The sequence below is a fragment of the Streptomyces sp. VRA16 Mangrove soil genome (assembly GCF_017377775.1).
Classification (GTDB): Bacteria; Actinomycetota; Actinomycetes; order Streptomycetales; family Streptomycetaceae; genus Streptomyces.
Genome location: NZ_JAFVLN010000018.1, coordinates 1 through 115,006 on the forward strand (window position 1 = coordinate 1; position 115,006 = coordinate 115,006).

General features: G+C 71.4%; 98 protein-coding genes, 2 tRNA genes and 1 pseudogene (1 of these 101 cut by a window edge). 64 read left to right on the forward strand and 37 right to left on the reverse strand.

What is annotated here, in order from left to right; all coding sequences use genetic code 11:
- Nucleotides 1-296: 296 nt before the first annotated feature.
- The 5 genes from nirB (at nt 297) to J3486_RS35195 (ending at nt 8,352) form a co-directional block, all read left to right on the forward strand.
- Nucleotides 297-3,062 carry a nitrite reductase large subunit NirB gene (gene nirB / locus J3486_RS35175; RefSeq protein ID WP_207827862.1) on the forward strand — a complete coding sequence of 922 codons (2,766 nt, stop codon included), beginning with the start codon at nt 297-299 and terminating at the stop codon, nt 3,060-3,062.
- A gap of 177 nt (nt 3,063-3,239) precedes the next feature.
- The gene (locus J3486_RS35180; RefSeq protein ID WP_229379128.1) at nt 3,240-4,673 is read left to right on the forward strand and encodes a NarK family nitrate/nitrite MFS transporter; all 1,434 of its coding nucleotides are present in this window, start codon (nt 3,240-3,242) and stop codon (nt 4,671-4,673) included.
- Between the two features lie 273 nt (nt 4,674-4,946).
- Nucleotides 4,947-7,217 carry a formate C-acetyltransferase gene (gene pflB, locus J3486_RS35185; RefSeq protein WP_207827863.1) on the forward strand — a complete coding sequence of 757 codons (2,271 nt, stop codon included), beginning with the start codon at nt 4,947-4,949 and terminating at the stop codon, nt 7,215-7,217.
- A gap of 96 nt (nt 7,218-7,313) precedes the next feature.
- A complete protein-coding gene (gene pflA, locus J3486_RS35190; protein WP_207827864.1) occupies nt 7,314-8,117 on the forward strand; it encodes a pyruvate formate-lyase-activating protein in 804 nt (267 codons plus the stop codon).
- Nucleotides 8,118-8,163: 46 nt separating this feature from the next.
- Nucleotides 8,164-8,352 (forward strand): hypothetical protein, encoded by a 189-nt coding sequence (locus J3486_RS35195; protein WP_207827865.1) that lies wholly within the window; start codon nt 8,164-8,166, stop codon nt 8,350-8,352.
- 4 nt (nt 8,353-8,356) lie between these two features.
- Here the strand turns inward: J3486_RS35195 and mscL are convergent, their stop codons facing one another.
- The 6 genes from mscL to J3486_RS35225 form a co-directional block, all read right to left on the reverse strand.
- Nucleotides 8,357-8,824 carry a large conductance mechanosensitive channel protein MscL gene (gene mscL, locus J3486_RS35200; RefSeq protein WP_207828028.1) on the reverse strand — a complete coding sequence of 156 codons (468 nt, stop codon included), beginning with the start codon at nt 8,822-8,824 and terminating at the stop codon, nt 8,357-8,359.
- Between the two features lie 114 nt (nt 8,825-8,938).
- Nucleotides 8,939-9,490: an RcpC/CpaB family pilus assembly protein gene (locus J3486_RS35205; RefSeq protein ID WP_229379176.1), complete on the reverse strand. Its 552-nt coding sequence runs from the start codon at nt 9,488-9,490 to the stop codon at nt 8,939-8,941.
- A 483-nt stretch (nt 9,491-9,973) separates the two neighbouring features.
- Nucleotides 9,974-10,828: an S-methyl-5'-thioadenosine phosphorylase gene (locus tag J3486_RS35210; RefSeq protein WP_207827866.1), complete on the reverse strand. Its 855-nt coding sequence runs from the start codon at nt 10,826-10,828 to the stop codon at nt 9,974-9,976.
- 90 nt (nt 10,829-10,918) lie between these two features.
- Nucleotides 10,919-11,245, reverse strand: a complete 327-nt coding sequence (locus J3486_RS35215) for an FmdB family zinc ribbon protein (protein ID WP_207827867.1) — start codon at nt 11,243-11,245, stop codon at nt 10,919-10,921.
- A 69-nt stretch (nt 11,246-11,314) separates the two neighbouring features.
- Nucleotides 11,315-12,607 (reverse strand): MFS transporter, encoded by a 1,293-nt coding sequence (locus J3486_RS35220; RefSeq protein WP_207827868.1) that lies wholly within the window; start codon nt 12,605-12,607, stop codon nt 11,315-11,317.
- Between the two features lie 230 nt (nt 12,608-12,837).
- Nucleotides 12,838-14,340 carry a potassium/proton antiporter gene (locus J3486_RS35225; RefSeq protein WP_207828030.1) on the reverse strand — a complete coding sequence of 501 codons (1,503 nt, stop codon included), beginning with the start codon at nt 14,338-14,340 and terminating at the stop codon, nt 12,838-12,840.
- A 273-nt stretch (nt 14,341-14,613) separates the two neighbouring features.
- On the opposite strand from J3486_RS35225, the gene J3486_RS35230 reads away from it, so the two are divergent.
- Entirely contained in the window at nt 14,614-17,370 is a 2,757-nt protein-coding gene (locus tag J3486_RS35230; protein ID WP_207827869.1) for a penicillin acylase family protein, read from the forward strand.
- 85 nt (nt 17,371-17,455) lie between these two features.
- Here J3486_RS35230 and J3486_RS35235 read toward each other — a convergent pair whose 3' ends face one another.
- Nucleotides 17,456-18,085 carry a 5-formyltetrahydrofolate cyclo-ligase gene (locus J3486_RS35235; protein ID WP_207827870.1) on the reverse strand — a complete coding sequence of 210 codons (630 nt, stop codon included), beginning with the start codon at nt 18,083-18,085 and terminating at the stop codon, nt 17,456-17,458.
- A gap of 94 nt (nt 18,086-18,179) precedes the next feature.
- Between J3486_RS35235 and galU the strand changes: the two genes are divergently transcribed.
- From galU to J3486_RS35275, 8 genes are all read left to right on the forward strand, one after another.
- Nucleotides 18,180-19,082 (forward strand): UTP--glucose-1-phosphate uridylyltransferase GalU, encoded by a 903-nt coding sequence (gene galU / locus J3486_RS35240; RefSeq protein ID WP_207827871.1) that lies wholly within the window; start codon nt 18,180-18,182, stop codon nt 19,080-19,082.
- Nucleotides 19,083-19,086: 4 nt separating this feature from the next.
- Nucleotides 19,087-20,445, forward strand: a complete 1,359-nt coding sequence (gene glp, locus J3486_RS35245; protein ID WP_207827872.1) for a gephyrin-like molybdotransferase Glp — start codon at nt 19,087-19,089, stop codon at nt 20,443-20,445.
- A gap of 95 nt (nt 20,446-20,540) precedes the next feature.
- Complete coding sequence (gene moaC / locus J3486_RS35250; RefSeq protein ID WP_207827873.1) at nt 20,541-21,023, forward strand: cyclic pyranopterin monophosphate synthase MoaC; 483 nt, start codon at nt 20,541-20,543, stop codon at nt 21,021-21,023.
- Nucleotides 21,020-21,550 (forward strand): molybdenum cofactor biosynthesis protein B, encoded by a 531-nt coding sequence (locus tag J3486_RS35255; RefSeq protein ID WP_207827874.1) that lies wholly within the window; start codon nt 21,020-21,022, stop codon nt 21,548-21,550. Before moaC ends, J3486_RS35255 begins: the two co-directional genes overlap by 4 nt.
- Nucleotides 21,551-21,570: 20 nt before the next feature.
- Nucleotides 21,571-22,215, forward strand: coding sequence for a GNAT family N-acetyltransferase (locus tag J3486_RS35260; protein WP_207827875.1), 645 nt, complete (start codon nt 21,571-21,573; stop codon nt 22,213-22,215).
- Nucleotides 22,216-22,387: 172 nt separating this feature from the next.
- Complete coding sequence (glpR, locus tag J3486_RS35265) at nt 22,388-23,596, forward strand: gephyrin-like molybdotransferase receptor GlpR (protein ID WP_207827876.1); 1,209 nt, start codon at nt 22,388-22,390, stop codon at nt 23,594-23,596.
- 91 nt (nt 23,597-23,687) lie between these two features.
- Nucleotides 23,688-23,761 (forward strand) — tRNA-Ala (locus J3486_RS35270).
- A gap of 165 nt (nt 23,762-23,926) precedes the next feature.
- Entirely contained in the window at nt 23,927-25,939 is a 2,013-nt protein-coding gene (locus tag J3486_RS35275) for a S9 family peptidase (protein ID WP_207827877.1), read from the forward strand.
- A 16-nt stretch (nt 25,940-25,955) separates the two neighbouring features.
- Here the strand turns inward: J3486_RS35275 and J3486_RS35280 are convergent, their stop codons facing one another.
- Nucleotides 25,956-26,477 (reverse strand): GNAT family N-acetyltransferase, encoded by a 522-nt coding sequence (locus J3486_RS35280; protein ID WP_207827878.1) that lies wholly within the window; start codon nt 26,475-26,477, stop codon nt 25,956-25,958.
- A gap of 49 nt (nt 26,478-26,526) precedes the next feature.
- Between J3486_RS35280 and J3486_RS35285 the strand changes: the two genes are divergently transcribed.
- The 3 genes from J3486_RS35285 (at nt 26,527) to J3486_RS35295 (ending at nt 29,756) form a co-directional block, all read left to right on the forward strand.
- Nucleotides 26,527-27,351: an exodeoxyribonuclease III gene (locus J3486_RS35285; protein ID WP_207827879.1), complete on the forward strand. Its 825-nt coding sequence runs from the start codon at nt 26,527-26,529 to the stop codon at nt 27,349-27,351.
- 231 nt (nt 27,352-27,582) lie between these two features.
- Nucleotides 27,583-28,617, forward strand: a complete 1,035-nt coding sequence (locus J3486_RS35290; RefSeq protein WP_307805073.1) for a DUF6528 family protein — start codon at nt 27,583-27,585, stop codon at nt 28,615-28,617.
- Nucleotides 28,618-28,673: 56 nt separating this feature from the next.
- Nucleotides 28,674-29,756 (forward strand): DUF6528 family protein, encoded by a 1,083-nt coding sequence (locus J3486_RS35295; RefSeq protein WP_207827880.1) that lies wholly within the window; start codon nt 28,674-28,676, stop codon nt 29,754-29,756.
- Here the strand turns inward: J3486_RS35295 and J3486_RS35300 are convergent.
- Nucleotides 29,734-30,360, reverse strand: a complete 627-nt coding sequence (locus tag J3486_RS35300; RefSeq protein ID WP_207828032.1) for a MerR family transcriptional regulator — start codon at nt 30,358-30,360, stop codon at nt 29,734-29,736. The genes J3486_RS35295 and J3486_RS35300 overlap by 23 nt on opposite strands.
- 220 nt (nt 30,361-30,580) lie before the next feature.
- Between J3486_RS35300 and J3486_RS35305 the strand changes: the two genes are divergently transcribed.
- The 4 genes from J3486_RS35305 (at nt 30,581) to J3486_RS35320 (ending at nt 34,235) form a co-directional block, all read left to right on the forward strand.
- A complete protein-coding gene (locus J3486_RS35305; protein ID WP_207827881.1) occupies nt 30,581-32,119 on the forward strand; it encodes an NAD(P)/FAD-dependent oxidoreductase in 1,539 nt (512 codons plus the stop codon).
- Nucleotides 32,116-33,048, forward strand: a complete 933-nt coding sequence (locus J3486_RS35310; protein WP_207827882.1) for an alpha/beta fold hydrolase — start codon at nt 32,116-32,118, stop codon at nt 33,046-33,048. Before J3486_RS35305 ends, J3486_RS35310 begins: the two co-directional genes overlap by 4 nt.
- The gene (locus J3486_RS35315) at nt 33,045-33,920 is read left to right on the forward strand and encodes an SDR family oxidoreductase (protein ID WP_207827883.1); all 876 of its coding nucleotides are present in this window, start codon (nt 33,045-33,047) and stop codon (nt 33,918-33,920) included. Before J3486_RS35310 ends, J3486_RS35315 begins: the two co-directional genes overlap by 4 nt.
- A 114-nt stretch (nt 33,921-34,034) precedes the next feature.
- On the forward strand, nt 34,035-34,235 hold the full coding sequence (locus tag J3486_RS35320) for a hypothetical protein (protein WP_207827884.1): 201 nt from the start codon (nt 34,035-34,037) through the stop codon (nt 34,233-34,235).
- 113 nt (nt 34,236-34,348) lie between these two features.
- On the opposite strand, the gene J3486_RS35325 is transcribed toward J3486_RS35320, so the two are convergent.
- Complete coding sequence (locus J3486_RS35325) at nt 34,349-37,705, reverse strand: S41 family peptidase (protein WP_207827885.1); 3,357 nt, start codon at nt 37,703-37,705, stop codon at nt 34,349-34,351.
- A gap of 127 nt (nt 37,706-37,832) precedes the next feature.
- Here J3486_RS35325 and J3486_RS35330 point away from each other — a divergent pair, with 127 nt between their 5' ends.
- Entirely contained in the window at nt 37,833-38,420 is a 588-nt protein-coding gene (locus J3486_RS35330) for a TetR/AcrR family transcriptional regulator (RefSeq protein ID WP_207827886.1), read from the forward strand.
- A 116-nt stretch (nt 38,421-38,536) separates the two neighbouring features.
- Nucleotides 38,537-40,759, forward strand: coding sequence for an MMPL family transporter (locus tag J3486_RS35335; protein WP_207827887.1), 2,223 nt, complete (start codon nt 38,537-38,539; stop codon nt 40,757-40,759).
- On the opposite strand, the gene J3486_RS35340 is transcribed toward J3486_RS35335, so the two are convergent.
- Entirely contained in the window at nt 40,749-41,105 is a 357-nt protein-coding gene (locus J3486_RS35340) for an SsgA family sporulation/cell division regulator (protein ID WP_207827888.1), read from the reverse strand. The two genes, J3486_RS35335 and J3486_RS35340, sit on opposite strands and share 11 nt — an antisense overlap.
- 159 nt (nt 41,106-41,264) lie before the next feature.
- On the opposite strand from J3486_RS35340, the gene J3486_RS35345 reads away from it, so the two are divergent.
- The 6 genes from J3486_RS35345 to J3486_RS35370 all read left to right on the forward strand — a co-directional run bounded on the left by J3486_RS35345 (nt 41,265) and on the right by J3486_RS35370 (nt 46,511).
- A complete protein-coding gene (locus J3486_RS35345) occupies nt 41,265-42,317 on the forward strand; it encodes an energy-coupling factor ABC transporter permease (protein ID WP_207827889.1) in 1,053 nt (350 codons plus the stop codon).
- Between the two features lies 1 nt (nt 42,318).
- Entirely contained in the window at nt 42,319-43,080 is a 762-nt protein-coding gene (gene cbiQ / locus J3486_RS35350) for a cobalt ECF transporter T component CbiQ (protein WP_207827890.1), read from the forward strand.
- A complete protein-coding gene (locus J3486_RS35355; protein WP_207827891.1) occupies nt 43,068-43,838 on the forward strand; it encodes an energy-coupling factor ABC transporter ATP-binding protein in 771 nt (256 codons plus the stop codon). Before cbiQ ends, J3486_RS35355 begins: the two co-directional genes overlap by 13 nt.
- A gap of 56 nt (nt 43,839-43,894) precedes the next feature.
- Nucleotides 43,895-44,413: a hypothetical protein gene (locus J3486_RS35360; RefSeq protein ID WP_207827892.1), complete on the forward strand. Its 519-nt coding sequence runs from the start codon at nt 43,895-43,897 to the stop codon at nt 44,411-44,413.
- A gap of 63 nt (nt 44,414-44,476) precedes the next feature.
- Nucleotides 44,477-45,634: a serine hydrolase domain-containing protein gene (locus J3486_RS35365; RefSeq protein ID WP_207828033.1), complete on the forward strand. Its 1,158-nt coding sequence runs from the start codon at nt 44,477-44,479 to the stop codon at nt 45,632-45,634.
- Nucleotides 45,635-45,716: 82 nt separating this feature from the next.
- On the forward strand, nt 45,717-46,511 hold the full coding sequence (locus tag J3486_RS35370) for an SDR family NAD(P)-dependent oxidoreductase (protein WP_207827893.1): 795 nt from the start codon (nt 45,717-45,719) through the stop codon (nt 46,509-46,511).
- Between the two features lie 9 nt (nt 46,512-46,520).
- Here J3486_RS35370 and J3486_RS35375 read toward each other — a convergent pair whose 3' ends face one another.
- The 5 genes from J3486_RS35375 to J3486_RS35395 all read right to left on the reverse strand — a co-directional run bounded on the left by J3486_RS35375 (nt 46,521) and on the right by J3486_RS35395 (nt 53,334).
- Entirely contained in the window at nt 46,521-47,372 is an 852-nt protein-coding gene (locus tag J3486_RS35375) for a DMT family transporter (RefSeq protein ID WP_207827894.1), read from the reverse strand.
- Nucleotides 47,369-47,887, reverse strand: coding sequence for a YbaK/EbsC family protein (locus J3486_RS35380; protein WP_207827895.1), 519 nt, complete (start codon nt 47,885-47,887; stop codon nt 47,369-47,371). Before J3486_RS35380 ends, J3486_RS35375 begins: the two co-directional genes overlap by 4 nt.
- Before the next feature lie 44 nt (nt 47,888-47,931).
- Nucleotides 47,932-49,623 carry a penicillin-binding transpeptidase domain-containing protein gene (locus J3486_RS35385; RefSeq protein WP_374194809.1) on the reverse strand — a complete coding sequence of 564 codons (1,692 nt, stop codon included), beginning with the start codon at nt 49,621-49,623 and terminating at the stop codon, nt 47,932-47,934.
- Between the two features lie 159 nt (nt 49,624-49,782).
- Nucleotides 49,783-51,429, reverse strand: coding sequence for a penicillin-binding transpeptidase domain-containing protein (locus J3486_RS35390; protein ID WP_207827896.1), 1,647 nt, complete (start codon nt 51,427-51,429; stop codon nt 49,783-49,785).
- Between the two features lie 123 nt (nt 51,430-51,552).
- Nucleotides 51,553-53,334, reverse strand: coding sequence for a phospholipid carrier-dependent glycosyltransferase (locus tag J3486_RS35395; protein ID WP_207827897.1), 1,782 nt, complete (start codon nt 53,332-53,334; stop codon nt 51,553-51,555).
- Between the two features lie 86 nt (nt 53,335-53,420).
- On the opposite strand from J3486_RS35395, the gene rsmI reads away from it, so the two are divergent.
- From rsmI to J3486_RS35455, 12 genes are all read left to right on the forward strand, one after another.
- Nucleotides 53,421-54,296: a 16S rRNA (cytidine(1402)-2'-O)-methyltransferase gene (gene rsmI / locus J3486_RS35400; protein ID WP_207827898.1), complete on the forward strand. Its 876-nt coding sequence runs from the start codon at nt 53,421-53,423 to the stop codon at nt 54,294-54,296.
- Nucleotides 54,297-54,493: 197 nt separating this feature from the next.
- A complete protein-coding gene (locus J3486_RS35405; protein ID WP_229379130.1) occupies nt 54,494-54,985 on the forward strand; it encodes a hypothetical protein in 492 nt (163 codons plus the stop codon).
- Nucleotides 54,986-55,020: 35 nt separating this feature from the next.
- Nucleotides 55,021-55,899: a TatD family hydrolase gene (locus J3486_RS35410; RefSeq protein WP_207827899.1), complete on the forward strand. Its 879-nt coding sequence runs from the start codon at nt 55,021-55,023 to the stop codon at nt 55,897-55,899.
- A gap of 147 nt (nt 55,900-56,046) precedes the next feature.
- Nucleotides 56,047-57,480 (forward strand): resuscitation-promoting factor, encoded by a 1,434-nt coding sequence (locus tag J3486_RS35415; RefSeq protein ID WP_207827900.1) that lies wholly within the window; start codon nt 56,047-56,049, stop codon nt 57,478-57,480.
- A 408-nt stretch (nt 57,481-57,888) separates the two neighbouring features.
- Nucleotides 57,889-58,764: a 16S rRNA (adenine(1518)-N(6)/adenine(1519)-N(6))-dimethyltransferase RsmA gene (gene rsmA / locus J3486_RS35420; protein ID WP_207827901.1), complete on the forward strand. Its 876-nt coding sequence runs from the start codon at nt 57,889-57,891 to the stop codon at nt 58,762-58,764.
- On the forward strand, nt 58,761-59,651 hold the full coding sequence (locus J3486_RS35425; RefSeq protein WP_207827902.1) for a 4-(cytidine 5'-diphospho)-2-C-methyl-D-erythritol kinase: 891 nt from the start codon (nt 58,761-58,763) through the stop codon (nt 59,649-59,651). The genes rsmA and J3486_RS35425 overlap by 4 nt, the downstream gene beginning before the upstream one ends.
- A gap of 74 nt (nt 59,652-59,725) precedes the next feature.
- Entirely contained in the window at nt 59,726-60,040 is a 315-nt protein-coding gene (locus J3486_RS35430) for a hypothetical protein (RefSeq protein ID WP_207827903.1), read from the forward strand.
- Nucleotides 60,041-60,042: 2 nt separating this feature from the next.
- A complete protein-coding gene (locus tag J3486_RS44825) occupies nt 60,043-61,083 on the forward strand; it encodes a DUF4328 domain-containing protein (protein WP_207827904.1) in 1,041 nt (346 codons plus the stop codon).
- Between the two features lie 116 nt (nt 61,084-61,199).
- Nucleotides 61,200-63,002, forward strand: a complete 1,803-nt coding sequence (locus J3486_RS35440) for an ABC-F family ATP-binding cassette domain-containing protein (protein WP_207827905.1) — start codon at nt 61,200-61,202, stop codon at nt 63,000-63,002.
- 195 nt (nt 63,003-63,197) lie between these two features.
- Complete coding sequence (locus tag J3486_RS35445; RefSeq protein ID WP_207827906.1) at nt 63,198-65,015, forward strand: PQQ-binding-like beta-propeller repeat protein; 1,818 nt, start codon at nt 63,198-63,200, stop codon at nt 65,013-65,015.
- A gap of 64 nt (nt 65,016-65,079) precedes the next feature.
- The gene (locus tag J3486_RS35450) at nt 65,080-66,978 is read left to right on the forward strand and encodes a PQQ-binding-like beta-propeller repeat protein (RefSeq protein WP_207827907.1); all 1,899 of its coding nucleotides are present in this window, start codon (nt 65,080-65,082) and stop codon (nt 66,976-66,978) included.
- 267 nt (nt 66,979-67,245) lie between these two features.
- Complete coding sequence (locus tag J3486_RS35455; RefSeq protein ID WP_207827908.1) at nt 67,246-67,950, forward strand: LuxR C-terminal-related transcriptional regulator; 705 nt, start codon at nt 67,246-67,248, stop codon at nt 67,948-67,950.
- A gap of 179 nt (nt 67,951-68,129) precedes the next feature.
- Here J3486_RS35455 and J3486_RS44480 read toward each other — a convergent pair whose 3' ends face one another.
- Nucleotides 68,130-68,462 carry a DUF397 domain-containing protein gene (locus tag J3486_RS44480; RefSeq protein WP_229379131.1) on the reverse strand — a complete coding sequence of 111 codons (333 nt, stop codon included), beginning with the start codon at nt 68,460-68,462 and terminating at the stop codon, nt 68,130-68,132.
- Between the two features lie 8 nt (nt 68,463-68,470).
- The gene (locus J3486_RS35465; RefSeq protein WP_207827909.1) at nt 68,471-69,322 is read right to left on the reverse strand and encodes a helix-turn-helix transcriptional regulator; all 852 of its coding nucleotides are present in this window, start codon (nt 69,320-69,322) and stop codon (nt 68,471-68,473) included.
- 221 nt (nt 69,323-69,543) lie between these two features.
- Here J3486_RS35465 and J3486_RS35470 point away from each other — a divergent pair, with 221 nt between their 5' ends.
- Both J3486_RS35470 and J3486_RS35475 read left to right on the forward strand, forming a co-directional pair.
- Entirely contained in the window at nt 69,544-69,963 is a 420-nt protein-coding gene (locus J3486_RS35470) for an ATP-binding protein (RefSeq protein ID WP_207827910.1), read from the forward strand.
- A pseudogene (locus J3486_RS35475) lies at nt 69,963-70,870 on the forward strand (hypothetical protein). The gene J3486_RS35470 and the pseudogene J3486_RS35475 overlap by 1 nt, the downstream one beginning before the upstream one ends.
- Nucleotides 70,871-70,928: 58 nt before the next feature.
- Here the strand turns inward: J3486_RS35475 and J3486_RS35480 are convergent.
- Together J3486_RS35480 and J3486_RS35485 are read right to left on the reverse strand one after the other, a co-directional pair.
- Nucleotides 70,929-71,207, reverse strand: a complete 279-nt coding sequence (locus J3486_RS35480) for a hypothetical protein (RefSeq protein ID WP_207827911.1) — start codon at nt 71,205-71,207, stop codon at nt 70,929-70,931.
- A gap of 18 nt (nt 71,208-71,225) precedes the next feature.
- The gene (locus tag J3486_RS35485) at nt 71,226-72,908 is read right to left on the reverse strand and encodes a sodium:solute symporter family protein (protein ID WP_207827912.1); all 1,683 of its coding nucleotides are present in this window, start codon (nt 72,906-72,908) and stop codon (nt 71,226-71,228) included.
- 241 nt (nt 72,909-73,149) lie between these two features.
- On the opposite strand from J3486_RS35485, the gene galT reads away from it, so the two are divergent.
- Genes galT through galK form a run of 3 tightly spaced genes read left to right on the forward strand, consistent with a single transcriptional unit; the run spans nt 73,150 to nt 76,356 of the window.
- Nucleotides 73,150-74,214: a galactose-1-phosphate uridylyltransferase gene (gene galT, locus J3486_RS35490; RefSeq protein WP_207827913.1), complete on the forward strand. Its 1,065-nt coding sequence runs from the start codon at nt 73,150-73,152 to the stop codon at nt 74,212-74,214.
- Nucleotides 74,214-75,179: a UDP-glucose 4-epimerase GalE gene (gene galE / locus J3486_RS35495; protein ID WP_207827914.1), complete on the forward strand. Its 966-nt coding sequence runs from the start codon at nt 74,214-74,216 to the stop codon at nt 75,177-75,179. The genes galT and galE overlap by 1 nt, the downstream gene beginning before the upstream one ends.
- A gap of 13 nt (nt 75,180-75,192) precedes the next feature.
- Complete coding sequence (gene galK, locus J3486_RS35500) at nt 75,193-76,356, forward strand: galactokinase (RefSeq protein WP_207827915.1); 1,164 nt, start codon at nt 75,193-75,195, stop codon at nt 76,354-76,356.
- Nucleotides 76,357-76,360: 4 nt separating this feature from the next.
- On the opposite strand, the gene J3486_RS35505 is transcribed toward galK, so the two are convergent.
- Nucleotides 76,361-76,816: an N-acetyltransferase gene (locus tag J3486_RS35505; RefSeq protein ID WP_207827916.1), complete on the reverse strand. Its 456-nt coding sequence runs from the start codon at nt 76,814-76,816 to the stop codon at nt 76,361-76,363.
- A 252-nt stretch (nt 76,817-77,068) separates the two neighbouring features.
- Between J3486_RS35505 and J3486_RS35510 the strand changes: the two genes are divergently transcribed.
- Nucleotides 77,069-77,818 (forward strand): response regulator transcription factor, encoded by a 750-nt coding sequence (locus tag J3486_RS35510; RefSeq protein ID WP_207827917.1) that lies wholly within the window; start codon nt 77,069-77,071, stop codon nt 77,816-77,818.
- A gap of 112 nt (nt 77,819-77,930) precedes the next feature.
- Here J3486_RS35510 and J3486_RS35515 read toward each other — a convergent pair whose 3' ends face one another.
- Entirely contained in the window at nt 77,931-78,428 is a 498-nt protein-coding gene (locus J3486_RS35515; protein ID WP_207827918.1) for a MarR family winged helix-turn-helix transcriptional regulator, read from the reverse strand.
- Nucleotides 78,429-78,516: 88 nt separating this feature from the next.
- Between J3486_RS35515 and J3486_RS35520 the strand changes: the two genes are divergently transcribed.
- Both J3486_RS35520 and J3486_RS35525 read left to right on the forward strand, forming a co-directional pair.
- Nucleotides 78,517-79,320, forward strand: coding sequence for a trans-aconitate 2-methyltransferase (locus tag J3486_RS35520; protein ID WP_207827919.1), 804 nt, complete (start codon nt 78,517-78,519; stop codon nt 79,318-79,320).
- Nucleotides 79,317-79,754, forward strand: coding sequence for a VOC family protein (locus tag J3486_RS35525; protein WP_207827920.1), 438 nt, complete (start codon nt 79,317-79,319; stop codon nt 79,752-79,754). Before J3486_RS35520 ends, J3486_RS35525 begins: the two co-directional genes overlap by 4 nt.
- Here J3486_RS35525 and J3486_RS35530 read toward each other — a convergent pair.
- Together J3486_RS35530 and J3486_RS35535 are read right to left on the reverse strand one after the other, a co-directional pair.
- On the reverse strand, nt 79,684-80,358 hold the full coding sequence (locus tag J3486_RS35530) for a TetR/AcrR family transcriptional regulator (protein WP_207827921.1): 675 nt from the start codon (nt 80,356-80,358) through the stop codon (nt 79,684-79,686). The genes J3486_RS35525 and J3486_RS35530 overlap by 71 nt on opposite strands.
- A gap of 47 nt (nt 80,359-80,405) precedes the next feature.
- Nucleotides 80,406-81,371: a fatty acid desaturase gene (locus J3486_RS35535; RefSeq protein ID WP_207827922.1), complete on the reverse strand. Its 966-nt coding sequence runs from the start codon at nt 81,369-81,371 to the stop codon at nt 80,406-80,408.
- A gap of 319 nt (nt 81,372-81,690) precedes the next feature.
- Here J3486_RS35535 and ppc point away from each other — a divergent pair, with 319 nt between their 5' ends.
- Complete coding sequence (gene ppc, locus J3486_RS35540) at nt 81,691-84,426, forward strand: phosphoenolpyruvate carboxylase (protein ID WP_207827923.1); 2,736 nt, start codon at nt 81,691-81,693, stop codon at nt 84,424-84,426.
- Between the two features lie 12 nt (nt 84,427-84,438).
- On the opposite strand, the gene J3486_RS35545 is transcribed toward ppc, so the two are convergent.
- The 6 genes from J3486_RS35545 to J3486_RS35570 all read right to left on the reverse strand — a co-directional run bounded on the left by J3486_RS35545 (nt 84,439) and on the right by J3486_RS35570 (nt 89,200).
- Nucleotides 84,439-84,906 carry a hypothetical protein gene (locus tag J3486_RS35545; protein ID WP_207827924.1) on the reverse strand — a complete coding sequence of 156 codons (468 nt, stop codon included), beginning with the start codon at nt 84,904-84,906 and terminating at the stop codon, nt 84,439-84,441.
- Between the two features lie 41 nt (nt 84,907-84,947).
- Nucleotides 84,948-85,541: an aminoacyl-tRNA hydrolase gene (gene pth / locus J3486_RS35550; protein ID WP_207827925.1), complete on the reverse strand. Its 594-nt coding sequence runs from the start codon at nt 85,539-85,541 to the stop codon at nt 84,948-84,950.
- Between the two features lie 104 nt (nt 85,542-85,645).
- Nucleotides 85,646-86,236 carry a 50S ribosomal protein L25/general stress protein Ctc gene (locus tag J3486_RS35555; RefSeq protein ID WP_207827926.1) on the reverse strand — a complete coding sequence of 197 codons (591 nt, stop codon included), beginning with the start codon at nt 86,234-86,236 and terminating at the stop codon, nt 85,646-85,648.
- A 192-nt stretch (nt 86,237-86,428) separates the two neighbouring features.
- Nucleotides 86,429-87,406, reverse strand: a complete 978-nt coding sequence (locus tag J3486_RS35560; RefSeq protein ID WP_018529824.1) for a ribose-phosphate diphosphokinase — start codon at nt 87,404-87,406, stop codon at nt 86,429-86,431.
- A gap of 127 nt (nt 87,407-87,533) precedes the next feature.
- On the reverse strand, nt 87,534-89,009 hold the full coding sequence (gene glmU, locus J3486_RS35565) for a bifunctional UDP-N-acetylglucosamine diphosphorylase/glucosamine-1-phosphate N-acetyltransferase GlmU (RefSeq protein ID WP_207827927.1): 1,476 nt from the start codon (nt 89,007-89,009) through the stop codon (nt 87,534-87,536).
- Nucleotides 89,010-89,128: 119 nt separating this feature from the next.
- A tRNA-Gln gene (locus J3486_RS35570) sits at nt 89,129-89,200 on the reverse strand.
- Nucleotides 89,201-89,531: 331 nt separating this feature from the next.
- On the opposite strand from J3486_RS35570, the gene J3486_RS35575 reads away from it, so the two are divergent.
- On the forward strand, nt 89,532-90,869 hold the full coding sequence (locus tag J3486_RS35575) for a sensor histidine kinase (protein WP_207827928.1): 1,338 nt from the start codon (nt 89,532-89,534) through the stop codon (nt 90,867-90,869).
- Nucleotides 90,870-91,228: 359 nt separating this feature from the next.
- Here J3486_RS35575 and J3486_RS35580 read toward each other — a convergent pair whose 3' ends face one another.
- Together J3486_RS35580 and J3486_RS35585 are read right to left on the reverse strand one after the other, a co-directional pair.
- The gene (locus tag J3486_RS35580) at nt 91,229-91,735 is read right to left on the reverse strand and encodes an SUKH-3 domain-containing protein (RefSeq protein ID WP_207827929.1); all 507 of its coding nucleotides are present in this window, start codon (nt 91,733-91,735) and stop codon (nt 91,229-91,231) included.
- Complete coding sequence (locus J3486_RS35585; RefSeq protein ID WP_207827930.1) at nt 91,735-92,295, reverse strand: YwqJ-related putative deaminase; 561 nt, start codon at nt 92,293-92,295, stop codon at nt 91,735-91,737. Before J3486_RS35585 ends, J3486_RS35580 begins: the two co-directional genes overlap by 1 nt.
- Nucleotides 92,296-92,538: 243 nt before the next feature.
- Here J3486_RS35585 and J3486_RS35590 point away from each other — a divergent pair, with 243 nt between their 5' ends.
- The 4 genes from J3486_RS35590 to J3486_RS35605 all read left to right on the forward strand — a co-directional run bounded on the left by J3486_RS35590 (nt 92,539) and on the right by J3486_RS35605 (nt 98,514).
- A complete protein-coding gene (locus tag J3486_RS35590) occupies nt 92,539-93,531 on the forward strand; it encodes an HNH endonuclease (RefSeq protein ID WP_207827931.1) in 993 nt (330 codons plus the stop codon).
- 7 nt (nt 93,532-93,538) lie between these two features.
- Nucleotides 93,539-96,316, forward strand: coding sequence for an SUKH-4 family immunity protein (locus J3486_RS35595; protein ID WP_207827932.1), 2,778 nt, complete (start codon nt 93,539-93,541; stop codon nt 96,314-96,316).
- 80 nt (nt 96,317-96,396) lie between these two features.
- Nucleotides 96,397-97,473: an LCP family protein gene (locus J3486_RS35600; RefSeq protein ID WP_207827933.1), complete on the forward strand. Its 1,077-nt coding sequence runs from the start codon at nt 96,397-96,399 to the stop codon at nt 97,471-97,473.
- A 132-nt stretch (nt 97,474-97,605) separates the two neighbouring features.
- Nucleotides 97,606-98,514 (forward strand): cellulose-binding protein, encoded by a 909-nt coding sequence (locus tag J3486_RS35605; RefSeq protein ID WP_207827934.1) that lies wholly within the window; start codon nt 97,606-97,608, stop codon nt 98,512-98,514.
- 201 nt (nt 98,515-98,715) lie between these two features.
- On the opposite strand, the gene J3486_RS35610 is transcribed toward J3486_RS35605, so the two are convergent.
- On the reverse strand, nt 98,716-99,144 hold the full coding sequence (locus J3486_RS35610) for a winged helix-turn-helix domain-containing protein (RefSeq protein WP_307805075.1): 429 nt from the start codon (nt 99,142-99,144) through the stop codon (nt 98,716-98,718).
- Nucleotides 99,145-99,210: 66 nt separating this feature from the next.
- On the opposite strand from J3486_RS35610, the gene def reads away from it, so the two are divergent.
- A complete protein-coding gene (gene def / locus J3486_RS35615) occupies nt 99,211-99,816 on the forward strand; it encodes a peptide deformylase (protein ID WP_207827936.1) in 606 nt (201 codons plus the stop codon).
- A 121-nt stretch (nt 99,817-99,937) separates the two neighbouring features.
- Nucleotides 99,938-100,342: a nuclear transport factor 2 family protein gene (locus J3486_RS35620; RefSeq protein ID WP_207827937.1), complete on the forward strand. Its 405-nt coding sequence runs from the start codon at nt 99,938-99,940 to the stop codon at nt 100,340-100,342.
- Nucleotides 100,343-100,352: 10 nt separating this feature from the next.
- On the opposite strand, the gene J3486_RS35625 is transcribed toward J3486_RS35620, so the two are convergent.
- The gene (locus J3486_RS35625; RefSeq protein WP_207827938.1) at nt 100,353-101,117 is read right to left on the reverse strand and encodes a phosphotransferase; all 765 of its coding nucleotides are present in this window, start codon (nt 101,115-101,117) and stop codon (nt 100,353-100,355) included.
- Between the two features lie 228 nt (nt 101,118-101,345).
- Here J3486_RS35625 and J3486_RS35630 point away from each other — a divergent pair, with 228 nt between their 5' ends.
- Both J3486_RS35630 and infA read left to right on the forward strand, forming a co-directional pair.
- A complete protein-coding gene (locus J3486_RS35630; RefSeq protein ID WP_207827939.1) occupies nt 101,346-102,149 on the forward strand; it encodes a GNAT family N-acetyltransferase in 804 nt (267 codons plus the stop codon).
- On the forward strand, nt 102,146-102,367 hold the full coding sequence (gene infA / locus J3486_RS35635) for a translation initiation factor IF-1 (RefSeq protein WP_207827940.1): 222 nt from the start codon (nt 102,146-102,148) through the stop codon (nt 102,365-102,367). The genes J3486_RS35630 and infA overlap by 4 nt, the downstream gene beginning before the upstream one ends.
- Here the strand turns inward: infA and J3486_RS35640 are convergent.
- The 3 genes from J3486_RS35640 to J3486_RS35650 form a co-directional block, all read right to left on the reverse strand.
- A complete protein-coding gene (locus tag J3486_RS35640; protein ID WP_207827941.1) occupies nt 102,315-103,973 on the reverse strand; it encodes a cation acetate symporter in 1,659 nt (552 codons plus the stop codon). The genes infA and J3486_RS35640 overlap by 53 nt on opposite strands.
- Nucleotides 103,970-104,326: a DUF485 domain-containing protein gene (locus J3486_RS35645; protein WP_207827942.1), complete on the reverse strand. Its 357-nt coding sequence runs from the start codon at nt 104,324-104,326 to the stop codon at nt 103,970-103,972. The genes J3486_RS35640 and J3486_RS35645 overlap by 4 nt, the downstream gene beginning before the upstream one ends.
- Nucleotides 104,327-104,594: 268 nt before the next feature.
- Nucleotides 104,595-106,139, reverse strand: a complete 1,545-nt coding sequence (locus J3486_RS35650) for an MFS transporter (RefSeq protein ID WP_207827943.1) — start codon at nt 106,137-106,139, stop codon at nt 104,595-104,597.
- Nucleotides 106,140-106,432: 293 nt separating this feature from the next.
- Between J3486_RS35650 and J3486_RS35655 the strand changes: the two genes are divergently transcribed.
- The 5 genes from J3486_RS35655 to J3486_RS35675 form a co-directional block, all read left to right on the forward strand.
- On the forward strand, nt 106,433-107,272 hold the full coding sequence (locus J3486_RS35655) for an ABC transporter ATP-binding protein (protein WP_374194810.1): 840 nt from the start codon (nt 106,433-106,435) through the stop codon (nt 107,270-107,272).
- Nucleotides 107,269-109,857 (forward strand): ABC transporter permease, encoded by a 2,589-nt coding sequence (locus J3486_RS35660; protein WP_207827945.1) that lies wholly within the window; start codon nt 107,269-107,271, stop codon nt 109,855-109,857. Before J3486_RS35655 ends, J3486_RS35660 begins: the two co-directional genes overlap by 4 nt.
- A 118-nt stretch (nt 109,858-109,975) precedes the next feature.
- Nucleotides 109,976-113,518, forward strand: coding sequence for a transcription-repair coupling factor (mfd, locus tag J3486_RS35665; protein WP_207827946.1), 3,543 nt, complete (start codon nt 109,976-109,978; stop codon nt 113,516-113,518).
- A gap of 307 nt (nt 113,519-113,825) precedes the next feature.
- The gene (locus J3486_RS35670; protein ID WP_229379153.1) at nt 113,826-114,548 is read left to right on the forward strand and encodes an HNH endonuclease family protein; all 723 of its coding nucleotides are present in this window, start codon (nt 113,826-113,828) and stop codon (nt 114,546-114,548) included.
- A 4-nt stretch (nt 114,549-114,552) separates the two neighbouring features.
- Nucleotides 114,553-115,006: the 5' portion of an N-acetyltransferase gene (locus J3486_RS35675; protein ID WP_207827948.1), read on the forward strand. 296 nt of this gene lie beyond the right edge of the window; 454 of the gene's 750 nt are visible here — the first part of the coding sequence; the start codon lies at nt 114,553-114,555; its stop codon lies off the right edge, out of view.

The window sequence follows — 115,006 nt, forward strand, 5'->3', positions numbered from 1 at the left end:
GCCTCGGGCAATCTGCCGCCCGCCCCCGCCGCCTTGGGCAATCTGCCGCCTGGGGCGGCAGGGTGGGCAAGGCGGCCCCCCGGCGCGGGGCGAGGGCTCCGGCCGGCCCCCGCCCACGGCCCGGGCCACCCACGTGCCCCCCCGACGCCCCCCGACGCCCCCTCACGCCTCCGGGACCAAAGCACCCCCGACCAGGGCCACAGGTCCCCCACCAAGGGGCCCAATTCGGCGCAGCACCCCAAGAGTTCAGGCCTACCGTCGAACACGCCCCCTACGTCGCACCCCCGGAGCGCCCCATGCCGCACAACCCGGTACACCACCTGGTACTCGTAGGTCACGGCATGGTCGGCCACCACTTCCTCCAGCTCCTCGCGGAGCGCGACGCCCTGAAGACCTGGCACGTCACCGTCCTCGCCGAAGAGGACCGCCCCGCCTACGACCGTGTCCACCTCTCCTCCGCCTTCACCGGCACGGACCCGTCCGAACTCACCCTCTCCACCCCCGAGTTCCTCGCGGAGCACGGCATCGACCTGCGCCTGGGCGACCCGGCCGAGCACATCGACACGGCCACCCGCACGGTCACCACCACCTCCGGCGCCACGTTCCGCTACGACGCCCTGGTCCTGGCCACCGGCTCGTACCCGTTCGTGCCGCCCATCGACGGCGCCGACGCCCCGGGCTGCTTCACCTACCGGACCCTGTACGACGTCGAGTCCCTCACCGAGTACGCCGCCCGCGAGGACACCCGCACCGGCGTCGTCATCGGCGGCGGCCTGCTCGGACTGGAGGCGGCCGGCGCCCTGCGCACCCTCGGCCTGGACACCCACGTCGTCGAGTTCGCCCCGCGTCTGATGCCGCTGCAGGTCGACGACGGCGGCTCCGCCGCGCTGCGCGCCACCATCGAGTCGATGGGCGTCGCGGTGCACACCGGCGTCGGCGCCAAGGCCGTCGAGACCGACACCGACGGCTCGACGCGCGCCCTGCACCTGACCGACGGCCGCACCCTCGACGCCGACGTCGTCGTCTTCTCGGCAGGCGTCCGCCCCCGCGACCGGCTCGCCCGCGAGGCGGGCCTGGCCGTCGGCGACCGCGGCGGGGTCGTCGTCGACGAGCACTGCCGGACCACGGACGCGTACGTCTACGCGATCGGCGAGTGCGCCCAGACCACCGACGGCCGCGTCTACGGACTGGTCGCGCCCGGCTACCAGATGGCCGAGGCCGCCGCCGACGCGCTCGCGGGGCCGGGCACCAGCGTCTTCACCGGCGCCGACACCTCCACCAAGCTGAAGCTGCTCGGCGCCGACGTCGCCTCGTTCGGCGACCCGTTCGCGCACGAGGGCGAGGACGGCGCCCGGGGCCGGGCCATGGAGGTCGTCTTCTCCGACACCCGCGAGGGCGTCTACAAGAAGCTCGTCCTCGGCCCCGACGGCCGCCTCCTCGGCGGCATCCTGGTCGGCGACGCCGCCGCGTACGGCACCCTCAAGCCGCACGCCGGCCGCACCCTCCCGGCTTCCCCCGAGGCGTACATCCTCCCGTCGTCCACCGGCGAGGAGAACGCGCTCGGCGCCGACGCCCTCCCCGACGACGCCGTCGTCTGCAGCTGCCACAACGTCACCAAGGGCGCCGTCCGCACCGCCGTCACCGCCGAGGGCCTCACCGACATCGGCGGCATCAAGCGCTGCACCAAGGCCGGCACCGGCTGCGGCGGCTGCGTCGGCACCCTCCAGTCCGTCCTCGACGCCGAACTCGCCGCCTCCGGGGTCGAGGTCGCCCGCGGCCTGTGCGAACACTTCGCCCAGACCCGCGCCGAGCTCTACGACATCGTCCGCACCGAACGCATCGCCTCTTTCAGCGAGCTGCTCGCCCGGCACGGCACCGGCAGCCACGGCATCGCGGACGGCTGCACCGTCTGCAAGCCGGTCGTCGCCAACATCCTCGGCACCCTCGCCCCCGAACTCGGCCTGACCCACATCCTCCAGGGCGAACAGGCCGCCCTCCAGGACTCCAACGACCTCTTCCTCGGCAACCTCCAGAAGGACGGCACCTACTCCGTCGTCCCGCGCGTCCCCGGCGGCGAGATCACCCCCGAGCAGCTCATCGCCATCGGCGAGGTCGCCCGCGACTTCGGCCTCTACTCGAAGATCACCGGCGGCCAGCGCATCGATCTGTTCGGCGCGCGCAAGGAACAACTGCCCGCCATCTGGCGCCGGTTGGTCGACGTCGGCCTGGAGTCCGGGCAGGCGTACGGGAAGTCGCTGCGGACCGTGAAGTCCTGTGTCGGCTCCAGGTTCTGCCGGTTCGGGCAGGGCGACTCCGTCCGGCTCGCCATCGACCTGGAGCTGCGCTACCGCGGCCTGCGCACCCCGCACAAGATCAAGGGCGGTGTCTCGGGCTGTCTGCGCGAGTGCGCGGAGGCCCGCGGCAAGGACATCGGCGTCATCGCCACCGCCGGCGGCTGGAACCTCTACGTCGGCGGCAACGGCGGCACCAACCCCCGCCACGCCGATCTGCTCGCCACCGACCTGTCCACGCCCGAACTGCTGCGCCTGACCGACCGGTTCCTCATGTACTACGTGCGCACCGCCGAGCGCCTGGAGCGCACCGCCGCCTGGTTCGAGCGGATCGGCGGCCTCGACCACCTCAAGGCCGTCCTGATCGACGACTCCCTCGGCCTGTGCGCCGCGTGGGAGGCCCAGATGGACCGGCACGTCGCCGCCTACCGCGACGAGTGGCAGGCCGTCCTCGCCGACCCGGCCGCCCTGGCCCGCTTCGACGAGCACGTAGCTGCCGACCCGAGCTTCCTGGAGCCCGGCCGCGGCCGGCCCGCCGTCCTCCCCGACGGCACCGAGGCCGCCCTCTTCAAGGACGCCGAGGGCACCGTCTACGCCGTCGACGCCCGCGACCCGTTCTCCGGCGCCGCCGTCATCGCGAACGGCATCATGGGCACCCGCGACGGCGCCCCCGTCGTCGCATCGCCCCTGCACAAGCAGGAGTTCGACCTGCGGACCGGGCAGTGCCTCGACGACCCGTCGGTGCGCCTCGCGGTGCACGAGGCTCCGTAGCAGGCGCCCCACAAGGCTCCGCTGGCGGACCGGGCAGGGGACCTTCGTCGCGGCCGGGCGGGCCCGGAACAGGACCATCAGGCCTTCCGCCCGGCGACCAAGGCCCCTTACGCCTCCCTTATCCCGGCGGGAGTCTGGATGAGCAAGGAAACCCCTCCTCACCTCCGGGAACACGCCATGAGTCCTGCTGTCCGGGACGCCGCCGCGGTCGACGACGTCACCCGTTCCTATGATCCCCAGCAGTACCGGCCCGGCCGGGCCATCTCCGACTGGGAACCCGAGAACGAACTCTTCTGGAAGTCCGTGGGCAAGCGGGTCGCCACCCGCAACCTGTGGATCGCCGTCCCCGCCCTCCTGGTCGCCTTCGTGGTGTGGCAGGTGTGGAGCGTCACCGCGACAAACCTGGCCGACGTCGGCTTCGGCTTCAGCACCTCGCAGCTGTTCTGGCTGACCGCCGTGCCCGGTCTCACCGGCGGCACGGCCCGGATCTTCTACACCTTCCTCGGCCCGCGCATCGGCCAGCGCCGCTTCACCGCGCTGTCCACGGTCGTCCTGGTGATCCCGCTGCTGTGGCTCGGCTTCGCGGTGCAGTCCACCTCCACCTCGTACGCCACGTTCGTCGCGATCGCGGCGCTGTGCGGCTTCGGTGGCGCCAACTTCTCCTCGTCGCTGGCGAACATCGGCTTCTTCTACCCCAAGCGTGAGAAGGGCAACGCGACCGGCATCAACGGCGGCCTCGGCAACCTCGGCGTCTCCGTCGTCCAGCTGCTGACCCCGATCGTCATCACCTCCTCGGCCTTCGCCCTCGGCTCCGCCCAGGTCAAGGCCGACGGCTCCTCGGTGTGGCTGCAGAACGCCGCGTTCCTCTGGGTGCCCGTCCTGGTGGTCCTCGCCGTCATCGCCTGGTTCGGCCAGAACGACCTGAAGGTCGCCTCCACCCCGTTCAGCCAGCAGAAGGTCATCTTCAAGCGCAAGCACAACTGGCTGATGACCTGGCTCTACGTCGGCACCTTCGGCTCCTTCATCGGCTTCGCGTCCGCCCTGCCGATGCTGATCAAGACCACCTGGACCCCGATCGACGCGTCCTACACGGCCGCCACCTACGCCTGGATCGGCCCGGCCATCGGCGCCCTCGCCCGCTGGGGCGGCGGCTGGCTCGGCGACAAGTGGGGCGGCGCGCGCGTCACCATCGTCTCGTTCGTCGGCATGGCCGCCTCGATCATCGGCGTCATCAACTTCATGCCCACGGGCGGTCAGGGCGGCTCCTTCGCCGGCTTCCTCCTCTGCTTCTACGCGGCCTTCCTGTTCAGCGGCATCGGCAACGGCTCCACGTTCCGCCAGATCCCGGTGATCTTCCGCAACCAGCACCTGAAGGGCCTGACCGAGGGCACCCCCGAGTACACGAAGGCGCTCAAGCAGGCCGAGATCGAGTCCGGCGCCGTCACCGGTTTCACCGCCGCGATCGCCGCCTACGGCTTCTTCTTCATCCCGGCGATGTTCGCCAACTTCGCGGTGACCAGCGCCCTGTGGACGTTCGTCGGCTTCTACGCCACGTGCATCGTCGTCTGCTGGTGGTTCTACGCCCGCAAGGGCGCCGAGTCCCCGAGCTGATTCCCGTAGTGCCTCCCCACGAGGCACCCCCGCCCCTCGCGACCTGTAACACGGAAAATCGACGAATTTCTTGTGAATGCGTTCACAAGCGAACTTAGGTCGAAAGTCCCGGAGGAAATCCCAGGTCAGGGTGGTGATACCCGTCGATGCCGGTCCGCGATAAGGCCCAATGGTCCCGAATTCAGGACCATTGCGGCCCCCCGGACCGGCCCGGCGGGAGTCCAATGAATACGTAGCAACGAACCGGTCGAACAGATGGGGAAGGTGCCGCAGATGACTGCCACTCCCGCAGAGAAGACGACGCACGGCGAGGCCTGGGAGGGCTTCAAGGGGGGCCTGTGGCGCGACGCCATCGACGTCCGTGACTTCGTCCAGCAGAACTACACCCCCTACGAGGGCGACGGCTCCTTCCTCGCGGGACCGACCGAGCGCACGACGGCCATGTGGGACCGGCTCCTCGGCATGTTCCCCACGGAGATCGAGCGCGGCATCTACGACGTGGACGCCAAGACGCCGTCGCGCATCGACGCCTTCCGGCCCGGCTACATCGACGGCGACGCCAAGGACCACAAGGACCTCATCGTCGGCCTGCAGACCGACGCCCCGCTGAAGCGCGCGATCATGCCGAACGGCGGCTGGCGCATGGTCGAGGGCGCCCTCAACGCCTACGGCTACGAGGCCGACCCCGAGGTCAGGGAGATCTACACCCACCTCCGCAAGACCCACAACGAGGGCGTCTTCGACGCGTACACCCCCGAGATCCGCGCCTGCCGCTCCTCCGGCATCATCACCGGTCTGCCCGACGCCTACGGCCGCGGCCGGATCATCGGCGACTACCGCCGCGTCGCCCTCTACGGCGTCGACCACCTCATCGCCGCCAAGCAGGCCGACAAGGACAGGGCCGGCGCCGAGTGGCCCTCCGAGCACGTGATCCGCGACCGCGAGGAGATCTCCGAGCAGATCAAGGCGCTGAACGAGCTGAAGGCCATGGCCCTGTCGTACGGCTACGACATCTCCGGCCCGGCCCGCACCGGCCGCGAGGCCGTGCAGTGGCTCTACTTCGCCTACCTCGCCGCCGTGAAGGAGCAGAACGGCGCGGCCATGTCGATCGGCCGCATCGACAACTTCCTCGACATCTACCTGCAGCGCGACATCGAGGCCGGCCTCATCACCGAGGAGCAGGCCCAGGAGTTCATCGACGACTTCGTCATCAAGCTCCGCATCGTCCGCTTCCTGCGCACCCCCGAGTACAACGACCTCTACTCCGGCGACCCGACCTGGGTGACCTGGTCGATGGCCGGCATCGGCGAGGACGGCCGCCCGCTCGTCTCGCGCACCACCTTCCGCGCCCTGCAGACCCTCTACAACCTCGGCCCGGCCCCCGAGCCGAACCTGACGGTCTTCTGGTCGCGTGAACTGCCGCGCGGCTTCAAGGACTTCGCCTCCCAGGTCGCCATCGACACCTCGGCCATCCAGTTCGAGTCCGACGAGCTGATGCGCCCCAAGTACGGCGACGACACCGCCATCGCCTGCTGCGTCTCCGCGATGGCCGTCGGCAAGCAGATGCAGTTCTTCGGCGCCCGCGTGAACGTCGCCAAGGCGCTCCTCTACGCGATCAACGGCGGCCGCGACGAGAAGTCCGGCAAGCAGGTCGTCGAGGGCTTCGAGCCCATCGAGGGCGAGTACCTGGACTACGAGACCGTCGCCGCACGCTACGACGCGATGCTCGACTGGCTGGCGAAGACGTACGTGCACGCGCTCAACGTCATCCACTACATGCACGACAAGTACGCCTACGAGCGCATCGAGATGGCCCTGCACGACCAGGAGATCCTGCGCACCATGGCCTGCGGCATCGCGGGTCTGTCGGTGGCCGCCGACTCCCTCTCGGCCATCAAGCACGCGAAGGTCAAGGTGATCCGTGACGAGACCGGACTCGCCGTCGACTACGAGATCGAGGGCGACTACCCGGCCTACGGCAACAACGACGACCGCGCCGACCGGATCGCCAAGTCGATCGTGCACGGCTTCATGGAGAAGGTCCGCAAGCACCCGACGTACCGCGACGCGGTCCACACCCAGTCGGTGCTGACGATCACCTCGAACGTCGTCTACGGCAAGAAGACCGGCAACACCCCGGACGGGCGCCGCGCCGGCACCCCGTTCGCCCCCGGTGCCAACCCGATGAACGGGCGCGACGAGCACGGCTACATCGCCTCCGCGCTGTCGGTCGCGAAGCTGCCCTACGACGACGCCGAGGACGGCATCTCGCTGACCAACACGATCACCCCGGACGCCCTGGGCCGCACCCCCGAGGAGCGGATCGGCAACCTCTCCGGTGTGCTCGACGGGTTCATGGCCAGCGACGGCTTCCACATGAACGTCAACGTCCTCAACAAGGCGACCCTCGAGGACGCCATGGAACACCCGGAGAACTACCCGCAGTTGACCATCCGGGTCTCCGGCTACGCGGTGAACTTCGTCCGTCTGACGCGCGAGCAGCAGCTGGACGTCATCAACCGCACCTTCCACGGCTCCCTCTGAGCCGCATCCGAACCGCGGCCCCGGGGCCGGGCCCTCACCCCGGCCCCGGGCACCGCGAACACCCCACCCCCACCTCGGACGTCGAGGAGCCCTGCCATGACCGTGCTGCTCACCCAGAACCTGGCCGCGAACGACGCCGCCACCCCGGCCGCCGCCGCGACGCACCGCCCCACCGAGGGCTCGGTGCACTCCTGGGACCTGTCGACCGGCGTCGACGGACCGGGCACACGCTTCGTGACGTTCCTCTCCGGCTGCCCGCTGACCTGCCTGTACTGCCACAACCCCGACACCTGGCGGATGCGCAACGGCAAGCGCACCTCGGCCGACGCCATCGTCGCGGAGGCCGCCAAGTACACCCGCTTCATCGAGGCGGCGGGCGGCGGCGCCACGATCAGCGGCGGCGAGCCCCTGCTCCAGCCCGTCTTCGCCGGTGAGCTGCTGCACCGCTTCAAGAACGAGCTGGGCCTGCACACCGCCCTGGATACCTCGGGCTTCCTCGGGGTGCGCGCCACCGACGCCCTGCTGCGCGACGTGGACCTGGTCCTGCTCGACATCAAGTCCTGGGACCGCGACACCTACAAGAAGGTCACCGGGCGGCCCCTGCGCCCCACCCTGGACTTCGCGCACCGGCTCGCCGACCTCGGCAAGAACGTCTGGGTGCGCTTCGTGCTCGTCCCCGGCCTCACCGACGACCCCGCCAACATCGAGGGCGTCGCCGCCTTCGCGGGCTCCCTCGGCAACGTCTCCCGGGTCGACGTGCTGCCCTTCCACAAGCTCGGCGAGGCGAAGTGGGAGGCGCTCGGCAAGAACTTCACGCTGCACGACACGCCCTCGCCCACCCCCGAGCAGGTCGCCACCGCCAAGTCGATCTTCGAGGCCCACGGCCTCACGGCGGTCTGAGCCGCGGCCCGGTCCAGGGCCCGCCCCCGCGACGTACCCTGGATCCATGAGCACCGCCAAGGACCCCGCCCCCGAGCCGCGCGACCCGAAGGCCGCGCTGATCTTCGACGACCCGCTGACGGCCCAGTCCGCGGACGACTCGGACCACGGGTGGGGCGATCGGCCGGCAGCGGCCGACAACAGCGCCGCCGACCTGGCCCGCTTCCTCGACGAGAAGCCGCCCCACCACATCTGATCCGCTACGGGGTGCTGTGCCCCGAGCCCCGCTGCGAGACGAGCGCGTCGCGGATCTCGCGCAGCAGCGCGACCTCCGCGGCCTCCGCCTCGACCAGCTCCTCCTCGGCCGTCTTCCTCCGGGAGAGGTACTTCGCCATCGGCAGCACCATCAGGAAGTAGACGACGGCGGCCGTGATCACGAAGCTGAGGATCGCGCTGAGGACCGAGCCCCACATGATCGGCACACCGCTGATGACGTCGCCCGCGTCGTTCGTCTCGCACGGGCCCTTGAGGCAGGAGCTGTAGCCGTCCAGGTCCTTGGTGCCGAGCGCCCCCACCAGCGGGTTGATCACGCCCTTGACCACCGAGTTCACCACGTTCGTGAACGCGGCACCGATGACCACCGCGACGGCCAGGTCGACGACGTTGCCACGCATGAGGAAGGCCTTGAAGCCTGCCAGTACGCCCGGTTCCTTCTTCTCGCTCACCAGGGAGCCTCTCTTCACATGTGCAGGTTGCGGTGCAAACGACTTCGCAACCTACGACAGTTCGGTGCAGACTCGCCCATTTAGGTAACACGAACGGGGGACTTGACGAGACGCAGGTCACCACAGGACCACCGCCAGTCGAGAGGTGACGCCCGCACCGGCGAGGCGTGCGGCCGTCGCGCGCTCGGTCCTCAGCACCACCAACGCCCCACCCCCGGCAGGGGTTTCGCCCACATCGGCGGAGAGCGCGGCGCTCCTCGGCACGGACACCACCCGCACCCCGGACGCCAGCGTGCGCACCCCCGGCCCGCCGTCCGCCCGGGCCGCCACCACATCGACCCGGTCCCCTGGCCTGAGCAGCCGCACCGCCTCCGCGTCCGCGATCCGTACCGGCGCCGACACCAGGGGTGCACGCAGCCGCTCGCCCGGCGGCGCCTGGGCCCGCTCGTGCCCGCCGCCGCCCACCCCGGACGGCCGCGTACCGGGCGACGGCACCGCGGCCACCAGCGCCGCCGCGGTCAGGATGAGCCCGGCGGCGACGGCGGGCCGGTGCCGGCGCCGGGCGGCGCCGGACCGCCACCGTCCACCGCGCACCCGCACGGGCAGGAAGGAGGGGATCTCGGACGTCGGGGGAGTGCTGAACCGGTACGGGGCAGGAGGAGCGGACACGGTCGTCACCGCCAAGTGATCGCAGGGGGCCCGAGGGGGCCGAGCCGGGCACCGCGCCCGTCTCGCCGACCACCCTCCGCCACCGTCCGCGATCCCGCTGACCGCCGTGCACTACCCACCGGTTGTGGACAACTCCCTCACCCGAACCGGGAGTCCCGCACCCCTGGCCTTGATCCCGGCCTTGATCCGGGCCTCGATCCCGGCCCCGATCCGGGCCTCGATCTCGGCCCCGGCCTCAGTCCCGGCAACCTCATGCCGCAGACCGCAGACCGCAGACCGCAGACTGCAGACTGCAGACTGCAGACCGCAGACTGCAGACCGCAGACTGCAGACTGCAGACCGCAGACCGCAGACCGCAGACTGCAGACCGCAGACCGCAGACCGCGGTCGGCAGATCACAGATCAGAGACCGCAGACCGCAGTCGGCAGATCACAGACCACAGACCACAGACCACACACCTCAGCCCCCACCCCGAACAGCGATCACGGCAGCCGGATCCCCGGGTCCATCCCCCCGAGCGCCCCGGCGCACGGACAGTCCCGCTCGCCGGTGGCCGGCAGTCCCGCCACCGCGTCGAACAGCACGGTCCGCAGCCGGTCCACGTTCTGCGCGAACACCTTGAGGACCTCGTCGTGCGAGACGCCCTCGCCGGTCTCGGCGCCCGCGTCGAGATCCGTGACGAGGGTCAACGACGTGTAGCAGAGCTCCAGTTCGCGGGCGAGCATCGCCTCGGGGTGCCCGGTCATGCCCACCACGGACCAGCCCATGGAGGCGTGCCACCGGGACTCGGCGCGCGTCGAGAAGCGCGGCCCCTCGACCACGACGAGCGTGCCGCCGTCCACCGGCTCCCAGCCCTTGCCGCGCGCCGCCTTCACCGCGGCCTTGCGGCCGGCGGGGCAGTACGGGTCGGCGGGCGAGACGTGCACGACGTTCGGGACGGTGCCGTCCGGCAGCGGGTGCCCGTCGAAGTAGGTCTGCACGCGGGACTTCGTGCGGTCCACGAACTGGTCCGGCACCAGCAGCGTCCCCGGTCCGTACTCGGGCCGCAGGCCGCCCACCGCGCACGGGCCGAGCACCTGGCGCACGCCCACCGAGCGCAGCGCCCACAGATTGGCGCGGTAGTTGATGCGATGCGGCGGCAGATGGTGGCCGCGCCCGTGCCGGGGCAGGAAGGCGACGCGGCGCCCGGCCACCTCGCCGAGGAACAGGGAGTCGCTCGGCGGACCGTAGGGAGTGTCCACCTGGATCTCGGTGACGTCGTCCAGGAAGGAGTAGAAGCCGGAGCCGCCGATCACGCCGATCTCGGCGCTGGCACTTGTGTTCGCGTTGGTCGCCATGGCCAGCACACTAGCCAAGCGGACCGGCGCGAAAGACGCCCGAGACCCTGTCGTCGAGGGACGACAGGGTCTCGTAAGACGTGCGAGGTCCTAGGCGGCGGAGGACGAGCTCGAAGAGCTCGACGAGGCCGTCGAGGACGAGGAAGACGAGGACGACTTCGTGTCGGAGGACGACGAAGAGGTCGACTTCGTGTCGGAGGACGACTTGGCCGGCGACGCCGGGCTGCTGCTCGACGACGAGCCGCGGCTGTCGTTGCGATAGAAGCCGGAGCCCTTGAACACGATGCCGACGGCCGAGAACACCTTCTTCAGGCGGCCACCGCAGTTCGGGCACTCGGTCAGAGCGTCATCGGTGAACTTCTGCACCGCCTCGAGGCCCTCGCCGCACTCGGTGCACTGGTACTGGTAAGTCGGCACTGTGTCTTCCTCCTGGCACTCTCACTCAATGAGTGCTAACGACGCTCCATAGTGGCCTATTCCACGGGATCAGTCCACTGCCACCGGCACTCGGTGACCGACACCACGTGCCACGGTCCGGCCCGCGGACGGCGGTACGAGCCGCGAGCGCAGCAGGAACATGACCACCAGGGCGAGCACGGTGCCCCCCATGGGGACCAGGAATCCGGCCCCGTCCCAGAAGCGGTCCTCCAGCTGTCCGGCCACTGTCACGGCGGCCGCCTGACCGAGCGCGACGGCGCCGGTGAGCCAGGTGAAGGCCTCCGTGCGGGAGGTCGCGGGCACGATCTTCTCGACCAGCGTGTAGCCGGTGATCAGGGACGGCGCGATGCAGACGCCGACCAGCAGGCCGAGCCCGGCGAGCACCACGACGGACTGCGCGGCCCACAGCCCTGACGCGGTGACGGCGAGCGCCGTGTAGCCGGTCAGGAGGCGCCGCTGCGGGGAGATCTTCCAGGCGACGGCGCCGCAGACCAGGCCGGACAGCATGTTGCCCGCGGCGAAGATCCCGTACAGGACGCCGTTCAGACCGGGCTGTCCGATCGCCTCGGAGTAGGCGGCGAGCGAGACCTGCATGCCGCCGAAGACGGCGCCGATGCCCAGGAACGTGACGATCAGGACGCGCACGCCGGGCACCCGCAGCGCGGAGGAGTGCTCCACGCGCGCGTGCTCCTCAGCGCTGCCCACCGGGGGCTGGGTGCGCTTCTGGGCGGCGAACAGCAGACCGCCGACCAGGGTCAGCGCGGCTTCGGTGACGAGTCCCGCGGCCGGGTTGATGCCGGTGCACAGCGCGGTGGCGAACAGCGGGCCGAGCACGAACGTGAACTCGTCCGTGACCGACTCGAAGGCCGCCGCGGTCTGCAGCAGGGGCGAGCCCTGGAGCTTCATGCCCCAGCGGGCCCGCACCATGGGGCCGATCTGCGGGGTGGAGGCACCGGTGGGCACGGCGGCCAGGAACAGGGTCCAGGTCGGCGCCCCGGACAGGGCCAGCACGGTCAGGGTGAGTCCGGCGGCCGAGTGCACCAGGACACCGGGCACCAGTACGGCCCGCTGCCCGAAGCGGTCGGCCAGCTTGCCGCTGTAGGGCGCGAAGAGCGCCATGGAGACACCGGTCGCCGCGGAGACGGCGCCCGCGGTGCCGTAGGAGCCGGTGGTGTGCTGTACGAGCAGCACGATCGAGATGGTCAGCATCGCGAACGGCTGGCGCGCGGCGAAGCCGGGCAGCAGGAACGTCCAGGCTCCGCGGGTGCGCAGCAGCTGTCCGTAGCCGGGGCGCTTGGCTCGCCCCTGGTCGGATCCGGTGACCGTGGCCTTCTGTGGCACGGCCCTCGCCTTTCTGCCGCCTGGTAGTGCCCGCCGCCCGGTCGGGGAGGGGAGCACCGAGAGCCGTCCTCATGCGCCGGGAACCGAGTGATACCTACGGTCCGCGCCAGGAGAGGCCCTGGGCCAAGCAGGACGGTGCTGCAAGGGGACCGCGGCCGCTTTGCGGTCGCGCCGGCTCTACTTCAGGCAGAGTCGGTGAAACGTGGTTCTAGTGGGTCTGACAGACCATGTTAACGGGCGGTTTCCGTGCCCGTGCCCAGCCAGCCGGCGAGCTTGCCGCCGTGTGCGACGGCCCGCAGCCGGGCCTCGGCGGCGTCCCGCACCGGATCCGTGGCGACCACGAGCAGTTCGTCGCCGCGCCGCAGCACGGTCGTCGGGCCCGGCACGAAGGACTGCCCGTCGCGCACGACGAGCGTGACGGAGGCGCCCTTGGGCAGCCGCAACTCCCCGACCTCCACGCCGTGCATGCGCGACCCCTTCGGGATGGCGACGGACAGCAGGTGGCCGCGCAGCCGCTCCAGGGGCGCCGATTCGATGCCGAGGTCGGCGGCCTCCGAGGAGTCGCCCAACTCCAGTTTCCTGGCCAGCCAGGGCAGCGTGGGCCCCTGGATCAGGGTGTAGACGACGACCAGGACGAAGACGATGTTGAAGATCCGCTGACTGTCCGCGACGCCGGTCACCATCGGGATCGTCGCCAGGATGATGGGCACCGCGCCGCGCAGGCCGGCCCATGACATGAGGACCTCCTCCTGCCATCGCATCCGGAACGGCAGCAGGCTGACGAAGACCTCCAGGGGTCGGGCGACCATGGTCAGCACGAGCCCGATGATGAGCGCGGGCACGATGTCGTCGGCCAGCGCGTGCGGGGTGACCAGCAGGCCGAGCAGCACGAACATGCCGATCTGCGCGATCCAGCCGAGCCCTTCGGCGAACCCGCGCGTGGCCGGCCAGTGCGGCAGCTTGGCGTTGCCCATCACCATGGCGGCCAGATACACGGCCAGGAAGCCACTGCCGTGGGCCATGGCGCCCGCGGCGTAGGCGACGGTGGCGATGGCCATCACGGCGATCGGGTAGAGGCCGGAGGCGGGCAGCGCGACGTGCCGCAGCCCGTAGGAGCCGAGCCACCCGACCGCGAGACCGATGGCGGCACCGATCGCGAGCTCCAGGGCGATCTCGCCGATGAGCACGTACCAGTGCTCCACCGGGCCGGAGGCGGAGAACGCGACGACGAGGATGACGACAGGGGCGTCGTTGAAGCCGGACTCGGCCTCCAGGACGCCCGTCACGCGCGCGGGCAGCGGCACCTTGCGCAGCACCGAGAAGACGGCCGCGGCGTCCGTGGAGGACACCACCGCGCCGATGATCAGGGACGGCCGCCAGTCCAGGCCCACCAGATAGTGCGCGCCCGCCGCCGTCACACCCACACTCACCGCGACCCCTACGAGCGACAGCGCGGCGGCTGCCGGGAGCGCGGGTCTGATCTCCTTCCACTTCGTGCCCAGGCCGCCCTCGGCCAGAATCACGACAAGTGCCGCGTATCCGATGACCTGGGTCAACTCGGCGTTGCTGAAGGAGACATTGCCGATGCCGTCCTGGCCCATGGCGATACCGATGCCGAGGTACAGCAGGAGGCTGGGCAGCCCGCTGCGCGAGGAGACGCGCACCGCGGCAACCGCGATGAGCAGCACAAGCGCGCTGACGAGCAGAAGCTGGTTGAGGTGGTGGACAGTCAGGGGCCGTTCCTTCCGCGAGGAGTCTTCGCACGGTCGACGTGGGGGGAGCGTGAGGGAGTTACTTCGTTACCTTACCTAATCTTTGACGCTTTCTTGACGCGAAGGGCGTCCCTGCGGCCACCCGCCGGCCCCTCCTTCCTGACTCCGCGTCCGAGCCCGCACCGCACTGCTCGTATGGTTGCTCTCGCCCGCCCGCCCGTCGCCCACCACCACCCTTGTACGAGGGCCCTGCGGGCCCGCCCAAGTCGTCTGCGAAGGACAGCAAGGATCGCGATGCCCTCCACTACGAACGCCTCTGCCGGCCCCAAGCCCGGCAAGAAGAAGGGGCGCCGAGCCCGACTGATCGTGATCGTCCTGGTGTTGGCCGTCATCGCGGGCATCGGATACGGCGCGTACTGGAGCGTCGACAGCGTCCGCGCCTCCTTGCCGCAGACCACGGGCTCGATCCAGCTCGACGGTCTCGACGGCCCGGTCCAGGTCAAGCGGGACGGCTACGGCGTCCCGCAGATCTACGCCGCCTCGGACGAGGACCTGTTCATGGCGCAGGGCTTCGTGCAGGCGCAGGACCGGTTCTACGAGATGGACGTGCGCCGCCATACGACCTCCGGGCGGCTCTCCGAGATGTTCGGCAAGAGCCAGGTCAAGACCGATGAGTTCCTGCGCACGCTCGGCTGGCACCGGGTGGCGAAGGAGGAGTACGACTCCAAGCTCTCGCCGGAGACGAAGAAGTACCTCCAGGCGTACTCCAAGGGAGTCAACGCCTACCTGGCGGGCAAGAGCGGCAAGGAGATCTCGGCCGAGTACGTGGCACTCGGCTTCGAGAACGACTACAAGCCGCAGCAGTGGACGCCGGTCGACTCGGTGGCCTGGCTGAAGGCGATGGCCTGGGACCTGCGCGGCAACATGCAGGACGAGATCGACCGCTCCCTGATGACGAGCCGCCTCGGCCCGAAGCAGATCGCCGAGCTCTACCCCGAGTACCCGTACAGCCGGAACAAGACGATCGTCCAGGAGGGCGCCTACAACAGCGCCACCAAGAGGTACGAGCAGAGCGCCTCCGGCACCGCCACGCAGTCGTCCACGAGCGGGGCGGCGGGTACCGGTCTCACGGACGGCGTCGAGGCCCCCAGCAGCCTCCAGAGCCAGCTCGGCGGCCTCTCCGACGTCCTGGACCAGATCCCCGACTCCGCGGGCCTGGGACCGAACGGCAACGGCATCGGGTCGAACTCCTGGGTCGTCGGCGGCAGCCACACCGTCAGCGGCAAGCCGCTGCTCGCCAACGACCCGCACCTGGCGCCGCAACTGCCGTCCGTCTGGTACCAGATGGGCCTGCACTGCACGACCGTGTCCAGCAAGTGCCAGTACGACGTGACGGGTTACACGTTCGCCGGCATGCCGGGCGTGGTCATCGGCCACAACCAGAACATGTCCTGGGGCCTGACCAACTCGGGCGTCGACGTCACGGACCTCTACCTGGAGAAGTTCAGCGGCGACGGCTACCTGTACGACGACAAGACGGTGCCGTTCACGACCCGCAAGGAGACCATCAAGGTCGCCGGCGGCGACTCCAAGACCATCACGGTCCGCGAGACGAACAACGGCCCGCTGCTGTCCGACCGTGACGACGAGCTCGTGAAGGTCGGCAAGAAGGCGTCCGTCGGCACCGCGGCGCCCGACCGCGGCGACGGCTACGGCATCGCGCTGCGCTGGACCGCGCTGCAGCCCGGCACCACCATGGACGCCGTCTTCGAGATCGACAAGGCGAAGGACTGGACCGAGTTCCGCGAGGCCGCCAAGGGCTTCCAGGTGCCCTCGCAGAACCTCGTGTACGCCGACACCGAGGGCAACATCGGCTACACGCTGCCCGGCCGCATCCCGGTCCGCGGCGAGGGCGACGGCTCGCTGCCCTCGCCCGGCTGGGACTCGAAGTACAAGTGGACCGGTTACATCCAGCCGGAAGAGCTGCCCCACGAGTACAACCCCAAGCGGGGCTACATCGTGACCGCCAACCAGGCCGTCGTGGGCAAGGACTACCCGTACACGCTCACCACGGACTGGGGCTACGGCACCCGCAGCCAGCGCATCACCGACCTGATCGAGTCGAAGATCAAGGACGGCGGCAAGATCTCCACCGATGACATGCGCACCATGCAGATGGACAACAGCAGCGAGATCGCCAAGCTGCTCGTGCCCTACCTGCTGAAGATCGACGTCGACGACCCGGACGTCCGCGATGCGCAGCAGCTCCTGGAGAACTGGGACTACACCCAGAACCCGGACTCGGCCGCGGCCGCGTACTTCAACTCGGTCTGGCGCAACATCCTGAAGCTCGCCTTCGGCAACAAGCTGCCCAAGGAACTGCGCGTCGAGGGCCAGTGCCTGACGGTCGACCCGGTCGACAACACGGGCCCGGCCGACGAGGACCGCAAGGTCCGCGAGTGCGGCGAGCGGGACACCGACTCGGCGCAGCCGGACGGCGGCGACCGCTGGTTCCAGGTCGTGCGCAACATCCTCAAGAACGAGAACAGCGACTGGTGGAAGGCCCCCAAGTCCCGTACGGACAAGGCCACGCACAACCGTGACGAGCTGTTCGCGCGGGCCCTGGGCGACGCCCGCTGGGACCTGACGGCCAAGCTCGGCAAGGACATCGACACCTGGAGCTGGGGCCGCCTGCACAAGCTGGAGCTGAAGAACCAGACCCTCGGCACCGAGGGCCCGGGCTGGCTGCAGTACGTGCTCAACCGCGGTCCCTGGAAGCTCGGTGGCGGCGAGGCCGCGGTCGACGCGACCGGCTGGAACGCGGCGGGCGGCTACGGCGTCGACTGGGTGCCGTCGATGCGGATGGTGGTGAACCTGGCCGACCTGGACAAGTCCCAGTGGATCAACCTGACCGGCGCCTCGGGCCACACCTTCAGCGCGCACTACACGGACCAGACGGACAAGTGGGTCAAGGGCGAGCTGCTGCCGTGGCACTTCAGTGAGAAGGCCGTCGACGACAGCACCTCGGACACCCTGGTCCTCAAGCCGTAGCCCGGCAGGACAGACACCGGAAGGGGCCTCCACGCACGCGTGGAGGCCCCTTCCGGCTGTGTGCCGCCAGCAGGGCCGCCGGCCGTCAGGGCCGCCGGAAGTGGCGTACGCCCGACGGCGTCACGACCGCGTGCACGGCCTGGTCGTGCGCCTCTTCCGGGACGTGCGCGACGACTTCACCGTCGTACAGCAGCACGACGAGGGCCGGACGCGCGCCGGCCGCCGCCAGACGCGCCAGGACCCGGTCGTACGAGCCCCCGCCCCGCCCGAGCCGCATCCCGCGCGCGTCCACGGCGAGGCCCGGCAGCAGCACCACGTCGGCGGCGAGCACGGCGTCCGGGCCGAGCCGCTCGCCGCCCGGCTCCAGCAGCGCCATCTTCCCCGGGTGCCGCACGCGGACGAGGGAGTCGGCTCCGTCGTACGCCCCCCAGTCCAGGTCGTTGTCGGGCAGCAGCACCGGCAGCAGAACACGCGTCCCGCGCGCGTGGAGCGCGTCCAGGAGGGCGCCCGTCCCCGGCTCGTTCCCGACGGAGACATAGGCCGCGACGGTGCCCGCCGTGGCCAGTTCGTCGAGGTCCAGCGCGCGCCGGGCGAGAACCGTCCGCGTCTTTCGTACGTCATCCTTTGGCAACGCGCTCCTCATCGCGAGGAACTCCCGCCGCAACGTGCGCTTGTCAGGATGGGTGTCCCGCACGTCATGAGTGTGTGGGTTCATAGCCGACTCACAAACCTTTCCCAATCGACGCATATGTGTGCCAACAAAGCGGACCCACAGATTCCGCCCATGGGGGGCGGATATGGTGACGGGCATGACTGACTCGCACACCAGGATCACCAAGGCTGTCATCCCCGCCGCGGGCCTCGGCACCCGGTTCCTGCCGGCCACCAAGGCGACTCCCAAGGAGATGCTCCCGGTCGTCGACAAGCCGGCGATCCAGTACGTGGTCGAAGAGGCCGTGTCGGCGGGTCTCGATGACGTACTCATGATCACCGGTCGTAACAAGCGTCCCCTGGAGGACCACTTCGACCGCAACTACGAGCTGGAGTCGGCCCTCCAGCGCAAGGGCGACGCCTCCCGTCTCGCGAAGGTCCAGGAGTCCAGCGACCTCGCGACCATGCACTACGTGCGCCAGGGCGACCCCAGGGGCCTCGGCCACGCCGTCCTGTGCGCCGCCCCGCACGTCGGCCACGAGCCCTTCGCGGTGCTCCTCGGCGACGACCTGATCGACCCGCGCGACCCGCTGCTCGCGCGCATGGTCGAGGTCCAGGAGCAGCACGGCGGCTCCGTGATCGCGCTCATGGAGGTCGACCCCGCGCAGATCCACCTCTACGGCTGCGCCGCGGTGGAGACCACCGCCGACAGCGACGTCGTCAAGGTCACCGACCTCGTGGAGAAGCCGGACCCGTCGGACGCCCCGTCCAACTACGCGATCATCGGGCGCTACGTCCTCGACCCGAACATCTTCGACATACTGCGCAAGACCGAGCCGGGCCGCGGCGGCGAGATCCAGCTCACCGACGCCCTGCAGAAGCTCGCGGCGGACGAGCAGGTCGGCGGCCCGGTGCACGGCGTCGTCTTCAAGGGCCGCCGCTATGACACCGGTGACCGCGGCGACTATCTGCGTGCCATTGTCAGACTCGCGTGCGAACGTGAAGACCTGGGCCCGGACTTCCGGACCTGGCTTCGCAGTTACGTCACCGAGGAGATGTAGCACCTTGAGCAGCGCGACCCCGCCGGCAGTCTCGTCCACCAGTCACGGCCAGCTCTGGTCGGTGGACGAGCACCTGGACGACATCCTCTCCAGCGTCCACCCGCTCGACCCGATCGAGCTCCAACTCCTGGACGCCCAGGGCTGTGTGCTCGTCGAGGACGTCACGGTGCCGGTCTCGCTGCCCCCGTTCGACAACAGCTCGATGGACGGATACGCGGTGCGCGTCGCCGATGTCGCGGGCGCGAGCGAGGAGTTCCCCGCCGTGCTCACGGTGATCGGCGACGTCGCGGCGGGTCAGGGCGAGCAGCCCACCGTCGGCCCCGGCCAGGCCGCGCGCATCATGACCGGCGCCCCGCTGCCGCCCGGCGCCGAGGCCGTCGTCCCCGTGGAATGGACCGACGGAGGGCTCGGCGCGGGCCCGGTCACCTCCATGACCGCCCACAGCGCGGCCCCCGATGGCGCCTCGGGCGAGGTCCGCGTGCATCGCCCCGCCGAGGCGCGCGCGCACGTCCGCGCGCGGGGCAGCGACGTCCGGGCCGGCGACAAGGCGCTCGCCGCCGGCACCGTGCTCGGCCCGCCGCAGATCGCGCTGCTCGCCGCCATCGGCCGCGGCAGCGTACGGGTGCGGCCGCGCCCGCGCGTGGTCGTCGTCTCCACCGGCAGTGAACTCGTGCAGCCCGGCGAGCAGTTGGCCGACGGCCAGATCTACGACTCCAACAGCTTCGCGCTGACCGCGGCCGCCCGCGACGCCGGAGCCCTCGCCTACCGGGTCGGCGCGGTCGCCGACGACGCCGAGACGCTCCGCTCCACCATCGAGGACCAGCTGATCCGGGCCGACCTCATCGTCACCACGGGCGGCGTCAGCGTCGGCGCGTACGACGTCGTCAAGGAGGCCCTCACCGCCGTCGCCGATCCGGACGAGGAGGGTGGCCTGGGCGCGGGCAGCGGCGTGGAGTTCCGCAAGCTCGCCATGCAGCCGGGCAAGCCGCAGGGCTTCGGCTCGGTCGGCCCCGACCACACCCCGCTGCTGGCCCTGCCCGGCAACCCGGTGTCGTCGTATGTCTCCTTCGAACTGTTCGTCCGCCCGGCCGTGCGCACCCTGATGGGGCTGCCCGCCGAGTCCGTCCAGCGGCCGCGGGTCCGCGCGCGCCTCACCGTCGACAAGGCGCTGACCTCGCCCGCCGGGCGCCGCCAGTTCCTGCGCGGCGTGTACGACGCGGAGGCGGGCACCGTCGCCCCCGTCGGCGGCTCCGGATCGCACCTGATCGCGGCGCTCGCCCACGCGGACGCGCTGATCGTGGTGCCCGAGGACACGGCGTCCGTGGAGCCCGGCACCGACGTGGAAGTGGTTCTCCTGGGCTGACCGGCCCGGACGCCGCGGGCTCGCGATACCGTGTCGCGCACAACAGTCCGGCGCGCCGCACCGCGCACGGCTCGGATCGGGAGCGGCACGAGGCCATGAGCACTTCGCAGGACCACCTGACCCACCTCGACGAGGCGGGCGCGGCCCGCATGGTCGACGTGTCGGACAAGGACGTCACCGCGCGCACCGCGCGCGCCAGCGGCCGCGTCCTCGTGTCGCCGCGCGTGGTGGAACTGCTGCGCGGCGAGGGGGTCCCCAAGGGCGACGCCCTCGCGACCGCGCGCATCGCCGGGATCATGGGTGCCAAGCGCACCCCCGACCTGATCCCGCTCTGCCACCCGCTCGCCGTGTCCGGCGTGAAGCTGGACCTCTCCGTGGCCGACGACGCCGTGGAGATCCTGGCCACCGTGAGGACGACGGACCGCACGGGCGTGGAGATGGAGGCCCTCACGGCGGTCTCGGTCGCCGCGCTCACCGTGATCGACATGGTGAAGGCCGTCGACAAGGGCGCCGTCATCACGGACGTCCGGGTCGAGGAGAAGACCGGGGGCAAGTCGGGGAACTGGAGCCGGGGATGACCGGCACCGGCACCTACCGCGCCCTCGTCGTCACCGCCTCCAACCGGGCCGCCGCCGGCGTCTACGAGGACAAGGGCGGGCCCCTGATCGCCGCGGGCCTGACGGAGTTGGGATTCGCCGTCGACGGGCCGCAGGTCGTGCCCGACGGTGATCCGGTCGAGGCCGCGCTGCGGGCCGCGGTCGAGGCGGCGTACGACGTCGTGATCACCACCGGCGGCACCGGCATCTCGCCCACCGACCGCACGCCCGAGGCGACCGCCCGCGTCATCGACCACGAAGTCCCGGGCATCCCCGAGGCGATCCGTGCGTACGGCCGGGAGAAAGTGCCCACGGCGGCGCTCTCCCGTGGCCTCGCCGGGGTCGCCGGGCGCACACTGATCGTGAACCTGCCGGGTTCGAGCGGGGGAGTGAAGGACGGCCTCGCCGTCCTCGCGCCGCTGCTCACCCACGCCGTCGACCAACTCCGCGGCGGCGACCACCCGAGACCGGACGCCAGACCGGATGCCCACGCCGGGGGTGCGCACTGAACAGCCCGTCCTGGCCCGTCGTGCTGGCGGAGGGCGATGTCGTCCTCCGCCCGATAAGGCTGCGCGACCAGCGTGCCTGGCGCGAAGTGAACCGGCGCAACCGCGACTGGCTGCGCCCCTGGGAGGCGACGATCCCGCCGCCCACGCCCAGCGGTCCGATCACGCACCGCCCGACCTACCGGCAGATGGTGCGCCATCTGCGCTCGGAGGCGAACGCGGGCCGGATGCTGCCCTTCGTCATCGAGTACCAGGGGCGTCTGGTCGGCCAGTTGACCGTCGCCGGGATCACCTGGGGATCGATGTGCTCGGGGCACGTCGGGTACTGGGTCGACCAGTCCGTGGCCGGGCGCGGGGTGATGCCGACGTCCGTCGCGCTCGCCGTCGACCACTGCTTCCGCACCGTGGGCCTGCACCGCATCGAGGTCTGCATTCGGCCGGAGAACGGGCCGAGCCGCCGGGTCGTGGAGAAACTCGGATTCCGCGAGGAGGGGCTTCGTCCACGGTATCTTCACATCGACGGGGCCTGGCGCGATCATCTCGTCTTCGCGCTGACCGCCGAGGAGGTCCCGGAGGGCATCCTCAACCGCTGGCGGCGCAAGCGGAGCGACAACACCGCAGGTCCGGGGGCGCCCAACGCGGTGGATCCGGGCGCACCCTCGAAATGAAATAAATGTTCGAAATTGATCGCCGGTGGACCGTGTGAGTCATTGAATTCCCGCCCCGGTCGGCCAGTTGATCGCATCAGTCACAAGAAAAGTTCGAAATATCAGCCAGATCGTGCGACACACCGGCCCAATTGGCGGATGGCCTCACGCAAACCCCTCTACGGTGTGAGGCGTGAGCAGCAGCGGCCTCATCTACGCAGTCATCGTCGGGGCCTGGGCCGCCTACTTGGTGCCGATGTGGCTCCGTAGGCAGGACGAGCTGAACGAAGCCCGTCCGACGGAACGCTTCAGCACCGCGATCCGACTTCTCTCCGGTCGGGCGGGCATGGAGCGCCGGTACGCCAAGGACCTGCAGGCGCGCTCGCCCGAGACGGACGAGCGGCGCGGCGACCCGGCCGACCCGGATGTGCCCACCGACCCGGTGGACGTCCGGGCCTTCGTCATGTCCCCGGACGGCGAGGACCACCCGGCACCGGCCCCGGCCCCGGCACACGCCAAGGCGCCGGCCAAGGCGCACGCCAAGGCGCAGGCCAAGGCCGCCGAGCGGGAGCGCCCCGAGCCCGTCCGGGCGCAGGTCCCCGAACCGGCCCCGGAGCCCGCCGCCCCCAAGTCCCGCCCCCCGCGCGCCGCTTCCGCCGAGGCGCAGGCCCGCGCCCGCCGCTCCAAGGTGCTCGCCCGCCGCCGCCGTACCACCGTGCTGCTCTTCGTCGCCTTCACCGCAGGAGCCGTGGTCGCCGGGGTCGGCGGCATCACGTTCCTGTGGGCACCCGCGGCACCGGCCGTGCTGCTGAGCGCGTACATCGTCTATCTGCGCGCCCAGGAGCGCCGCCGCTTCGCCTACGTCATGGACCGGCGCCGCGCCGAGATCGCCGCGCAGCGGCTGCGGGAGCGCCAGCCCCGCCGCAGGCAGCCGGCCGCGGGCCGGCCCGCGGCCGAGGACGCGGAGGAAGGACCAGGCGCCGCGGAGACGGCCACCGATCCGGGCCTCGAGGCGCTCGCCGCCGACCGGCGCGCGCTCGTCGAGCAGACCGACCACGCCGAGTGGGTCGACCAGCAGCGCGAGCGGCAGCGCCGCCCCGGCCCCGGCGACAGCTGGGACCCGGTACCGGTGCCGCTGCCCACGTACGTGACCGCGCCCGTCGCCCCACGCGCCGGTGGCGGCATCGACTACGGTGCCCCCGAGACCTGGAGCGCGGCCCGCTCCTCCGCCGTGGAGGAGACCCGGGCCGCCGCCGAGGAGCAGTCCGCCGACGACGGCCGCAGCGACGCCCGCCGCGCCGCCTCCGCCCGCCGCTCGCGCGAGCGCGGCCGCACCCCGCTCTTCGACCAGTACGACGTGGGCGCCGGAGCGGACGGCCGGCCGCGCGCCGCCAACGAGTGACCGGGCCGGTCCCGGAGGTCCCCCGGCTGACCAGCTCGGGAACGGATTTCCAAGCACCCTGATCGGGGTGCTAGAGTTTCACTCGTTGCAAGGGCCTGTGGCGCAGTCTGGTAGCGCACCTCGTTCGCATCGAGGGGGCCAGGGGTTCGAATCCCCTCAGGTCCACTGCAACATCGTCAGCGGGGCAACTCGCAGGCGGTGGACGAGATCCCGTCCGATCACTTCGATCGGACGGGATCTCTGCGTTTCACCGGTCGTGCGGCAGGCCCCCGAGGGGCGGCGCCGGCCGTCCTCTGTTCGCCGTGTCCTTCGCGAGCAAGAATCGTCCGCATGCCTGCGATGCCCGGTGGCACAACCACCTTCCACGACCTGCCCGCCTTCCTCGCCCAGCCCCGCGTCAACTCCCTTGCGCTGTCCACCGACGGCAGCCGTCTGGTCGCCGCCGTGCAGACGCTTTCGGAGGACCGGACCAGGTTCGTGTCCGGGCTGTGGGAGCTCGATCCGGCCGGGGAGCGCGCGGCGCAGCGGCTGACCAGGTCGGGCAAGGGCGAGTCCGGGCCCGCGTTCGGCGCGGACGGGACGCTGTACTTCCTGTCGGGCCGCGCGGACGACGGCGACAAGGACCAGCACGAGGGCGCCGCCCTGTGGGCGCTGCCCGAGCGCGGGGAGGCCGCCGTCGTGGCCCGGCACCCGGGCGGGATCACCGCGTACACGCTCGCCCGGGACTCCGGCGCGCTCTCCCACACCGCCGGGCTGCTGCCCGGGGCCGCCGACGCCGAGGCGCACGGCAAGCTGCGCACGGCGCGCAAGGACGCGAAGGTCACCGCGATCCTCTACGAGGCAGGGCCGACCCGCGCCTGGGACCGCGATCTCGGTCCCGAGGAGCAGCACACCTTCGTGCGCTCCGGCGCCGGCGCCGCCGTGGTGGACGCCGGCGGGCAGGGCGTCGGCCTGGAGCACCCCGGGGACGTGGCGCTGTCGCCCGACGGGACGCGGGTCGCGTACACCCGGTTCGTGCCCGGCAGGGTGCCCGCCGAGAACCGCACCGCCGTCGTGGTGGCCGACGCGGCGAGCGGCGAGGAGATCTTCGTCCTCGGCGATGTGGAGCACCTCTACGAGGCGCCGGTGTTCACCCGCGACGGTTCGGCCGTCGTGTGCTCGCGGATGGCCTGGCCGACGTACGACGAGCCGATGGACATGACGCTCGTGCAGGTCGGCGTGGACGGCGGCAAGGCGGTCGATCTGCTGCCCGGGTTCGACAACTGGCCCGGCGGCGCCGTCTGCTCGCCGGCCGACGACACCGTCTTCTTCGTGGCCGACGTGGCGGGGCACGCGCCCGTCTTCCGGCGCGACGGGGACGGCACCGTGACCCGGCTCACCGCGTCGGGCGCGTACGGATCGCTGTGCGTGGCCCCCGACGGGCGGACCCTGTACGCGCTGCGCAACGCGATCGACGCGCCGCCGCGGCCGGTCCGCTTCGAGGCGCACGTCGCCGACCAGACGCCGGTCGAGCTGCCCGCCCCCGGCGCGTTCGACGCGCTGCCCGGCACGCTCACCGAGGTGTACGCCGACGCGGCCGACGGGTACCGGCTGCGCGGCTGGCTCGTGCTGCCCGAGGGGGCGTCGGCCGAGAACCCGGCGCCGCTGCTCGTCGCCGTGCACGGCGGGCCGCAGGGCAGCTGGAACGCCTGGACCTGGCGGTGGAACCCCTGGCCGTTCGCGGCGCGCGGCTACGCGGTGCTGCTGCCCGACCCGGCCCTGTCGACCGGCTACGGGCAGGAGGGCCACCGGCGCGGCTGGGGCCAGTGGGGCGGCGTGCCCTACACGGACGTGATGGCGCTGACCGACGCCACCGAGGCCCGCGACGACATCGACGCAGCACGCACCGCGCTCGGCGGCGGCTCCTACGGCGGCTACATGGCCAACCGGGTCGCCACGAGCACCGACCGTTTCAAGGCGATCGTGAGCCACGCGGGCCTGTGGGACCTGCGGTCCTTCCAGGGCGACACCGACGCGCCCTGGTACTTCCAGTGCATCTTCGGGGACCCGGTGGCCCGGCCCGAGCGGTACGAGGCGAACTCCCCGTACCCGGACGCCGCGAAGGTCCGTACGCCGATGCTCGTCATCCACGGCGCGAAGGACTACCGGGTGCCGGTCGGGCAGGGCGCCGCGCTCTTCCAGGACCTGCAGCGGTTCGAGGTCCCCGCGAAGTATCTGTACTTCCCGGACGAGAACCACTGGATCCTCTCCCCGAACCACATCCAGGTCTGGTACGAGACGTTCCTGAACTTCCTCGACCACCACGTCCTCGGCGCCGAGTGGCAGCGGCCCGGACTGCTGTGACCGCGGGCGAGCGGCCTCAGCCCTGCAGCGGCTTCGCGTAGCAGCGGCTGAGGTCCTCGAAGCGGTAGTGGCCGAACTTGGCGCAGGGCTCGTACCCGCTGGACAGATAGAGGGCGATCGCCTCCGGCTGCTTGGTGCCGGTCTCCAGGACCATGCGGGTGCGGCCCGCCGCGCGGGCGTCCGCCTCCAGGGCGGCGAGGATGCGGCGGGCCAGGCCCAGGCCGCGCGCCTCGGGCGTGACGTACATGCGCTTGAGCTCGGCGTCGCCGTCCGCGTACGCCTCGTCGTTCTCGTCCTGGGTGCGCCAGCCGCCCGTGGCGAGCGGGGTGCCCTCGGCGTCGTACGCGATGAGGTACAGGCCCTGCGGCGGGGCGAACATCGTGGGGTCGAGGGGTGTGACATCGCCCTCGTCGCCGTAGCGCTCCGCGTACTCCAGCTGGACGCGGTCGTTCAGGGCGATCGCGTCCGGGTGTCCGAAGGAGACCGGGTGCAGGGTGATCTCGGCCGTGGGGCCGGACGGTGCGGACTGTATGGTCATGCGCTCGATCGTATCTCTATGCCTGAAGTGGTTGCGACTGAGTTGTCCAGTGTGCCGGTACCGTGGCCGGGTGCTGACTGTGACCTCTGTGAATGTGAACGGGCTGCGGGCCGCCGCCAAGAAGGGCTTCGTGGAGTGGCTCGCCGAGACCTCCGCCGACGTGCTCTGTCTTCAGGAGGTGCGCGCCGAGCCGCATCAGCTGCCGGACGAGGTCCGTGAGCCCGAGGGCTGGCACGTCGTGCACGCCCCGGCCGGTGCCAAGGGCCGGGCCGGTGTCTCCCTCTACACGCGGCGTGAGCCGGAGCGGGTGCAGGTCGGGTTCGGGTCGGAGGAGTTCGACGGCAGCGGCCGGTACGTCGAGGTGGACCTGCCGGGCGTCACCGTCGCGTCGCTGTACCTGCCCTCCGGCGAGGTCGGCACCGAGCGCCAGGACGAGAAGATCCGCTTCATGGGCGAGTTCCTCGGCTACCTGAAGGGGCTGCGCGAGCGGGCCGCCGCCGACGGCCGTGAGGTCGTCGTCTGCGGCGACTGGAACATCGCCCACCGCGAGGCGGACCTCAAGAACTGGAGGGGGAACCGGAAGTCCTCCGGGTTCCTGCCCGAGGAACGGGAGTGGCTCGGGCAGGTCTTCGACGCCGCCGACGGCGGGTACGTCGACGTCGTGCGGGCGCTGCACCCGGATGTCGAGGGGCCGTACTCGTGGTGGTCGTATCGCGGACGTGCGTTCGACAATGACACGGGATGGAGAATTGACCTGGTCGTGTCAACTCCGGGGCTGGCGGTCAAGGCGCGCAAGGCCTACGTGGAGCGCGCGGCCACGCACGACGAGCGGTGGTCGGATCACGCCCCTGTGACGGTGGTGTTCGACCGCTAGGCCCGAGGGGGCGTGTCCGCCGCGGATCGCACTGCGCGGTCGGCGCGGGACCGGACGGCGGCGGCGTGGTCGGTGGGGCGTCGCAGCCACGGCCCTGGTGGAAAGCGGGCGTAGGTGACGGGCGCGTCACAAAGTCCCGCCGAGGTCTTACATCCCCCCGTAGGGCATGGCAGTTTCGGGTCGCGTACATGACGAGTCCGTGATCAACTGCCGTTTCCGCGGGGGGATTTCGTGTCTCAGTACTCTCATGCCGGTGCCCGTGTGCCGTCGCGCCGCAGCATGCTGCTCGGTGCCGCCGGGGCCGGGGCCGGGCTTGCGGTCGGGGGCGCGAGGGGAGCGGCGGCCGAGGGGGTCGGGGTGCCGCCGGTGCTGGTCACCGAGCAGGCGAGCAAGCGGGTGCTGGTGCTTGATCCGGGGGTGCGGGTGTGGGACCCGGTGGCCGATCCGGGGGTGGTGAAGTGGGCGTTCTCGCCGGTCGGTGATGCCCGGTACCGGGATACGCGGCCCGAGGTGAGCTGGGTCTATCCGAGTGAGGCGAAGGTGCGGCGCCATCGTGGGCGGACGTTCCTGCTGACCACGGCGTCGTTCGGGTTCGTGGGGGTCGTCGAGTGTCCGTCGCGGCGTCGGTACTGGGCCACGGCCGTCGGGCCCGGTGACGATCTCTTCAATCCGCACACCGCCGAGATCCTGCCGGACGGCAACGTCGTCGTCGCGTGCAGCACAGGGGCTCGGGTGCGGTTGTACGCGGCTTCGCTCGGGCCGCATGAACGGCGTTGTGCCGAGGCCGAGTTGAAGGGCGCGCACGGGCTGCACTGGGACCAGGAGCGCGGTGTGCTGTGGGCCATGGGGGACGACGAGCTGGTCGCGTTCGGGGTGGAGGGGACACGGGTGCGGCCCGCGCTGGTGCGGCGGTTCGCCGTGCCGCTGCCGGTGGCCGCCCCGGGGAAGTCGGCGGGCGGGCACGATCTGTTCCCGGTGGCGGGGCGGCCGGGGCGGATGTGGGTGAGTACGAGCGCTTCCGTCTTCCAGTACGACGTCGGGGGCGATGTGTTCGTGCAGGACTTCGCCGGGGCCGACGAGATCGTGCGGAAGTCGGTGAAGTGTGTGGGTGACGATCCGAGGACGGGGCAGGTCGTCACCACCGTCCCGGAGAAGGGGCTCGGCGAGACCTGGTGGACGACGACCGTGAGCGTCCATCGGCCGGCGAGTGCGTACAGGTTGGTCAACGGCGGTATCTACAAGGCGCGTTGGTGGCTTCCGGTCTGACCGGCCGGAGGGGCACGTCGTGTCGTGAACGGGGGAACGGGATGAGGGGCAGGAGTGTGCGCGCGGGGGTTGCCTGCGCCGTCGCGGGGGGCGTTCTGGCGGCCGTCGCGGGGTGCGGCGGCGGGGCGGGTGACAGTAAAGCGGAGGCGCGTACGGGGCATGCGCGTACGGGGCATGCGCGTACGGGCGTCGAGGCCAAGGACGCCGCCGTGCAGGCCGCGGGGCCGCCGGTCATCGTCTCCGCCCGGAAGCGGCTGATGGTGCTCGACCCGGCGCGGAGCACCTGGGATCCCCGGGCGGACCCGTCGGTGGTGAAGTGGTCGTTCGATCCGCGGCACACGCCGGGGTACGCCGATCTCCAGCCGGACAGGACGTGGACGCCCAACGAGGCGAAGGTGCGGTCCTGGCGCGGGAAGACGTACGTGCTGACGTCGGCGTCGAAGGGGTTCGCGGCCGTCGTCGAGTACCCCTCGAAGAAGCGGTACTGGGGTGCCACGCTCGGCGCGGGCACCTCGGACTACAACCCGCACAGCGTCGAGCTGCTGCCCAACGGCGATGTGGCGGTGGCCAGTTCGGCGGGCAACGAGGGCGTCGCGCTGTTCGCCCGCTCGCAGGGGCCCGCCCCCAAGTGGGCCGACCGGGTGCGGATCACCGGGGCGCACGGGCTGTACTGGGACGCGGGGCGCAAGCGGCTGTGGGCGCTGGGGAGCGCGTATCTCGTGGCGTTCCGGATCGGGGGCACCGCGGCGCACCCGAAGCTGATCCAGGACAAGGCGCTCGGCGGGAGCACGCCCACGCCCAACGGGCACGACCTCGGGCCGGTCGCCGGGCACCCCGGGCGGATGTGGGTGGCGACGGGCTCGCACGTCTACCAGTACGACCAGGCCAATCCCGAGAAGCAGCGGTGGATCACCGACTACCCGGGGTCCGGCGTGCTGCTCGGGCAGGGCGGTGTGAAGTCCGTGATGAACGACCCGGTGACCGGGCGCATCGTCTTCACCGTGCCGTACGGGACGGTGAAGACCAACCCCTGGCAGCACACGCGCACCGCGCGCCTGCTGCTGCCCAAGGGCGCGTACGTGATCAAGGGCGACACCTTCTACAAGGCGCGCTGGTTCAGGGCTTTGCCGGTGGGGTGATCCTGCGGTCCAGGGCCATGGACAGTTCTGCCTCCACCACCGAGCGGGCGAGCGGGCGCAGGCGCTGGACGTCCTTCTCGGAGCCGTGGGCGAGGATCAGATCGGTGAAGAGGGCGGCGAGGGCGTTCGCGTGGTCGCGGACCGTCCGCGCCGCCGCGAGCACCTCGGCGAGCGGGATGCCCTCGCGGACCAGGGCCGCCGACACGTCGAGCAGCCGACGGCTGACGTGCACGATCTCCTCGCCGTCGGTGCCCAGGTAGCCGAGGTCGAGGGCGGCCTGCAGGTTCTCCGTGGTGACGTCGTCGGCGAAGTAGTCGGCGAGTTCGGTGGCGGTCAGCCGGACCGGGACCTCCTCGGTGGGCTCGCCGAGGCCGAGGAGTTCGGCGACGTCGCGGCCGCGGTCGAACGCCTCGGAGAGTTCGACGATGCCGTTGAGGGTGTGGCCGCGCTCCAGGAGCTGGGCGATCGTGTGCAGCCGGGCCAGGTGCGTGTCGTCGTACCAGGCGATGCGGCCCTCGCGGCGCGGGGGCTTGATGAGGCCGCGCTCGCGGTAGAAGCGCACGGTGCGCACGGTGATGCCGGCCGCCTTGGCCAGCTCCTCCATGCGGTACTCGCGCTTCTCGCCGTGCTGGGCGCCTCGCTTGTCGCCGGGTTGCGTCGCTTCTCTGGGCACGGCACGACCTTATGTTGTGCCGCCGGTACCCGCGGCGGAGCCGCCGGCGCAACTTCCCCCGGCCCAACCCCTACCGCTCAGTAGGTTGCTGCTCTACCCTCCGAACTGCGCCAGTATTCACTGGCAGAGTCGCGGCTAGGGAGGCGCCGGGATGGCTGAGCACGAGCACGTACGGGTGGCGGTGATCGGGTCCGGGTTCGGCGGGCTCGGGGCGGCGGTGAGGCTGCGCCGCGAGGGCGTCACCGACTTCGTGGTCCTGGAGCGGGCGAGCGCCGTCGGCGGGACCTGGCGGGACAACAGCTACCCGGGCTGCGCCTGCGACGTGCCGTCGCACCTGTACTCGTTCTCGTTCGCCCCGAACCCGGACTGGCCGCGGACGTTCTCCGGGCAGGAGCGCATCCATGAGTACCTGGAGCACGTCGCCGACACCTTCCGGCTGCGCCCGCACATCCGCTTCGACTCCGAGGTGAAGCAGGCGCGCTGGGACAACGACAAGCTGTGGTGGGAAATCGAGACCACAGGGACCGCGAGCGGGACGCTCACCGCGGACGTCGTCGTCTCGGCCACCGGGCCGCTGTCCGACCCGAAGGTCCCGGACATCAAGGGTCTTGACGGCTTCGGGGGCAAGGTCTTCCACTCGGCCCGCTGGGACCACGACTACGACCTGCGCGGCAAGCGCGTCGCCATGATCGGCACCGGCGCGTCCGCGATCCAGATCGTGCCGGCCATCCAGAAGGAGGTCGGGAAGCTCACTCTCTTCCAGCGCACCCCGCCGTGGGTCATGCCGCGCGCCGACCGTGCCATCACGAAGGCCGAGCGCTGGCTGCACCGTCAGCTGCCCTTCACCACGCAGGCCCGCCGCGGACTCCTGTGGGGCATCCGGGAGTTGCAGGTCCAGGCGTTCACCAAGCGCCCCGACGAGCTGGGCATGGTCGAGCGGCTGGCCAAGCGGAACATGTACCGGGCGATCAAGGACCCGGCGCTGCGCGCCAAGCTCACCCCCGACTACCGCATCGGCTGCAAGCGCATCCTGCTGTCGAACGCCTACTACCCGGCGCTGGCCCAGCCGAATGTCGACGTCGTCGCGTCCGGCCTGAGCGAGATCCGCGGGAACACGCTGGTGGCCGCGGACGGCACCGAGGCCGAGGTCGACGCGATCGTCTTCGGCACCGGCTTCCACGTCACGGACATGCCGATCGCCGACCGCGTCATCGGCGCCGAGGGCGTCAGCCTCGCGCAGAGCTGGAAGGGCGGCATGGCGGCGCTGCGCGGCGCGACCGCCGCCGGGTTCCCGAACTTCATGACGATCATCGGGCCCAACACCGGCCTCGGGAACTCCTCGATGATCCTGATGATCGAGTCGCAGCTGAACTACATGGCCGACTACCTGCGGCAGTTGAACGTGCTCGGTGGCCGCGTCGCCCTCACCCCGCGGCAGGGCGCCGTCAACGGCTGGAACAACCGCGTCCAGGACCGGATGAAGCGCACCGTGTGGAACACCGGCGGCTGCGACAGCTGGTACCTCGACGAGAACGGCCGCAACACCACCGTGTGGCCCGGCACGACCACCGAGTTCCGGCAGGCCACGCGCCATGTGGACGTGGGGGAGTACGAGGTGGTGCGCCCGCCCGCGCAGGCGGCGCCCGGCACGTCCCGCAGGAAGAAGAAGGCCGGGGTGAGTGCCGCGTGAGCCGGAATGTGCAGGTGCGGACGGGGCCGTTCGCCCCGCCCGTGCCCGAGCGGGAGCCGGCCGTGGAGTCGGCCGACGGGGCGCGGCTGCACGTGGAGGTGCACGGCGCCGAGGGCGCGCCCGCCGTCGTGCTCGCGCACGGGTGGACCTGCTCGACCGCGTTCTGGGCCGCGCAGGTGCGCTCGCTCGCCCGGGACCACCGGGTGATCGTGTACGACCAGCGGGGCCACGGCCGCTCGCCCGCGCATCAACTCCCTTACAGCACCGACATGTTGGCCGACGACCTGGAAGCCGTGCTGGCGGCGACGCTCGCTCCCGGCGAGCGGGCGGTGGTCGCCGGGCACTCCATGGGCGGGATGACGATCATGGCCGCGGCGGGCCGGGAGCGGTTCCGGGAGCATGCCGCCGCCGTACTGCTGTGCAGCACGGGGAGTTCGCGGCTCGTCGCCGAGTCGACGGTGGTGCCGCTGCTGCCCGCGAGCGCGCTGCGCACCCGCCTGACGCGGGCGATCCTCGGGTCGAAGGCGCCGCTGGGGCCCGTGACGCCGCTCGCCAAGCGGATCCTGCGGTACGCGACGATGGGGCCGGCGTCGGCCGGCGACCGGGTCGAGGTGTGCGCGCGGATCGTGCACGCGTGCCCGCGCCAGGTGCGCCACGGCTGGTCGCAGGTGCTGGACGGGCTGCAACTGGACGCCGGGGTCGGCGAGTTGACGATGCCGGTGGCGGTCGTCGGCGGCACCGCGGACCGGATGACGCCGATCGCGCTGGCCCGGCGGATCGCCGCGGGGCTGCCGGACTGTGTGGGCCTGACCGAACTGCCGGGCCTCGGCCATATGACGCCGATCGAGGCGCCCGAGGCGATCACGGACAGGATCCGTGCACTCGTGGAGGATTACGTGCAGAGGGAGAAGGGGTCGGACGTCGCATGAGCAAGGTGAGTCTCGAAGGACAGGTCGCGGTCGTCACGGGCGCGGCGCGTGGGGTCGGCGAACTGCTGGCCCGCAAGCTGTCGGCGCGTGGCGCCAAGATCGCGCTCGTCGGCCTGGAGCCGGACGAGCTGAAGCAGGTCGCGGGGCGGCTGCACTCCGACGCCGACTGGTGGCACGCCGATGTCACCGACCACGAGGCGATGGCGCAGGTCGCGCGGGAGGTGAAGGAGCGGTTCGGGAAGGTCGACATCGTCGTGGCCAACGCCGGTGTCGCCACCGGCGGGCCCTTCGTGGACTCCGACCCCGACGCCTGGCGGCGGGTCATCGAGGTCAACCTCATCGGGTCGGCCGTCACGGCCCGCGCCTTCCTCCCCGTACTGATGGAGTCGCGCGGCTATCTGCTGCAGATCGCCTCGCTCGCCGCGATCACCCCGGCGCCGATGATGACCGCGTACTGCGCGTCCAAGTCGGGCGTCGAGGCGTACGCGCACAGCCTGCGTGCCGAGGTCGGCTACAAGGGCGTACGGGTCGGCGTCGGGTACCTGTCGTGGACCGACACCGACATGGTGCGCGGCGCCGACCAGGACGACGTGATGCGCGAGCTGCGCCAGCGGCTGCCGTGGCCGTCGAACAAGACGTATCCGCTGGGCCCGGCCGTCGACCGGATCGTGGACGGCATCGAGCGCCGCTCCTCGCACGTGTACGCCCAGTGGTGGCTGCGCGGCATGCAGGGGGTCCGGGGCTATCTGCCGGCGCTCATCGGCACGGTCGGGCAGCGCGAGATGCGCCGCTTCGAGGGGCGGCTCGGCACCGTCTCGAAGGGTCTCGTCGGGGCGGGCGGCGCCGCCGACGAGTCCGTACGAGCGCGCTGACCTGCGGTTATTACGTCCTCGCACGCTCCGTCATTGATCGAAATGCGACGTATGTCGGGTCGTGGCAGGCTGGTCGAGGCCCCATCCCCTCACCCAATCACGGGAGTGAAAAGCATGGGCATCATGGACCAGTTCAAGGACAAGGCCGATCAACTGCAGGAGCAGGCGAAGGAGAAGCTCGGCGGCGCCAAGGACGAGGCGGGTGAGCGCGCTCAGCAGGGGCAGGACCAGGTGAGCGAGCGTGCTCAGCAGGCCCAGGACGAAGCGAGCGAGCGCGCCCAGCAGGCCCGGGACAAGTTCCAGCAGGATTCCTGATCGCGCACGGTCGGGCCCCACCCGGATCGCCGGGTGGGGCCCGACTTCGTTGTGCGGGGCGGCTGTTCCGAAGGGTGAAGCGGGGTGTGCTGAGCGGGCCGGGGGATGTGCCGCTACTTCCCCCGACCCGCGTGGCGGGGCGGCAGCTTCGGGCGGCGTCGGTCCGGTACGTCGGAGTGGTCGGGCGGGGTGAGCGCACCCTGTTCCCTGAGCAGGTCCAGGGCCAGTTCGACCGCGTCGTCGAGCTGGGCGTGCCGGCCCTCGGCCCAGTCGAGCGGGGTGCGCAGCACCTCGATGTCGGGGTCGACGCCCCGGTTCTCGACGGACCAGCCGTACTCGGGGAACCACGCCGCGTTCATCGGCACGGTGATCACGGTGCCGTCGCCGAGGGTGTGCCGCCCGGTCATCCCGACGACGCCGCCCCAGGTGCGCTGCCCGACGACCGGGCCGAGCGCGAGCAGCTTGAACGCGGCGGTGATCATGTCGCCGTCGGACGAGGTCGCCTCGTCGGCGAGGGCGACGACCGGTCCCCGAGGGGCGTTCGACGCGTACGACACGGCCTGCGCGTTGCGCGTGAGGTCCCAGCCGATGATGCGCCGGGTCAGCTTCTCCACGACGAGCTCGCTGATGTTGCCGCCCGCGTTGCCGCGCACGTCGACGATGAGCGCGGGCCGGGCGACCTCCATGCGTAGATCGCGGTTGAACTGGGCCCAGCCGGAGCCGCCCATGTCGGGGATGTGCAGATAGCCGCACTTGCCGCCGCTCAACTCCCGTACGACGGCGCGGCGTTTGGCCACCCAGTCCTGGTAGCGCAGCGGCCGTTCGTCGACCAGCGGGACGACGGCGACCCGGCGGGCCCGGCCCTCGCCCTCGGCCGGACGCGAGGGGCCCGAAGGGCCTTCCTCGGAAGGGGGGTGGTGGGCGACGGTGTGGGCGAAGGTGAGCTCGACCGTCGTGCCGCCGGACCCGGCGAGCAGCGGGAACGGGCCCGTCACCGCGTCGACCGGGCGGCCGTCCACATGCGTGAGGACGGCGCCCTCGCGGATGCCGGTGCCGGCCAGCGGGGACCGCGCCTTGGAGTCGGACGAGTCGCCGGGCAGGATCCGCGCCAGCTGCCAACCGCCTTCCCGGCACACGAAGTTGGCGCCGAGCAGGCCCTGGGCGCGCTGGTAGTGCGGCGGCCCCTCGTTGCGGCGCGCGGCGGAGACGTAGGCGTGCGAGGTGCCGAGCTCGCCCAGGACCTCTCGCAGCAGGTCGGCGAACTCGTCGGGCGAGGCGACCCGCTCCACCAGCGGCCGGTACTGGGCGAGGACGCCGTCCCAGTCGATGCCGCACATCTTCGGTTCCCAGAAGTAGGCGCGGATGATCCGGCCCGCCTCCTCGAACGCCTGGCGCCACTCGGCGGCCGGGTCGGCCTCGTGCAGGATGCGGCGCAGATCGATCCAGACCGTGGAGTCGTTGTCGCCGGCCTCCGTCGAGGGGACGGCCTGGAGGTCGCCCTCGTCGCCGACGACGAGCCGGGTGCCGTCGCCGCTGACCGCGAACCAGTCCATGTGGTCGACGAGTTGGGTCTTCTTGCCCTTCGCCGGATTGAAGTGCTCCAGGGTCGGCTGCGAGGAGGTGTCGGCAGGGTTGGCGAACGTCTCGCCGAGCGCGCCCGAGATCGGCCAGCGCAGCCAGACCAGGCCGCCGCCCGAGACCGGGTGCAGCGCCGAGTACTTGGAGGCGGCGACCGGGAACGGGAAGACACGGTTGGCGAGGCCCTCGATCTCCACGGTCGGCGTGCCTCCCCCAGTGCCGAAAGCCTGGGAGGTGCCCTCTCCGGTGTCCTCGCCCGGGTCCAGACCCCCGGCGGCGGTCCGCCCGTCGGGCGAGAGCGCGAACGGTGACGGCGTCGCCGACGACAGCGGTACGAGGTAGGGGCGGCAGCCCAGCGGGAACGACAGGTCGCCGGTGTGCACGTCGTAGACCGGGTCGAAGCCGCGCCAGGACAGGAAGGCCAGATAGCGGCCGTCGCGGGTGAAGACCGGATTCTCGTCCTCGAAGCGGCCGTTGGTGACGTCGACGATGACCCGGTCCTTGATCCGGGCCATCTTGATCTGCCGCAGCGAGCGGCCCACCCCCGGGTGCGACCAGGTCAGCCAGGCGCCGTCGGGGGAGAACGCGAGATCGCGGACCGGGCCGTTCGTGGACCGGATCAGCTCGGTGACCTCGCCGTCGGACTCCTCCGTCGCGTCGATGAGCAGCACCCGCCCGTCGTTCGACGCGATGGCGAGCCGCTCCCCGTCCGGGTCCGAGACCAGCTCCTGGACGCGGCCGAGCCTGCCGGAGGCGAGCCGCCTCGGCTCCCGGTCGCCGCTGGCGCGCGGCAGGTACGCGATCTCGACGGCGTCCTCGCCCTCGGCGTCGGTGACGTACGCGACCTGTCCGCCGCTGCCGAGCATCTCCGGCAGCCGGACGCGCACGCCCGGCGTCGCGGTGATGGTGCGGGCCGGGCCGTCGCGGTGGGTCAGCCAGTACAGCGAGCCGCGCACGACGACCGCGCTGGCCCGGCCCGTCTCGTCGACGGAGAGCGAGTCGACGTGGTGGGCGGCCGGCACCTGGTAGCTGCGGCGCCCGGCGCGCGGCCCGCCGAGGCGCACGTCGAGGCGGCGCGGCTCGGAGTCCGGGCCGAGCGAGTCCAGGATCCACAGGTCGCCCGCGCACTGGTAGACGATGCGGGCGCCGTCGGTCGAGGCGTGCCGGGCGTAGAAGGCGTCGTGGTCGGTGTGCCGGGTGAGGCCGGTGCCGTCGGGACGGCAGGAGTAGACGTTGCCGACGCCCTCGTGGTCGGAGAGGAACGCGATGCGGCCGCCGACGAACATCGGGGCGTCCAGGTGCCCGTCGAGATCGGCGAGGATCCGCTGACCGTGCACCCACAGCCGGCCCTGCGCGCCGCCCCGGTACCGCTTCCAGGCGGCCGGCTCGTGCGGCGGGGTCCCGGTCAGCAGCAGCGTCCGCCGCTCCCCGTCGATGTCGGCGACCTGGATGTCGGAGACCGGCCCCCAGGGCAGCTTGCCGCCGGGGGAGCCGTCGGTCGGCACGCTGTAGGCGAAGGTGAAGTAGGAGAACGGCTCCCCGTGCGAGGCGACCGCGAGGATGTCGCTGCGCCCGTCCTTGTCCGGGGGCGTCCACCCCCTGACCTGGGTGTCGACGCTGCCCCAGTAGGTGAGCCTACGGGCGGCCCCGCCGTCGACCGGGGCCAGGTGGATCTCCGGGTCGAGGCTGCGCCAGTTCGTGTACGCGATGTGGCGGCCGTCGGGCGAGAAGCGCGGGTGCCCGACCTTCGTGCGGTCGACGGTGACCCGCCAGGCGCGGGCCGATCCGTCGAGCGGGGCGACCCACAGGTCGTCCTCGGCGACGAAACACAGTCGCTCGCCGCTCAGGTGCGGGAATCTCAGGTAGGCCCGGTCCTCTGCTTCCTCAGTCACCTCCTCATGCTTTTCCGTGTCGGGGGCTCCGGCAACCGCTCGTGTGGCAGAGAGCACGTACGAAACGGTTTCGTTTCGTTAGCGCGGAGGGTATGTTCATGGCGTACGAACCCGGAGAGGTGAGGTCATGGTCGCCGAAGCCGCAGCGAGACGCAGCCGGATCACGCCGGAGCGCGAGGCCGAGCTGTACGGCGCCGTGCTCGATCTGCTCCGTGAGGTCGGTTACGACGCCCTGACGATGGACGCCGTGGCGACCAGGACCAGGTCCAGCAAGGCGACGCTCTACCGCCAGTGGGGCGGCAAGGCCGAGCTGGTCGTGAAGGCGCTGCGGAGCCAGAAGCCGCAGTTCGACGAGATCGACACCGGGTCGCTCCGCGGCGATCTGCACGCCATGGTGCTCCGTGACGACGACTGTCACATGGAGCAGAACAGCGCGCTGATGCGGGGCCTGATGGTGGCGGTGCACGCCAACCCCGATCTGCTGGCCGCCTTCAAGGAGTGGGTCGTCGCCCCCGAGATCTCCGGTCTCGACCGGATGCTGCGGCGGGCGGTGGACCGGGGCGAGATCCGGGCCGACAACCCGGCGCTCGACTACGTGATCCACATGCTGATCGGCGCGTTCGCCACCAGAACGCTCATCGACGAGCAGCCACCCACCCAGGTCTACCTCGCCTCGTACATCGACGCTGTGGTCCTCCCCGCCCTCAGCGCGTAACGCCCCGCCGACCCCCTTTCGCACCACCCCTGTTCACCTGACGCGCCCCGCTCGCGTCGTCGGGCCGATGCCCCCTGCCCAGATCCACCCCCCGACCCGACCGGGAGTACGCCCTCGTGGCCACGTTCCTCTACAAACTCGGCAAACTCGCCTTTCGCCGACGGCACTTCGTCGCCCTGATCTGGGTGGCGCTGCTCACGCTCGCGGGCGTGGGCGCGGCCTCCGCGCCGACCGCCGCCTCCAGCTCCTTCTCGATCCCGGGCACCGAGGCCCAGAAGGCCTTCGACCTGCTCGACCAGCGCTTCCCCGGCTCGGCCGCCGACGGCGCCACCGCCCGGGTCGTCTTCCGGGCCCCGGCCGGCGAGAAGCTCTCCGACGCCGCCAACAAGGCGGACATCGAGAAGACCGTCGCCGACATCAAGACCAGCTCGAAGCAGGTCGCCTCCGTCGCCGACCCGTTCGTCGCCAAGACGATCAGCAAGGACGGCACGATCGGCTACTCCTCGGCCTCGTACAAGGTCTCCTCGATGGAGCTGACCGACGCCGACCGGGACGCGCTGCAGCAGGTCATCGACGAGGCCAAGAAGACCGGCCTGACCGTCGAGGTCGGCGGTGACGCGCTGCAGGCCATGCCGGAGACCGGCGCCACCGAGGTGATCGGCATCGCGGTCGCCGCCGTGGTCCTGATCGTCACCTTCGGCTCGCTCGTCGCCGCGGGCCTGCCGCTGCTGACCGCGATCATCGGCGTCGGCATCGGCGTCTCCACCATCACGGCCCTGGCCGACGCGCTCGACCTCGGCACCACCACCTCCACGCTCGCGATGATGATCGGCCTCGCGGTCGGCATCGACTACGCGCTGTTCATCGTCTCCCGCTACCGCGCCGAGCTGGCCGAGGGCCGCGAGCGCGAGGAGGCCGCGGGCCGGGCCGTGGGCACCGCCGGATCGGCCGTCGTCTTCGCCGGTCTGACCGTCGTCATCGCGCTCGTCGGCCTCGCCGTCGTCAACATCCCGATGCTCACCAAGATGGGCATCGCGGCCGCCGGCACCGTCGCGATCGCCGTGCTCATCGCGCTCACCCTGATCCCGGCCCTGCTCGGATACGCGGGCAAGCGCGTCCACGGCCGCAAGGCGCGCGAGCGCCTCGGCACGGACGCGCCGCAGAAGACGAACATGGGCACCCGCTGGGCCAGCTTCGTGCTGCGCCGCCCGGTCGCCGTCCTGGTCGCCGGCATCGTCGGCCTCGGCGCCATGGCGATCCCGGTCGCCTCGCTGGAGCTGGGCCTGCCCGACGACGGCGCCCAGCCCACCGACACCACCCAGCGCAAGGCGTACGACCTGCTCTCCGACGGCTTCGGCCCCGGGTTCAACGGTCCGCTGATGACGGTCGTGGACGCCCGCGGCGCAGACGACCCGAAGGCCGCGGTCGACCAGGTCGTCTCCACGATCAAGAAGACCGACGGCGTCGCGGCCGTCGCCCCCGCCACCTTCAACAAGGCGGGCGACACCGCGATCATCAGCGTCGTCTCGAAGTACAAGCCCTCCTCGGTGGAGACCGAGGACGTCGTGCACGCCATCCGTGACGCGGGCCAGGACATCAAGGCGGACACCGGCGCCGAGCTGAGCGTCACCGGCTCGACGGCCATGAACATCGACGTCTCGCAGAAGCTGAACGACGCCCTCGTGCCCTATCTGGCCCTGGTCGTCGGCCTCGCCTTCCTGCTCCTGATGGTGGTCTTCCGCTCGGTCCTCGTCCCGCTGAAGGCGGCCCTCGGCTTCCTGCTCTCGGTGCTCGCCGCGCTCGGCGCCGTCGTCGCCGTCTACCAGTGGGGCTGGCTCGGCTCGCTCTTCGGTGTGGAGCAGACCGGCCCTGTCATGTCGATGATGCCGATCTTCATGGTGGGCGTGGTCTTCGGTCTCGCGATGGACTACGAGGTCTTCCTCGTGACCCGGATGCGGGAGGCGTACGTGCACGGGGAGCGCCCGGCGCAGGCGATCGTCACCGGGTTCCGGCACGGGGCGCGGGTGGTCACGGCCGCGGCGATCATCATGATCGCGGTGTTCGCGGGCTTCATCGGCTCGTCCGAGCAGATGGTGAAGATGATCGGCTTCGGCCTCGCGATCGCCGTCTTCTTCGACGCGTTCGTCGTCCGCATGACGATCGTGCCCGCCGTGCTCGCGCTGCTCGGCAAGCGTGCCTGGTGGCTGCCGAAGTGGCTGGACCGCGCGCTGCCGAACGTGGACGTGGAGGGCGAGGGTCTCAAGGACGCCGTCGCCGGCGAGGACGGCACGGACGACGCGGGCGACGCGGACGGCGACCGGGAGCTCGTCAGGGCGTGACCGTCGCCGACGGGTGAGGGGTGACGGCCGTGTACGTACGACGCAGGAAGCGGATCAAGGGCTTCACGTCGAACTGCACGACCGTCACCCCTTCCCGCGTGTGGAACTCGATGACCGTCTGCACCCGGCCGCACGGCCAGACCCGCACGTCACCGCCGGTGGCCGGGGCGCGCAGACCGCGCTCCAGGAGATCGCGGGGGAAGACCCACTCGCCGGTGCCGGGCAGGGTCACCCGGATCCGGCCGTCGTAGCGCAGCACGACCGGGATCGCCCGGTGCGCCTCGGGGGAGTCGGTGACGAGATGGGCGCGGGCGTACTGCTCGACGTACTGCTCGACGGCACTCATAGGTCAAATGTCGCATATGTGGCATTGCTGGGCCCAGGTTTCACCGGCCTCAATTGGACTTGAGACGCTCTTGCAAGGTGTTCGCAACAAGCCACTATCATCGAACGGTTACCCGCCCGAGCGATGACCGGATCACCAGCGGAGAGTCGAGCCCCTGCCATGCATGTCCCCGACGGATTCATCAACGCCCCCGTGTCGGCGGCCGCCGGTGTCGTCGCCGCGGGCGCCGTCGCCGTCAGCCTGCGCGGCGCGCGGCGCGAACTCGACGAGCGCACGGCCCCGCTCGCGGGCCTGGTCGCGGCGTTCATCTTCGCCGTGCAGATGCTGAACTTCCCGGTGGCCGCCGGTACCAGCGGCCACCTCCTGGGCGGCGCGCTCGCGGCGATACTCGTGGGCCCCTACACAGGGGTCCTCTGTGTCTCCGTGGTCCTGCTGATGCAGGGCGTCCTCTTCGCCGACGGCGGCCTGACGGCCCTCGGCGTGAACATCACCGACATGGCGATCACCACCACCGTCGTCGCCTACCTGGTCTTCCGCGGCCTGGTGAAGGTGCTGCCGCGCACCCGCCGCTCGATCACCGTGGCGTCGTTCGTGGCGGCGCTGCTCTCGGTCCCGGCCGCCGCGGTCGTCTTCACCCTCATCTACGCCGTCGGAGGGACCACCGACGTCTCGCTCGGCAAGGTCGCCACCGCCATGGTCGGCGTGCACGTCCTGATCGGCATCGGCGAGGCCGTCATCACGGCGCTCACCGTCGGCGCGGTCGTGGCCGTCCGCCCCGACCTGGTGCACGGGGCGCGCGGCCTGCACAAGCCGCTGAAGCTGAAGGTCGCCGGGGAACTGGTCGACGCGCCCGCGCCCGCCGCCCCGGTGGCCGCCCGTTCGCACCGCAAGGTCTGGGCGATCGGCCTGGTCACCTCCCTCGTCCTGGCCGGCTTCGTCTCCTTCTACGCCTCCGCCAACCCGGACGGCCTGGAGAAGGTCGCCCACGACCAGGGCATCGACAAGAAGACGAAGCCGCACCACACCTCCGACTCCCCGCTCGCCGACTACGGCGTCAAGGACATCACCGACGCCCGCATCTCCGGCGGTCTCGCCGGGGTCATCGGCGTCGGCGTGACGGTCGTCGCGGGCTCGGGCGTCTTCTGGGCGCTGCGCAGGCGCCGCACCGGCGACGCGGCCTCCACCGAGGTCCGCACCCAGGAGACTGTCTGACATGGGCGCGGGACACGCGCACCGCCTCTACCGCGCGGGCACCTCGCCGGTGCACGCGCTGCCGCCGCACACCAAGCTGGCCGCGGTCTTCTGCTTCGTGGTCGTGGTGGTCTCCACCCCGCGTGAGGCGATGTGGGCCTTCGCGCTCTACGCGGTCCTGCTCGCGACGGTCGCGTACGCGGCCCGGGTGCCCGCCGGGTTTCTGCTGAAGCGGCTGCTCATCGAGATCCCGTTCGTGGCCTTCGCCGTGCTGATGCCGTTCGTGGCGGAGGGCGAGAAGGTGCAGGTCCTCGGCCTGTCGCTGAGCGAGAGCGGCCTGTGGGGCGCCTGGAACGTCCTGGCCAAGGGCACGCTCGGCGTCGCGGCCTCCGTCCTCCTCGCCTCGACGACGGAACTGCGCGAACTGCTCCTCGGCCTCCAGCGCCTCAAGCTCCCCCCGCTCCTCGTCCAGATCGCGTCCTTCATGATCCGGTACGGGGATGTGATCACGGACGAGATGCGGCGGATGCGGATCGCGCGGGAGTCGCGCGGCTTCGAGGCGAAGGGCGTCCGCCACTGGGGCGTCCTCGCGAAGTCCGCGGGCGCCCTCTTCATCCGCTCCTACGAACGGGGCGAACGCGTGCACCTGGCGATGGTCAGCCGGGGGTACGCGGGCTCGATGCCGGTGATCGACGAGGTCACGGCGTCGCGCGCGCAATGGTCGTACGCGCTGACCCTGCCGGGGGCGGCGCTCGTGGTGTGCCTGCTGGGATGGATGCTGTGACCGTGACTGCTTCTCTCGAGGTCTCCGGCCTCGCCTTCGCCTACCCCGACGGCCACCAGGCCCTCTTCGGCGTGGACTTCTCCATCGCCCGGGGCGAACGCGTGGCCCTGCTCGGCCCGAACGGCGCGGGCAAGACCACCCTGGTCCTGCACCTGAACGGCATCCTGACCGGCGGCGCGGGGACGGTGACCGTCGCCGGGCTGCCCGTCGGCCGCGCCCACATGGCCGAGATCCGCCGCAAGGTCGGCATCGTCTTCCAGGACCCCGACGACCAGCTGTTCATGCCGACGGTCCGCGAGGACGTCGCGTTCGGCCCGGCGGCGGCTGGCCTGAAGGGCGCCGATCTTGAGGCCCGCGTCCACAAGGCGCTCACCCTCGTCGGCATGGAGGACTTCGCGGACCGCCCGCCGCACCACCTGTCCTTCGGCCAGCGCCGCCGGGTGGCGGTCGCCACGGTCCTGGCCATGGAGCCCGAGATCCTCGTCCTCGACGAGCCGTCCTCCAACCTCGACCCGGCCTCGCGCCGCGAACTGGCCGACATCCTGCGCTCGCTCGACGTGACGGTGCTGATGGTCACCCACGACCTCCCGTACGCCCTGGAGCTCTGCCCCCGCTCCCTGATCCTCAGCGGCGGTGTCATCGCGGCGGACGGCACGACCGGCGACCTTCTCGCGGACGAGGAGCTGATGGGCGAGCACCGCCTTGAACTGCCGTTCGGGTTCGATCCGAAGTCGGTTGCGGGGCGTACGGCGGGCTGAGCCCGGCAGGTCGGCGGGCCCGCCCCGATGTCGTACCCCGCTTCTATGCTCCAGCGATGACGACCTACGAAGGCACGCACCCCACCGTCCTGGTCCGGGTGGCGGACCGGCAGGCCCGGATCGACGAGCGGCTCGCCCCGGCGATCGAGGCGATATGGGAGTGCGGGTTCGACACCTTCACCTGCTGCCAGGATCTCGCGGAGAGCAACGCGGACTGGCCGCGGAAGCTGCCGCACATGGCGCAGTGGGTGGAATCCCGGCGTGGCTGGATGCTCATCGACTTCCCGGTCACCGACGGACTCGCCTTCCTCTCCGCCGTGGCCAACGCCGGCCCGCGGGACGCGTTCTACGTGCGGATGACCCACTGGGCGGCCCCGGACGCCTGGCGCGTGAACGTCAAACCGATGGACGCGGCGATGTTCCAGGACGACCTGCCGTCCCGGTTCCGCCTGCAACTGCTCCAGGTCAGCTTCCCCGGCTCCGACCTGCCGGAGATCGTCCGGCGGCTGCGCGCACACGCCGAAGGCCGCTCGGTGCCGCCGGCCCCCGCCGACTGGAGCACGGTCGGCCGCTGAGTTCCGGCTCCGCACCGGAATCAACCCGATGCGCTGCCTGTTGCACCCACCGTGGACACAGCAGTGAACGGCACGACCGACCCCCGATTCGAAGGCATACGCACCGCTTTCGCCGAGAATTTCATGGCGCGGGGAGAGCGGGGTGGCGCTGTCGTCGTCTACGAGGGCGGGCGCAAGGTCGTCGACCTGTGGGCCGGGGCGCGGGACGCCGACGGGGGCGGGACCTGGGCGCCGGACACCGCGCAGATCCTGCGGTCCGCCACCAAGGGCGTCGCCGCCGCGGCCCTGCTCCTGCTCCACCAGCGCGGGGAGCTCGACCTGGACGCGCCCGTCGGGGCGTACTGGCCCGAGTTCAAGGCGCGGGGCAAGGAGGACGCCCGGGTACGGGACGTGCTCGCGCACCGCGTCGGCGTCCCCGCGCTCGACCGGCCGCTCACGCCCGCCGAGGCCGCCGACCCGGACCTGGGCGCCGCGGCCGTCGCCGCGCAGGCCCCGTTCTGGGCGCCCGGCACCGATCACGGCTACCACGCGCAGACGTACAGCTGGCTCACCGGCGAGCTGGTCCGGCGGATCACCGGGCGGGACATCGGGTCCTTCGTCGCGGACGAGATCGCCGGTCCGGCCCGCGCCGACGTGTGGATCGGGCTGCCGGACGACCAGGCCCACCGCGTCGGACGCGTCGGGCCCGTCGAGGTCCCGGCCGTCGCCGGCGGCCTCAAGGCCCGCCCCAAGCGCAGCCTCACCGAGGCGTACACGAACCCCGAGTCGCTCACCCGGCGCGCCTTCGGGTCGATCAGCCCGTCGCCGGACGAGAACGACCCCGGCTACCGCGCGGCCCAGCTGCCCGGCTCCAACGGCATCGGTACGGCGGACGGGCTCGCCCGGTTCCACGCCTCGCTGATCGGTGACGTGGCGGGCGGGGCACGGCTGTTCACCGAGGAGACCCTGCGGCTCGCCCGCACCGAGACGTCGTCGGGGCCCGACCGGATCCTCGTCGTGCCGTCCCGCTTCGGGCTCGGCTACATGCTGCACGGCGTCGCCTCGCCGCTGCTCGGCCCCGGCTCCTTCGGTCACCCCGGCCGCGGCGGCGCCCTCGGCTTCGCCGACCCGGAGACCGGTATCGCGTTCGGGTACGTGACGAACGGGATGCAGAAGGGCGTCACCGCCGACCCGCGCGCCCAGGCGCTGGTGAAGGCGGTGCGGGGCGCGGTCGGCCGCTGAGGTCCGCCCGCCGTGCCCGGCCCGTGTGACGACGGTGCGCGGGGCATGGGCCCGGGGCCGGGGCCCCGGGTAGCGTCGGGGCATGGAGCGCTTCGCGGGACACACGGCACTGATCACCGGGGCGGGACGCGGCATCGGCGCCGCCGTCGCCCAGCGGCTCGCCGCCGAGGGGGCCGGGGTCCTCGTCACCGACATCGACCCGGCCGCCGCGCGCAGAAGCGCCGCCGAGATCCGTGAACAGGGCGGCAACGCACGGGAGTTCACCTGCGACGTCGGTGACAGGGCGTCCGTCGAAGCGGCCGTCGCGCACGCCGTCGAGACCTTCGGCGCCCTGGACGTCCTCGTCAACAACGCCTACTCGTGCCAGCCCGACGCCCCGCTCTTCGAGGACGAGGACGACGAGGTCTGGGCCCGCGACCTCGACCTCACGCTCACCGGCGCCTACCGCTGCAGCCGCGCCGCCCTCCCGCACCTCGCCGCGTCCGGGCGCGGCGCCATCGTCAGCATCGGCTCGGTGAACGGGCTCCAGGACTTCGGCAACCACGCCTACAGCGCCGCCAAGGCCGGACTCGGCTCGCTGACCCGCACCCTCGCCGGGCACGCGGGCCCGCGCGGGGTGCGGGTCAATCTCGTGGCGCCCGGCACGGTGCGCACGCCCGCCTGGACGTCCAACGGCCAGGACCCGGACTCCGTAAGCCAGTTGTATCCCCTGGGCCGGGTCGGCGAGCCCGCGGACATCGCGGCGGCCGTCGCCTTCCTCGCCTCCCGCGACGCCTCCTGGATCACCGGCGTCGTGCTCCCCGTCGACGGCGGCATCACGGCCGTCAACACCGCTTTCCGCAGCACGCGCAGGGCCGCCGAGCGGGACGGGGACTGACCCGGGCTCTCACCCCGCGTGCAGCATCAGCCCGATCCCGGCGACCATCACCCCGGCGGCGACCACCCGCGGCGCCCCGAACCGCTCCTTGAAGAACACCGCGCCGATCGCCGCGCCCACGATGATGGAGGACTCCCGCAGCGCCGAGATCGGGGCCAGGTCGGCGCGCGTCTGCGCCCACAGCACCAGGCCGTACGCGGTCACCGACAGGATCGCGCCGATCAGCCCGCGTACGGCGAACGGCCTTATTTTCGCGACCAGTTCACCGCGCCAGCGGTACGCCGCGAACACCGGCACCACGATCCCCTCCAGGACCATCAGCCACGCGATGTACCCGAGCGAGGACCCCGAGGCGCGCACCCCGAGCCCGTCCACCACCGTGTACGAGGCGATCGAGACGCCGGTCGCGAGCGCGGCGCCGAGCGCCCGCCAGTCGGGGCGGCTGCCCGCACCTCGCAGACCCCACAGCGCCAGCCCGGTCAGGCCCGCGCAGGACACCGCGACCCCCGCCGCCTGCCAGCCGCCCGGCACCTCGCCCGCGAAGAGCGCCGCGAGCACCGTCACCACCAGCGGCGCCGTGCCGCGCGCGATCGGATACGCCTGCCCGAAGTCGCCCAGCCGGAACGACGTCATGAGCAGCACGTAGTAGCCGATGTGGATGACGGCCGAGACGATCAGATACGGCCACGCGGCCGCCGCGGGGACCGGCGCGAACACCGCCATCACCAGCCCGATCAGCGTCCCGCCGCCCGAGATGAGGGTGAACCCGACGAGCTTGTCGGTGATGTGGTGGGCCAGCGCGTTCCAGGACGCGTGGGTCACCGCGGCGAGCAGCACGGCCGCGGCGACGAGCGGGGTCATGCGCCCGGCCGTTCACGCCCGTCGTGCTCCCGTACGTCCACGAGCGCGGCGCCCGCGTGCGCGATCAACTCCGTGGGCTCCATCGGGAAGACGGTGTGCGGGGTGCCGGCCGCCGCCCACACCGTGGTGTGCGCGAGCAGCGAGCGGTCGGCGAGGACCCGGGTGCGGTTGACGTGCCCGAAGGGCGGGATCCCGCCGATCGCGTACCCGGTGAACTCCCGGACCACGTCCGCCTTCGCCCGGGTCACCTTCTCCGCGCCCAGCTCGCTGCGGACCAGCTCGACGTCGACGCGCGAGGCGCCGTCCATGAGGACGAGGACCGGCACCCCGTCCGCGGCGAAGATCAGGGACTTGCAGATCTGGCTGAGCTCACAGCCGATCGCGTCCGCCGCCTCCTGCGCGGTGCGGGCCCCCTCGGGGAAGTTCCGCACGCGCGGGAGGAGTTCGGCGAGTCCCATGGCGGTGACGGCCTCGGCGAAACGCGGATGGGCCGGGGTGTGGGCGGGCGTCGTCATGGGCGGCACGTTAGTGGTGCGCGTACCGCCCGTGCGACCGGGTATCAGCTGCCGGTCAGCAGCATCTGTCGCACGATCGGGCCCGCCGAGTCGCCGCCGTGCCCGCCGCCCTGCACCACGGCCGCCGACGCCAGGTCGCCCCGGTACGCCGTGAACCAGCCGTTGGGTTCCTTCTGACCGTCGACCTCCGCCGAACCGGTCTTCGCGCCCATGTCGGCGCCGAGCCCGGACATCGGCTTCACCGCGGTGCCCGCGACCGCCGTGTAGTGCATCAGCTCCCGCAGATCCGCCGCGGTCTTGGCGGACAGCGTGCGGGACGCGTGCGCGAGCGTGCGGTGGTCGGTGTCCGGCGAGACGAGGTAGGGCTGGTGGAAGGTGCCGTTCTTCACGGTCGCCGCGACCGACGCCATGTTCAGCGGGTTCATCCGCACCCCGCCCTGCCCGATCAGCGAGGCCGCCATCTGCGCCTGCGACTGCACGGGCACCGCGCCGTCGAAACTCGGCACCCCGATCGCCCAGTTGTCGAGCCCCAGCCCGAAGACCTGCTGCGCCTGCTTGGTCAGCGAGTCGTCGTCGAGCTTGGGCGCCTGGCTGATGAAGGCCGTGTTGCAGGAGACCGCGAAGCTCGTCCTGAACGTGCCGTTCTTGATCGCGAACTTGTCGTCGTTGTGGAACTTCCAGTGCCCGTACGTGAAGTACTTCGGGCACGGATGGGTCTTGTCGACCCCCGCGAGCCCCTTCTCCAGGAGCATCGACGACGTGATGATCTTCATCGTCGAGCCCGGTGCGAGGGAGCCCTGGAACGCGGTGTTGAACCCCGGCGAGGAGTTGGCGACCGCGAGGATCTCACCGGTCGACGGCCGGATCACCACGACCGAGGCGCGCTTGCGCGAGGCGACCTGGCTCTCGGCCGCGGCCTGAAGGGTGGGCGAGAGCGTGGTCTTCACGGTGCCGGGGGTGCCCTCGGAGAGGGTGACGAGCGTCTTGTCCGGCAGCGCGTTCTTCCTCGCCGAGCCCGCTGCGTCCTCCGAGCCCTTGCGCACGACCCGCAGTTCGATCCCCGCGGTGCCGCCGGCCGTCTTGCCGTACTTCTCGCGCAGGCCGTCGACGACGGTGGCGAGCGACGGGTACTTCTTCACGTCAAGGTCGCCGCCGGCGCGGTCCACCGCCTTGACGGGCGGGTCGCCCGCCGCGCCGGTCACCAGCCTGTCGCCGTCCTTCAGGTCCGGGTGCAGCACCGACGCGTGCCAGCCCACCAGCACCTTGCCGTCGCTCTTGCGGCGCACCGCGGTGAGCGAGGAGTCGTACGCGAAGGGCTTGCTCTTCTTCTTGTACGCGATCGTGGACGTGACGTGGAAGGGGACCTCGGCGCCCGTGCGGGTGCCCGGGGTGATCTTCACGTCGGTGAGGTGGGCGTCCTTGGTCAGTCCGGTCAGCGCCTTCTCGGCCGCGCTCGGGTCGTCGGTGTACCCGGCCGCCTTCGCCGCGTCGCCCGACTGCCAGGCGGTGAGGAAGCGCTCGGCGGCGGTGCGGGTCTCCTTGGCGGACGGCGGGCCCGTCTCGACCTCGGGCTTCTCGTCCGCCGACGCGGAACTGCCGGTCTTCGACCCGGAGCCGTCCATCAGGGCGTAGGCGCCGACGCCCGCCCCGACGACGGCGATGACAGCGGCGCCGCCGATCACCAGGGCGTTCATGTTGCGGCGCGCCGGTTCGCGGCGCTTGCCTCTGGTGCCCAACGTGTCCCTCCGGGGGTGTGGCGGACGATCAGATTAAGCCCCCTCAGGGGCGCGAGGAACCGCGCGCTCAGGCAGAGACAAGCCGCACTCGCCGTACGTCATAACGCCGCAGACGCGGCTGCGGTTTCGTGGGGCTGGTCGCGCAGTTCCCCGCGCCCCTTACAGGCCGCTCCGCAGGATGGCCGCGACGATCGGCCCGGCCGCGTCCCCGCCGTGGCCACCGCGTTCCACGGTCGCCGCGGCAGCGATGTCGTTGCCGCGGAACCCCGCGAACCAGGAGTTCGCGGTGCCCTGCCCGTCGACCTCGGCGGAGCCGGTCTTGGCACCTTTGTCGTACCCGGGCACCGACGCCATGGCGACCCGGGCCGTACCCGACGTCGCGGTGATCCGCATCATCTGGCGCAACTGCGTCGCGGTGCCCGGCCGCAGGCCCTGCGCGGTGGCCAGTCGGCGGCCGTCGATGCTCTGCGGGACGATCACCGGCTGGTGGAACGTGCCGGTGATCGCGGTCGCCGTCACCGACGCCATGTTGAGCGGGTTCATCTTCACCAGGCCCTGGCCGATCACCGAGGCCGCGTCGTTCGAGGTCCCGTCGGTCTGCACGGAGCCGTCCCGGGAGGCGATTCCGGTCTTCCAGTCCTTGCCGAGGCCGAAGCGGTTCGTCGCCTCGTCCACGAACCGCTCCGGCTTCAGGTCGTCGTAGAGCTTGATGAAGGCGGTGTTGCAGGAGCGGGAGAAGCTGTCGGCCAGCGTCGCGTTCTCGTTGGCCTGCAGGCCCTGGAGGTTGTGGAAGGTCTGGCCCCGCGCGAGGACCGAGTCGGGGCAGGGCGCCGGGCCGTTCATCGAGGAGACGACACCGTTGTCGAGCAGTCCCGCGGCGGTCACGATCTTCATCACGGAGCCGGGCGGAGTGCCCCCGGAGAGGGCGCCGTTGAACTCGCCCTTCTCCTGGTTGGCGACCGCGAGCACCTCACCGGTGGTCGGCCTGAGGGCCACCACGGACGACTTGGGGTACTTGTTCACCTGCTGCTCGGCCACCGCCTGCACGCTCGCGCTGAGCGTCGTGCGCACCTTGCCCGCCTTCCCCTTGGCGAGGGTCAGCAGCGTCTTCGCGGTGGTCTCCGTGCCGTCGGCGTCCATGCGCTGGATGTACGTCTCCACGCCCGCCGAACCACCGGCCCGCTCCCCGTACTTGGCGCGCAGGTCGTCCAGGACCGGGCCGAGGGACGGGTACTTGGCGGCGGTCAGCACCGCCCCGCTCCGGTCCACCGCCTCGATGGCCGGCGCCGCGGACTCGCCGGTGACGATGTCGTCGCCCTTCTCCATGGCGGGGTGGACGACGGCGGGGAGCCAGTCGACCAGGGCCCGGCCCGTGGTCTGGCCGCGGACGACCGTCAGCGCCGAGTCGTACGTCATGGTTCTGGACTTGCCGTGGTACGACACCGTGGCCTTGACCTTGAACGGGACCTTGGCGCCGACCGGACTGCCCGCCGTCAGGACGGTGTGCGTGACGTGCGCCTTGTCGTGCCAGTCCGTGAGCAGGGCGCTCGCGTCGGTGGCGTTGTTGGTGAAGGACGACGCCTTCTCCGGGTCGTTCTTCTCCCACGCGGCGAGGAACTTCGTCGCCGTCTCCTTGATCTCGCCGGACGACGGCGGGCCGGTTCTGTGGGCTTCCGAACCGCTCAGCGTCGTCCCGTCGCCGCCCCCGGTGACCGCCGTGACGATGTTGTACGCCCCGTATCCGGCGCCGCCCACCATCACGGTGAACACCCCGCCGACGATCCCGATCTTGACCCCTCTGCGCATGTGCGTCCCCTCCCCGGGTTACGGAGGGGACTGTATGCATGCCGTGCGCCCGTTGTGCGGGGTGTTTTTCAGTTGGTGTCCGAAGGTGTCCGAAGAGTGATCAGAAATGCGGCCGAAACAGGCCTAGACCCAAGTGTCCAGCCACATACGTGAACGCCATGAGTCGATCGGGATCGCGTTGCCGGTGTAGATGGGCCAGAAGTAGATGAAGTTCCAGACGATCAGCAGCACGAGCACACCGGCGCTCGCGGCCCCGACGACCCTTCTGCGTTCGGTCGAGCCCGGTGTGCCGATGATCGCGCCGAGCCACATCGCGAGGGCCAGGCACAGGAACGGCACGAAGACGACCGCGTAGAAGTAGAAGATCGTCCGCTCCTGGTACTTGAACCAGGGCAGATAGCCGGCCGCGACGGCGCACGCGATCGCTCCGGCCCGCCAGTCCCGCTTGAAGAACCAGCGCCACAGCACGTACAGCACCGCGAAGCAGGCCGCCCACCACAGCAGTGGGGTGCCGAGGGCGAGGACCTCGCGGGCGCACTTGTCCGTCGCGTCCGCGGGGCAGCCGTCCCGGCCCGCCGCCGGGGACTCGTAGAAGTACGAGACCGGGCGGCCGTCGACGATCCAGCTCCAGGGGTTGGACTGGTAGGTGTGCGGCGAGTGGAGGTTGGTGTTGAAATTCCAGACCTCGTTCTCGTAGTGCCACAGGCTGCGCACCCAGTCCGGCAGCCAGGCCCAGTTGCCGCCCTTGCCCGCGGTCGCCGCCCAGTTGCGGAAGTAGCCGCCGGTGCCGTCGTCCGGGGAGAGGATCCAGCCGAGCCACGACACGAGGTACGTGGCGACCGCGACCGGGACCGTGGCCAGGAACGCCGGGAAGACGTCGTGCCGCAGCACCGCGCGGTAGGGGCGGTCTGCACCCGCCACCCGCCGCGAGCCGACGTCCCACAGCACCGACAGGACGGCGAAGAACGCCAGATAGATGAAGCCGTTCCACTTCGTGCCGGCCGCGAGGCCCAGGCACAGGCCCGCGAGCAGCCGCCACGGACGCCATCCCAGCTTCAGTGTCGCGGCGATGTGCACGTCCGGGCGGACCAGTCCGTGCTCGTCGACCGGCAGCGCGGCCGCCAGCCGTTCCCTGGTGCGGTCCCGGTCCACGATCAGGCAGCCGAACGCCGCGACGACGAAGAAGACGAGGACCGAGTCGAGCAGCGCGGTGCGGCTCATCACGAACGCGAGGCCGTCCACGGTGAGCAGTAGACCGGCGAGGCAGCCGAGGAACGTCGAGCGGAAGAGCCGCCGGCCGATCCGGCACACCATCAGCACGCACAACGTGCCGAGCAGCGCCGTCATGAACCGCCAGCCGAACGGGTTGAACCCGAACATCCATTCGCCGATACCGATGACGTACTTGCCGACCGGCGGATGCACGACGTACGAGGCGTCGGTGGGAATCGGGATGTCGCCGTTGTTCTGCAGAATCAGGTCATTGGCGTTCTTCGGCCAATTCACCTCGAATCCGCGGTGGATGAGCGCCCACGCGTCCTTGGCGTAATACGTCTCGTCGAATATCACGGCCTTCGGGCTGCCGAGATTCCAGAAACGCAGCAGGCCGGCGACGAGGGTGACGAGCAGCGGCCCCGCCCAGCCGACGAGCCTGGCCGCTCCGGCGTCGGTGAACCGGCTCAGCCCGAACGACGCCCACAGCGGCGACGACGGCTCGGAGTACGAGGGCGTGAGGCGCTCGCGGACGTCGCCGCCTCTGACGCCCTCGGCCTCCGGGCCCCGGTAGCCGAACCTGCGCAGACCGCGCAGCCAGGCCGAGGCCTGCGCCGTGCGGTCCGCCGCGGGCGGCTGGTCCGGCGGGGAACTGGTCGGGTTCGCCTTGGCCGACGACGAGGTACTGGTCACCGCGCCATCGTAGGGAACACGACTGTGCGAGTCCCGTGTGAGGGCGCGGCCGAGTCGGCCCGGCCCCTCCCTGCGAGGATGGAACCGTGACAGGAACCGCAGATTCAGCCGGAACGCTCGTCCTCGCGGGCACCCCCATCGGCACCGTCTCCGACGCGCCGCCGCGGCTCGCCCAGGAGCTGGCCGTCGCCGACGTCGTCGCAGCCGAGGACACCCGCCGCATGAAGCGGCTCGCGCAGGCGCTCGGGGTGCAGGTCGGCGGACGCGTCGTGTCGTACTTCGAGGGCAACGAGAGCGCCCGTACGCCGGAGCTGGTCGAGGCGCTGGCGGGCGGCGCGCGGGTGCTGCTCGTCACCGACGCCGGGATGCCGTCGGTCTCCGACCCCGGGTACCGGCTGGTGGCCGCGTGCGTGGAGCGTGACATCCGGGTCACGGCCGTCCCCGGCCCCTCCGCCGTGCTCACCGCGCTCGCCCTGTCGGGGCTGCCCGTCGACCGGTTCTGCTTCGAGGGCTTCCTGCCGCGCAAGGCGGGCGAGCGGCTGAGCCGCCTCAAAGAAGTGGCCGAAGAACGCCGCACCCTTGTCTACTTCGAGGCCCCGCACCGCCTCGACGACACCCTCGCCGCGATGGTCGAGGCGTTCGGCCCCGAGCGCAGGGCCGCCGTCTGCCGCGAGCTGACCAAGACGTACGAGGAGGTCAAGCGGGGCCCCCTGAAGGACCTCGCGGAGTGGGCCGCCGAGGGCGTGCGCGGCGAGATCACCGTCGTCGTCGAGGGCGCCCCGGAGAAGTCCGCCGCCGACCTCACCCCCGCTGAGCTGGTACGCAGGGTGCGGGTGCGGGAGGAGGCGGGGGAGCGGCGCAAGGAGGCCATTGCGGCCGTCGCGGCCGATGCGGGGCTACCCAAGCGCGAGGTCTTCGATGCGGTGGTCGCGGCAAAGAATGCGGATCAAGCCACCCCATAGGGGCGTAAAGGACTAGCCTGGAATGCAAAGCGAAGACCGGGTGCCAGGACCCTTTCGGCAGGGAAATGCCAAATCGGCTCCAACAGTCGACAGGTCTTTTGCGCATCGAGCGGCGGAGGCGTCCACTGGTTGAAGGGACGCACCCGTCCCCACGCTGCCTCCGGGCAGCGCTTGTCCAGCGGACAAGAGGAGCTGGCATGAGCGAGTTCGCAGCCTCCAAGACGGCCACCACGGCGTCGGCGGCCACCCCTTCATCGACGGCCACCACTGCTTCGACACCTCCGGTACCGAATCGCAGCGGAGCGATATCCATCGCCCACGAGTCGTATTCGTTCGCCTGCATGCGATGCGGGCACGGCTGGGAGCAGTCGTACGAGATAGAGCACCACGTCGACGGAGAGGGAGCGGAGTTCGTGATGTACGTGGCGGACGGCGAGCGGGTGCCGTCGCCGCTGTCCAGCCCGACCTGTCTGAACTGCGGCGGCCACGTCGTGCGGATCATGCGGGCCGGCCGCGTCTCGTCGGTGCGCGACGTGATGCACCGCAAGCACACCCCGCCGGCCGCCGGGCCCGTCGAGGTCCCGGACCAGGCCGTCGCCGAGCCCGGCGAGCGCCACCACTGGCACCTCTCCGACCTGCTGCACCCGTTCAGCCACCACCACCGCAAGGACGAGCCGAAGGCGTCCTAGGCCCTGTCCGGCCCGGGCTTCGTAGGATCGGGGGCATGAGCCCCAGTACCAAGGACGTCACCCCGCCGCCGCTGCCCGCACCGCTCACGGTCGAGGTCGCCGACTCCCACACCCACCTGGACATGCAGGCGGGCACCGTGGAGGAGGCCCTCGCCAAGGCGGCGTCGGTGGGGGTGACGACCGTGGTGCAGGTCGGCTGCGACCTCGCCGGTTCGCGGTGGGCCGCCGACACGGCGGCCGCCTTCGCGCAGGTGCACGCCACCGTCGCCCTGCATCCCAACGAGGCGCCCCGCATCGTCCACGGCGACCCCGACGGGTGGTCGCGCCAGGGCGCCCGCGAGCCGCTCGGGGACGCGGGCCTGGACGAGGCCCTCGCCGAGATCGACCGGCTCGCCGCGCTCCCGCACGTCAAGGGCGTCGGCGAGACGGGCCTCGACCACTTCCGCACCGGCCCGGAGGGCAAGGCCGCCCAGGAGAGGTCCTTCCGCGCCCACATCGAGATCGCCAAGCGGCACGGCAAGGCGCTGGTCATCCACGACCGCGAGGCCCACGAGGACGTGCTACGCGTCCTGAAGGAGGAGGGCGCCCCCGAGCGCACCGTCTTCCACTGCTACTCGGGCGACGCGGACATGGCCCAAGTCTGCGCCGAGAACGGCTACTTCATGTCGTTCGCGGGCAACATGACGTTCAAGAACGCGCAGCCGCTGCGCGACGCGCTCGCCGTGGCGCCGCTGGAACTGGTCCTGGTGGAGACCGACGCACCGTTCCTGACCCCCGCCCCGTACCGCGGTCGGCCTAACGCCCCGTATCTCATTCCGGTCACGGTGCGCGCGATGGCGGCGGTCAAGGGCGTCACCGAGGAAGCCCTCGCGACGTCGGTCTCCGCCAATACGGCCCGCGCTTTTGGTTACTGACCGATAACGGTCCGACCCGTTCACCTTCGGGCACGATCGCGACACTGAGTAGTCGCGCTGCTTTGGAGAGTGAGGGTTGCTCCGCTAGGTTCTGCTCGCCCGATCCGCCCGCCGGGGCCGGACCCTTGGAGCGCCTGGAGCCTCGTCGTGAGCAAATCGCCGTACGAGACGTATCCGTCGTACGAGACGCCGTACCAGCCGTACGAGACGCCGTACGAGCCGGTGCCGGCGGCGGCGCCGGTGTCCGCGCCCGAGCGCGAGCCGTACGCCGCGTATCCACAGGGTGTGCACAGCGCGCAGGGCGAGCCCGGTGCGGCGGGCGCCCCGTACGGCGACCCGTACCGCGCCGCGTACGAGTACGCCGAGTACCCGACGCAGGTCGCCGCGGACGCGTACGAGCCGAGGCTGCCCCGGCAGTCCGGGGCCGCCCCGGACTCCGGGCGGGCCGCGGCCCGGCGCGCCGCCCGCCGCAAGAAGGCCGACCAGCGCCCCGACACGCTGCGCAAGCTGCTGCCGCAGGCGCTGGTCGTGGCGTTCCTGGCGGGCGGCACCTCCGCGTTCGTCGCCAACGACAAGGCCATCCACCTCACCGTCGACGGCAAGGAACGCACCCTGCACACCTTCGCCGACGACGTCACCGAGCTGCTCTCCGACGAGGGTGTCGACGTCGGCGACCACGACCTGGTGGCCCCCGCCGCCGATACCGCCCTGGCCAGCGGCGACGAGGTCTCCGTGCACTACGGCCGGCCCGTCCGGCTGACCCTCGACGGACAGCGCCGCGAGGTGTGGACGACCGCCCGCACCGTCGACGGGGCGCTGCGCCAGCTCGGGGTGCGGGCCGAGGGCGCGTACGTCTCCGCGTCCCGCTCGCACCGCATCGAACGGCACGGACTCGATCTCGACGTCCGCACCGAGCGCAGCGTCACGGTGATGGCCGACGGGCGGCGCCGCACCATCCGCACCAACGCGGCCACCGTGCGCGAGGCCGTCGACGAGGCGGGCATCACGCTGCGCGGCCAGGACACCACCTCCGTGCCGCTGAGCAGCTTCCCGCGCGACGGGCAGACCGTCACCGTGATGCGGGTGACCGGCGCGCGGGAGACACGGGAGGAAGCCATCCCGTACGCGACCGAGCGCACCCAGGACCCGACGCTGTTCCACGGCACCGAGGTCGTGCAGCGGGCCGGTTCGGAAGGGGTCAAGCGGGTCACGTACGAGCTGCGCACCGTCAACGGGGTCAAGCAGAAGCCGCGCCGGGTGAACACCGAGGTGGTCCGGGAGCCGCGCACGCAGCTGGTCAAGGTCGGCACGAAGCCGCTGCCCACGTCCGTCGACGGGGCCGAGTCGCTGAACTGGTCCGGGCTCGCCGCCTGCGAGTCGGGCGGGCGGCCGAACGCCACGGATGCCTCCGGCACGTACGGGGGGCTCTATCAGTTCGACACCCGGACCTGGCAGAGCCTGGGCGGCTCGGGCCGCCCCCAGGACGCGCCCGCCTCCGAGCAGACGTACCGGGCGAAGAAGCTGTACGTCCGCCGCGGCGCAAGCCCCTGGCCCCACTGCGGCCCCCGCCTCCACGGCTGACGCTCCGCTCGCCCCGCCCAATCCGCCGCGCCCCGATGCCGCGGACAATCCGCCACCGATCGCCCCCGCCGTGGGCGCTCCGCCGCTGCTCGGCTGCCGCGCCGCCTTGGGCAATCTGCCGCCGTCCCATCCCGCCTTGGGTAAGCCGCCGCGTGCCCCCGCCGCCTTGGGCAATCTGCCGCCATGGGCGGCAGGGTGGGCAAGGCGGCACCCCGGCGCGGGGTGAGCGCTCCCGGGCGGCGTCCAGCTCGGTCCGGCCCCGCCATCGCCGGGTGCAGCTCCGGTGGGGGCTGGTCGCGCAGTTCCCCGCGCCCCTGCGGGGCTCGACCACCGTCGGTCGCGTCCGCGCGGCGGGGCCGTGGATCGATGCCGCCCCGCGCCCCTTCAGGGCGCGGCTACCCTTGAACGGTGAGCACCACAGACCCCCAGGGCCCCCTCCTCGGCGCCGCGGACATCCGCGAACTGGCCGCCGCACTGAACGTCCGGCCGACCAAACAGCGCGGCCAGAACTTCGTGATCGACGCGAACACGGTCCGCCGCATCGTCCGCACCGCGGACGTCACCGAGAACGACAACGTCGTAGAGGTCGGCCCGGGCCTCGGCTCACTCACCCTCGCTCTGCTCGAAGCGGCCCGCCACGTCACCGCCGTCGAGATCGACGACACCCTCGCCGCGGCCCTCCCCGCGACCATCGCGGCCCGCATCCCGGCCAAGAAGGACGCCTTCGACCTGGTCAACATCGACGCGATGCAGGTCACCGAGCTCCCCGGCCCGGCCCCGACAGCGCTCGTCGCGAACCTGCCGTACAACGTCGCCGTCCCGGTCCTGCTCCACATGCTCGACACCTTCCCGACCATCGAGCGCACCCTCGTCATGGTCCAGGCCGAGGTCGCCGACCGCCTCGCGGCCCGCCCGGGCAACAAGGTCTACGGCGTCCCCTCCGTGAAGGCCAACTGGTACGCGGACGTCAAGCGCGCCGGCTCCATCGGCCGCAACGTCTTCTGGCCCGCCCCGAACGTCGACTCCGGCCTCGTCTCCCTGGTCCGCCGCGGCGAACCGGTCGCGACCACGGCCACCAAGGAACAGGTCTTCGCGGTGGTCGACGCCGCGTTCGCCCAGCGCCGCAAGACGCTGCGCGCCGCCCTCGCGGGCTGGGCCGGTTCGGCCGCCGCCGCCGAGGCCGCCCTGGTCGCGGCCGGCATCTCGCCGCAGGCCCGCGGCGAGGCGCTGACGGTGGAGGAGTTCGCGCGGATCGCGGAGAACAAGGAGGCCGGGCAGCAGTGACTTCCGTGACCGTCCGCGTACCCGCCAAGGTCAACGTCCAGCTCGCGGTCGGCGCCGCCCGCCCCGACGGCTTCCACGACCTGGCCAACGTCTTCCTCGCCGTCGGCCTGTACGACGAGGTGACGGTGGCGCCCGCCGACACCCTCGGCCTCACGTGCACCGGCCCGGGCAGCGATCAGGTCCCCCTGGACCGCACGAACCTGGCGGCCCGCGCCGCCGTCGCGCTCGCCGAGCGGCACGGCATCAGCCCCGACGTCCGTATCCACATCGCCAAGGACATCCCCGTCGCGGGCGGCATGGCGGGCGGTTCCGCGGACGCGGCGGGCGCGCTCGTGGCGTGCGACGCGCTGTGGGGCACGAACGCATCGCGCGAGGAACTCCTCGACATCTGCGCCGAGTTGGGCAGCGACGTGCCGTTCAGCCTGGTCGGCGGCGCGGCGCTCGGCACCGGCCGCGGTGAGAAGCTCCAACTCCTCGACGTGGGAGGGGAGTTCTGGTGGGTGTTCGCGGCCGCGGACGGCGGGCTCTCGACCCCGGCCGTGTACCGGGAGTTCGACCGGCTCAGCCCCGAGGCGCCCGAGCCGGTCGCCTCGCCCGCGCTGCTCGACGCGCTGCGCACCGGCGACGTGCACGCCCTCGCGGCGACCGTCACCAACGACCTGCAGCCCGCCGCGCTCTCCCTCTTCCCCTCCCTGAAGGCCACGCTCGACGCCGGTACGGCGGCCGGCGCGCTGGCCGCGCTGGTCTCCGGGTCCGGCCCGACGACCGCGTTCCTCGTGGCCGACGAGGCGGCGGCGCGGCAGGTGGCCGAGGGGCTCACGGCGTCCGGCACGTGCCGTGCCGTGCGCGTGGCGCCGTCCCCGGCGCCGGGCGCGACGCTGCTCTGAGCCGCGCTACTCAGCGCCGAGTTGAGTAGCAGCGCCCTGCCGGGGTGATCGCCGGACGCGCCACTCTTGCGTCCATGAAGACAACCGGACGCCGGCGCCACCAACTGCGCCGGGCCGCGCTCCCGCTGAGCGTCCCGCTGGGTACGGCCGCCCTGTTCGGTCTGCACGCGGCACTCGCCGCCCGCGGCCATCCGATGCCGCCGCCGTCCCTCGGTGCCGGCGGCGGCCGGATCGCGCGGCCGCGGGAGGTCGCGGTGCTCGGGCGGGCCGCGGTGGGGGTTGTCCACAGGCGGCGGGTTTTCCACAGGGTGGCGCGGGGTGAGACGCGCCGCCGTAACCTGATGGAGTCCCGGGGTGGGGCGCGCAGGACGGGGGATCGGGGGATCTGACGATGGAGTGCACACGCTGCCGTGCGGCGTTCGTGGGGGCGGACGGCCGCTGCCCGCGCTGCGACGGTTCCCCGCAGCAGTCGGCCCCCGACCCGTACGCACCACCCTCGTCGCAGCCGCCCCAGGCACCCGGGGCTCCGTACGGTCAGGCGCCCTACGGTCAGACCCCTTACGCCGGCCGGCCCGGGTACGGCCAGGCCCAGGCTCCCCAAGGGCAGACCCCGTACGGCCAGGCCCCCTACGGCCAGGACCCGTACGGCCAGGCTCCCCAGGGCCAGGACCCGTACGGCCAGGCTCCCCAGGGCCAGGCCCCGTACGGCCAGGCCCCGTACGGGCAGGCCCCCGGCATGTATCCGCCCCCGGCTGCGCCCCATGCCCCGTACGGCATGGGCCCGGGGATGATGCCGCCGCGCCCGCCGGCCCGGCTGTCCGGGCTGAGCACGGCGGTCACGGTGCTCTTCGCGGTCATGGCGGTCCTCGCGCTGCTGCGCGTCGTCGCGGACTACCGGCTGTACGACGCGCTGGGCAGCATCTGGACGACCGACCTCGCCGAGGCCGAGTCCATCGACGACTTCCGCCGGATCTCGATCCTGCTGCTGTTCCTCGGCTTCCTCGCCGCGGCGCCGGTCTTCCTGGTCTGGTTCTACAAGGCGCGGGCCAACGCGGAGGGGCTCGCCCCCGGCCGGCTGCGGCACAGCCGGGGCATGGCGATAGGCGCCTGGTTCATCCCGTTCGCCAACTGGTGGATACCGAAGGCGATGGCCGACGACATCGCCGCCGCGAGCCAGGGCACCCCGCGCCCCACCGGACTCGGCGTGATCAACGCCTGGTGGGCGTGCTGGGTGGTCTCCAGCGTCCTGGCCGGATTCGGCTGGCCGATGTATGCGAGCGCGATGGACGACCACAACCCGTCCCTGGAGGGTGCCCGCACCGCGAGCCTGATCCTGATGGGCTCGAACCTGGCGCTGCTGGCGGCCGCTGTCTGCGGCCTCCTGATGGTGCGCGCCGTCTCCGCGCTCCAGGACGCGCGGCCGCGCTACTGAGCGGGCCGTGACCGGTCCGGTGCGCCCACCGGCTGTCCACCTGCACCCGGCACCCCTGCCACCCCGACTACGCTAGAACGTCGGCCCAACCCCGTGGTCCCCGTGGCAGGAGCGAAATGGCAGTCAACCTGGTCAATGTCGAGGCAGTCAGCAAGGTGTACGGCACCCGTGCCCTGCTCGACGGCGTGTCGCTCGGCGTGTCCGAGGGCGATCGCATCGGCGTGGTCGGGCGCAACGGCGACGGCAAGACGACCCTCATCCGCATGCTCGCCAAGCTGGAGGAGGCCGACACCGGACGCGTCACGCACAACGGCGGGCTGCGCCTGGGCGTGCTCACGCAGCACGACTCGCTCGACCCGGAGGCGACGGTCCGGCACGAGGTGATCGGCGACCTCGCCGACCACGAGTGGGCGGGCAACGCCAAGATCCGCGACGTGCTGACCGGCCTCTTCGGCGGCCTGGACCTGCCCGGCTTCCCGCAGGGCCTGGACACCGTGATCGGTCCGCTCTCCGGTGGCGAGCGGCGCCGTATCGCGCTGGCTCAGCTGCTCATCGCCGAGCAGGACCTGATCGTCCTCGACGAGCCGACGAACCACCTCGACGTCGAGGGCATCAGCTGGCTCGCCCAGCACCTGCGGGGCCGCCGCTCCGCGCTCGTCTGCGTCACCCACGACCGCTGGTTCCTCGACCAGGTCTGCACGCGCATGTGGGACGTGCAGAAGGGCGACGTCTACGAGTACGAGGGCGGCTACTCGGACTACGTGTTCGCGCGCGCCGAGCGTGAGCGGATCGCCGCGACCGAGGAGGCCAAGCGGCAGAACCTGATGCGCAAGGAGCTGGCCTGGCTGCGCCGCGGCGCCCCGGCCCGTACCTCCAAGCCGCGCTTCCGCATCGAGGCGGCCAACGCGCTGATCGAGGACGTGCCGGAGCCGCGCGACAAGAGCGAGCTGATGAAGTTCGCGGGCGCCCGGCTCGGCAAGACCGTCTTCGAATTGGAGGACGTGACGGTCCAGGCCGGACCGAAGGTGCTGCTCAAGCACCTCACCTGGCAGCTCGGCCCGGGCGACCGCATCGGCCTGGTGGGGGTGAACGGGGCGGGCAAGACGTCCCTGCTGCGCGCCCTCGCCGACGCCGCCCGCAGCCAGGGCGACATCCAGCCCGCCGCCGGGAAGATCGTCGTCGGCAAGACCGTCAGGCTCGCCTACCTGTCGCAGGACGTCACCGAACTCCCGGCCACCCTGCGGGTCCTGGAGGCCGTGCAGCAGATCCGTGACCGAGTCGACCTCGGCAAGGGCCGCGAGATGACCGCGGGCCAGCTGTGCGAGCAGTTCGGGTTCAGCAAGGAGAAGCAGTGGACGCCGGTCGGTGACCTGTCCGGTGGTGAGCGGCGCCGGCTCCAGCTGCTCCGCCTCCTCATGGACGAGCCGAACGTGCTCTTCCTCGACGAGCCCACCAACGACCTCGACATCGAGACCCTGACCCAGCTGGAGGACCTGCTCGACGGCTGGCCGGGCTCCATGATCGTGATCTCCCACGACCGGTTCTTCATCGAGCGCACCACCGACAACACCTTCGCGCTGCTCGGCGACGCGACGCTGCGGATGCTGCCGCGCGGCATCGACGAGTACCTGGAGCGCAGGCAGCGCATGATCGAGGCGGCAGCTCCTGCGCCCGCCCCCGCGCCCGCCGCGAAGTCCGGCCCCTCCGCCGCCGACGTGCGCGCCGCGAAGAAGGAACTGCAGAAGATCGAGCGGCAGATGGACAAGATCTCCGAGAGGGAGACCAAGCTGCACACCCAGATCGCGGACAACGCCACGGACTTCGCGAAGGTGGCCAAGCTCGACGCGGAGCTGCGCGAACTGATCGCCGAGCGCGAGGAGTTGGAGATGCGCTGGTTGGAGCTCGCCGAAGACGCGTGAAGGACGCGTGGAAAGCGCGTAACAGACGCATCACGGGCCGGTCCTCCCTTGGGTACAGGGGAAGGACCGGCCCCGCGTGCAAGGGGCGCCGGGTGGTAGAAAGAGGGCTTTGGGAAGCCTGTGGGCGTACGAAACGCGCCACGCGCGCCCGACGCCTCGCCACAGAGGGCCATCAGTGAAGAAGGGGGAGCGCTGATGACTCAGCCGCCCAACCAGCCGCCGGCCGGCGGCTTCGGAGCTCCGCAGGACCAGCCGTCACAACAGCCGCCGCAGCCGCCGCCCGCGGCCCCGCAGCCCGGATACGGCTACCCCCAGCAGCCGCCGACGCAGCCGCAGCAGCCGGGCCCGTACGGCCAGCAGCCGCAGCAGCCCGGCCCGTACGGCCAGCAGCCCCAGCAGCCGGGCCCCTACGGCCAGCCGCAGCAGCCCGGCCCGTACGCGCAGCAGCCCGGTCCGTACGCGCAGCAGCCCGGCCCCTACGGGCAGCAGCCGCAGTACGGCTACCCGCCGCAGCAGCCGCCCGGTCCGCCCGGGCCCGGTGGCAACGGCTCGGGGCCCGGCGGCATCCCGAAGAAGACCTGGGCGATCGCCGCCTCCGCGCTGGCCCTGCTGCTCGTCGCGGGCGGCGTCGTCTGGGCGGTGGCCGGCAGCGGCGACAAGGAACCGGTCGCCGAGAAGACCGACGACCCCAAGAGCTCCTCGTCCGCCCCGGTCAACCCGGGCGACGGGCAGGGCGACGGCCACGCGGGCACCGAGGACCTCAACAGCGGCCGGCAGAGCGACGAGTCGAAGATCCTCTGGTACAAGACCGCCCCGAAGGTCCCCGGCGACGGCGCCGACGCCCCCGGCATGTGGATCACCGACAAGGTGGCCGTGAAGGCCGCGTACAAGGAGATCCTCGGCTACAACGTCGCGGACGGAAAGATCAGCTGGCCCGCGGTCAAGCTGCCGCAGAAGATCTGCGGCGTCACCGAGACCCCGTCCGCCGACGGCAAGATCGTGGTGGCGTACATGAGCGGGGTCACCGAGCGCGCCAACTGCAACCAGGTCCAGGAGATCGACCTGAACACCGGCGCCAAGGGCTGGACGGCGAAGATCCCGGAGAAGGAGAACGACGACGACTTCTTCGACGGCACCGGCTCCGGCATCAGCCTCGACTACGTGGGCGCCGACACCCTGATGGTCGGCCGCCAGATGTCGGGCCTGGGCCTGAGCGCCAAGGACGGCAAGAAGAAGTTCGTCGTCCAGGAGTACGGCACCGACTGCTTCCCGAAGGGGTACGCGGGCGACAGCAAGAAGCTGCTGTCGGCCGCCTCCTGCGGGGCCGGCGGCAACAACGCGCACGAGGAACTGCGCCAGCTCGACCCGGACACCGGCAAGGCGCTGTGGACCCGCAAGTACCCCAAGGGCTGGTCCATTTCGAACGTCTACTCCGTCAGCCCGCTCGTCGTGGCCGCGGAGAACGACGACAAGAAGGCGTACAACGTCGCCGCGTACAAGGACAACAGCGCGGCCGTGGCGTCCGAGCCCGGGACCTCGATCAAGGACCTGGACACCGGCTGCGGCGGGGGCATGTTCAGCTTCATGGACCGTCCGCTGGAGTCCTGCCAGGGCATCGTCGCCGACGCGAGCACCCTCTACATGCCGACCAAGGGCAAGTCCGGCGGGGCGAACGAGATCGTGGCGATCAGCCTCACCAGCGGCAAGGAGCGCTGGCGGGTCAAGTCGCCCGCGGACCAGTCGATGATGGCCGTCGGCACCGAGAGCGGCGCCGTCGTCGCGTACATGGACCCCGCCTACAGCGGTGCGGGCGGCCAGGTGCTGTCGATCGCGACCAGCGGTGCGCACACGCCGAAGACGCTGCTGAAGAACCCGGCGGGCCGGGCCGAGATCGAGAGCGGCTTCTACCGGAAGCAGGTCGCGTACGCCGACGGCCGCTTCTACCTCTCCGCCGCCAGCCTCTCCGGCACCGCCAAGGGCCAGCAGAAGCTGATGCTCGCGTACGGCAAGTGAGTACGCCCTCCGCCCCGTCCCCGTCCCCCCGCTCCGCTCAAGGTCACCCGAGGAACCCACTGCCATGACGCAGCCGCCCCAGCAGCCGCCGCAGCCGCCCGCGCAGCCGCCGAACGAGCCGCCGCAGAACGACCCGTTCCGCAAGGCGCAGCCGCAGGCCACCCCGCCCGCGGCACCTCCCGCGGCGCCGCCCGCCGGTGGTTTCGGCGCGCCCACGCCGCCCCCGCCCGGTGGTTTCGGCGCCCCGACCCCGCCGCCGCAGCAGGACGCGCCCGGCTACGGCTACCCGCAGACGCCGCCCGCGCCCGCCGCGCCCCCGCAGGGCCCGCCGCCCGCGCAGGGTTACGGCTACCCGGGCCAGCCGCCGGCCGCGCAGCCGCAGAATCCATACGGCCAGCAGCCGCCGCAGTACGGCCAGCAGCCCCCGCAGTACGGGCAGCAGCCGCAGTACGGCTACCCGCAGCAGCCGCCCACCGCGCCGATGCCCCAGCAGGCCACCGGTTCCGGGCGGCAGGGCTCGCCGATCGTCTGGATCGTCACGGCCGCGGTCGTGGTCATCGCGCTGATCGTCGGCGGCGGCATCTGGTACGCGTCCTCCTCGGGCGACTCCGACGACAAGCCGAACGTCAGCACCGCCGGTCCCACCGGCGGCTCCGGCGGTGACACGGGCGGCTCGGGCGGCACCGGCGGCATCGACGGCAAGGGCCAGGAGAAGGTCCCGGCGAACACCTCCGCCGAGGTCGCCTTCCAGCTGCCCGCGCCCAAGGTCGCCAAGGACCAGGTGGACAGCGTCGCGGGCTCCTGGCTGACCGACAAGACGTACGCCAAGGCGGGCGTCAACGAGATCGTCGGTTACGACCCGGCGACCGGCAAGAAGACGTGGACGCTGCCGCTGCCGGGCCAGACCTGCGGCGCCACGAAGGACGTCACCAAGGACGCGTACGCGGCCGTCGTCAGCGAGGACGCCAAGCGCCCCAAGGACGGCCGGCACCAGAACTGCTCGCAGATCACCCTCTTCGACGTGAACACCGGCAAGAAGGTGTGGACGAAGAGCGTCGGCTCGGGCGAGGAGGCCGTCCCGTTCGAGGAGCTGGTCTTCTCCGGCGACACCCTCGCCGCGGGCGGCGGGCTGCGCGGCGGCGCCGCGTTCGACATCAAGACCGGCAAGATCCTGTGGCAGCCGCAGACCGGCAACTGCGAGGACGTCGGTTACGCCGGCGGCGCGCAGCTGGCCGCCGTCCGCAAGTGCGGCGACTACGGCAACGAGAAGTACGAGGTCCAGCTCCTGGACCCGAAGAACGGCCGCCCCAAGTGGACGTACAAGCTCGCGACCGGCATCGACAACGCCAAGGTCTTCTCCACCGACCCGGTCGTCTTCGGCATCGGAACGGGTGACAACTCGGCGGGCACCGTCACCGACATCTTCTCGATGGACGACGCCGGCAAGCTGATCACCAAGATCTCCATCGACGACGAGAAGTACGACTTCGACTGCGAGGTCGGCCGGATCGACGGCTGCCAGAAGATCGTCGTCGGCAACGGCCGCGTCTACCTGGCCACCCGCCAGCACGACGGCAGCGGCACCTCCGGCCAGACCAACGAGATCGTCTCCTACGACCTCAAGTCCGGGCAGACCACGGGCGACCGGGCCGACGGCGGCGACTACGAGATCTTCCCGTTCCGGATGGACGGCGGGAACATCCTCGGCTACAAGGACGGCCCGTACGACAAGGGCAGCCAGATCGTCTCGATCGACCCCAAGTCGATGAAGCAGACGACCCTTCTGGAGACCCCCGCGACCCAGCAGGTCAAGGACGCGATCAGCGGCATGGTCGTCGGCAGCACCGGCTCCGAACTGCGGTACTCGGGCGGCCGGATGTTCCTGGGCAAGTCCCTGATCAGTGAGCCGTACTCGGCGGACGAGAAGGAGTACACGGCGATCGGCTTCGTCGCAGGCGGCTGACCGATCCGCTGCGCCGTGACGGCCCCGCACCCCTGATCAAAAAGGGGCGCGGGGCCGTCCCTTTTTGCGCTGTCGCACCCCCAATCCCCCCTGAAAGGCTGTGATTTCAGCATTGCGGGCCGCTTCTGACCGGTAGGGGGCGCGCAACGTCGAACAAGCGTGTAGCTTCCGGGGGATGAAGAAGGACGGGGAGTCGGGGGGCTCGCCTGTCCGTGGGGGGCCCAGGGGACACATGCTGCTTCTGGGGCGAACTGGGGGGTTGGCTCGATGGGAGTGCGGCTCATGGTGGTCGACGACCACCGACTGCTCGCCGAGGCGCTCGCCTCGGCCCTGAAGTTGCGAGGGCATCGTGTCCTCGCCGCGGCAGCGCCCGCCGCGGGGGCTGCCGAACTGGTCATCTCCCGCGCTCCGGAGGTCTGCCTCCTGGGCACGGCGACCCCGGCGGAGCCGGGCACGTTCGACCCGGTGGTCCGTATCAAACGGGAGCGTCCGCAGGTGGCGGTGGTGGTTCTCGGCCCGGTCCCGTCCCCGCGCGGCATCGCCGCGGCGTTCGCGGCGGGCGCCTCCGGCTATGTCCGCCACGACGAGCGCATCGAGGGGGTGGAGCGCGCCCTGATGAAGGCCCGCGCGGGCGAGGCGGCGGTGGCTCCGGCCCTGCTCCAGGGCGCGTTCAGCGAGTTGTTGAATCCCGCCGCGCAACCCGACGACGAGGGCCAGCGCCTGCTCCAGATGCTGACGCCCCGTGAGGTCGAGGTGCTGGTCAGGGTCGCGGACGGCGAGGACACCCGGCTGATCGCGGCCGGCATGGGCATCGCCCCCTCGACGGCCCGCACCCACGTCCAGCGGGTCCTGATGAAACTCGGCGTCGGCTCCCGGCTGGAGGCCGCGGCACTGGCGGCCCGCACGGGCCTGCTCGACCGCGCGGGCCCGATCCCGGCCGACACTCCGGGCTCGCCAGAACCGGAATCATGAGCTACAGTTGATCTTGCGCTCGACACCGCAATTCGCGGTACCGGGCACTGCGTTGGTGGTCCAAGGAAAGACGCCCCGCTTCCTGCGGGGAAATGCAGGTGCAAGGCCTGCCCGGCGCTCAGATGGTCCGAAGTCCCGTCCCGCTTCCGCGGGGCGGGACTTCGGCGTTACGGAGGCGGTCAGACCAGGTGGTCGAACTCGCCCGCCCGCACGCCCAGTACGAAGGCGCGCCACTTCTTGCGGGTGGTGGTGACGGTGGCCTCCGGCGCTACGGCCGTGCGCAGGTGCACCAGGTCGCCGTTCGGGGTGACGGTGACGCGATCGGGGGCGCGGTCCGTTTTCAGGGCGTCGAGGAGGTGGGCCAACAGGGCTGTGTCGAGGGCGAGTTCCTCGGCGGGGGTGTCGCTTTCGCGTAGGCGTATGCGGTGGCCGGGGGCGGGGGCCAGCTCGACGCAGTCGTTGCCTTCGCCGCCGCCGGAGAAGGACGACTTCTGCCACGGGACGGTGGTCATGTTCGGCCTCACAGTTCCTTGGTCAACTGGTGGATGAAGTCGCGTGACTTGGACGCGTCGAGCGATGCACCTTCCACCTTACGGAAGAGCGTTCGAAAGTGGGCCAGTTGGGCCTCGGCATCGATGAACGCCGTGCCGTGGGGCGCGTCTCTGATGACGGTGTCCAGGCGGGGTACCGCCCCGCCCAGATGGACCATCGAGGCACCAGCCCCGGCGAACCCGTCCAAGTGCAGGGGGATGACCCGCACTGTCACGTGGTCCGCGTCCGAGGCGTCGAGCACGCGCAGCAACTGAGCGCGGGTCGCGTCGCGATCGCCTACGCGGATGCGGAGCGCCGCCTCGTGGATCACGGCCTTGTAGGGCACGGGAGCGGGGGTTTCCAGGACGATGCCCCGGCGCATTCGGTGCTCCACCCAGAGTTCGAGTTCGCTCTGGGGGAGCTCGGGGGTCATGTACGAGAACAGAGCCCGGGCGTAGGTCTCGGTCTGGAGCAAGCCGGGCACATGGATGACGGCCACGTCGTGCCGGAACGTCGCGCAGTGGTCCAACTCGGAGAGGTCAAGGAACGGGGCGGGGAGCGTGCCCCTGTACTCCTCCCACCACCCGTGCGTGCGCTCGGTCGCCATGGCCACGAGTGCGTCGATCAGCGCTTCGTCCGCACAGGCGTAGTTGGCGGCAAGTCGGCGGACGCGCTCCTCGCTGACACCCGAGACACCGGATTCGATCTGGCTCATCTGTACGGAGTCGGCCCCGAGCAGTGCGGCCGCCTCCTTCGCCTTGAGGCCCGCCGCCTCGCGCAGCCTGCGCAGTTCGACGCCGAGGCGGATCTGCCGCGCCGTGGGGTTGCGCCTCGTCGCCATGTGCCAACTCGCCCTCTGGAGTGCCTCGTTCGGGTGTCAGGTTACGCGACTGACTTGCCGCACCTTAATTTTCAGGCGTACCGTCGGTGACGCGCCGCAAACGCAGCGAAACCGGGGCCCCGGAAGCGCACCGCGCCGTCCTGCCAGGGCGGCCGCGACACTGCCACCGCCCGATCCTATTCGCCGCGCTCCAACTCCCGTACTGACCAACGGAGTTACTCATGCCGCAGCACAACCTTTCCGAGTCCGCGCCCTGGGAGTACACCCTGTACTTCCCGAACGACCCCAGAGCCGTCACGGTCGCCCGGCACACCCTGCGCCTCGTCCTCACCCTCCACGGCCCACCCCGCCTCACCGACCTCGCGGAGCTGCTGGCCACGGAGCTGGTCACCAACGCCGTACGCCATACCAAGGGACCGGCCGCGCTGCGGCTGCGCTGGAGCGACGGGGTGCTCCGGATCGGCGTGTGGGACGCGGACCCGAAACCGCCCGCCCCGCCGCTCTTCGCCCCGCCCGACGCGGAGGCGGGCCGAGGACTGGACCTCGTACGGGCCTGCGCCGACGGCTGGGGCTGGCATCCGCTGGCGGACAGCGGGGATCGCGGCAAGCTGGTCTGGTGCGAACTGGGGGCGGCAGCCTGATGGTCAGCTCGCCGCACGAGACGATGCACCACTTCTTCCGCAAAGAGACGGCCATGATGGTGCGCAACTTCCAGCGCCTGTTCCATCTGCCGTTCCCCGAGGTCCGCGACATCGCGGTGCTCAATACGGACCTGACCGAGGTGACCCCGGTCGAGAGGCGCGTCGACACCCTGATGCGGGTGGACACCGACGAGGGCAACTACCTCTTCGCGTACGAGTCCCAGGGCAAGCGCGACGATTCCAAGCGCGGGAGCTGGGCGTACTACTTGGCCTATCTGTACGCGAAGTACGGAATCGAGCCCGTGCTGATCGTCCTGACCCAGAGCAGGTCCACGGCCCGCTGGGCGGCGCAGCCGATCCGGCTCGGGCTGAGGGAGTGGCCGTCGCTGATGGTCCGGCCCCTTGTCCTGGGGCCGGACAACGTTCCGAGGATCACCGATGAGAAGCAAGCCATGGAGGACCCTTCGCTGGCGGCGTTCTCGGCGATTGTTCATGGCCGGGGCAAGGACGCCGCTGCGATACTGGAACCGCTCGCAGCCGCACTGAGGACGATTGAGGGCGACAGCGCCGGGATGCTCGCGCAGTTCGTGGACACGGGCCTGGTCAATCCCCAGGCGAAGCAGATCTGGAGGGCCTGATGTCCGAGGTGAGCTACTTCTTCCGGCACCCCGTGGCGGAGAAGGTGCGGGAGGAAGGCCGGGAAGAGGGCCGGGAGGAGGGCCGCGAGGAAGGGCGCATCGCGGACCGTGCCGAGATGACCCTCCGCATCCTCGAATGGCGCGGCCTCGCCGTCCCCGACGCCGTGCGCGACCGCGTCCTCGCCTGCGTCGACGGAGAGCAGCTCACCGTCTGGGCCGAGCGGGCCGTGCATGTGGCGGACGCCAAGGAGCTGTTCGGGTCGGCGTGAGGGGAAGGGCCGGAGTCCCCCGTCGGTGAACGGGGAGCTCCGGCCCTGGAGGCGCGGGTTACGCGTCCTCGTCCGGGGTCGGCGGAGCCGTCGGCCGGAGCTTCAGCCACACCAGGAAGAACAGGCCGAGGATCAGCATCCCGAGGCCCGTCCAGAGGTTGATGTTGATGTTCTCGGCCTTCTTGAGGTCGGCGTCCGAGGCCGTGAGGCCGGCGATCGTGACGATCACGCCGTAGACGACGAACAGGCCGCCGATGATGCGCCGGATGTCGAAGAGCCGGGCCGCGGTCGCGGACTTGCTCTCCAGGTCGGAGACTTCCTTCTGCAGGTCAGACATGAGAGATCGAGCCTCCGATCAGAGGGAGTAGGGGAGGTAGCAGAGCGCGGCGAGGACGATGGCGCCCCAGCCGAGCAGGGCCGGCCTGCGGTACCAGGCCTCGTCGCCCTCGGCGGGCGGCTCCTCGATGCCGGGGGCCGTCGTGCCGTAGACCAGACCGGCGAGCTCCGCCTCCGGCTTGGGGGCGGTGAAGAGGGTGACCACGACCATGACGGCCGCGCCGGCGACGAAGCCGACGATCGCCGAGACGAAGTTGGCGCCCTGGTCGGTCGGGATGTCGATGATCCCGCCCTTGTAGATCCAGAAGTAGTTGAGCATCGCCGCCGTCGTGCCCGCGAGCAGGCCCCAGACACCGGACTTCATCGACGCGCGCTTCCAGAACATGCCGATGATGAAGACCACGAACATCGGGACGTTGAAGAAGGAGAACAGGGTCTGGAGGTACCCCATGATGTTCGAGAACGACGACGCGATGAAGGCCGTGCCGATGGAGAGGACGACGCCGATCGCCGTGATCGCGCGGCCGAACTTCAGGTAGTAGCCGTCGGGCTTGTCGGTCTTCACGTACTTGGCCCAGATGTCGTACGTGAACACCGTGTTGAAGGACGAGACGTTGGCCGCCATGCCCGCCATGAAGGCCGCCAGGAGACCGGTCACCGCGATGCCGAGGACACCGTTCGGGAGCAGCTCCTGCATCAGGTACGGGATCGCGTCGTTGTAGGTCAGGTCCGAGCCCGTCATACCGATCTTCGGGACGAGGACGGCCGCGACCATGCCCGGGATCATCACCAGGAAGACGATGAAGATCTTGGGGAACGCGGCGATGAGGGGCGTCCGCTGGGCGGCGCTCAGGTTCTTCGCGGACAGGGCGCGCTGCACCTCGGCGAAGTTCGTCGTCCAGTAGCCGAAGGACAGGACGAAGCCCAGGCCCAGGATGATCGTCAGCCAGTTCGCGCCGAGCGGGTTGGCCTGGCCGATGCCCGTGCCGCCCCATGCGGACAGGAAGTTGTCGCCGTGCGCGTGCTTGAGGGAGTCGGTCATGCCGCCCCAGCCGCCGACGCGCTTGAGGCCGATGATGCAGATCGGTATGAGGGCCGCCAGGATCACGAAGAACTGGAGGACCTCGTTGTAGATCGCCGAGGAGAGGCCGCCGATCGTGATGTAGGCCAGGACGAAGACGCCCGCCACCACGATGGCCACCCACTGCGGCCAGCCGAGGAGCGCCTCGACGACGATCGACAGGGCGTAGAGGTTCACGCCCGCGATGAGGATCGCCGCGAAGGCGAACAGGACCGAGCTCAGCAGGTGCGCCGACTTGTCGAAGCGCTGGAGCAGGAACTCCGGCACCGAGCGGACCTTCGAGCGGTAGTAGAAGGGCATCATCACGAGGCCCAGGAAGACCATCGCGGGGATGGCGCCGATCCAGTACCAGTGGACGACCGCGACGCCGTACTGCGCGCCGGTCGCCGCCATGCCCAGGATCTCGGTCGCGCCCAGGTTGGCGGCGACGAAGGCGAGGCCGGTCACCCACGCGGGCAGGGAACGGCCGGAGAGGAAGAAGTCGAGGCTGGTCTTCACCGAGCGGCGGGCCGCGAAGCCGATGCCGAGCACGACGACGAAGTAGATCGCGAGGATCGCGTAGTCGAGGCCGTTGGTGGGCAGCCGTAGCCCTGCCGCGAGCGTGATTGTGGGGGACTGCATGAGTACTCGCTTCGTTGCGCGAACTTTCGAACTGAAACAGTCCGGAACCTACGCCTCCGACTTCAATAAGTGAACAGTTCGAGTGGGGTTCTTTGTTTGATTGTGATCGAGGACTCGCGGTGAAGTGACCAGGGCCGCACAGAAAGTGCTCAGGCGCCGTCCCTTGACTGCCCTGTTGGCTTATGCTTTGTTGTGTTCGGTTCTGTTTGTTTGTTGGTTGGTGCGATGAGGAGCATCGGACGTGAAGAAGACGTCGACCCGGCTCGCCGACGGTCGTGAGCTGATCTATTACGACTCGCGGGACGACGTGGTGCGCGACGCTGCCGACCGGCGCCCCCTCGACCGCACCGTCACCACGTCGGAGATCCGCCGCGACCCGCTGCTCGGCGACTCCGTCGCCATCGCCTCGCACCGGCAGGGCCGCACCTACCACCCGCCGGCCGACGAGTGCCCGCTGTGCCCCTCCGAGGGTGAGCGGCTGAGCGAGATCCCCGACTCCTCGTACGACGTCGTGGTCTTCGAGAACCGCTTCCCCTCGCTCGCCGGTGACTCGGGCCGCTGCGAGGTCGTCTGCTTCACCTCCGACCACGACAAGTCCTTCGCCGACCTCACCGAGGAGCAGGCCGGGCTGGTCCTGGAGGCCTGGACCGACCGCACCGCCGAGCTGTCCCACCTCGACTCCGTCGAGCAGGTCTTCTGCTTCGAGAACCGCGGGGCCGAGATCGGCGTCACCCTCGGCCACCCGCACGGCCAGATCTACGGCTACCCCTTCACCACCCCCCGCACCGCCCTCATGCTGCGCTCGGCCGGGCAGTACAAGGAGCAGACCGGGGGCTCGAACCTCTTCGCCGACACCGTCGCGAAGGAGACCGAGGAGGGCACCCGGGTCGTCCTGGAGGGTGAACACTGGGTGGCCTTCGTCCCGTACGCCGCCCACTGGCCGTACGAGGTGCACCTCTACCCGAAGCGGCAGGTCCCGGACCTGCTGGCGCTCGACGACGACGCGCGCACAGAGTTCCCCAAGATTTATCTGGAACTGTTGAGGCGCTTCGACCGGATCTTCGGCGACGACCAGCCGGTGACGCCGTACATCGCGGCCTGGCACCAGGCCCCGTTCGGTTCGCTGGACGAGTTCGAGGGAGTCACCCGTGACGACTTCGCGCTCCACCTGGAGCTTTTCACCATTCGTCGGACGTCCGGCAAGCTGAAGTTCCTCGCGGGTTCCGAGTCCGGTATGAGCGTCTTCATCAACGACGTGCCGCCGGAGGCCGCGGCCGAGCGACTGCGAGAGGTAGCGAGCAAGTAATGGGTAAGTACCTGGTGACCGGCGGCGCCGGTTACGTCGGCAGTGTCGTCGCGCAGCACCTGCTGGAGGCCGGCCACGACGTCACCGTCCTCGACAACCTCTCCACCGGTTTCCGCGAGGGCGTGCCCGCCGGGGCCACCTTCATCGAGGGCGACATCCGCGACGCGGGCAAGTGGCTCGACTCCTCCTATGGGGCGGTCCTGCACTTCGCCGCGTTCTCGCAGGTCGGCGAGTCCGTCGTGAAGCCCGAGAAGTACTGGGACAACAACGTCGGCGGCACCATGGAACTGCTCGCCGCGATGCGCACGGCCGGGGTCAGGAAGCTCGTCTTCTCCTCCACCGCAGCCACGTACGGCGAGCCGGTCAACACCCCGATCACCGAGACCGACCCGACCGCGCCCACGTCTCCGTACGGCGCCTCGAAGCTCGCCGTCGACCACATGATCACCGGTGAGGCGCACGCCCATGGCCTCGCCGCCGTCTCGCTGCGCTACTTCAACGTCGCGGGTGCCTACGGCGCGTGCGGCGAGCGGCACGACCCCGAGTCGCACCTCATCCCGCTGGTCCTCCAGGTCGCCCAGGGCCGCCGCGAGGCCATCTCGGTCTACGGCGACGACTACCCGACCCCGGACGGCACCTGCGTCCGCGACTACATCCACGTCGCCGACCTCGCCGAGGCGCACCTGCTCGCCGTCGAGGCCGCCCGCCCGGCCGAGCACCTCATCTGCAACCTCGGCAACGGGAACGGCTTCTCGGTCCGTGAGGTCATCGAGACCGTCCGCCAGGTCACGGGCCACCCGATCCCCGAGGTCGTCGCCCCGCGCCGCGGCGGCGACCCGGCCGTCCTGGTCGCCTCCGCAGCCACCGCGCGCGAGCGCCTCGGCTGGAACCCGTCCCGCGCGGACCTCGCGGGAATCGTCGCCGACGCCTGGGCCTTCGCCCAGGCGCGCCAGCAGGAGAAGTAGAGGACCTCGCCGCATGTCCATCGCCGCGCAGTTCAGTGATCTGTACGGGTACGAGCCCGCCGGAGTGTGGGCGGCCCCCGGCCGCGTCAACCTCATCGGGGAGTACACCGACTTCAACGAGGGCTTCGTGCTGCCCCTCGCGCTGCCGCACACCGCCGTGGCGGCCGTGGCCAGGCGCGACGACGGGGTGCTGCGCCTGCACTCCGCCGACATCGACGCCCCGGTCGCCGAACTGCGCGTCGAGGACCTGGTGCCCCTGTCGAAGTACGGGCAGGGCGGCTGGGCCGCCTACCCGGCCGGCGTCGTCTGGGCGCTGCGCGACGCGGGGCACGCCGTCACCGGCGCGGACATCCACCTCGCCTCCACGGTGCCGACCGGCGCGGGCCTGTCCTCGTCCGCGGCCCTGGAGGTCGTGACCGCGTACGCGCTCAACGACCTGTTCGAACTCGGCCTGTCCACGCAGGAGTTGGCGGTCCTCTCACAGCGCGCCGAGAACGTCTTCGTCGGTGTCCCGTGCGGCGTCATGGACCAGATGGCGTCCGCGTGCTCCGAGGAGGGCCACGCGCTGCACCTCGACTGCCGCGACCTGTCGATCCGTCAGATCCCGTTCGACCTCGCCGCCGAGGGCCTCCAGCTGCTCGTCGTCGACACCCGCGTCAAGCACGAGCTGGGCGACGGGGCGTACGCGGAGCGCCGCGCCGGCTGCGAGGAGGGCGCCCGCGTCCTCGGCGTCTCGCACCTGCGCGATGTCGAGTTCGATGAACTCGACGACTCCGTACGGAAGTTGGAGGCGGCGGGGGCCGACGAGAAGGTCGTCCGCTACGTCCGGCACGTCGTCTCCGACGACCACCGCGTGGAGCGGGTCATCGAACTGCTCGCCGCCGGTGACGTCCGCGGCATCGGCCCTGTCCTCAACGAGGGCCATGTCTCGCTCCGCGACGACCTGCGGATCTCCTGCGACGAGCTGGACCTGGTCGTCGCCACGGCACAGACCGCGGGCGCGGTCGGCGCGCGGATGACGGGCGGCGGCTTCGGCGGCTCGGCCGTGGTCCTGGTCGAGGCCGACGACGCGGACGCGGTGACGAAGGCGGTGCTCACGGCGTTCGAGGGCGCCGGGTACACGGCGCCGCGCGTCTTCCCGGCGGTGCCCTCGGCGGGGGCGCGCAAACTCGGCTGAGTCTCTACCGCAGTTTCTTGGTGAGCGTGAACTCCTTGATCCCCGGCGGATAGTCGGGGATCACCGCCACCACTTCGTATCCGTGCTGCCGGTAGAAACCGGGCGCCTGAAAGTCCCAGGTCTCCAGGCGGGAGCCGGTGCAGCCGTGCTCCTCGACCGCGATGCGCTCCGCCTGCGCGAGGAGCCGGGAGCCGAGGCCCGCGCCGCGGTGCCGGTCGGCCACCCAGAGCACGTCCACATGCAGCCAGTGCGCCCAGGTGTGCGCGTCGAGGCCGCCGGCCAGCGTGCCGTCCGCCTCCAACGCCCAGACCTGCAACGGAGTTTCGCGCTCGGCCGGCGTCCCCCGCAGTGCGCGGAGCGCCGGGGACGCCGCCGTGTTGGTGTCCCTCAGCAGCGAGCGCAGCAGGAGTCCGCGGTCCTTGTCGACTTCTGTCTCCATGCGAAACATGAGCCTCACCATAAACGCGCTGGACAGTCGCCCGTCGGTCAAGAGTCCACCAGTTCTGTGAATTGGCTTCCCCTCGGGGCCCGCAGCCCTACTCTGAGGACAGCACCGGTGGGGGCCGGTGTTGATCAGGGGGCGAGACAGCCGGGTACGACGCCCGGAGTGGGGGTAGCAGTTTTGGCACGGCGGCGGCCGTGCGGCTGCGGTGACCTGTAACTCCGGGCGCCGTACCTGCGTTGGTCGTCCTCCGACCAGTGGGGGTTTTCAGTGGTTCGTATTCGGGTTCTGGTCGTCGATGACCATCGCATCTTCGCCGAGTCCCTCGCCGCGGCGCTCGCCGCCGAGCCGGACGTCGACGTGTCGGCCGCGGGCAGTGGCCCCGCCGCCCTGCGCTGCCTTGACCGGGCGGCCGCCGAGGGGCGCAGATTCGATGTGCTGCTGGTCGACGCGGACCTGGGTGCGGCGTCCCTGCAGGGCATGCGCCCGCCGACGGTGGTGCCGGACGGCGCCGCCAAGGACGGCCTGGTCGACGGCATCTCCCTTGTCGCGGGCGTCCGTTCGGGTCAGCCCGCGGTCCGTACGGTGGTCCTCGCCGAGCGCGACGACCCGCGCCGGGCGGCGCTCGCGCTGCAGGCCGGGGCCTCGGGCTGGGTCGCCAAGGACTGTTCCCTGTCGCGGCTGCTCACGGTCATACGGGGTGTGCTGCGGGACGAGACGCATCTGCCTCCGGCGCTGCTCACGGGCGTGCTGCGCGAGCTGACCGCGGCCCGTAAGCACCGCACCGAGTCGGAGCGGCTGGTCGAGTCGCTCACGCCCCGGGAGCGCGAGGTGCTGCGCTGCATGGTGGCAGGTCTCGGCCGCAAGGCCGTCGCCGAGCGCCTGTTCCTGTCCCCGCACACCGTGCGGACCCATATGCAGAACGTGCTGGGGAAGCTCGGGGTGCACTCGACGCTGGCCGCGGTCGCGCTCGCGCGGCGGGCCGGGGTCGGGCCTGTGGACCTTGAGGCCGCCAGCTGAGACTGACCCGCTTGACCGTCTGCCGAGTGCGGTTGATGGGCGGCTGTGGCTTCGGTGGGGGCTGGTCGCGCAGTTCCCCGCACCCGGCGACGAACCGTCGAAGCTACGGCGGTCAGCCGGGAATGTTGTCGAACGGCGCCGTCAACTGCCGCAGCAGCGATGCGAGTTCGGCACGCTCACCCTTGCTCAGCTCGGAGAGAATGGCTCGTTCCTGGTCGAGCAGGCCCGCGAGGGCCTGGTCGGCACGGTCCCGGCCGACCTCGGTCAGCCGGACCAGGACACCGCGCCGGTCGCTGGGATCGGGCAGCCGCTCCACCAGGCCCTTTTTGGCCAGGCGGTCGATGCGGTTGGTCATCGTGCCGGACGTCACCAGCGTCTGCGTCAGCAGCTGACCCGGGGAGAGCTGGTACGGCTCGCCCGCGCGGCGCAGCGACGTCAGGACGTCGAACTCCCACGGCTCCAGCTCGTGCTCGGAGAACGCGAGGCGGCGGGCACGGTCGAGATGACGTGCGAGTCTGCTGACCCGACTGAGCACCTCAAGGGGCTCCACGTCGAGGTCGGGGCGCTCTCGGCGCCACGCTGCGACCAGTCGGTCGACCTCGTCCTCCATGACGATCAGTGTAGGGGGTGTGTCGACATGAAGTCTCTTGAAGTCGAGTCTCTTGACATCAAGATACTTGGCTGGGCAGGCTGAGGACATGACGACGACCTCACCCACCTGGGACCCGCAGCAGTACCTCCGGCACGCGGACCACCGCGGCCGTCCCTTCGCCGACCTGCTCGCCCGCGTCCCCGCCCTGCCCCGCACCCCGGCCCGCATCGCCGACCTGGGGTGCGGCCCCGGCAATACGACGCCCCTGCTCGCCGAGCGCTGGCCCGACGCGCACATCACCGGCTACGACAACTCGCACGAGATGCTGGAGAAGGCGCAGGCCGTCGCGCGCCCCGGCCTCGACTTCGCGTACGCCGACGCCACCGACTGGACGCCGGCCCCGGGCACGTACGACCTGATCGCGTCGAACGCGACCCTGCAGTGGGTGCCGGGACACGTCGGCTTCTTCCCCGCCTGGCTGGACGCGCTGGTGCCCGGCGGCACCTTCGCCTTCCAGGTCCCCGGGAACTTCGACGCGCCCAGCCACGCCCTGATGCGCGAACTCGCCGCGTCGGCGCGCTGGAAGGACCGGCTCGGCGGGGTGCTGCGCCACGCCGACGCGGTGCTCGACCCCACCGGCTACCTGGAGCACCTCGCCGGGCTCGGCTGCGAGGTGGACGCCTGGGAGACCACGTACACCCATCTGCTGCAGGGCGAGGACCCGGTTCTGGACTGGGTGAAGGGGACGGGCCTGCGGCCGGTCCTCACCGCGCTCGCGGACGACACCGAGGCGCGCGACGCGTTCGTCGCCGAGTACCGGGACCTGCTGCGCGAGGCGTACCCGGCGACCACCCACGGCACCGTGCTGCCGTTCCGCCGGATCTTCGCGGTGGCGGTGAAGACCGCGTGATCAGCGCCCTCGACCACGTACAGCTGGCCGCCCCCGAGGGCAGCGAGGACCTGCTGCGGTCCTTCTACGCCGATGTCCTCGGGATGACCGAGATCCCCAAGCCGCCGGTGCTCGCCGCGCGCGGCGGCTGCTGGTTCGCGACCGGGGACGGCGCCGTGCAGCTTCATCTGGGGATCGAGGCCGACTTCAGGGCCGCCCGCAAGGCGCACCCGGGGCTGCGCGTCACCGGTATCGAGGCGTACGCCCGGCGGCTCCAGGAGCGCGGCACCGACGTGGTGTGGGACGACGACCTCCCCGGTCACCGCCGCTTCTACGCCACCGACCCCGTCGGCAACCGGCTCGAATTCCTGGAGCCCACAGGCCCTAGTTCTTCCTGTGCCCTATCAGCCGCGGCTTCGGCTCCAGACCGTCCAGGCCGTGCCAGGCCAGATTGACCAGATGCGCGGCGACCTCGGCCTTCTTCGGCTTGCGGGCGTCCAGCCACCACTGACCCGTCAGCGCCACCATGCCGACCAGCGCCTGCGCGTACATCGGCGCCAGCTTCGGGTCGAAACCGCGGGCCTTGAACTCGCGGCCCAGGATGTCCTCGACCTGTGTGGCGATGTCGGAGATCAGCGAGGCGAACGAGCCCGTGGACTGCGGGATGGGGGAGTCGCGGACAAGGATGCGGAAACCGTCCGTGTACTCCTCGATGTAGTCGAGGAGGGCGAAGGCCGCCTGTTCGCACAGCTCGCGGGGGTGGCCGGCCGTCAGCGAGCTGGTCACCATGTCGAGCAGCTGGCGCATCTCGCGGTCCACGACCACCGCGTACAGGCCCTCCTTGCCGCCGAAGTGCTCGTACACCACCGGCTTTGAGACCCCGGCCTTCGCCGCGATCTCCTCCACCGACGTGCCCTCGAACCCCTTCTCGGCGAACACCGTGCGGCCGATCTCCAGGAGCTGCTGGCGCCGCTCCGCCCCCGTCATCCGCGTCCGGCGCGCACGCCTCGGCTGCTTGTCGGGCCTGTCACTGCTCGGGGTGCTTGAGTCGGTCGCCACCACCCCATCATGCCGTGCCGAGGTCACGCGGCGTCGGCGGCAGTGCCTTAAGGGTTGCGTCGCGCGGCGATCCGGTCCGCGGAGGGCCAGCGCACGTCGTACGCCCACCCCGCCTGCTCGAACCAGCGGATCAGCCGCGCCGAGGAGTCGACCTGCCCGCGCATCACACCGTGCCGCGCCGAGGTCGGGTCGGCATGGTGCAGGTTGTGCCAGGACTCGCCGCAGGACAGCACGGCCAGCCACCACACGTTGCCCGAGCGGTCGCGGGACTTGAAGGGGCGCTTGCCGACGGCGTGGCAGATCGAGTTGATCGACCACGTCACGTGGTGCAGCAGCGCGACCCGCACGAGCGAGCCCCAGAAGAACGCGGTGAACGCGCCCCACCACGACATCGTCACCAGTCCGCCGATCAGGGCAGGCAGCAGCAGCGAGACCAGCGTCCAGAAGATGAACTGGCGCGAGATCGCCCGGATCGCCGGGTCCTTGATCAGGTCGGGGGCGTACTTCTCCTGCGGCGTCTGCTCCTCGTCGAACATCCAGCCGATGTGCGCCCACCACAGGCCCTTCACCAGCGCCGGCACCGTCTCGCCGAACCGCCACGGCGAGTGCGGGTCGCCCTCCGCGTCGGAGAACTTGTGGTGCTTGCGGTGGTCCGCCACCCAGCGCACCAGCGGCCCCTCGACCGCCAGCGAACCCATGATCGCCAGCGCGATCCGGAGCGGGCGCTTCGCCTTGAAGGAGCCGTGCGTGAAGTAACGGTGGAAACCGATCGTGATGCCGTGACAGCCGACGTAGTAGAAGAGCACCAGCAGGCCGAGGTCCAGCCAGCTCACGCCCCAGCCCCAGGCCAGCGGCACCGCCGCCACCAGGGCCAGGAACGGCACCGTGATGAACAGGAGCAGCGTGATCTGCTCCAGCGAGCGCTTCTGCTCGCCGCCCAGCGTCGCCGACGGCACCGCCGAGGGGGGTGCCTGCTGCGGGACGTCTTCGATCACATCGGAACTTGTCGCCATGGGCGTCCCCTGTAAGTCGAGGTCGAGAAGGTAAGTCGAGGGTTGAGAAGGTCCGGGACGGGTCAGGAGATGGGTCAGGAGATCCACGGACGTCCACGGAGCTCCCGCATGTGCCTACGGGTCCGTAACCTACGGCGTCGTAAGTATGGCAGCGCGTAGCCGGGCGGCAAGAGGCCCCGGCCCGCGCCCCGGGCACGGGCACATATCCTTGGGAACGGTCGGACAGCGCGGTCCGCTCTGAATCTCCACTCCGGACTAGTACCCGGCTTCGGGGATCCTTCCCTCCAGACGAGCTTCACCACTGCAAGGAGCCGCACCTGTGAGCAGTGCCGATCAGACCGCTTCGACGAGCACCAGCGCCGAGCTGCGCGCCGACATCCGCCGCCTCGGTGATCTGCTGGGCGAGACGCTCGTGCGCCAGGAGGGGCCCGAGCTCCTCGAACTGGTCGAGAAGGTCCGCCGCCTGACGCGCGAGGACGGCGAGGCCGCCGCCGAGCTGCTGCGCGGCACCGAGCTGGAGACCGCGGCCAAGCTGGTGCGCGCCTTCTCCACGTACTTCCACCTCGCCAACGTCACCGAGCAGGTGCACCGCGGCCGCGAGCTGCGCGAGAAGCGCGCCGCCGAGGGCGGCCTGCTGGCCCGCACCGCCGACCGCCTCAAGGACGCCGACCCCGAGCACCTGCGCCAGACGGTCCAGAACCTCAACGTGCGCCCCGTCTTCACCGCGCACCCCACCGAGGCCGCCCGCCGCTCCGTCCTCAACAAGCTCCGCCGCATCGCCGAGCTGCTGGAGACGCCGGTCCTGGAGACCGATCGCCGCCGCTACGACACCCGCCTCGCCGAGAACATCGACCTGGTGTGGCAGACCGACGAGCTGCGGGTCGTGCGCCCCGAGGTGACCGACGAGTCGCGCAACGCGATCTACTACCTCGACGAGCTGCACGCCGGCGCCGTCGGTGACGTCCTGGAGGACCTCACCGCCGAGCTGGAGCGCGTCGGCTTCAAGCTCCCCGAGGACAGCCGCCCGCTCACCTTCGGCACCTGGATCGGCGGCGACCGCGACGGCAACCCGAACGTGACGCCGCAGGTCACCTGGGACGTGCTGATCCTCCAGCACGAGCACGGCATCAACGACGCGCTCGACATGATCGACGAGCTGCGCGGCTTCCTGTCGAACTCCATCCGGTACACCGGCGCCACCGAGGAGCTGCTCACCTCGCTCCAGGCCGACCTGGAGCGCCTCCCGGAGATCAGCCCCCGCTACAAGCGGCTGAACGCGGAGGAGCCCTACCGGCTCAAGGCGACCGCGATCCGGCAGAAGCTGGAGAACACCAAGGAGCGCCTCGCGCGCAACACCCCGCACGTCGACGGGCGCGACTACCTCGGCACCGCCGAGCTGCTGCACGACCTCACCCTGATCCAGAGCTCGCTGCGCGAGCACCGCGGCGGCCTGTTCGCCGAAGGCCGCATGAACCGTACGATCCGTACGCTCGCCGCCTTCGGTCTGCAGCTCGCCACGATGGACGTGCGCGAGCACGCCGACGCCCACCACCACGCCCTCGGCCAGCTCTTCGACCGGCTCGGCGAGGAGTCCTGGCGGTACGCCGACATGCCGCGCGACTACCGCGCCAAGCTGCTCGCCAAGGAGCTGCGCTCGCGCCGCCCGCTGGCCCCGACCCCGGCGCCGCTGGACGCCGCGGGCGAGAAGACCCTCGGCGTCTTCCACACGGTGAAGAAGGCCCTCGACGTGTTCGGGCCCGAGGTCATCGAGTCGTACATCATCTCGATGTGCCAGGGCGCCGACGACGTCTTCGCCGCCACCGTCCTCGCCCGCGAGGCCGGCCTCATCGACCTGCACGCCGGCTGGGCCAAGATCGGCATCGTGCCGCTCCTGGAGACCACGGTCGAGCTCAAGTCGGCCGACACGATCCTGGAGGACATGCTCTCCGACCCCTCCTACCGGCGCCTGGTCGCGCTGAACGGGGACGTGCAGGAGGTCATGCTCGGCTACTCGGACTCGTCGAAGTTCGGCGGCATCACCACCTCGCAGTGGGAGATCCACCGCGCCCAGCGCCGGCTGCGCGACGTCGCCCACCGCTACGGGGTGCGGCTGCGCCTCTTCCACGGCCGCGGCGGCACCGTCGGCCGCGGCGGCGGCCCCTCGCACGACGCGATCCTCGCCCAGCCCTGGGGAACCCTGGAGGGCGAGATCAAGGTGACCGAGCAGGGCGAGGTCATCTCCGACAAGTACCTGGTGCCCTCGCTCGCCCGCGAGAACCTGGAGCTCACGGTCGCCGCGACGCTCCAGGCCTCCGCGCTGCACACCGCGCCGCGCCAGTCCGACGAGGCGCTGGCCCGCTGGGACGCCGCCATGGACGTCGTCTCCGACGCCGCCCACGCCGCGTACCGCAAGCTCGTCGAGGACCCGGACCTGCCGACGTACTTCCTCGCCTCGACGCCCGTCGACCAGCTCGCCGACCTGCACCTGGGCTCGCGGCCCTCGCGCCGCCCCGGCTCGGGCGTCTCGCTCGACGGTCTGCGCGCCATCCCATGGGTGTTCGGCTGGACCCAGTCGCGGCAGATCGTGCCCGGCTGGTTCGGCGTGGGCTCCGGTCTGAAGGCGCTGCGCGAGGCGGGCCTGGACACCGTGCTCGACGAGATGCACGAGCACTGGCACTTCTTCCGCAACTTCATCTCCAACGTCGAGATGACGCTCGCGAAGACGGACCTGCGCATCGCCCGGCACTACGTCGACACGCTCGTCCCGGACAACCTCAAGCACGTCTTCGACGACATCGTCACCGAGCACGAGCTGACCGTCGCCGAGGTCCTGCGGGTGACGGGCGAGTCCGAACTCCTGGACGCGCAGCCCGTGCTGAAGCAGACGTTCGCCATCCGCGACGCCTACCTCGACCCGATCTCGTACCTCCAGGTCGCCCTGCTCAAGCGGCAGCGCGACGCCGTCGCGGCGGAGGAGGCCCCGGACCCGACGCTCGCCCGCGCCCTGCTCCTCACCGTCAACGGTGTGGCGGCGGGCCTGCGCAACACCGGCTGACGCCGGACGGCTTCACAGGACGGCGGCCGTGAACCAGGCCGCCGTCAGCAGCACGAAACCGGCGCCTCCCGTGACCCACGCGAGGCGCCGGTCGCGCATGCCGCCCGCCAGGACGACGCACGCGAGCAGCAGCGCGCCGCCCAGCGGGATCCACGCCTTGAAGAACCCGGCGGCCCCGGTCCGCACGGCCTGCGCCGAGTCCGGCTTCAGGACCACGGACAGCCGGGCCCCCTTCTTCTCACCGACCGAGCGGCTGATCGTCACCCGCGGACGGCGCACGGGCCCCTCGGCCGCGGGCACAAAAGACCCGGCGCACGTGGATCCTGTGCACCGGGTGATCGTCAGCTGTCCGTGCTCGCGGCCCTTGGGGAACACCACGTGCTGGGCCGTCCCCCAGGACGCCCAGCACCCCGCCACCGACAGCAGCAGGACGAGAGCCGCCGACGCGACCCGACGGGGAACCGAGACCGCAGAAGCCATGGCCGGGATCTTTGGCCATGACCCCACACATCGTCAACAGCTCAGGAGTTGTACGACGACTGCGCGCGCTCCAGACCCTCGGTCACCAGCGCCTCGACCGCGTCCGCCGCCCGGTCCACGAAGTAGTCGAGCTCCTTGCGCTCGCCCGACGAGAAGTCCTTCAGGACGAAGTCCGCCACCTGCATCCGGCCCGGCGGACGCCCGATGCCGAACCGCACCCGGTGGTAGTCGGGCCCCATCGCCTTGGTGATCGACTTCAGACCGTTGTGCCCGTTGTCGCCGCCGCCCAGCTTCAGCCGCAGCACCCCGTAGTCGATGTCCAGCTCGTCGTGGACGGCCACGATGTGCGCCGTCGGCACCTTGTAGAAGTCCCGCAGCGCCGTCACCGGACCGCCCGAGACGTTCATGTACGACATCGGCTTCGCCAGGATCACCCGGCGGTTCGCGGGTCCCGGCGGGCCGATCCGCCCCTCCACGACCTGCGCCTGGCCCTTCGTCGCCCGCTTGAACTTCGCCCCCATCCGCTGGGCGAGCAGGTCCGCGACCATGAACCCGACGTTGTGCCGGTTCATCGCGTACTCGGGACCGGGGTTGCCGAGCCCGGCGATCAGCCAGGGAGCGTTCTCGTCGGACATGCGTCTCACCTTTTACGTATGTACGGACACGTCGGTACAGCGGAACGGGGTGGCGGGCAGCGCCCACCACCCCGTCCACGGAGGTTCGTTCAGAACCGGAAGGCTCAGGCCTCCGCGGCGGCCTCGTCGCCCTCGCCCTCGGCGGGGGCTTCCTCGGCCTGCGCGGCCAGGACCTGCAGCACGACGGCGTCGCCGTCGACGGCCAGCGTGGTGCCGGCGGGCAGCGTGATGTCCTTGGCGAGAACCGACGCACCGGCGTCCAGGCCCGCGACGGAGACGGTGACCGACTCCGGGATGTGGGTGGCCTCGGCCTCGACCGGCAGGGTGTTCAGGACGTGCTCAAGCAGGTTGCCACCGGCGGCGAGCTCACCCTCGGTGTGGATCGGGAGCTCGACGGTGACCTTCTCGCCGCGCTTCACGAGGAGCAGGTCGACGTGGACCAGGAAGCCCTTGATCGCGTCGCGCTGCACGGCCTTCGGGATCGCCAGCTCGTTCTTGCCGTCGATGTCCAGGGACAGCAGCACGTTCGGGGTGCGCAGGGCGAGCAGCAGCTCGTGGCCCGGCAGCGTGATGTGGACCGGCTCCGAGCCGTGACCGTAGACGACGGCCGGAACCTTGTCCGCACGACGGATGGTGCGGGCGGCGCCCTTGCCGAAGCTGGTACGGACCTCAGCGGCGAGCTTGACCTCGGACATGTGCTCTCAACTCCTCGTAGAACTCTCAGGGGGAATGGTCACCCGGCCACGAACGGCCTGCTACGAAGAGCGCGTCGATAACGGACCGCCGCACATGAAAGTGCGGCCTCCCTCGCCGAGCAACTTGAACAGATTACCCGGCGGGGGAGGCCGCACCCAAATGGATCTTCTAGCGCATGATCCTTACGAGGATCAGGCCTCGCCCTCGAAGAGGCTGGTGACCGAGCCGTCCTCGAAGACCTCGCGCACCGCGGAGGCGATAGTCGGGGCGATCGACAGGACCGTGATCTTGTCGAGCTCCAGCTCGTTCGGCGTCGGCAGCGTGTTCGTGAAGACGAACTCGCTCACCTTCGAGTTCTTCAGACGGTCCGCGGCGGGACCCGAGAGCACACCGTGCGTCGCCGTCACGATGACGTCCTCGGCGCCGTGCGCGAACAGGGCGTCCGCGGCGGCGCAGATCGTGCCACCGGTGTCGATCATGTCGTCGACCAGGACACAGACACGGCCCTTCACGTCACCGACGACCTCGTGCACGGTGACCTGGTTGGCGACGTCCTTGTCACGGCGCTTGTGGACGATCGCCAGCGGCGCGCCGAGACGGTCGCACCAGCGGTCGGCGACGCGCACACGGCCGGCGTCGGGGGAGACGACGGTCAGCTTGTCGCGGTCCACCTTCGCGCCCACGTAGTCCGCCAGGATCGGCAGCGCGAACAGGTGGTCCACCGGGCCGTCGAAGAACCCCTGGATCTGGTCCGTGTGCAGGTCGATCGCGAGGATCCGGTCCGCACCGGCCGTCTTCAGCAGGTCCGCGATCAGACGCGCCGAGATCGGTTCACGTCCACGGTGCTTCTTGTCCTGCCGCGCGTAACCGTAGAACGGCACGATGACCGTGATGGAGCGGGCCGACGCGCGCTTCAGCGCGTCGATCATGATCAGCTGCTCCATGATCCACTTGTTGATCGGAGCCGTGTGGCTCTGGATCAGGAAGCAGTCGGCGCCGCGGGCGGACTCCTGGTAGCGGACGTAGATCTCGCCGTTGGCGAAATCAAAAGCCTTGGTCGGGACGATCCCGACACCGAGCTGGTGCGCGACCTCCTCGGCAAGCTCGGGGTGGGCGCGGCCGGAGAAGAGCATCAGCTTCTTCTCGCCCTGCGTCTTGATCCCGGTCACAGCACTAGTCTCCTCAGACCTCAGACGAGTACGTCCGCCGCAGCTGCCCGCGCGTCCCTATAGCAGCGAGCCAGGCGAATCGTGTGCACCTATCACGGTACGCCGTGTCGGACGCACCTGTTTCCGGTCAGCCCTCGCCGACCGCGTCCTTCGCGTCCCGGGAGGACGCCTCGGCCGCCTTCGCGGCCGCGCTCCCCGGACGCTTGCGGGCCACCCAACCCTCGATATTCCGTTGCTGGCCCCGGGCCACGGCCAGCGAACCGGCCGGAACGTCCTTCGTGATCACGGAGCCCGCGGCGGTGTAAGCACCGTCCCCGATGGTGACAGGCGCCACAAACATGTTGTCCGAACCGGTCTTGCAGTGCGACCCGACGACGGAGTGGTGCTTGGCCTCCCCGTCGTAGTTCACGAAGACGCTCGCGGCACCGATGTTGGTGAAGTCACCAATCGTCGCGTCCCCCACGTACGACAGGTGCGGAACCTTGGTTCCCTCACCGATCGTCGCGTTCTTGGTCTCGACGTACGTACCGATCTTGGCCTTGAGGCCGAGGCGGGTGCCGGGACGCAGATACGCGAACGGGCCCACGGTGGCCTGCGGGCCGACCTCGGCGTCGTCGGCGACCGTGTTGTCGACCCGGGCGCCCGCGCCGACCCTCGTGTCGGTGAGCCGGCAGTTCGGGCCCACGACGGCGCCCTCGGCGATGTGCGTGGTGCCGTGCAGCTGAGTGGAGGGGAGGACGGTCGAGTCCCGCTCGAACGTCACGGTGACGTCGACGAAGGTGGACGCCGGGTCGACGATCGTCACACCGTCCAGCATGGCCTGCTCAAGGAGCCGGTCGTTCAGGATCCGGCGGGCCTCGGAGAGCTGTACGCGGTTGTTGATCCCGGCGATCTCGCGGTGGTCGCGGGCGATGGAGGCGCCCACCCGGTGACCGGCCTCGCGCAGGATGCCGAGGACGTCGGTCAGGTACTCCTCGCCCTGGCTGTTGTCCGTGCGCACCTTCTTCAGGGCGTCCGCGAGCAGCCGCCCGTCGAACGCGAACACGCCCGAGTTGATCTCACCGATCGCGCGCTGCTCGTCGGTGGCGTCCTTGTGCTCGACGATCGCGGTGACGGCGCCGGTCGCGGCGTCGCGCACGATGCGGCCGTAGCCGGTCGCGTCGGGGACCTCGGCGGTCAGCACGGTGACAGCGTTGCCGTCGGAGGCGTGCGTCGCGGCGAGGTCGGTGAGGGTGGCGCCGGTGAGCAGCGGGGTGTCGCCGCAGACCACGATCACGGTGCCGTCCAGGGCGCCGGCCGGGACCGTGCCCTCCAGGCCCTCCAGGCCCATGCGGACGGCGTGCCCCGTGCCGTTCTGCTCGTGCTGCACGGCGGTACGGGCTTCGGTGTCGATGGCGCTCAGGTGCGCGGTGACCTTCTCGCGCTCGTGGCCCACGACCACGACGAGCTGCTCGGGGTTCAACTCCCGTGCGGCGGCCAGCACATGGCCGACCAGCGACCGGCCACAGAGTTCGTGCAGGACTTTGGGGGTCGCCGACTTCATGCGGGTGCCCTCACCCGCGGCGAGTACGACGACGGCGGCCGGGTTCGTGGCGCTGCTCACGGGGGTGCCCTTCGGCTCTGGATGCGATGTGGGGTGGACATTCGCAGGATACCGGGGGGTACTGGGCTGGAAATAAGAGCGGGGCCTGACTCTTGAGTCAGGCCCCGGCATCGTCTGGGCTCCCCCGCCAGGACTCGAACCCGGACAGATGGCACCAAAAGCCACAGTGCTGCCAATTACACCACAGGGGAATATTGCGGACTAAACCGGACATTGCGTCAGGCTGTCGACCCGGCACTCCACACTATGCCGCACCAAGAGCCTCCGATGCGACGGTATAGGGGGTGCCTCGTCGTGATCGGGGAGGGGCAAGTGTGCTGGTCCGATGGCGGGCGTCCGGCCTGTGGCGTGCGTCATAGCCGCGGGCTGCGACGGAAGGCCGCATTCCGGGTGGAAGCCCTTGGGGCCCGGCAGTTCGCGCGATACCCAGCTGTATCGGCCGCGTTCGCCTACGGGGTGTGGTGTAGGCCAGTAGGTAAAAGTCTCCTGAAATGGGGCCGCGTGCGCCCGTAGGCTGGGTGCATGACCACGACGGGGGAAGTTCACCGAGCCGCGGCCGGGGGGCCGTGGTGGTGGGAAAGGCGACGCAGCGCGCTGTTCGACGTGGCGCTGGGGGTGGCATCGGCCGCGGAGTGCGCGGTCGAGGGGATCGCGTTCGGGCACAAGGCCGGGCTGCCGGTCGCGATGGGTGTCGTGTTCGGGGTGCTGGCCGGGGCCACGCTGGTGCTGCGCAGGCGGTGGCCGATCGCGGTGGTGCTGGTGTCGGTGGCGATCGCCCCCGCACAGATGGGCCTGCTGCTGACGGTCGTGGGGCTGTACTCGCTGGCGGCATCCGAGGTGCCGCGGCGGATCATCGGGGCGCTGGCCACGATGTCGTTCGCGGGAACGCTGATCGTGACCGTGGTGCGCGTCCAGCAGGACGCGGCGCGCGGGGTCGACACGTTCCAGGTGGCGAACTGGTTCATCCCGTTCATCGCGGTGACCGCGGCGCTGGGTGTGACCGCTCCGCCGTTGCTGCTCGGTCTGTACGTAGGTGCGCGGCGCCGCCTGATGGAGTCGCTCCAGGAGCGCAACGAGTCGCTGGAGCGGGAGCTGCTGCTGCTCGCGGAGCGGGCCGAGGAGCGGGCCGAGTGGGCACGCGGTGAGGAACGCACGCGGATCGCGCGGGAGATGCACGACGTGGTGGCGCACCGGGTGTCGCTGATGGTCGTGCACGCGGCTGCCTTGCAGGCGGTGGCGCGCAAGGATCCCGAGAAGGCGGTGAAGAACGCGGCGCTGGTCGGGGACATGGGCCGGCAGGCGCTCACCGAGCTGCGGGAGATGCTCGGGGTGCTGCGGTCCGGTGAGGCGGTGCCGGCGCGGGCCAAGGGCGCGCGGGTGCCGGATGTCGCGGAGGTGCCGCTGGCGGCGGTCGGGGTGGCCGCGGCGGCGGCTGCGTCGCGGGCCGAGGCGGAGGCGGAGAGCGGGCCGTGTCTGGCCGAGCTGGAGGAGCTGGTCGGGCAGTCGCGGGCGGCCGGGATGGTCGTGGAGATGCTCGTGGAGGGGGAGGTCCGGCTGTACGCCGCCGTGGTGGAGCAGACGGCCTACCGGGTGGTGCAGGAGGCGCTGACGAACGTGCACAAGCACGCGGCGGGCGCGAAGACGTATGTGCGGCTCGCTCATCGGGGGGCCGAGGTCGCGATGCAGGTGGAGAACGAGCCGCCGCCGGTGCTTGCGGCGGCGTCCGCGGTCGGGTTGCCCTCCGGGGGGAACGGGCTGGTGGGGATGAAGGAGCGGGTCGCGGGTCTCGGCGGCGTCTTCGTCTCGGGCCCGACGGATGCCGGCGGTTTCCGGGTCTCGGCCGTCCTCCCGACCGCCTGACCCCGTGCCCCTCGCCTTGGGCAATCTGCCGCCCGCCACGGCCGCCTTGGGTAATCTGCCGCCTTGGGCGGCAGGGTGGGCAAGGCGGCACCCCGGCGCGGGGTGAGCGCTCCAAGCCGGCGTCCAGCTCGGTCCCGGTCGCGGTGTTGCCGGGCGCGGGCCCGGTGGGGGCTGGTCGCGCAGTTCCCCGCGCCCCTGACGGGGCGCACCTCACCGCCGGTCGCGCCCGCGCGGCGGGGCCGCACATCGACACGGACCCGCGCCCCTGACGGGGCGCACCTCACCGCCGGTGGCGCCCGCGCGGCGGGGCCGCACATCGACACGGACCCGCGCCCCTGACGGGGCACGGCCCCGGAGGGCTACGCCGCCTGGAGGCGTAGGGGCTGGGAACCGGTGATCAGGGTTTCCAGGGCGTGGTCGATGGAGGGGCCGAGGTACCAGTCGCCGCTGTGGTCGAGCGCGTAGACCCGCCCCTCGGTGTCGATGGCCAACAACGCCTCGCTCCCCGACTCGGCCCCGAGCGGACAGACCTCGGTCTCCAAGGCGCGCCCGAGATCGCCGAGCGTGCGAGCCATGTGGAGCCCGTGCAGCGGATCCAGATGCGGCTGGGAGGGCGCGATGTGCCGACCGGGACCGGTGGGGGTGAGATGCAGCCCGCCGAACTCGGCCCACGCCTCGACCGCGGCGGGAAAGACGGAGTGCCGGTGCCCCGCGGGCGAGACATGGGTGCGCAGCGCGTCGGCCCAGAACTCGGCCTGCTTGATGTCCCAGCGGCCGGGCTGCCAGCCGGCGGCGCGCAGCGCGGCGTCGGCGGCGACACTGAAGCGAGTGCCCGAAGTGCCGTTCTGGACAGGGGAGTTGGGCATCAGATGGCGGCCTCGTCGGAGTCTGCGGTCGGGTCTACTACGTGTACGCCGAAGTGGGCCGTCAGCGCGGCGCAGGCGCGGCAGGGCCGGGCGAAGCCGCCGTGCAGCGGGTCACCGTCCTCGCGGATGCGGCGGGTGGTGAGCTTGGCGTGCTTGAGGGACTTGCGGGCCTCGCTCATCGTCATGGGTCTGCGTCTGGCGCGCTTGGACTTCTCGGTCCGTTCGGCGTCGGTCGCGGTGAGATGCCGGGAGACGAGGATCGCCTCGGCGCAGCGTCCGGTGAAACGGTCCCGCTGCGTGCTCGTCAGCGTGTCGAGGAAGTCCTGGACCAACGGATGCAGGGCGGGCGGCTGTTCACCGCGGGCCGCCGTCGAGGTCAGAGTGGTGCCGCGCACCGAGAGGGCGGCCGCGACGGTCGGCAGAATGCCGTCGCGGCGGCCGCGCAGCACGGGGGCCGACGCCGTGTCGGAGGCGCTCCAGCCCACGCGTGGGTCGTCCCCCGTCAGGGAGGTGGACCGTGGGTCCGCCGGTGTGACGGGCTGTGCCGTGCCGCTGCTCATGTGGTGCTTCCCCTCCTGCGGTTCCCCGCTGCAATCCCCCAGGTTGCCTGGACAGAGTGCCAAATGGGGCGGGCGGTGCGGAAGTCGGACCCCCTTCAGGGACGTGATCGTCACGGGGTGGTGACAGTGGGGTGACTGCTGGTCATGGAACCGGAGGGCCGGTGACCGGTGTCGTACAACCGCATAGGCTGTCAGGACCGGAAAGCATCAACATCGTCCACAGCGCCGCAGGGGGCAACCGCCATGACGACAGGTCGGCTCGGGCAGCAGACCGCGCCGCCGAACGCGGCCTATGCCGGGCAGGTAGTGCACTTCCCGGATCCGGTTCGTGCCGCCCGGCACCCGAGAGGGGTGCGGATGGACGGTGACGGCTACCCGGACTTCTCCGCGTACGCGCGCGCGGCGGCCGAGATCGCGGAGCCCCCGGAGGGCTTCGGCGTCGACGAGCTGCGCCTCACGGACTACGTGTCGGCGAACGCCGCGCTGGCCGCGGCCGGTCATGAGCTGTGGGACACCATTCCGCCGGTGGCGACGCCGCACGGCTGGACGTGGCATCACGTGCGCGGCACGCGCCGTCTGGAACTGGTGCCGGTCGAGGTGAAGGCGCTGCTCCGTCACCACGGCGGGCTCGCGACGGCGGCCGTGGACCAGCACAAGCGGGGCACGCGTCCGCTGCAGGACACCCGGCCCGCGCACTTCGGGCTGCCGAAGTCGGCGGTCGCGGTGAGCGAGCAGCAGGTGCTGAGCGCCGAGGAGGACCTCGGTTACCGGCTGCCCGGCGCCTACCGGTCTTTCTTGAAGGCGGGCGGCGGGTGCGCCCCGGTGGGGGCGGCCCTCGACGCCGAGTTGGGACTCCTGGTCGACCAGCCGTTCTTCACGGTGCGCGACGAGGCGGCCGTCAACGACGTGGTGTACGTCAACAAGTGTCTGCGCGATCACCTGACGAAGGACTTTCTGGGCGTCGCCTTCGTGCAGGGCGGGATCCTCGCCGTGAAGGTGAAGGGTTCGGCGCTGGGCTCCGTGTGGTTCTGCGCGTACGACGACGCGCGGGACGGCGGGGAGACGGCGCACTGGTCGGTGGCCGAGCGGGTGGAGCGGCTGCTGCTGCCCTGCGGCGACGACTTCGATGTCTTCCTGTCCCGACTGGCCGGTAATCCGCCGGAGTTGGAGACGGTGGCGAACCTGATGGTGGACGGCGGGTTCGCGCGTGCCGTCCCGGTCGAGGGTGGGGAGTGATCCGGCGATGGTGACGTTCGCGCAGGCGCAGGAGCGCGCCGAGGAGTGGATCAATGGGGACGTGCCCGCGTACCAGCACCGCGAGGTGCGGGTCCGGGAGTTCGAGCTGGGCTTCGTCGTGTGGGCGGAGGACCGGGAGAACGGTCCGGTGTCCGACGGCGGCCGCCAGCGGCTCGTGATCGCCCGGGACAGCGGCGAGGCGACGCTGTGGCCCTCGCTGCCCGTGGGCGAGGTGATCCGGCGGTACGAGGAGGAGTACGGGCTGCCGGACGCGCCCGCCGAGCCGGCGGCGCCGCGGCCGCCCGAGCGGGTGGACCTGAACCAGACGTCGTTCCTGTTGTCTCCGCCGGAGTGGTTGCAGGAAGCGGCGGACAAGATGGGTATTCCGGACCGGAGTTCGCGGTCGGGTGGTTCGTCCTCGGCCGGTTCCCCTGCGGCTGGTTCCCCTGCGGTCGGTTCCCCTGGCGTCGGTTCCCCTGGGGTCGGTTCCTCCGCGGTCGGTTCCCCTGGGGTCGGTTCCTCCGCGGTCGGTTCCTCTGGGGTCGGTTCCTCTTCGGGTGCGGTCGAGCCGCAGGACGCTCCGCCCGCGCCCACCCCCGCTCCCGCTCCGGCCCCCGCTCCGGCCCCCGCGCCCGTCCCGGTGGACGCGACCCCGTGGGCCGGTACGGACACGAACGGGGCCGGCGACGAGGACGACCGGTCGGTGCCGCTGCCCGAGACGGTGTTCTCGCCGCCGCTGTCCGAGGACGCCCCGCCGCCCGGGGTGCTGCCGGACGCCAAGACCGGTCTGATGCCGAACGGCAGCCAGTTGCCGCCGACCGCGCTGTCGCCCGCGCTGGGCGGCGAGCCGGACCGCGGCCGTCCCGCGCCGCCCGCGCCGCCGATGGGCACGCCGCCGCCCCCTTCGATGGACGGCTACCCGCAGGCGGGACCGGCCGGGCCGGGCACCCCGCCGCCGCCCGCGAGTTCGACGCCTCCGCCGCCGCCGGGACCCGCGGCCGGTGCCCCGCTGCCGCCGCCGGTGCCGGGGACGGCCGTGCCGGTGACGCCGCCGCCCGGTGCCCTTCCGGCGTACGGCTACCCGCAGGGCCCGGGCTCCGCCCCGGCGCCCGCCGGGGGCCTGGACGCCACGGGGCGCCCGCTCGCGCCCGGCGCCGGGGAGATCGCCGACGCCGCCACCAGCAAGGCCCAGCCGCCGCGCGCCCCGCGCGGGGCCGGTGCGCAGACCCCGCCGCCGCCGAGCGCTCCGGGGGTGCCCGGTGCCGCCGGCGCCTATGTCCCGACGCAGATGGTGTCCTCGCTCGGCCCCGACGGACAGCCGGAGTTCCCGGGCGCGCCCGGCGCCCCGGGTGCTCCCGGTGCGCCGCAGCCGCCCGCCGCGCCGAAGCCGCCGGGGGCCACGCCGCCGCCGTCCGGTGACGCGGTGCACCACGCCGCGACGATGCTGGCCGGTCCCGCGGTCGGCGGCCCGGGCGCGCCCGGCACGCCGCCGCCCCCGCCCGGCGCTCCCGGTGCTCCGGGTGCGCCGAAGCCTCCCGGTCCGCCCGGCGCCCCGGGTGCTCCGGGCGGTGCGCCGACCCCGCCGCCCCCGCCCGGTGGCGGGGTGCACCACGCCGCCACGATGCTCGCGAACCCCGGTCCGCAGGGGCCCGGCGCTCCCGGCCGGATGCCGCCCCCGCCGCCCGGCGCGATGCCGCCCGGCGGCATGCCTCCGGGCGCGATGCCGCCGCCGGTGGCGGGCCAGCAGATCCCGGGCGGTCCGCCGCCCGCCTACGGCTATCCGCAGGCCCCGCCCACCGGGCAGCCGACGGTCGGCCCCGGCTACCAGGCGGTGCTGCGCTACCGCGCGCCCGACGGCTCCGAGCAGCAGCTCATCCGCCGTTCGGCGCCGGGCACGCCGCACCCGGAGTGGCAGATCTTCCATGAGCTGCGCGGCATGAACATCCCGCCGGACCAGGTGCTCGAACTCCACACGGAGCTGGAGTCCTGCGCGCTGCCGGGCGCCTACTGCGCGCGGATGATCAAGGAGCAGTGGCCGCAGGCCCGCATCACGTCGATCGCGCCGTACGGCACCGATCACGCGTCGCGCCAGCAGGGCATGCAGCAACTGATCGCGCACCAGGGCGAGTTGCACCAGGTGGCCGACGGCCCGGCGCGTCCGGCGCCGGTGCGTGCGCCGCTGCAGCCCGCGCAGCCCGCGCCGCCGGTCCCGCCGGAGGGCATCGCGCAGGAGCTCGCGACGGCGTTCGGGCCCGGCGTGTTCCGGTTCGACCAGCGCGCGGTGTCGCGCCAGGGCGTCCCTGACGTCGTCGCGCACACCCTCGTCGTCGCCGGTCTGCCGGCCGACTTCGGGCCGTTCTTCTGGGCGCAGGCCCAGCCGGGCCGCCCGGTGCCGACGCTGGCCGAGCTGGCGCAGGAGCGCGGGGTGCAGCCGGCGTCGGACGCGGGCTCGTACCTGGTGATGGGCTCCGACTTCGGCAAGGCGATCTGCGTCCAGTACGGGACGGCGCACATCGTGGCCGTGCCGGTCGAGGCGGGTGCCGGAAACACAGCCGGGGCGCCGGTGCCGCCGCAGTTCGTGAACAGCGGCCTGCCGGAGTTCGCCCGCTCGCTGGCGCTGCTCGGCCGGATGTGGCGGCTGCGCTACGGGCTCAACCCGGAGCAGGCGGGCCGCTGGACCGTCGACTTCCAGGCCCAGCTGGGCGCGCTCGACCCGGCCGCGCTCGGCTCGCCCGAGACCTGGTGGTCGGTGCTCCTGGAGCAGATGTGGGACGGCCTGTTGTAGCCGGATCCTGAGCCGCGGGGCGATACGCCGAACAGGTGTATCGCTCTGCGGCTTTTCTGGTGTTGTGTCACGTTCGTACCATGACGACGCCGCCGCCTCAGCCGGACCAGCCGCTGCCGCCGGCGAGCAGCACGACGGTGTACCGGGCGGGCGGCAGGAGGGGCGGCCGCAAGCGGAACCGGAACCGGAACCGCAAGCGGTGGGGCTGGCCCAAGCGCATCGTCGTCCTGCTCCTCGCGTTCGTCCTGGTCGTCGTCGCGTACGCGGTCGGGGTCGGGATCTGGGCGATCACGCAGATCCAGCGCACGGACGCGCTCTCGGACTACAGCGGGCGGCCCGCGGCGGGCCGGGGCACGAACTGGCTGCTCGTCGGGTCCGACTCCCGGGAGAACCTGACCAAGGAGCAGCAGCAGGAGCTGCACGTCGGCTCCGACTCGGGCAACGAGACGGACACCATCATCGTGCTGCACTACGGCGCGAGCGGCCCGTACCTGGTCTCCATCCCGCGCGACAGCTATGTGACGATCCCCGGCCACGGCAAGAACAAGATCAACGCCTCGTTCTCGCTCGGCGGCCCGCAGCTGCTGACGCGGACGGTCGAGGAGGCGACGGGGCTGCGCCTGGACCACTACGCCGAGGTGAGCTTCCTCGGGTTCGTGGACGTCGTGGACGCGCTGGGTGGCGTCGAGGTGTGCGTGCCGCAGGATCTGAGCGACCCGTACTCGGGCGCCGACTTCAAGGCCGGCTGCCAGACGATGAACGGCACCCAGGCCCTGGCCTACGCCCGTGACCGGCACAGTTACGCCAACGGCGACCTGGGCCGCGTCCAGGCCCAGCAGCAGCTGATCTCGGCGATCGCGTCGAAGGCGCTGAGCCCCGGTGTCTATCTGAACCCGTGGAAGCTGCTGCCGTTCCTGAACGCGTCGCTGAACGCGCTCACCGTCGACCAGGACGCGGGCCTGCTCAACATCGGCAAGATGGGCCTGGAGATGGAGGGCGTGGCGCACGGCGACGGGGCCACGACCACCGTCCCGATCGGCAGTGAGCCCTACGTCTCCGGGGTCGGCGACGTCGTCGAGTGGAACCAGACCGAGGCCGCCGAACTCTTCTCCGCACTCCGGGACGACACCGCGATTCCGACTTTCGGCAGCAATTGACGCATCCTTGGCTGGGCGGGTCGTGCAGTGTGTCGCGTTATGAGCGCTTCTGCTTGATCCAGAAAGATGTGCGCCAATCGCACAGAAGCGTCGTGCGTGCCGGGTGTGTCGGTGTGGAGAGGGGATTCCAGGATGAGCGCCAGCAGTGCGGGTGCGTCGCCGTCCGCGTACGGCTTCGTCGCCACGAGGGGCCGGGGCGCCCGCGGGTACCGTCCCGAGCAGGTGGAGGCCTTCGCCGCGGGCCTGTCCCAGGAGCGCGACGACGCGTGGGAGCGGGCCGCGCGCCTGACCGTCCTGCACAAGGAGATGGAGGCGGAGGCCGCGCGGCTGCGCGAGGCCGTCGCCAAGCTCGCACCGCAGACCTACGCCTCGCTCGGCAAGCGCGCCCAGTACCTCCTCGAACTCGCCGAGGAGGAGGCCGCCGCGGTGCGGCACGCGGGGCGGACCGACGCGCAGTCCGTCACCGAGGCCGCCGAGCGGGCGGGCCGGGAGCTGCGAGGCGCCGCCCAGGAGTACGCCGACGAGGTGCGCGGCGAGGCGGAGGAGCGGGCCCGGCACCGGGAGACCGCGGCGCGGGCCGCCGCCGACGACGTCCGGGTCGCCGCCCGCCGCGACGTGAAGGAGTGGCGGGGCGAGGCCCTGGAGGCGCTGCGCGAGATGCGCCGCCGCTGCGAGGGCGTCCTCGCCGACCAGGCCAAGGAGCACGCCGAGCGGCTCGACGCGGCGCGGCGCGAGGCCGCCGAGCGGGAGGCCGCGGCGGACGAGCGGGAGGCCGACGCCGTCGCCGCCGCCGAGGCCCGGCTCTCCGAGGCCAAGCGCGCCCTCGCCGAGGCCGAGGAGGAGGCGCGGCACGGCCAGGAGGACGCGGAGGCCACGGCCGCCGAGCTGGTCGCCCAGGCGCGGGCCCGCGAGGAGCGCGTCGGCCGAGAGACCGAGCGGGTGCTGCGCGAGCACACGGAGGCGCGGGACGAGGTGCGGGCCCACATGGACCACGTACGCAGCTCGCTGGCGGCGCTGACCGGACGGGCTCCGGCCGAGTAGCCGCTTCGCACCGCCCGCGGGGCTCGCCGTTCGCGGGGCTCACCGTCTGCGGAGCTGGCCGTCCGCGGGGCTTACCGTCCGCGGGGCTTACCGTCTGCGGAGTTAGCCGTCCGCGGGGCTCACCGTCCGCGGGGCTCACCGCCCGTGGCGCTCACCGCCCGTGCCGCTCACCGCGCGGTGGCGCTCACCGTGCGGTGGCGCTCACCGTGCGGTGGCGTTCAGCGGTTCCAGGCGGGCCGTCGCGGTGACCGGCACGGCGTGCGCGGGGTGTTCGGTGCGCTGTTGGTAGGGGGCGATCAACTCCCTTATGGCGTCGGCCAGTTCGGCGGCTTCGGCGGCCGTCAGATGGAGCGCGGCATACACGGATTCGGTCGCCGGGGCGGGCGCCTGCCGCGGGTCGTCCCAGCGCAGCCGCCACGGCCTGTCGCGCCTGCCGTCGTGCGGGGCCTCCTCGATCAGCCCGTGCCGGGCGAGCTGGCGCAGATGGAACGAGCACAGTCCGGAACTGTGCCCCAGGCGGGCCGCGGCCTGCGTCGACGTGAGCGTGCCGACCTCGGCCAGCAGATCGAGCAGGGCGATACGCACGGGGTGGTCGGGCAGCGGACGGGCGGCGCGGTCTTCTTCAGTCACTTTGCAAAGGCTGCTACTTTGCAAAGGAGTTGGTCAAGAGGACAGGGAAGCAGGGGAGTTGAGGACATGGGGGACGGGACGCTGCCGCCCGAGGTCGAGCGGGGCGCGGTGCGGCGCATCACGGTGGTCGGTGAGGACGTCCTCGGGCGCCGCTGCCGGCCGGTCACGCAGGAGCATTTCGGCACACCGGAACTCGACCGGCTGATCGACGACATGTTCGCCACGAACCATGTGGCGCACGGCGCGGCCATCGCCGCCAACCAGGTCGACGTCGACCTGCAGCTGTTCGTGTACGACATGGAGGACGACTGGGGCGAGCGCCACGTCGGCCACATCTGCAACCCGGTCCTGGACGAGGAACCCCTCGCCACCCGCCGGCTGGTCGAGGAGCTGGAGGGCTGCCTCTCCGTGCCGGGCCCCTACAAGCCGGTCGCCCGCGCCGACCACGCGATCGTCCGTGGCCAGGACAGACACGGTGCACCCCTGGTCGTCGAGGGCCGCGGCTACTTCGCCCGCTGCCTCCAGCACGAGACCGACCACCTCTACGGGCGCCTCTACCTCGACCGGCTCGGCAAGCGCGAACGCCGGGACGCGCTGCGGGAGATGGCGGAGCTGCGCGACGGGGTGGTCGCGCGCAGGGCCGCGATGGCGGAGCGGCTCGGCAAGGGCTGAGCCGGATCCATCAAGGATCGTGATCGCTGCGAGCGTGGAGTGGCCCTGGGTCGCGGGAGCCGTTTCCGGTGGACTGTGCGCAGAACGGGAACACGGCACACACCGACTCAGGGAGACCGAGATGAACACCGCACCCCGCGCCGTCGTCCAGCGCTACTTCGACGCCCTCGCCGCCGGTGACCAGCAGGCGATCCTCGACGCGTGGGCCGAGGACGGCAGCGTCTGGTACGGCGGCGACCTGCCCATCTCGGGCACCTGGCAGGGCCGTGACCAGGTCGTCGACGGCTTCCTGGGCACCGCCTTCGCCCACCTCGACCCCGAGCGCGAGGTCGGCCTGGAGATCACCAACATGTTCGGGGAGGGCGAGCAGGTCCTCGTCGAGTGGCACTCCTGGGCGACCGGCCGCACCGGCCGCGCCTACGACCAGCGCAACATCGGGGTGTTCGTGGTGCGGGACGGCCGCATCACCGCGATGCGCGAGTACGCCGACACGCAGAACTGGGCGCGGGCGCTGCTCGACGCCTGAGTCGAGGTGGTCAGCCGGCGTACAGCGCGTCGCGGTGCGCCGCCACCCAGTCGTGCGCGGCCCGCAACCGCTCCACCGCCCCGATCGCGCGCAGCCGCCGCATCGCCGGGTCCCCGGCGTCGGCCGCCGCCGCGATCCCCCGGCGGCAGCGGTCCTGCCACCACAGGACCGTGTCCGGGAGCGCGGCGCGGCCCGCGTCGTCGAGGCCGTACGCGTCGCAGACCAGCCGCATCCGGCGGGCCGCCTCGGCCACGTCCCCGGCGTCCGGGCCGAGCTCCAGGTACTGCCAGCAGACGTGCGCGACGTCCTCCACGCGCCGTCCGGGACCGGCCAGGTCCCAGTCGATGAAGGCGACCGGGGTCCACGCCCCGCCCTCGGCCTCGACCTCGTACACCGTGTTCCGCGGGTCGAGGTCGTGGTGGCAGACGACCTCCTGGTCCCCGGCGAGCGGTGTCCCGGCCGTCAGGTCGTGGAACTGCCGCACCAGGACGGCGAGTCGGGCGAGCGCCTCGTCGGTGCGGGCCGCGCCGCGGTCCTGCGGCGTGAGGGCCGCGCGGCCCGGCAGGTAGGTGAACGACTCGCGGCCCCGCTCGTCCGTCCCGAGGAACCGGGGAGCGCCCGGCCAGCCCGCGCGCCCGAACAGGGCCAGGAGTTCGCGCACGTACGAGGACCTGGGCGTCGGCGCGCGGCGCACCGTGTCCGCCACCCGTACGACCTGGTTGACGTGGCCGCCGGGGAGCGGTTCGCCGAGGTGGGGTGTGCTGTCGAAGGTCATGGGGGCAGTCTCGCGGACGCGCGGCGGCGGGCAGCGACGGGAAAATCACTGGGCCCGGGCCCGCTCCCGCTGTTAGCCTCCTGCGCAGATCGTGAAGACGACCCGAGGAGGTGAGACCCGTGAACGCTGTGATCCATGGGTGCTCCCCCTGTCCTTCACGGTCGGGCGGCTGACGCAGGTGTCGCCGGGAGTGCCGGACAGTCGAGGCACTTCCGAAGGGCGGACACCATGAGTCCTGTAGAAGAAGAGAAGTTTTGGACCGGCGGCGCGACAGCGCAGGCGCCGGTTCTCGTCGAGCGTGTCGAAGAAGATCAGTGGCAGGCCCTGGAGGGCGGCTGCGTGACCGGGCACGGCGACGTGGCCCGCAGGCCCGACGGGCGGACGTTCGTCAGCGTCGACGCGTGGAGCGCGGCGGCCTTCGAGCGGCTGGTGCGGGCCGTCCCCGCCGCCCTGCCCAAACCCCTGTACGCGGTCGTGGACGAGGACGACACCGAGCAGCTCACCCGCTGGCAGCGGGCCGGGTTCGCCGTGCACCGCCGTGAGTGGGTGTACTCCGTGCCGACCGCGGCGCCCGACACCGACGTGCCGCTGCCGGACGGGGTGAGCCTGATCGGCGTCGGCGGCGCCGAGGAGGAACCGCTGCGCGCGCTCGACCGGGTCGTCCGGGCCGAGGTCGAGGCCGGCCCCGGCTGGTGGACGATGCCGGCCGAGGTGCTCCCGCTGCCGCCGGGCGTCACCGTCGTCGACCCCGCGAAGTACGCGGTCGCGGTCCGCGACGGCGCCTACGTGGGGATGCTGCGGCTCGCCCCGGTGACGCGCAGGCCGCGGATCGGGCTGCTCGCCGTGCGGGAGAGCGCGCGGCGGCAGGGGATCGGGCGGGCCCTGCTCGCGCGGGTCCTCGCCGATCTGTACCGCTCCGGGGTGCGCGCCGCGTCCGCCGAGGTGCACGGGGACAACGCCGCGGCGCTCGCCCTTTTCGACGGCATCGGTGCTCAACGCTCCGACGCCAACCTGGAGTTGGTGCTGCGATGAAGGCGTCCAAGGGCATCGAGCAGGAGGGCACCGTCGTGGAGTGCCTGCGCGGGGCCACCTTCCGGGTGGAGGTCCGCGCCGGGTACACGGTGCTCGCGCACATCAGCGGGAAGATGCGCAAGCACCACATCAAGATCCTTCCCTACGACCGGGTCCTGGTGGAGATCAGCCCCTACGACCTGACCCGGGCCCGGATCCTCTTCCGTTACCGGTCGTGACCGGCACCGGAGCGCCCGCCAGGATCCACGCCTCCACGGCCTCGTACTGACGCTGCTGCTCCGCCGCCCTGCGGGGCGGTGTGAGCCGTGAGCCCAGCCAGCCGAAGAGGAAGCCCAGCGGGATCGAGACGAGGCCGGTGGTGGTGAACGGGAACCAGTTGAAGTCCCGGCCGGGGAAGGCCGCCGTCGGCGAGCCCGAGACCAGGTTCGTGCCCGTCATCAGGACCAGGCAGGCCACGGTCCCGCCGATCAGCGTCCACAGCAGGCCCGCCCTCGTGTACCGCCGCCAGAACAGGCTGTACACCAGGGCGGGTGCCAGGGCGGAGGCGCCCAGGCAGAAGGAGAGCGTGGTCAGCGGCTGCACGTTGCGGTGCTGGAAGAGGGTGGCCAGCACGATGGCGGGACCGCCGACGCAGAGCGCCGAGACCCGGGCCACCGTCAGCTCCTTGCGCCGGCTCAACTGCTGTCTGCGGTACGCGAACACGTCGTGGGCCAGCGAGTTGGCGCAGGCCAGGATCATGCCCGCGACCGACGCGAGCAGCGTCAGGAAGATCGCCGTGGCGACCGCGGTGAACAGCAGCGACCCGGCCGTCGACACCGTCCGGCCGAAGGCGGCCCTGGCGCCGAACAGGTACGCCGTGTTGCCCTGGGCGCTGGCCGCCGTGAGCGCGTCGTGGCCGACGAGGGCGGCGGCCCCGAACCCGATCACCGACATGATCAGCACGAACAGGCCGACCGCGGACACCGCCCAGGACATCGAGCGGCGCACCTCGCGGGCGTTGCGCGCCGTGTACATCCGCATCGTGACGTGCGGGAGCGCGGCGCCGCCGAGTACCACCGTCAGCTCCGAACTGATCATGTCCAGGCGGGGGAAGCTGCTGCCGCTGAACTCCAGCCCCGAGGTGAGATAGGCGCGGCCCGCGCCGCTGCCCCGGGCCGCCGCCGCGAGCAGGGCGCCCGGGTCCCAGTCGAAGCGGTGCAGGATCAGCGCGGCGACCACGAAGCCGGAGCCGAGCAGCATCACCATCTTGAAGATCTGGATGACGGCGGTGCCCTTCATGCCGCCGATCGCCGCGTAGCTGATCATCAGGCCGCCGATGCCGATGACGCACGCCGTCTTGAACGTCTCGTTGCTGAAGCCGAGCAGGAACGCCAGCAGGTCGCCCGCGCCCGAGAGCTGCACCAGCATCAGCGGGAGCAGCGCGGCGAGCGTCACCGCGCAGGCCGCCATGCGCACGCCCCGCCCCGGCATCCGGCGCGCGAGGACGTCGCCCATCGTGTACAGGCCCGCGTTGCGCAGCGGTTCGGCCAGCAGGAACATCAGCAGCATCAGGGAGAGCGCCGTGGACAGGGCCAGGACCACACCGTCGTAGCCGAGCAGCGCGATGATGCCGGTGGTGGCGAGGACGGTCGCGGCGGAGATGTAGTCGCCCGCGATCGCCAGGCCGTTGCGCATCGGCGTGAGACGGCCGAAGCCCGTGTAGAACTCCTCCAGGTCGTCGCGGTCGGGGCTGGTGACGATGCACAGCAGCAGGGTGGCCGTGGCGACCGCCGTGAAGGCGACCAGCGACATGGACTCGGCCGAGGTGTCCATCAGCGCGCTCATCGGCGACCGCCGCCCCGGCGCAGCCGGTGGGCGAGCGGGTCGACGCGCCGCCGGGCCGTGTGCTCGTACAGGACCAACGCCAGGCAAGTGACCGGGAGTTGGAGCAGCCCGATGAGCAGGCCCGAGGAGAGGCCGCCGGTCACGGAGCGGTTCATCAGGCCGGGGGCGAACGCCGACAGGAGCAGGAAGAGCGTGAAGTAGCCGAGCGCGGTGAGGGTGGCGACGCGCCGCTGCCAGCGGTAGGCGGTGCGCAGCAGCAGCAACTCGCCGGTGGGGCCGGCCGGCCGCGGCAGATCCGGGTGGCGGGGGAGGCGGTGTGCGGGCGGGTGGTGCGGTGGGTGCGGGTGCGGCATCCCGGACTCCTTGCGTGGCTCGGGCCCGCCGGGGACGTGCGGACCGCAGGGAGGGTGTGGGGAGTGGGGAGCCGGAACGTTACTCGTAGGTAGTGGAGTTGGGCGAGGGTTTGGGCGAAGCGGGTGGCCGGGTCGGCGCCGGTGTGGCCGGTTCCGGTCCGTGACGCTCCGCGAGAGCGCGAGTTCAGCCGGGCGGAAAGCGTTTGCCCGCCGGCGGCGGGGAGTTCACCCGGCCCGGGGCGGTCGCGGGCCGTCGCCCGCGGGGCGGTCAGTCGGCCTGCGGCTGGTTCTCCGGTACGGGTGCCGGCTGCGGCGGGGCCGACGCCGCCTCCAGGACCGGGAAGCGGCGCGGCGCGAGCGCGACGAGCACCGCGAGGGCCACCGCCGCCGCGCACGCCGCACCGATGTACACCGAGTCGACGGCCGCGTCGATCGCCCGGCGCACCGGCTCCGCGGCGGTGTGCCGGGTCACCGAGTCGAGATCGGTGCCCGCGCCGAGCCGCCCGGAGATCACCCCGTTGGCGACCGCGCCGAAGACGGCCGCGCCGACCGTCTGCCCGATCTGCCGGTAGAAGAGGATCGAGGCGGTGGCGGTGCCGCGCTCCGCCCAGGTCACCGAGGACTGCACGCCGATGATGAGCGGCAGCTGGAACAGGCCGAGCGCCGCGCCGAGCAGCAGGCTCAGCAGCGTGGGCTGCCAGACCGCGCCGGGGAACGGCAGCAGCGGGAAGGCGATCAGCAGGGCGAGCGCCGCCGTCATGCCGATCAGGGCGGTGTCGCGGAAGCCGATCCTGCGGTAGACGTGCTGGCTGAGCGCCGCGGCGATCGGCCAGCTCAGGGTCATCACGGAGAGCACGAACCCGGCGGCGGTGGGGGACAGGCCGAGCACCGACTGCGCGTACGTGGGCAGGAAGGTGGTCGGCGCGACCATCAGCAGGCCCATCGCGCCGAGCCCCAGATTGACCGCGGCGATGGTGCGCCGCCGCCACACCCACCCGGGCAGAATCGGCCCGCCCGTCTCCCGCCACCGCCCTTCTGACGAAGTCGCTTCGCTCGCCTTCCTTTCCGCCCGCCGCTCGATCAGGAACACCGCGCCGATCAGCGCGACGCCCGTACAGAGCACGGCGATCGACGTCGCCGAGCCCCAGGCCCACGCCACCCCGCCCTGCACCAGCCAGGTCAGCAGCACCCCGCCCGCCGCGAACACGGCGAGCGCGCCCGCCCAGTCGATCCGCGGGCGCGGGCCGCGCCCGCGGGCCGGCTCGTGCAGGTGCCGTACGACGAGGAAGAGCGCGATCACGCCGATCGGCAAGTTGATCAGGAAGATCCAGCGCCAGCCCGCGTACGAGGCGAGCAGGCCGCCGAGTGCCGGGCCGAGCACCGACGAGGTGGCCCACACGGTCGACAACTTGGCCTGGATCTTGGGGCGTTGTTCCAGCGGGTACAGATCGGCGGCCAGCGTCTGCACCGTGCCCTGGATCGCGCCGCCGCCCAGGCCCTGGATCACCCGGAACGCGATCAGCGCGCCCATGTTCCAGGCCCCCGCGCACAGCAGCGAGCCGACCAGGAACAGCACGCTGCCCGCGATCAGGACGGGCTTGCGGCCCCACGTGTCCGACAGCTTCCCGTACACGGGCAGCGTGACCGTCACCGCGAGCAGATAGCCGGAGAACAGCCAGGAGAACACCGAGAAGCCACCGAGGTCACCGACGATCTGCGGCACCGCGGTGGAGACGATGGTGGAGTCGAGCGCGGCCAGCGCCATCGACAGCATCAGCGCGGCCACGACCGCGCCCCTGGTCTTCTCCTGCATTCATTCCCCCTGCACGTATCTCCGTCAGGAGCTTATGCGGGTGGAGACGACCCTGAGTAGAGCTCCACCGAGGGGTGGACACCCCTTAGGGGTTGCTCCGTAGATCGGACAGGGGACGGTTCGTCCCGCTGGAGGAGGAGTCGGCGCGGGGGGTCTCCTACCTTCGAGAGGTGGGGTTTTCCCCCCGGAAAAGACGGTGACTTTCACCAGCGCGCCGGGCCACCCCGTGAACCCAGACTGAACTCACACGGCGCGGACCTCCGCGCTCAGGTGACCGACATAGGAGAAAAACCGTGACAACGGCTGTCAGCATTTCCGGGCACGGGGGCCATGAGGAATCTGCGCCGCGTAGCGGCTCATCGGGGGGCGGCGGCCGGGTGGCGGGTGGGCGAACGGCCGTCGCCGCGCGGGCGCGGCAGGTCGTCAAGGCGTACGGGTCGGGGGAGACCCGGGTCGTCGCCCTCGACCACGTCGACGTGGACATCGCCCGCGGGCAGTTCACCGCGATCATGGGCCCGTCCGGCTCCGGCAAGTCGACCCTGATGCACTGCCTCGCCGGGCTCGACACGGTCACCTCCGGGCAGATCCACCTGGACGAGACCGAGATCACCGGCCTCAAGGACAAGAAGCTCACGCAGCTGCGCCGGGACCGGATCGGCTTCATCTTCCAGGCGTTCAACCTGCTGCCGACGCTGAACGCCCTGGAGAACATCACGCTCCCCATGGACATCGCGGGCCGCAAGGCCGACCGCCAGTGGCTGGACCGGGTCGTGGAGACCGTCGGCCTCGCCGGGCGGCTCAAGCACCGCCCCACCCAGCTCTCCGGCGGCCAGCAGCAGCGCGTCGCCGTGGCCCGGGCCCTCGCCGCCCGCCCCGAGATCATCTTCGGCGACGAGCCGACCGGAAACCTGGACTCGCGGGCCGGCGCCGAGGTCCTCGGCTTCCTGCGCCGCTCCGTCGACGAGCTCGGCCAGACCATCGTCATGGTCACCCACGATCCGGTCGCCGCCTCCTACGCGGACCGCGTCCTGTACCTGGCCGACGGCCGCATCGTCGACGAGATGCTCCGGCCGACCGCCGACGCCGTCCTGGACCGCATGAAGGACTTCGACTCCCGGGGCCGTACGTCATGAGTGCCAACACGGTCATGAAGACCTCCCTGCGCAACTTCTTCGCGCACAAGGGCCGCATGGCGCTGTCCGCCATAGCCGTCCTGCTCTCGGTCGCCTTCGTCTGCGGCACCCTCGTGTTCACCGACACGATGGACAAGACCTTCGACAAGCTCTTCACGGCGACGTCGTCGGACGTCACCGTCAGCCCCAAGGACACCTCCACGGACGGCAGTTCGACGGGCCGCCCCGAGTCGCTGCCCGCCTCCGCCGTCGACACGGTGAAGAAGGCCGAGGGCGTCAAGTCGGCCGAGGGCGCGGTCAGTTCGATGAACGTGACCGTCGTGAACGCCGACAACAAGAACATGGGCTCCGAGAACGGCGCCCCCACCATCGCGGGCAACTGGACCGGCAACGACCTGCGCTCCATGGAGATCACCTCCGGGCACGCGCCGCGCGGCCCCACCCAGGTGATGGTCGACGCCGACACCGCGAAGAAGCACCACCTGAAGCTGGGCGACGAGCTGCGCACCATCGCCGTCACCGGCGATCTGAAGGCGCAGATCGTCGGCATCGCCTCCTTCAAGGTCACCAACCCGGGCGCGGCCGTCGTCTACTTCGACACCGCCACCGCCCAGCGCGAACTCCTCGGCAGGACAGGGCAGTTCACGCACATCAACATCGCCGCCGACGCCGGTTACACCGACGCGCAGGTGAAGCGGAACGTCGCCGACACCCTCGGCGCGGGCACCTACAAGCTCCAGACACAGAAGGAGGCCGCCGACGCCAATTCGGCCGACGTCTCCTCCTTCATGGACGTCATCAAGTACGCCCTGCTCGGCTTCGCCGGGATCGCGTTCCTCGTCGGCATCTTCCTGATCATCAACACGTTCTCCATGCTGGTCGCGCAGCGCACCCGGGAGATCGGCCTGATGCGGGCCATCGGCTCCTCGCGCAAGCAGGTCAACCGGTCCGTCCTCGTCGAGGCCCTGCTGCTCGGCGTCGTCGGTTCCGTCCTCGGTGTCGGCGCGGGCGTCGGCCTCGCGGTCGGCCTGATGAAGCTGATGTCGGCCGCGGGCATGGACCTGTCCACGGACGACCTCACCGTGAAGTGGACGACCCCGGCGATCGGCCTGCTGCTCGGCGTCGTCGTCACCGTCCTCGCCGCCTGGCTCCCGGCCCGCCGGGCCGGCAAGGTCTCCCCGATGGCCGCCCTGCGCGACGCCGGGACCCCCGCCGACCTCAAGGCGGGCGTGGTCCGCGGCATCATCGGCACCGTCCTCACCGCCGGCGGCGGCTTCGCCCTCTACCTGGCCACCCAGGCCGCGACGGCGAGCAAGGGCTCGCTGTGGCTGGGCGCCGGCATCGTCACCACCCTCATCGGGTTCGTGGTCGTCGGACCGCTGCTCGCCGGCGGTGTCGTACGGATCATCAGCGCGGTCCTGCTGCGGATCTTCGGCCCGGTCGGGCGGATGGCCGAGCGCAACGCGCTGCGCAACCCGCGCCGCACCGGCGCCACCGGCGCGGCCCTGATGATCGGCCTCGCCCTGGTCGCCTGCCTCTCCGTCGTCGGCTCCTCGATGGTCGCCTCGGCCACCAGCGAGCTCGACAAGTCGGTCGGCGCGGACTTCATCGTCGAGTCCAGCAACGGCGGCATCAACCCGCAGTCCGTCGACGCCCTGAGGAAGGTCAAGGCCGACGGCGACGTCTCGCACGTCACCGAGGTCAAGTGGGTCCAGGCCCGGGTGACCGCCCCCGACGGCTCGAAGGAGAAGGAGGAGCTGTCCGCGACCGACGCGTCCTACATGCAGGACCTGCGGCGCGAGACGACCTCCGGGACGCTCTCGGACGCGTACGGCACGAACGCGATGTCCGTCGGCGACGCGTACGCGAAGAAGCACGGTGTGCGGGTCGGTGACTCTCTCACCGTCGCCTTCGACCACGGACGGACGGTCAGGCTGAAGGTCGCGGCGATCACCTCCGACGACACGACCTTCGACAAGGGCGCGATGTACACCAGCCTCGCGACCGCCGAGCGGAACGTCCCGGCCGAGCGGCTGCCGCTGGACTCGATGGTCTTCGCCAAGGCCGCCGACTCCGCCCACGCGGACACCGCGTACAAGGCGCTCAAGTCGTCCGTCGCCGACGACCCGACCGTCAAGGTCAAGGACCAGACCGACTACAAGCAGACCCTGAAGGACCAGATCGGCCAGCTCCTCAACATGATCTACGGCCTGCTCGCGCTGGCGATCATCGTGGCGGTGCTCGGTGTCGTGAACACCCTGGCCCTGTCGGTGGTGGAGCGGACCCGGGAGATCGGCCTGATGCGCGCCATCGGCCTCTCGCGCCGCCAGCTGCGCCGCATGATCCGCCTGGAGTCGGTGGTCATCGCCCTCTTCGGCGCCCTTCTGGGCCTCGGCCTGGGCATGGGCTGGGGCGCGACGGCCCAGAAGCTGCTCGCCCTGGAGGGCCTGCCGGTCCTCGACATCCCGTGGCCGACGATCCTCTCGGTCTTCATCGGCTCGGCCTTCGTGGGCCTGTTCGCGGCGCTGATCCCGGCGTTCCGGGCGGGACGGATGAACGTACTGAACGCGATCGCCACCGACTAGCCGCCCCTCGTCCGTACCGGCAGGTGGCGCGGCGCCCGGCGACGTACCCTGGAACCCCCGGCCCGTTCGACGTGTCGGGCCCTTTGCGTTGCCCACCGACCCGGGACGGATCATCCCCATGAGCCTGTACGGACTGCTCGACGCCGTCGTCAAGGACGCCGCCCTCGCGGAAGCGATCAAGGCGGCCGGTGACGGCAACCGTATGCACATCGACCTCGTGGGCCCGCCCGCGTCCCGCCCCTTCGCGGTGGCCGCCCTCGCCCGGGAGTCGAAGCGGCCCGTCCTGGCCGTCACCGCCACCGGCCGCGAGGCCGAGGACCTGGCCGCCGCCCTGCGCTCGCTGCTGCCGCCGGACGGCGTCGTCGAGTACCCGTCGTGGGAGACGCTCCCGCACGAGCGCCTCTCGCCGCGCTCGGACACGGTCGGCCGCCGCCTCGCCGTGCTGCGCCGCCTGTCCCACCCGCGCATGGACGACCCCGAGACCGGCCCGGTGTCGGTGGTCGTCGCCCCGATCCGTTCCGTGCTCCAGCCGCAGGTGAAGGGGCTCGGCGACCTGGAGCCCGTCGCCCTGCGCACCGGCGAGCAGGCCGACCTGAACGAGACCGTGCAGGCGCTGGCCGCCGCCGCGTACGCCCGCGTCGAACTCGTCGAGAAGCGCGGCGAGTTCGCGGTCCGCGGCGGCATCCTCGACGTCTTCCCGCCGACCGAGGAACACCCGCTGCGCGTCGAGTTCTGGGGCGACGACGTCGAGGAGATCCGCTACTTCAAGGTCGCCGACCAGCGCTCCCTGGAGATCGCCGAGCACGGGCTGTGGGCGCCGCCCTGCCGGGAGCTGCTCCTGACCGACGACGTACGCGCCAGAGCGGCCGAGCTCGCCGAGCTCCACCCGGAGCTGGGCGAGCTGCTCGGCAAGATCGCCGAGGGCATCGCGGTCGAGGGCATGGAGTCCCTCGCGCCCGTCCTCGTCGACGACATGGAGCTGCTGCTCGACGTGCTGCCCGCCGGGTCCATGGCGGTCGTCTGCGACCCGGAGCGGGTGCGCACCCGCTCCTCCGACCTGGTGGCGACCTCGCAGGAGTTCCTCCAGGCGTCCTGGGCCGCCTCCGCGACCGGCGGCGAGGCCCCCATCGACGTGGGCGCCGCGTCCCTGTGGTCCATCGCGGACGTCCGGGACCGGGCCCGCGAGCTCGGCATGATGTGGTGGTCGGTGTCGCCGTTTGCCGCCGACGCCTCGGGCCTGGACACGGGTGGCGCGGACACCCTCCAGCTCGGCATGCACGCCCCCGAGACCTACCGCGGCGACACCGCGAAGGCGCTGGCCGACACCAAGGGCTGGCTCGCCGAGGGCTGGCGCACCGTGTACGTGACCGAGGGGCACGGCCCCGCCTCCCGCACCGTCGAGGTGCTCGGCGGCGAGGGCATCGCCGCCCGCCTGGAGAAGGACCTGGGCGAGCTGGCCCCGTCCGTCGTGCAGGTGGCCTGCGGATCGCTCGAAGTCGGCTTCGTGCACCCCGGGCTGAAGGTCGCGGTGCTCACCGAGACCGACCTGACCGGGCAGAAGACGGCCGGCAAGGACGGCGCCCGGATGCCCGCGCGCCGCCGCAAGACCATCGACCCGCTCACCCTCGAATCCGGCGACTACATCGTCCACGAGCAGCACGGCGTGGGCCGCTACATCGAGATGGTGCAGCGCACCGTGCAGGGCGCCACCCGCGAGTACCTGGTCGTCGAGTACGCGCCCGCCAAGCGCGGCCAGCCCGGCGACCGCCTCTACATCCCCACCGACCAGCTGGAGCAGATCACCAAGTACGTCGGCGGCGAGGCCCCGACCCTGCACCGGCTCGGCGGCGCCGACTGGACGAAGACGAAGGCGCGCGCCAAGAAGGCCGTCAAGGAGATCGCGGCCGACCTCATCAAGCTGTACTCGGCCCGCATGGCGGCGCCGGGACACGCCTTCGGCGCGGACACCCCGTGGCAGCGGGAGCTGGAGGACGCGTTCCCGTACGCGGAGACGCCGGACCAGCTGACCACGATCTCCGAGGTCAAGGAGGACATGGAGAAGACGGTCCCGATGGACCGCCTGATCTGCGGCGACGTCGGCTACGGCAAAACGGAGATTGCGGTGCGCGCCGCCTTCAAGGCGGTCCAGGACGGCAAGCAGGTCGCGGTCCTCGTCCCGACCACGCTCCTCGTCCAGCAGCACTTCGGCACCTTCTCCGAGCGCTACTCCCAATTCCCGGTCACCGTGAAGGCGTTGAGCCGCTTCCAGACGGACACCGAGGCGAAGGCGGTCCTGGAGGGCCTGAAGGACGGCACGGTCGACGTCGTCATCGGTACCCACCGCCTGTTCTCCTCCGAGACCAAGTTCAAGGACCTGGGCCTGGTCATCGTCGACGAGGAGCAGCGGTTCGGCGTCGAGCACAAGGAGCAGCTGAAGAAGCTCCGCGCCAACGTCGACGTCCTCACGATGTCCGCGACCCCCATCCCCCGTACGCTCGAAATGGCGGTCACGGGCATCCGCGAGATGTCCACGATCACGACCCCGCCCGAGGAGCGCCACCCGGTCCTCACCTTCGTCGGCCCGTACGAGGAGAAGCAGATCGGCGCCGCGATCCGCCGCGAGCTGCTGCGCGAGGGCCAGGTCTTCTACATTCACAACCGCGTCGAGTCGATCGACCGCGCGGCGGCCCGGCTGCGCGACATCGTCCCCGAGGCGCGGATCGCGACGGCCCACGGCCAGATGTCCGAACAGGCCCTGGAACAGGTCGTGGTGGACTTCTGGGAGAAGAAGTTCGACGTGCTTGTGTCGACGACGATCGTCGAGTCCGGCATCGACATCTCCAACGCCAACACCCTCATCGTCGAGCGCGGCGACAACTTCGGTCTGTCGCAGCTCCACCAGCTGCGCGGCCGCGTCGGCCGTGGCAGGGAGCGCGGCTACGCGTACTTCCTCTACCCGCCGGAGAAGCCGCTGACGGAGACGGCGCACGAGCGCCTCGCCACCATCGCCCAGCACACGGAGATGGGCGCGGGCATGTACGTGGCGATGAAGGACCTGGAGATCCGCGGAGCCGGAAACCTCCTCGGCGGCGAACAGTCGGGCCACATCGCGGGCGTCGGCTTCGACCTGTACGTGCGCATGGTCGGCGAGGCGGTCGCGGACTACCGGGCGTCCTTGGAGGGTGGTGTCGAGGAGGAGCCGCCCCTGGAGGTCAAGATCGAGCTCCCGGTCGACGCGCACGTCCCGCACGACTACGCCCCCGGCGAGCGCCTGCGTCTCCAGGCGTACCGCGCCATCGCGAGCGCCAACACCGAGGAGGACGTCAAGCAGGTCCGCGAGGAACTCACCGACCGCTACGGCAAGCTGCCCGAGCCGGTCGAGAACCTCCTGCTGGTCGCGGGCCTGCGGATGCTCGCGCGGGCGTGCGGGGTGGGCGAGATCGTGCTCCAGGGCAACAACATCCGCTTCGCGCCGGTGGAGTTGAGGGAGTCGCAGGAGCTGCGCCTCAAGCGCCTCTACCCCGGCACGGTCATCAAGGAGGCCACGCACCAGGTCCTGGTCCCGCGCCCGAAGACCGCCAAGGTGGGCGGCAAGCCGCTGGTCGGCCGGCAGCTGCTGGCCTGGGTCGGGGAGTTCCTGGCGTCGATCCTGGGGTCGTAGCAAGGCGGGCCGACGGTCCGCGTGGTCCGAGGCGGCCGTCCCGTTGGGCGAGGAGCGTCACGAGGCATGGCTGCTCCGCCTGACGGACCGGCAGCGGAAGGGCGGCGGAAGGGCGGCGGGCCATGACCGGGTTCCTCGACGAGGAGGACGAACTTGCCGAGCTGCGCGGCCCGTTGTGGGGGTCCGTGCTCGGGTCGGGGCTGCTGTCGTCCGGCACGACACTCGGGATCGGGAAAGTGTGATCATGCGTCAGGTACGGTAGGCGGACAGCGGGCCGAAAGCGAACAAAACGGGAGGGGCTGCTGTGCTGCGAGGGGTTGGACGGGCCGTGGCCGCCGCGGTGGTGGCCGTCGTCGCCGTCACCGGATGCGAGGCGACGACCGCGGGGACCGGCGGCGACGCCGGACCCGAACCGCAGGGCAAGGCGGGCAGCGCGCTCGCCGCCGTCGACACACTGACCGTCAAGGGCCGCGCCCCGAAGACCGGTTACTCCCGGGAGCGGTTCGGCAGCGCCTGGGCCGACACCGACTCCAACGGCTGTGACACCCGCGACGACATCCTCAAGCGGGACCTCGACGGCGTCCGTTTCACGGACGGCAAGTGCAAGGTCGCCTCCGGCGCGCTCCGGCCCGACCCGTACAGCGGGCAGACCGTCACGTACGCCCGCGGCCGCAGCCAGGTCGACATCGACCACCTGGTGGCGCTCTCCGACGCCTGGCAGAAGGGCGCCTTCCAGTGGGAGCCCGGCAAGCGCATCGCGTTCGCCAACGATCCGCTGAATCTGGTCGCCTCGGGCGCCACCCCCAACCGCAGCAAGGGCGACGGCGACACCGCCACCTGGCTGCCGCCGAACAAGAAGTACCGGTGCACGTACGTCGCCGGGCAGGTCGCGGTGAAGAAGAAGTACGGGGTGTGGGTGACCGCCGCCGAGCGCGATGCGATGAAGAAGGTGCTCGGCGCCTGCCCGGACCAGAAGCTGCCCACCGGCGGAAATCCGACTGCGGCGCCGCCGCGGTTCCATGCACGATGAGCGCATGGACCTGAGGATCACCACGCTCGCCGAGCGGCCCGGACTGTTCGACGCGATGTGGACGATGGAGGACACCTGGCCGGTGTTCGTGCAGCACGACCCGGTCGGCTGGTCGTTCATCGGCCGGATCGCGACCGAGCTGCCGGAGTACGTGCTCGTCGCCACGGACACCGAAGGGGCCGTGGTCGCCAAGGGGTTCAGCGTGCCGTTCGCCCTGCACACGCAGGGGCGCGACGGGGTGCTGCCCGACCGTGGCTGGGACCGGGTGATGCAGTGGGCCTTCGCCGATCTGCGCCGGGGCACCGAGCCCGACACCGTCAGCGCCATCGAGATCACGATCGTGCCGACGATGCTGGGCCGCGGCCTGTCCGGGCGGATGCTCGCCGCGATGCGGGAGAACGCGAAGTCCCGCGGGTTCCGTGAGGTCGTCGCCCCGGTGCGGCCCAGCGGCAAGCCGC

What these genes read in the sequence shown, in the direction of transcription:
- nirB (WP_207827862.1), top strand. Translation starts at nt 297, where the DNA reads ATGCCGCACAACCCGGTACACCACCTGGTACTCGTAGGTCACGGCATG.
- J3486_RS35180 (WP_229379128.1), top strand. Translation starts at nt 3,240, where the DNA reads ATGAGTCCTGCTGTCCGGGACGCCGCCGCGGTCGACGACGTCACCCGT.
- pflB (WP_207827863.1), top strand. Translation starts at nt 4,947, where the DNA reads ATGACTGCCACTCCCGCAGAGAAGACGACGCACGGCGAGGCCTGGGAG.
- pflA (WP_207827864.1), top strand. Translation starts at nt 7,314, where the DNA reads ATGACCGTGCTGCTCACCCAGAACCTGGCCGCGAACGACGCCGCCACC.
- J3486_RS35195 (WP_207827865.1), top strand. Translation starts at nt 8,164, where the DNA reads ATGAGCACCGCCAAGGACCCCGCCCCCGAGCCGCGCGACCCGAAGGCC.
- J3486_RS35210 (WP_207827866.1), bottom strand. Translation starts at nt 10,828, where the DNA reads ATGGCGACCAACGCGAACACAAGTGCCAGCGCCGAGATCGGCGTGATC.
- J3486_RS35230 (WP_207827869.1), top strand. Translation starts at nt 14,614, where the DNA reads ATGCCCTCCACTACGAACGCCTCTGCCGGCCCCAAGCCCGGCAAGAAG.
- J3486_RS35235 (WP_207827870.1), bottom strand. Translation starts at nt 18,085, where the DNA reads ATGAACCCACACACTCATGACGTGCGGGACACCCATCCTGACAAGCGC.
- galU (WP_207827871.1), top strand. Translation starts at nt 18,180, where the DNA reads ATGACTGACTCGCACACCAGGATCACCAAGGCTGTCATCCCCGCCGCG.
- moaC (WP_207827873.1), top strand. Translation starts at nt 20,541, where the DNA reads ATGAGCACTTCGCAGGACCACCTGACCCACCTCGACGAGGCGGGCGCG.
- J3486_RS35255 (WP_207827874.1), top strand. Translation starts at nt 21,020, where the DNA reads ATGACCGGCACCGGCACCTACCGCGCCCTCGTCGTCACCGCCTCCAAC.
- J3486_RS35275 (WP_207827877.1), top strand. Translation starts at nt 23,927, where the DNA reads ATGCCTGCGATGCCCGGTGGCACAACCACCTTCCACGACCTGCCCGCC.
- J3486_RS35280 (WP_207827878.1), bottom strand. Translation starts at nt 26,477, where the DNA reads ATGACCATACAGTCCGCACCGTCCGGCCCCACGGCCGAGATCACCCTG.
- J3486_RS35300 (WP_207828032.1), bottom strand. Translation starts at nt 30,360, where the DNA reads ATGGAGGAGCTGGCCAAGGCGGCCGGCATCACCGTGCGCACCGTGCGC.
- J3486_RS35305 (WP_207827881.1), top strand. Translation starts at nt 30,581, where the DNA reads ATGGCTGAGCACGAGCACGTACGGGTGGCGGTGATCGGGTCCGGGTTC.
- J3486_RS35315 (WP_207827883.1), top strand. Translation starts at nt 33,045, where the DNA reads ATGAGCAAGGTGAGTCTCGAAGGACAGGTCGCGGTCGTCACGGGCGCG.
- J3486_RS35320 (WP_207827884.1), top strand. Translation starts at nt 34,035, where the DNA reads ATGGGCATCATGGACCAGTTCAAGGACAAGGCCGATCAACTGCAGGAG.
- J3486_RS35330 (WP_207827886.1), top strand. Translation starts at nt 37,833, where the DNA reads ATGGTCGCCGAAGCCGCAGCGAGACGCAGCCGGATCACGCCGGAGCGC.
- J3486_RS35340 (WP_207827888.1), bottom strand. Translation starts at nt 41,105, where the DNA reads ATGAGTGCCGTCGAGCAGTACGTCGAGCAGTACGCCCGCGCCCATCTC.
- J3486_RS35345 (WP_207827889.1), top strand. Translation starts at nt 41,265, where the DNA reads ATGCATGTCCCCGACGGATTCATCAACGCCCCCGTGTCGGCGGCCGCC.
- cbiQ (WP_207827890.1), top strand. Translation starts at nt 42,319, where the DNA reads ATGGGCGCGGGACACGCGCACCGCCTCTACCGCGCGGGCACCTCGCCG.
- J3486_RS35355 (WP_207827891.1), top strand. Translation starts at nt 43,068, where the DNA reads ATGGATGCTGTGACCGTGACTGCTTCTCTCGAGGTCTCCGGCCTCGCC.
- J3486_RS35360 (WP_207827892.1), top strand. Translation starts at nt 43,895, where the DNA reads ATGACGACCTACGAAGGCACGCACCCCACCGTCCTGGTCCGGGTGGCG.
- J3486_RS35370 (WP_207827893.1), top strand. Translation starts at nt 45,717, where the DNA reads ATGGAGCGCTTCGCGGGACACACGGCACTGATCACCGGGGCGGGACGC.
- J3486_RS35375 (WP_207827894.1), bottom strand. Translation starts at nt 47,372, where the DNA reads ATGACCCCGCTCGTCGCCGCGGCCGTGCTGCTCGCCGCGGTGACCCAC.
- J3486_RS35380 (WP_207827895.1), bottom strand. Translation starts at nt 47,887, where the DNA reads ATGACGACGCCCGCCCACACCCCGGCCCATCCGCGTTTCGCCGAGGCC.
- J3486_RS35390 (WP_207827896.1), bottom strand. Translation starts at nt 51,429, where the DNA reads ATGCGCAGAGGGGTCAAGATCGGGATCGTCGGCGGGGTGTTCACCGTG.
- J3486_RS35405 (WP_229379130.1), top strand. Translation starts at nt 54,494, where the DNA reads ATGAGCGAGTTCGCAGCCTCCAAGACGGCCACCACGGCGTCGGCGGCC.
- J3486_RS35410 (WP_207827899.1), top strand. Translation starts at nt 55,021, where the DNA reads ATGAGCCCCAGTACCAAGGACGTCACCCCGCCGCCGCTGCCCGCACCG.
- J3486_RS35430 (WP_207827903.1), top strand. Translation starts at nt 59,726, where the DNA reads ATGAAGACAACCGGACGCCGGCGCCACCAACTGCGCCGGGCCGCGCTC.
- J3486_RS44825 (WP_207827904.1), top strand. Translation starts at nt 60,043, where the DNA reads ATGGAGTGCACACGCTGCCGTGCGGCGTTCGTGGGGGCGGACGGCCGC.
- J3486_RS35440 (WP_207827905.1), top strand. Translation starts at nt 61,200, where the DNA reads ATGGCAGTCAACCTGGTCAATGTCGAGGCAGTCAGCAAGGTGTACGGC.
- J3486_RS35445 (WP_207827906.1), top strand. Translation starts at nt 63,198, where the DNA reads ATGACTCAGCCGCCCAACCAGCCGCCGGCCGGCGGCTTCGGAGCTCCG.
- J3486_RS35450 (WP_207827907.1), top strand. Translation starts at nt 65,080, where the DNA reads ATGACGCAGCCGCCCCAGCAGCCGCCGCAGCCGCCCGCGCAGCCGCCG.
- J3486_RS35455 (WP_207827908.1), top strand. Translation starts at nt 67,246, where the DNA reads ATGGGAGTGCGGCTCATGGTGGTCGACGACCACCGACTGCTCGCCGAG.
- J3486_RS44480 (WP_229379131.1), bottom strand. Translation starts at nt 68,462, where the DNA reads ATGACCACCGTCCCGTGGCAGAAGTCGTCCTTCTCCGGCGGCGGCGAA.
- J3486_RS35465 (WP_207827909.1), bottom strand. Translation starts at nt 69,322, where the DNA reads ATGGCGACGAGGCGCAACCCCACGGCGCGGCAGATCCGCCTCGGCGTC.
- J3486_RS35470 (WP_207827910.1), top strand. Translation starts at nt 69,544, where the DNA reads ATGCCGCAGCACAACCTTTCCGAGTCCGCGCCCTGGGAGTACACCCTG.
- J3486_RS35480 (WP_207827911.1), bottom strand. Translation starts at nt 71,207, where the DNA reads ATGTCTGACCTGCAGAAGGAAGTCTCCGACCTGGAGAGCAAGTCCGCG.
- J3486_RS35485 (WP_207827912.1), bottom strand. Translation starts at nt 72,908, where the DNA reads ATGCAGTCCCCCACAATCACGCTCGCGGCAGGGCTACGGCTGCCCACC.
- galE (WP_207827914.1), top strand. Translation starts at nt 74,214, where the DNA reads ATGGGTAAGTACCTGGTGACCGGCGGCGCCGGTTACGTCGGCAGTGTC.
- galK (WP_207827915.1), top strand. Translation starts at nt 75,193, where the DNA reads ATGTCCATCGCCGCGCAGTTCAGTGATCTGTACGGGTACGAGCCCGCC.
- J3486_RS35505 (WP_207827916.1), bottom strand. Translation starts at nt 76,816, where the DNA reads ATGGTGAGGCTCATGTTTCGCATGGAGACAGAAGTCGACAAGGACCGC.
- J3486_RS35515 (WP_207827918.1), bottom strand. Translation starts at nt 78,428, where the DNA reads ATGGAGGACGAGGTCGACCGACTGGTCGCAGCGTGGCGCCGAGAGCGC.
- J3486_RS35520 (WP_207827919.1), top strand. Translation starts at nt 78,517, where the DNA reads ATGACGACGACCTCACCCACCTGGGACCCGCAGCAGTACCTCCGGCAC.
- J3486_RS35535 (WP_207827922.1), bottom strand. Translation starts at nt 81,371, where the DNA reads ATGGCGACAAGTTCCGATGTGATCGAAGACGTCCCGCAGCAGGCACCC.
- J3486_RS35545 (WP_207827924.1), bottom strand. Translation starts at nt 84,906, where the DNA reads ATGGCTTCTGCGGTCTCGGTTCCCCGTCGGGTCGCGTCGGCGGCTCTC.
- pth (WP_207827925.1), bottom strand. Translation starts at nt 85,541, where the DNA reads ATGTCCGACGAGAACGCTCCCTGGCTGATCGCCGGGCTCGGCAACCCC.
- J3486_RS35555 (WP_207827926.1), bottom strand. Translation starts at nt 86,236, where the DNA reads ATGTCCGAGGTCAAGCTCGCCGCTGAGGTCCGTACCAGCTTCGGCAAG.
- J3486_RS35575 (WP_207827928.1), top strand. Translation starts at nt 89,532, where the DNA reads ATGACCACGACGGGGGAAGTTCACCGAGCCGCGGCCGGGGGGCCGTGG.
- J3486_RS35580 (WP_207827929.1), bottom strand. Translation starts at nt 91,735, where the DNA reads ATGCCCAACTCCCCTGTCCAGAACGGCACTTCGGGCACTCGCTTCAGT.
- J3486_RS35585 (WP_207827930.1), bottom strand. Translation starts at nt 92,295, where the DNA reads ATGAGCAGCGGCACGGCACAGCCCGTCACACCGGCGGACCCACGGTCC.
- J3486_RS35590 (WP_207827931.1), top strand. Translation starts at nt 92,539, where the DNA reads ATGACGACAGGTCGGCTCGGGCAGCAGACCGCGCCGCCGAACGCGGCC.
- J3486_RS35595 (WP_207827932.1), top strand. Translation starts at nt 93,539, where the DNA reads ATGGTGACGTTCGCGCAGGCGCAGGAGCGCGCCGAGGAGTGGATCAAT.
- J3486_RS35600 (WP_207827933.1), top strand. Translation starts at nt 96,397, where the DNA reads ATGACGACGCCGCCGCCTCAGCCGGACCAGCCGCTGCCGCCGGCGAGC.
- J3486_RS35605 (WP_207827934.1), top strand. Translation starts at nt 97,606, where the DNA reads ATGAGCGCCAGCAGTGCGGGTGCGTCGCCGTCCGCGTACGGCTTCGTC.
- def (WP_207827936.1), top strand. Translation starts at nt 99,211, where the DNA reads ATGGGGGACGGGACGCTGCCGCCCGAGGTCGAGCGGGGCGCGGTGCGG.
- J3486_RS35620 (WP_207827937.1), top strand. Translation starts at nt 99,938, where the DNA reads ATGAACACCGCACCCCGCGCCGTCGTCCAGCGCTACTTCGACGCCCTC.
- J3486_RS35625 (WP_207827938.1), bottom strand. Translation starts at nt 101,117, where the DNA reads ATGACCTTCGACAGCACACCCCACCTCGGCGAACCGCTCCCCGGCGGC.
- J3486_RS35630 (WP_207827939.1), top strand. Translation starts at nt 101,346, where the DNA reads ATGAGTCCTGTAGAAGAAGAGAAGTTTTGGACCGGCGGCGCGACAGCG.
- infA (WP_207827940.1), top strand. Translation starts at nt 102,146, where the DNA reads ATGAAGGCGTCCAAGGGCATCGAGCAGGAGGGCACCGTCGTGGAGTGC.
- J3486_RS35640 (WP_207827941.1), bottom strand. Translation starts at nt 103,973, where the DNA reads ATGAGCGCGCTGATGGACACCTCGGCCGAGTCCATGTCGCTGGTCGCC.
- J3486_RS35645 (WP_207827942.1), bottom strand. Translation starts at nt 104,326, where the DNA reads ATGCCGCACCCGCACCCACCGCACCACCCGCCCGCACACCGCCTCCCC.
- J3486_RS35650 (WP_207827943.1), bottom strand. Translation starts at nt 106,139, where the DNA reads ATGCAGGAGAAGACCAGGGGCGCGGTCGTGGCCGCGCTGATGCTGTCG.
- J3486_RS35660 (WP_207827945.1), top strand. Translation starts at nt 107,269, where the DNA reads ATGAGTGCCAACACGGTCATGAAGACCTCCCTGCGCAACTTCTTCGCG.
- mfd (WP_207827946.1), top strand. Translation starts at nt 109,976, where the DNA reads ATGAGCCTGTACGGACTGCTCGACGCCGTCGTCAAGGACGCCGCCCTC.